The 115343-nt window shown below is 72.9% G+C and carries 98 protein-coding genes and 1 pseudogene (2 of these 99 only partly in view); 58 read left to right on the forward strand and 41 right to left on the reverse strand.

From position 1 onward, the window contains the following. The 3 genes from BLS99_RS05500 to BLS99_RS05510 form a co-directional block, all read left to right on the forward strand. Positions 1–7083: the 3' portion of a SpvB/TcaC N-terminal domain-containing protein gene (locus tag BLS99_RS05500; RefSeq protein ID WP_176953215.1), read on the forward strand. The gene continues 612 nt to the left of window position 1, outside the view; 7083 of the gene's 7695 nt are visible here — the last part of the coding sequence; the start codon falls outside the window, past its left edge; the stop codon is at positions 7081–7083. Positions 7084–7181: 98 nt separating this feature from the next. After that, positions 7182–16790 carry a Tc toxin subunit A-related protein gene (locus tag BLS99_RS05505; RefSeq protein ID WP_091045097.1) on the forward strand — a complete coding sequence of 3203 codons (9609 nt, stop codon included), beginning with the start codon at positions 7182–7184 and terminating at the stop codon, positions 16788–16790. Between the two features lie 401 nt (positions 16791–17191). Further along, positions 17192–17731: a DinB family protein gene (locus BLS99_RS05510; RefSeq protein ID WP_091045100.1), complete on the forward strand. Its 540-nt coding sequence runs from the start codon at positions 17192–17194 to the stop codon at positions 17729–17731. Between the two features lies 1 nt (position 17732). On the opposite strand, the gene BLS99_RS05515 is transcribed toward BLS99_RS05510, so the two are convergent. Continuing rightward, positions 17733–18815, reverse strand: coding sequence for a winged helix DNA-binding domain-containing protein (locus tag BLS99_RS05515; RefSeq protein WP_091045103.1), 1083 nt, complete (start codon positions 18813–18815; stop codon positions 17733–17735). 123 nt (positions 18816–18938) lie between these two features. Between BLS99_RS05515 and BLS99_RS05520 the strand changes: the two genes are divergently transcribed. Beyond that, positions 18939–19403, forward strand: a complete 465-nt coding sequence (locus tag BLS99_RS05520) for a DoxX family protein (RefSeq protein ID WP_091045105.1) — start codon at positions 18939–18941, stop codon at positions 19401–19403. A 105-nt stretch (positions 19404–19508) separates the two neighbouring features. Here BLS99_RS05520 and BLS99_RS05525 read toward each other — a convergent pair whose 3' ends face one another. Together BLS99_RS05525 and BLS99_RS05530 are read right to left on the reverse strand one after the other, a co-directional pair. Beyond that, a complete protein-coding gene (locus tag BLS99_RS05525) occupies positions 19509–20852 on the reverse strand; it encodes an HtaA domain-containing protein (RefSeq protein WP_091045108.1) in 1344 nt (447 codons plus the stop codon). 3 nt (positions 20853–20855) lie between these two features. Next, on the reverse strand, positions 20856–22232 hold the full coding sequence (locus tag BLS99_RS05530) for an HtaA domain-containing protein (RefSeq protein ID WP_091045111.1): 1377 nt from the start codon (positions 22230–22232) through the stop codon (positions 20856–20858). 140 nt (positions 22233–22372) lie between these two features. Here BLS99_RS05530 and BLS99_RS05535 point away from each other — a divergent pair, with 140 nt between their 5' ends. The 6 genes from BLS99_RS05535 (at position 22373) to leuE (ending at position 28391) form a co-directional block, all read left to right on the forward strand. Next, positions 22373–23374, forward strand: a complete 1002-nt coding sequence (locus tag BLS99_RS05535; RefSeq protein ID WP_091045114.1) for a heme/hemin ABC transporter substrate-binding protein — start codon at positions 22373–22375, stop codon at positions 23372–23374. 319 nt (positions 23375–23693) lie between these two features. Next, positions 23694–24890 carry a FecCD family ABC transporter permease gene (locus BLS99_RS05540; RefSeq protein WP_091045117.1) on the forward strand — a complete coding sequence of 399 codons (1197 nt, stop codon included), beginning with the start codon at positions 23694–23696 and terminating at the stop codon, positions 24888–24890. Beyond that, positions 24890–25711 carry a heme ABC transporter ATP-binding protein gene (locus tag BLS99_RS05545; protein ID WP_091045120.1) on the forward strand — a complete coding sequence of 274 codons (822 nt, stop codon included), beginning with the start codon at positions 24890–24892 and terminating at the stop codon, positions 25709–25711. The genes BLS99_RS05540 and BLS99_RS05545 overlap by 1 nt, the downstream gene beginning before the upstream one ends. 9 nt (positions 25712–25720) lie before the next feature. After that, complete coding sequence (locus tag BLS99_RS05550; RefSeq protein ID WP_091045123.1) at positions 25721–26779, forward strand: AI-2E family transporter; 1059 nt, start codon at positions 25721–25723, stop codon at positions 26777–26779. Positions 26780–27049: 270 nt separating this feature from the next. Further along, entirely contained in the window at positions 27050–27514 is a 465-nt protein-coding gene (locus BLS99_RS05555; protein ID WP_091045127.1) for a group II truncated hemoglobin, read from the forward strand. Between the two features lie 226 nt (positions 27515–27740). Beyond that, positions 27741–28391 (forward strand): leucine efflux protein LeuE, encoded by a 651-nt coding sequence (leuE, locus tag BLS99_RS05560; RefSeq protein WP_091045130.1) that lies wholly within the window; start codon positions 27741–27743, stop codon positions 28389–28391. A 174-nt stretch (positions 28392–28565) separates the two neighbouring features. Here leuE and BLS99_RS05565 read toward each other — a convergent pair whose 3' ends face one another. Beyond that, a complete protein-coding gene (locus BLS99_RS05565; RefSeq protein WP_091045132.1) occupies positions 28566–29240 on the reverse strand; it encodes a TetR/AcrR family transcriptional regulator in 675 nt (224 codons plus the stop codon). Positions 29241–29361: 121 nt separating this feature from the next. Between BLS99_RS05565 and BLS99_RS05570 the strand changes: the two genes are divergently transcribed. Continuing rightward, a complete protein-coding gene (locus tag BLS99_RS05570) occupies positions 29362–29733 on the forward strand; it encodes a DoxX family protein (RefSeq protein WP_091045137.1) in 372 nt (123 codons plus the stop codon). 148 nt (positions 29734–29881) lie between these two features. Here the strand turns inward: BLS99_RS05570 and BLS99_RS05575 are convergent, their stop codons facing one another. The 3 genes from BLS99_RS05575 to BLS99_RS05585 all read right to left on the reverse strand — a co-directional run bounded on the left by BLS99_RS05575 (position 29882) and on the right by BLS99_RS05585 (position 34293). Continuing rightward, entirely contained in the window at positions 29882–31021 is a 1140-nt protein-coding gene (locus BLS99_RS05575) for a glycoside hydrolase family 53 protein (protein WP_091045139.1), read from the reverse strand. A gap of 119 nt (positions 31022–31140) precedes the next feature. Continuing rightward, positions 31141–32250, reverse strand: coding sequence for a glycoside hydrolase family 53 protein (locus BLS99_RS05580; RefSeq protein WP_091045143.1), 1110 nt, complete (start codon positions 32248–32250; stop codon positions 31141–31143). 63 nt (positions 32251–32313) lie between these two features. Further along, positions 32314–34293: a beta-galactosidase gene (locus BLS99_RS05585; protein ID WP_218126299.1), complete on the reverse strand. Its 1980-nt coding sequence runs from the start codon at positions 34291–34293 to the stop codon at positions 32314–32316. 274 nt (positions 34294–34567) lie between these two features. On the opposite strand from BLS99_RS05585, the gene BLS99_RS05590 reads away from it, so the two are divergent. The 5 genes from BLS99_RS05590 (at position 34568) to BLS99_RS05610 (ending at position 40496) form a co-directional block, all read left to right on the forward strand. After that, positions 34568–35923 carry an extracellular solute-binding protein gene (locus tag BLS99_RS05590; protein WP_091045150.1) on the forward strand — a complete coding sequence of 452 codons (1356 nt, stop codon included), beginning with the start codon at positions 34568–34570 and terminating at the stop codon, positions 35921–35923. Between the two features lie 18 nt (positions 35924–35941). Continuing rightward, positions 35942–37315 (forward strand): carbohydrate ABC transporter permease, encoded by a 1374-nt coding sequence (locus BLS99_RS05595; RefSeq protein WP_091045154.1) that lies wholly within the window; start codon positions 35942–35944, stop codon positions 37313–37315. Between the two features lie 4 nt (positions 37316–37319). Continuing rightward, the gene (locus BLS99_RS05600) at positions 37320–38213 is read left to right on the forward strand and encodes a sugar ABC transporter permease (RefSeq protein ID WP_091045157.1); all 894 of its coding nucleotides are present in this window, start codon (positions 37320–37322) and stop codon (positions 38211–38213) included. Positions 38214–38218: 5 nt separating this feature from the next. Continuing rightward, a complete protein-coding gene (locus tag BLS99_RS05605; protein WP_091045159.1) occupies positions 38219–39352 on the forward strand; it encodes a glycoside hydrolase family 53 protein in 1134 nt (377 codons plus the stop codon). Between the two features lie 109 nt (positions 39353–39461). Then, positions 39462–40496, forward strand: coding sequence for a LacI family DNA-binding transcriptional regulator (locus tag BLS99_RS05610; protein ID WP_091045162.1), 1035 nt, complete (start codon positions 39462–39464; stop codon positions 40494–40496). Positions 40497–40616: 120 nt separating this feature from the next. Here the strand turns inward: BLS99_RS05610 and BLS99_RS05615 are convergent, their stop codons facing one another. Both BLS99_RS05615 and BLS99_RS05620 read right to left on the reverse strand, forming a co-directional pair. After that, positions 40617–41123, reverse strand: coding sequence for a mycothiol transferase (locus BLS99_RS05615; RefSeq protein WP_091045165.1), 507 nt, complete (start codon positions 41121–41123; stop codon positions 40617–40619). 78 nt (positions 41124–41201) lie between these two features. Beyond that, entirely contained in the window at positions 41202–42149 is a 948-nt protein-coding gene (locus BLS99_RS05620) for an SDR family NAD(P)-dependent oxidoreductase (RefSeq protein ID WP_091045168.1), read from the reverse strand. A 96-nt stretch (positions 42150–42245) separates the two neighbouring features. Between BLS99_RS05620 and BLS99_RS05625 the strand changes: the two genes are divergently transcribed. Then, entirely contained in the window at positions 42246–43121 is an 876-nt protein-coding gene (locus tag BLS99_RS05625) for an SHOCT domain-containing protein (protein WP_091045171.1), read from the forward strand. 246 nt (positions 43122–43367) lie between these two features. On the opposite strand, the gene BLS99_RS05630 is transcribed toward BLS99_RS05625, so the two are convergent. The 5 genes from BLS99_RS05630 to macS all read right to left on the reverse strand — a co-directional run bounded on the left by BLS99_RS05630 (position 43368) and on the right by macS (position 48528). Beyond that, positions 43368–43832 (reverse strand): hypothetical protein, encoded by a 465-nt coding sequence (locus tag BLS99_RS05630; RefSeq protein ID WP_091045174.1) that lies wholly within the window; start codon positions 43830–43832, stop codon positions 43368–43370. Positions 43833–44015: 183 nt separating this feature from the next. Beyond that, a complete protein-coding gene (locus tag BLS99_RS05635; protein WP_091045177.1) occupies positions 44016–44825 on the reverse strand; it encodes a DUF6999 family protein in 810 nt (269 codons plus the stop codon). Continuing rightward, the gene (locus BLS99_RS05640) at positions 44818–46710 is read right to left on the reverse strand and encodes a 3-oxoacyl-[acyl-carrier-protein] synthase III C-terminal domain-containing protein (protein WP_091045179.1); all 1893 of its coding nucleotides are present in this window, start codon (positions 46708–46710) and stop codon (positions 44818–44820) included. The genes BLS99_RS05635 and BLS99_RS05640 overlap by 8 nt, the downstream gene beginning before the upstream one ends. A 71-nt stretch (positions 46711–46781) precedes the next feature. After that, positions 46782–47420: a response regulator gene (locus tag BLS99_RS27295; protein ID WP_091047643.1), complete on the reverse strand. Its 639-nt coding sequence runs from the start codon at positions 47418–47420 to the stop codon at positions 46782–46784. Continuing rightward, positions 47395–48528 (reverse strand): MacS family sensor histidine kinase, encoded by a 1134-nt coding sequence (gene macS / locus BLS99_RS27300; protein WP_091045180.1) that lies wholly within the window; start codon positions 48526–48528, stop codon positions 47395–47397. The genes BLS99_RS27295 and macS overlap by 26 nt, the downstream gene beginning before the upstream one ends. Positions 48529–48604: 76 nt before the next feature. Here macS and BLS99_RS05655 point away from each other — a divergent pair, with 76 nt between their 5' ends. Further along, positions 48605–51124, forward strand: a complete 2520-nt coding sequence (locus BLS99_RS05655; protein ID WP_091045181.1) for an Hsp70 family protein — start codon at positions 48605–48607, stop codon at positions 51122–51124. 117 nt (positions 51125–51241) lie between these two features. Here the strand turns inward: BLS99_RS05655 and BLS99_RS05660 are convergent, their stop codons facing one another. After that, positions 51242–52891: a glycoside hydrolase family 13 protein gene (locus BLS99_RS05660; RefSeq protein WP_091045182.1), complete on the reverse strand. Its 1650-nt coding sequence runs from the start codon at positions 52889–52891 to the stop codon at positions 51242–51244. Positions 52892–53021: 130 nt separating this feature from the next. Between BLS99_RS05660 and BLS99_RS05665 the strand changes: the two genes are divergently transcribed. The 5 genes from BLS99_RS05665 (at position 53022) to BLS99_RS26520 (ending at position 57431) form a co-directional block, all read left to right on the forward strand. Next, a complete protein-coding gene (locus BLS99_RS05665) occupies positions 53022–54248 on the forward strand; it encodes an ROK family protein (protein ID WP_091045183.1) in 1227 nt (408 codons plus the stop codon). A gap of 100 nt (positions 54249–54348) precedes the next feature. After that, complete coding sequence (gene def / locus BLS99_RS05670; protein ID WP_091045184.1) at positions 54349–54897, forward strand: peptide deformylase; 549 nt, start codon at positions 54349–54351, stop codon at positions 54895–54897. A 32-nt stretch (positions 54898–54929) separates the two neighbouring features. Next, positions 54930–55541, forward strand: a complete 612-nt coding sequence (locus BLS99_RS05675; protein ID WP_091045187.1) for a class I SAM-dependent methyltransferase — start codon at positions 54930–54932, stop codon at positions 55539–55541. 114 nt (positions 55542–55655) lie between these two features. Then, positions 55656–56192, forward strand: a complete 537-nt coding sequence (locus BLS99_RS05680; protein ID WP_091045190.1) for a tetratricopeptide repeat protein — start codon at positions 55656–55658, stop codon at positions 56190–56192. A 72-nt stretch (positions 56193–56264) separates the two neighbouring features. After that, the gene (locus tag BLS99_RS26520) at positions 56265–57431 is read left to right on the forward strand and encodes an NUDIX hydrolase (protein ID WP_218126301.1); all 1167 of its coding nucleotides are present in this window, start codon (positions 56265–56267) and stop codon (positions 57429–57431) included. A gap of 13 nt (positions 57432–57444) precedes the next feature. Here BLS99_RS26520 and BLS99_RS05690 read toward each other — a convergent pair whose 3' ends face one another. The 3 genes from BLS99_RS05690 to BLS99_RS05700 all read right to left on the reverse strand — a co-directional run bounded on the left by BLS99_RS05690 (position 57445) and on the right by BLS99_RS05700 (position 59704). Next, on the reverse strand, positions 57445–58020 hold the full coding sequence (locus BLS99_RS05690; RefSeq protein WP_091045194.1) for a hypothetical protein: 576 nt from the start codon (positions 58018–58020) through the stop codon (positions 57445–57447). A gap of 217 nt (positions 58021–58237) precedes the next feature. After that, a complete protein-coding gene (locus BLS99_RS05695) occupies positions 58238–59026 on the reverse strand; it encodes an SDR family oxidoreductase (protein WP_091045197.1) in 789 nt (262 codons plus the stop codon). 102 nt (positions 59027–59128) lie between these two features. Next, positions 59129–59704 (reverse strand): TetR/AcrR family transcriptional regulator, encoded by a 576-nt coding sequence (locus tag BLS99_RS05700; protein WP_091045199.1) that lies wholly within the window; start codon positions 59702–59704, stop codon positions 59129–59131. Positions 59705–59874: 170 nt separating this feature from the next. On the opposite strand from BLS99_RS05700, the gene BLS99_RS05705 reads away from it, so the two are divergent. The 4 genes from BLS99_RS05705 (at position 59875) to BLS99_RS05720 (ending at position 63613) form a co-directional block, all read left to right on the forward strand. After that, entirely contained in the window at positions 59875–60693 is an 819-nt protein-coding gene (locus BLS99_RS05705) for an HAD family hydrolase (protein ID WP_176953217.1), read from the forward strand. A gap of 135 nt (positions 60694–60828) precedes the next feature. Then, the gene (locus BLS99_RS05710; RefSeq protein WP_091045201.1) at positions 60829–62163 is read left to right on the forward strand and encodes a M14 family zinc carboxypeptidase; all 1335 of its coding nucleotides are present in this window, start codon (positions 60829–60831) and stop codon (positions 62161–62163) included. A gap of 204 nt (positions 62164–62367) precedes the next feature. Continuing rightward, positions 62368–62607 (forward strand): LapA family protein, encoded by a 240-nt coding sequence (locus BLS99_RS05715; protein WP_091045202.1) that lies wholly within the window; start codon positions 62368–62370, stop codon positions 62605–62607. Positions 62608–62803: 196 nt separating this feature from the next. Beyond that, a complete protein-coding gene (locus tag BLS99_RS05720) occupies positions 62804–63613 on the forward strand; it encodes an HAD family hydrolase (protein ID WP_176953218.1) in 810 nt (269 codons plus the stop codon). 154 nt (positions 63614–63767) lie between these two features. On the opposite strand, the gene BLS99_RS05725 is transcribed toward BLS99_RS05720, so the two are convergent. Together BLS99_RS05725 and BLS99_RS26035 are read right to left on the reverse strand one after the other, a co-directional pair. Then, a complete protein-coding gene (locus BLS99_RS05725) occupies positions 63768–64379 on the reverse strand; it encodes an AAA family ATPase (RefSeq protein ID WP_218126302.1) in 612 nt (203 codons plus the stop codon). Next, a complete protein-coding gene (locus BLS99_RS26035; RefSeq protein ID WP_176953219.1) occupies positions 64370–64507 on the reverse strand; it encodes a hypothetical protein in 138 nt (45 codons plus the stop codon). Before BLS99_RS26035 ends, BLS99_RS05725 begins: the two co-directional genes overlap by 10 nt. Before the next feature lie 161 nt (positions 64508–64668). Between BLS99_RS26035 and BLS99_RS05730 the strand changes: the two genes are divergently transcribed. Further along, a complete protein-coding gene (locus tag BLS99_RS05730) occupies positions 64669–65349 on the forward strand; it encodes an NAD(P)H-binding protein (protein WP_091045208.1) in 681 nt (226 codons plus the stop codon). A gap of 94 nt (positions 65350–65443) precedes the next feature. Beyond that, positions 65444–66358, forward strand: coding sequence for an aminoglycoside phosphotransferase family protein (locus tag BLS99_RS05735; RefSeq protein WP_176953220.1), 915 nt, complete (start codon positions 65444–65446; stop codon positions 66356–66358). A gap of 131 nt (positions 66359–66489) precedes the next feature. On the opposite strand, the gene BLS99_RS05740 is transcribed toward BLS99_RS05735, so the two are convergent. After that, on the reverse strand, positions 66490–66744 hold the full coding sequence (locus BLS99_RS05740; protein ID WP_091045210.1) for an SCO4848 family membrane protein: 255 nt from the start codon (positions 66742–66744) through the stop codon (positions 66490–66492). 230 nt (positions 66745–66974) lie between these two features. On the opposite strand from BLS99_RS05740, the gene BLS99_RS05745 reads away from it, so the two are divergent. Both BLS99_RS05745 and BLS99_RS27745 read left to right on the forward strand, forming a co-directional pair. Beyond that, positions 66975–67274 (forward strand): hypothetical protein, encoded by a 300-nt coding sequence (locus tag BLS99_RS05745; RefSeq protein ID WP_091045212.1) that lies wholly within the window; start codon positions 66975–66977, stop codon positions 67272–67274. A gap of 93 nt (positions 67275–67367) precedes the next feature. Beyond that, positions 67368–67526, forward strand: a pseudogene (locus tag BLS99_RS27745) (TetR/AcrR family transcriptional regulator); the annotation flags it as partial. A 491-nt stretch (positions 67527–68017) separates the two neighbouring features. Here the strand turns inward: BLS99_RS27745 and BLS99_RS05755 are convergent. Beyond that, positions 68018–68449: a MarR family transcriptional regulator gene (locus tag BLS99_RS05755; protein WP_091047650.1), complete on the reverse strand. Its 432-nt coding sequence runs from the start codon at positions 68447–68449 to the stop codon at positions 68018–68020. Positions 68450–68616: 167 nt separating this feature from the next. Here BLS99_RS05755 and BLS99_RS05760 point away from each other — a divergent pair, with 167 nt between their 5' ends. From BLS99_RS05760 to BLS99_RS26040, 6 genes are all read left to right on the forward strand, one after another. Next, positions 68617–69486 (forward strand): NAD(P)-dependent oxidoreductase, encoded by an 870-nt coding sequence (locus BLS99_RS05760; RefSeq protein WP_091045214.1) that lies wholly within the window; start codon positions 68617–68619, stop codon positions 69484–69486. 165 nt (positions 69487–69651) lie between these two features. Beyond that, on the forward strand, positions 69652–70347 hold the full coding sequence (locus BLS99_RS05765) for a type 1 glutamine amidotransferase domain-containing protein (RefSeq protein WP_091045215.1): 696 nt from the start codon (positions 69652–69654) through the stop codon (positions 70345–70347). An 82-nt stretch (positions 70348–70429) separates the two neighbouring features. Further along, positions 70430–71509 carry an NADH:flavin oxidoreductase/NADH oxidase gene (locus tag BLS99_RS05770; RefSeq protein WP_091045216.1) on the forward strand — a complete coding sequence of 360 codons (1080 nt, stop codon included), beginning with the start codon at positions 70430–70432 and terminating at the stop codon, positions 71507–71509. A 240-nt stretch (positions 71510–71749) separates the two neighbouring features. Further along, positions 71750–73621: a glycoside hydrolase family 15 protein gene (locus BLS99_RS27310; RefSeq protein ID WP_091045217.1), complete on the forward strand. Its 1872-nt coding sequence runs from the start codon at positions 71750–71752 to the stop codon at positions 73619–73621. Positions 73622–73763: 142 nt separating this feature from the next. After that, on the forward strand, positions 73764–74408 hold the full coding sequence (locus tag BLS99_RS05780) for an HAD family hydrolase (protein WP_218126303.1): 645 nt from the start codon (positions 73764–73766) through the stop codon (positions 74406–74408). 140 nt (positions 74409–74548) lie between these two features. Then, positions 74549–74713, forward strand: a complete 165-nt coding sequence (locus tag BLS99_RS26040; RefSeq protein WP_176953211.1) for a hypothetical protein — start codon at positions 74549–74551, stop codon at positions 74711–74713. A gap of 183 nt (positions 74714–74896) precedes the next feature. On the opposite strand, the gene BLS99_RS05790 is transcribed toward BLS99_RS26040, so the two are convergent. Then, the gene (locus BLS99_RS05790) at positions 74897–75583 is read right to left on the reverse strand and encodes a GntR family transcriptional regulator (RefSeq protein WP_091045218.1); all 687 of its coding nucleotides are present in this window, start codon (positions 75581–75583) and stop codon (positions 74897–74899) included. A 65-nt stretch (positions 75584–75648) separates the two neighbouring features. Next, the gene (locus BLS99_RS05795) at positions 75649–76362 is read right to left on the reverse strand and encodes a TioE family transcriptional regulator (RefSeq protein ID WP_091045219.1); all 714 of its coding nucleotides are present in this window, start codon (positions 76360–76362) and stop codon (positions 75649–75651) included. 80 nt (positions 76363–76442) lie between these two features. On the opposite strand from BLS99_RS05795, the gene BLS99_RS05800 reads away from it, so the two are divergent. Further along, on the forward strand, positions 76443–77471 hold the full coding sequence (locus BLS99_RS05800) for an erythromycin esterase family protein (protein ID WP_091045220.1): 1029 nt from the start codon (positions 76443–76445) through the stop codon (positions 77469–77471). Between the two features lie 45 nt (positions 77472–77516). Here BLS99_RS05800 and BLS99_RS05805 read toward each other — a convergent pair whose 3' ends face one another. Beyond that, positions 77517–79583 carry an MDR family MFS transporter gene (locus BLS99_RS05805; protein WP_091045224.1) on the reverse strand — a complete coding sequence of 689 codons (2067 nt, stop codon included), beginning with the start codon at positions 79581–79583 and terminating at the stop codon, positions 77517–77519. 104 nt (positions 79584–79687) lie between these two features. Between BLS99_RS05805 and BLS99_RS05810 the strand changes: the two genes are divergently transcribed. Beyond that, positions 79688–81265 (forward strand): cation:proton antiporter, encoded by a 1578-nt coding sequence (locus tag BLS99_RS05810; RefSeq protein ID WP_176953221.1) that lies wholly within the window; start codon positions 79688–79690, stop codon positions 81263–81265. Positions 81266–81404: 139 nt separating this feature from the next. Next, complete coding sequence (locus BLS99_RS05815) at positions 81405–82121, forward strand: hypothetical protein (RefSeq protein WP_091045236.1); 717 nt, start codon at positions 81405–81407, stop codon at positions 82119–82121. A 65-nt stretch (positions 82122–82186) separates the two neighbouring features. On the opposite strand, the gene BLS99_RS05820 is transcribed toward BLS99_RS05815, so the two are convergent. Beyond that, positions 82187–83356, reverse strand: a complete 1170-nt coding sequence (locus BLS99_RS05820; protein ID WP_091045240.1) for a PP2C family protein-serine/threonine phosphatase — start codon at positions 83354–83356, stop codon at positions 82187–82189. 98 nt (positions 83357–83454) lie between these two features. Continuing rightward, entirely contained in the window at positions 83455–83958 is a 504-nt protein-coding gene (locus tag BLS99_RS05825) for a DUF1269 domain-containing protein (protein WP_091045243.1), read from the reverse strand. A 257-nt stretch (positions 83959–84215) separates the two neighbouring features. Between BLS99_RS05825 and BLS99_RS05830 the strand changes: the two genes are divergently transcribed. From BLS99_RS05830 to BLS99_RS05840, 4 genes are all read left to right on the forward strand, one after another. Further along, positions 84216–85154 carry a sulfite exporter TauE/SafE family protein gene (locus tag BLS99_RS05830; protein ID WP_091045246.1) on the forward strand — a complete coding sequence of 313 codons (939 nt, stop codon included), beginning with the start codon at positions 84216–84218 and terminating at the stop codon, positions 85152–85154. 207 nt (positions 85155–85361) lie between these two features. Beyond that, entirely contained in the window at positions 85362–87260 is a 1899-nt protein-coding gene (locus tag BLS99_RS05835) for a hypothetical protein (protein ID WP_091045249.1), read from the forward strand. A gap of 93 nt (positions 87261–87353) precedes the next feature. After that, positions 87354–87542: a hypothetical protein gene (locus BLS99_RS26045; RefSeq protein ID WP_176953222.1), complete on the forward strand. Its 189-nt coding sequence runs from the start codon at positions 87354–87356 to the stop codon at positions 87540–87542. 2 nt (positions 87543–87544) lie between these two features. Beyond that, complete coding sequence (locus BLS99_RS05840; protein WP_176953223.1) at positions 87545–88183, forward strand: class I SAM-dependent methyltransferase; 639 nt, start codon at positions 87545–87547, stop codon at positions 88181–88183. 42 nt (positions 88184–88225) lie between these two features. Here BLS99_RS05840 and BLS99_RS05845 read toward each other — a convergent pair whose 3' ends face one another. Both BLS99_RS05845 and BLS99_RS05850 read right to left on the reverse strand, forming a co-directional pair. Further along, positions 88226–89104 (reverse strand): hypothetical protein, encoded by an 879-nt coding sequence (locus BLS99_RS05845; protein ID WP_091045255.1) that lies wholly within the window; start codon positions 89102–89104, stop codon positions 88226–88228. A 130-nt stretch (positions 89105–89234) separates the two neighbouring features. After that, positions 89235–89741: an O-acetyl-ADP-ribose deacetylase gene (locus BLS99_RS05850; protein ID WP_091045258.1), complete on the reverse strand. Its 507-nt coding sequence runs from the start codon at positions 89739–89741 to the stop codon at positions 89235–89237. A 105-nt stretch (positions 89742–89846) separates the two neighbouring features. Here BLS99_RS05850 and pfkB point away from each other — a divergent pair, with 105 nt between their 5' ends. The 3 genes from pfkB (at position 89847) to BLS99_RS05865 (ending at position 92505) form a co-directional block, all read left to right on the forward strand. Continuing rightward, complete coding sequence (gene pfkB, locus BLS99_RS05855; RefSeq protein WP_091045262.1) at positions 89847–90791, forward strand: 1-phosphofructokinase; 945 nt, start codon at positions 89847–89849, stop codon at positions 90789–90791. 45 nt (positions 90792–90836) lie between these two features. Beyond that, positions 90837–91697, forward strand: coding sequence for a GNAT family N-acetyltransferase (locus BLS99_RS05860; RefSeq protein WP_091047656.1), 861 nt, complete (start codon positions 90837–90839; stop codon positions 91695–91697). Between the two features lie 109 nt (positions 91698–91806). After that, positions 91807–92505: a hypothetical protein gene (locus BLS99_RS05865; RefSeq protein ID WP_091045265.1), complete on the forward strand. Its 699-nt coding sequence runs from the start codon at positions 91807–91809 to the stop codon at positions 92503–92505. 16 nt (positions 92506–92521) lie between these two features. Here BLS99_RS05865 and BLS99_RS05870 read toward each other — a convergent pair whose 3' ends face one another. Then, the gene (locus BLS99_RS05870; protein WP_091047660.1) at positions 92522–93499 is read right to left on the reverse strand and encodes an aldo/keto reductase; all 978 of its coding nucleotides are present in this window, start codon (positions 93497–93499) and stop codon (positions 92522–92524) included. A gap of 144 nt (positions 93500–93643) precedes the next feature. Here BLS99_RS05870 and BLS99_RS05875 point away from each other — a divergent pair, with 144 nt between their 5' ends. From BLS99_RS05875 to BLS99_RS05900, 6 genes are all read left to right on the forward strand, one after another. Beyond that, the gene (locus tag BLS99_RS05875) at positions 93644–94846 is read left to right on the forward strand and encodes an ROK family transcriptional regulator (RefSeq protein ID WP_091045268.1); all 1203 of its coding nucleotides are present in this window, start codon (positions 93644–93646) and stop codon (positions 94844–94846) included. Positions 94847–95166: 320 nt separating this feature from the next. Continuing rightward, the gene (locus BLS99_RS05880; protein ID WP_091045272.1) at positions 95167–96465 is read left to right on the forward strand and encodes an ABC transporter substrate-binding protein; all 1299 of its coding nucleotides are present in this window, start codon (positions 95167–95169) and stop codon (positions 96463–96465) included. An 11-nt stretch (positions 96466–96476) separates the two neighbouring features. After that, entirely contained in the window at positions 96477–97451 is a 975-nt protein-coding gene (locus BLS99_RS05885) for a carbohydrate ABC transporter permease (RefSeq protein ID WP_091045276.1), read from the forward strand. A gap of 4 nt (positions 97452–97455) precedes the next feature. Then, positions 97456–98361: a carbohydrate ABC transporter permease gene (locus tag BLS99_RS05890; protein WP_091045279.1), complete on the forward strand. Its 906-nt coding sequence runs from the start codon at positions 97456–97458 to the stop codon at positions 98359–98361. A 151-nt stretch (positions 98362–98512) separates the two neighbouring features. Beyond that, entirely contained in the window at positions 98513–98914 is a 402-nt protein-coding gene (locus BLS99_RS05895; protein ID WP_091045283.1) for a DUF4234 domain-containing protein, read from the forward strand. 219 nt (positions 98915–99133) lie between these two features. Next, positions 99134–99649 carry an adenine phosphoribosyltransferase gene (locus tag BLS99_RS05900; protein ID WP_091045286.1) on the forward strand — a complete coding sequence of 172 codons (516 nt, stop codon included), beginning with the start codon at positions 99134–99136 and terminating at the stop codon, positions 99647–99649. A gap of 254 nt (positions 99650–99903) precedes the next feature. Here BLS99_RS05900 and BLS99_RS05910 read toward each other — a convergent pair whose 3' ends face one another. Together BLS99_RS05910 and BLS99_RS05915 are read right to left on the reverse strand one after the other, a co-directional pair. After that, a complete protein-coding gene (locus BLS99_RS05910) occupies positions 99904–100503 on the reverse strand; it encodes a bifunctional 4-hydroxy-2-oxoglutarate aldolase/2-dehydro-3-deoxy-phosphogluconate aldolase (protein WP_245712168.1) in 600 nt (199 codons plus the stop codon). Beyond that, positions 100500–101414, reverse strand: a complete 915-nt coding sequence (locus BLS99_RS05915; protein WP_091045293.1) for a sugar kinase — start codon at positions 101412–101414, stop codon at positions 100500–100502. Before BLS99_RS05915 ends, BLS99_RS05910 begins: the two co-directional genes overlap by 4 nt. 146 nt (positions 101415–101560) lie before the next feature. On the opposite strand from BLS99_RS05915, the gene BLS99_RS05920 reads away from it, so the two are divergent. The 3 genes from BLS99_RS05920 (at position 101561) to BLS99_RS05930 (ending at position 104895) form a co-directional block, all read left to right on the forward strand. Continuing rightward, entirely contained in the window at positions 101561–101962 is a 402-nt protein-coding gene (locus BLS99_RS05920; RefSeq protein ID WP_143034701.1) for a hypothetical protein, read from the forward strand. A 456-nt stretch (positions 101963–102418) separates the two neighbouring features. Continuing rightward, a complete protein-coding gene (locus tag BLS99_RS05925) occupies positions 102419–104323 on the forward strand; it encodes a DEAD/DEAH box helicase (RefSeq protein ID WP_218126304.1) in 1905 nt (634 codons plus the stop codon). Next, positions 104320–104895, forward strand: coding sequence for an SWIM zinc finger family protein (locus BLS99_RS05930; protein WP_091045301.1), 576 nt, complete (start codon positions 104320–104322; stop codon positions 104893–104895). Before BLS99_RS05925 ends, BLS99_RS05930 begins: the two co-directional genes overlap by 4 nt. A 32-nt stretch (positions 104896–104927) precedes the next feature. On the opposite strand, the gene BLS99_RS05935 is transcribed toward BLS99_RS05930, so the two are convergent. Next, a complete protein-coding gene (locus BLS99_RS05935; RefSeq protein ID WP_218126305.1) occupies positions 104928–105575 on the reverse strand; it encodes an HAD-IA family hydrolase in 648 nt (215 codons plus the stop codon). A gap of 140 nt (positions 105576–105715) precedes the next feature. Here BLS99_RS05935 and BLS99_RS05940 point away from each other — a divergent pair, with 140 nt between their 5' ends. Then, complete coding sequence (locus tag BLS99_RS05940) at positions 105716–106255, forward strand: GNAT family N-acetyltransferase (protein WP_091045303.1); 540 nt, start codon at positions 105716–105718, stop codon at positions 106253–106255. Positions 106256–106429: 174 nt separating this feature from the next. On the opposite strand, the gene BLS99_RS05945 is transcribed toward BLS99_RS05940, so the two are convergent. From BLS99_RS05945 to BLS99_RS05965, 5 genes are all read right to left on the reverse strand, one after another. Next, the gene (locus BLS99_RS05945) at positions 106430–107104 is read right to left on the reverse strand and encodes a response regulator (RefSeq protein WP_091045306.1); all 675 of its coding nucleotides are present in this window, start codon (positions 107102–107104) and stop codon (positions 106430–106432) included. Continuing rightward, positions 107101–108309 carry a sensor histidine kinase gene (locus BLS99_RS05950; protein WP_091045308.1) on the reverse strand — a complete coding sequence of 403 codons (1209 nt, stop codon included), beginning with the start codon at positions 108307–108309 and terminating at the stop codon, positions 107101–107103. The genes BLS99_RS05945 and BLS99_RS05950 overlap by 4 nt, the downstream gene beginning before the upstream one ends. A 10-nt stretch (positions 108310–108319) precedes the next feature. Continuing rightward, the gene (locus BLS99_RS05955; RefSeq protein ID WP_091045311.1) at positions 108320–109138 is read right to left on the reverse strand and encodes an ABC transporter permease; all 819 of its coding nucleotides are present in this window, start codon (positions 109136–109138) and stop codon (positions 108320–108322) included. Beyond that, the gene (locus BLS99_RS05960) at positions 109138–110055 is read right to left on the reverse strand and encodes an ABC transporter ATP-binding protein (RefSeq protein WP_091045314.1); all 918 of its coding nucleotides are present in this window, start codon (positions 110053–110055) and stop codon (positions 109138–109140) included. Before BLS99_RS05960 ends, BLS99_RS05955 begins: the two co-directional genes overlap by 1 nt. A 304-nt stretch (positions 110056–110359) precedes the next feature. Beyond that, positions 110360–111955: a bifunctional 3'-5' exonuclease/DNA polymerase gene (locus tag BLS99_RS05965; RefSeq protein WP_218126306.1), complete on the reverse strand. Its 1596-nt coding sequence runs from the start codon at positions 111953–111955 to the stop codon at positions 110360–110362. A 112-nt stretch (positions 111956–112067) separates the two neighbouring features. Here BLS99_RS05965 and BLS99_RS26050 point away from each other — a divergent pair, with 112 nt between their 5' ends. Next, positions 112068–112211 carry a GPGG-motif small membrane protein gene (locus BLS99_RS26050; RefSeq protein WP_176953224.1) on the forward strand — a complete coding sequence of 48 codons (144 nt, stop codon included), beginning with the start codon at positions 112068–112070 and terminating at the stop codon, positions 112209–112211. A 241-nt stretch (positions 112212–112452) separates the two neighbouring features. Here the strand turns inward: BLS99_RS26050 and BLS99_RS05970 are convergent, their stop codons facing one another. The 3 genes in view from BLS99_RS05970 to BLS99_RS05980 are tightly spaced (at most 22 nt apart) and all read right to left on the reverse strand, a layout consistent with a single transcriptional unit that may run on beyond the window. Continuing rightward, on the reverse strand, positions 112453–113484 hold the full coding sequence (locus tag BLS99_RS05970) for a LacI family DNA-binding transcriptional regulator (RefSeq protein ID WP_091047678.1): 1032 nt from the start codon (positions 113482–113484) through the stop codon (positions 112453–112455). A 22-nt stretch (positions 113485–113506) separates the two neighbouring features. Further along, positions 113507–114430: a carbohydrate ABC transporter permease gene (locus BLS99_RS05975; RefSeq protein ID WP_245712169.1), complete on the reverse strand. Its 924-nt coding sequence runs from the start codon at positions 114428–114430 to the stop codon at positions 113507–113509. Beyond that, on the reverse strand, positions 114427–115343 hold the 3' portion of the coding sequence (locus BLS99_RS05980) for a carbohydrate ABC transporter permease (RefSeq protein ID WP_091045316.1). Its footprint extends 37 nt past the window's final position; 917 of the gene's 954 nt are visible here — the last part of the coding sequence; its start codon lies off the right edge, out of view; it ends in the stop codon at positions 114427–114429. The genes BLS99_RS05975 and BLS99_RS05980 overlap by 4 nt, the downstream gene beginning before the upstream one ends.

Below are 115343 nucleotides of genomic sequence, written 5' to 3' on the forward strand. Positions count from 1 at the left end.
AGCTTCGGCCACGACGACAAGGGCAACGCCGTCGCCTACGAGTACGCCCCCGAGGACTCCGCGGGCGTCCCCCGCTCCGCCGCCGAATCCGGCCGCACCGAGCAGTCCCGCACGGCCGCAAGGCACCTCAAGCGCGTCCGCTACGGCAACGCCGTCCCCTACCTCCCCGTCCTCGACCCCGACGCGCCGCCGGCGCCCCGCCCCGAGCAGTGGCTGTTCACCCTCGTCCTCGACTACGGCGACCACGACCCCGAGACCCCCGCGCTCGAACCCGACCGGCCCTGGCCCGCCCGCCCCGACCCCTACGGCTCCTGCCGGTCCGGGTTCGAGGTCCGCTGCCACCGCCGCGGCGAACGCGCCCTCATGTTCCACGACCTCCCCGAACTCGGCGACACCCCCACGCTCGTGGCCTCCGTCGACTTCACCTACGACACCGCCCCCCACGCCGGGGACTCCCTCCTCGCCGCCGTCCACTCCACCGGCTACCTCCGCTCCGGCGACGGCTACGACCGCGCCCACACCCCGCCCACCACCATGCGGTACACGCCCGCGGCCCTCGACCCCGAGGTGCGCGACGTCCGCGCCGAGCACCTGCCCACCGGCCTCGACCTCGTCGACTACACCTGGGTCGACCTCGACGGCGACGGCGTCGCCGGGGTCCTCGCCTCCCGCGCCGGCGCCTGGTACTACCTGCGCAACCACACGCCGCTCGAACCCGAAGGGCCCGTGCGCTTCACGACCGCCCAGCACGTCGACCCCCGCCCCGAGACCGCCCGCCTCAACGTCGGCACCGACCTCCTCCTCGACGCCGACGGCTCCGGCAGGCCCGACTTCGTGCGCCTCGACGGCCCCGTCACCGGCATCGCCGTCCGCGAGGAGGACGGCCGCTGGCGCGCCGCCGCGCCCTTCGCGCAGCGCCCCGCCATCGACGCGTTCGGCGCCGCCGTCCGCGTCGCCGACATGACCGGCGACGGCCTCTCCGACCTCGTCCTCACCGACACCGCCGGCGCCACCTGGTGCGAAGGGCTCGGCCTCGCCGGATTCGGCCCGCCCCAGCCGATCGAACCCGGCCCCGAACCCCTCCGGCCCTCCCTCGTCGAGACCTCCGAGCGCATCGCCGTCCAGCTCGCCGACATGACCGGCGACGGCCTCCCCGACCTCGTGCGCATCGCCAACGGCGCCGTCTCCTACCGCCCCAACCTCGGCCGCGGCCGCTTCGGGCCCGCCGTCCCCATGGACGACGCCCCCTGGTTCGACAGCCCCGACCGCTTCGACCCCCGCCGCGTCCTCCTCGGCGACACCGACGGCAACGGCCGCACCGACCTCGTCTACCTCGCCGCCGACGCCGCCCGGATCTACGCCAACCGCTCCGGCGACTCCTGGGCCCCCGCCCGCGAGCTCCCCGGCGCCCCCGCCGCCGACAACCGCCGCATGGCCGCCGTCGTCGACCTCCGCGGCGCCGGCACCGGCTGCCTCGTCTGGTCCACCGGCCTGCCGCACGGCACCGCCGCCGCCATGCGCTACATCGACCTCGCCGCCGCCGGACGCCCCCACCTCCTCGCCGGGTACGAGAACGGCTTCGGCGGCGAGACCACCGTCGAGTACCTGCCCTCCACGCACTTCGCGCTGGCCGACGAGCAGGCCGGGCGCCCCTGGCCCTCGCGCCTGCCGTTCCCCGTCTCGTGCGCCCACCGCGTGACCGTGGCCGACCACGTGCGCGAGACCGCGTTCACCTCGACCACCAGCTACCACGACGGCTACTTCGACCCGGTCGAGCGCGAGTTCCGCGGCTTCGGCCGCGTCGAGGCCCTCGACACCGAGGCGTACGAGACCGGCGGCGCCTCCGAGGACGACGGCGCCGGGACCGGCCTCGACCAGCCGCCGGTCCTCACCCGCACCTGGTTCCACACCGGGGCCGCCGCCGCGGCCGGCCGGCGGATGCTCCACGCCCGCCGCGACCAGTACTGGGAGAACACCGTCCTCCCCGAGCCGCCGCTGCCCGAACCGCTGCTGCCGCAGGGGCTCGGCGACGACGAGTACCGCGAGGCGTGCCGCGCCCTCAAGGGCGTCGTGCTGCGCACCGAGGTGTACGGCCTCGACGGCGCCCCCGAGGCCGCCGACCCGTACTCGGTCAGCGAGTCCGGCTACGACGTGGCCCTGCGCCAGCCCAAGGGCGCGCGCCGCCACGCGGTCTTCCAGCTCCTGCCCACCGAGGCCGTCACGTACGCGTACGACCGGAACCCCGGCGACCCCCGCGTCTCGCACTCCCTCGCCCTCGAACTCGACGACCTCGGCCTGCCGGTCCGCTCCGCCGCGATCGCCTACCGCCGCGCGGTCACCGACCCCGCACTGCCGCAAGCGGTCCGTGACGCCCAGGCCCGCACCCGCGCCGGGTACAGCGAGGCCGACTACACCGCCGACATCGACGAGCCGGACGCCCGCCGCCTGCGCCAGGTCTGCGAGGCCCGCTCCTTCGAACTCGCCGGGCTCCCCGCCGGGCGCCTCACCGCCGCCGACGTCGACGCCCTCGTCGCCGCCGCCGCGCACGTCCCGTACGAGCAGGTCGGCGACGACGGCGCCGTGGACGCGGACGGGCCCGCGCTGCGGCTGCTGTCGCGCGCCCAGGCGTTCTTCCGCTCCGACGACCTCGCCGGGCCGCTCCCGCACGGCGTCCACGGCCGCCTCGGCATCGGCCACCGCAGCCGCGGCCTCGTCCTCACCGACGGCCTCGTCGCCGCCCACTACGACGGCACCGTCACCGCCGCGGAGCTGACCGCCGCCGGGTACGAGCACTTCGACGAGGGCTGGTGGGCCACCGGGCCGACCGAGGTGTACGCGCCCGACGCCCCCGACCGCTTCTACCTCCCGACCGGCTCCACCGACCCCGCGGGCGTCACCGCCACAATCGAGCGCGACCCCCGCGACCTCATGGTGGTCCGCGCGACCGACGCCGCCGGGCGCGAGATCCGCGTCGAACCCGACTACCGGGTCCTGCGGCCCCGCCTCGTCACCGACGCCTCCGGCAACCGCGCCGAAGCCCGCTTCGACGCGCTCGGGGCCACCGTCGCCACCGCGGTCCTCGGCCGCCCCGGCGACACCGACGCCGACACGATCGAGGACCCCACGACCACGATGGACTACGACCTGTTCTCGTGGATCGACGAGCGCAAGCCCATCAGCGTGCGCAGCCGCCGCCGCGAGCGCCACGCCGACCCCGGCACCCCCTGGCAGGAGGTCCGCACCTACTTCGACGGCGCGGGCGGGACGGTCATGACCAAGGGCCGGGTCGCCCCCGGGCCCGCGCTCCAGTACGACCCCGGCACCGGCACCGCGACCGAGGTCCACGCCGACCCGCGCTGGGTCGGGAACGGCCGCACCGTGGTCAACAACAAGGGCCTGCCCGTCAAGCAGTACGAGCCGTACTTCTCGACCACCGCCGACTTCGAGTCCGAGGCCGCGCTGGTCGAGACCGGGGTGACCTCGGTGCCGCGCTACGACCCGCTCGGGCGCGTCGTGCGCACCGACCGCCCCGACGGCACGTTCACGCGCACCGAGACCTCGCCCTGGTCCACGGTGTCCCACGACGCCGACGACACCGTCCTCGACTCCGCGTGGTTCGCCGAGCGCGGCAGCCCCGACCCGGCCGGGCCCGAACCCGCCGACCCGCAGCAGCGCGCCGCGTGGATCGCCGCCCAGCACGCCGGCACGCCCGCGGCCACCCACTCCGACCCGTCCGGGCGGACCGTCTACACCGTCGCCGACAACGGCCCCGCGGGCCTGCGCACCAGCCGGGCCGCCGCCGACGCCACGGGCGGGTTCACCCGCGAGTTCGACCACCGCGGGCGCCTCGTGGGCGCGGCCGTCGCCAACCTCACCGGCGGCGCCGTCGCCGGGGAGTCCGCCGAGCGCGGGCGCCGCTGGCACCTCGCCGACACCGTGGGCCGCCTCGTGCGTGCCTGGGACGAGCACGGCCGCATCCTCCGGGTCGCCTACGACGGCCTCCACCGGCCCGTCACCACCCGCCTCACCGAACCCGACCGGCCTGAGACCGTGCTCAGCCGCGTCGTCTACGGCGACGCCCACCCCGAGGCCGCCGAACGGAACCTGGTGGGCCGCACGCACATCGTCTTCGACGGCGCCGGGGCCGTGGTCTTCGACCGCTACGACCGCCACGGCAACCCCCTGCGGGTGCTGCGCCGCTTCACCGCCGACCCCGAGACCGAGCCCGACTGGTCCGCGCTCGACGGGATCGAGGACCCCGCGGCCGTCATGGCCGCCGCCGCGCCGCTGCTCGAACCGCTCGCCGACCAGGTCGAGACCGGCGGCGCGTTCGACGCCCTCGGCCGCGCCACCACCGCGACCCTCGCCGACGGCACCGTCGTCACCCCCGCCTACGACGAGGCCAACTGCCTCGCCCGCCTCGACGCGCAGATCGGCGGCACCGGCCCGGTGCGCACCCTCATGGCCGGGCAGGAGTACGACGCGCTCGGGCGCCGCGCCACCGCCCGCTACGGCAACGGCCTCACCACCGCCTACACCTACGATCCCCTGAGCCGCAAGGTCACCGAGATCCGCACCGCCGCCGACGGCGCCGCGGACGCCGTCCAGCACCTCCACTACGTCTACGAGGCCGCCGGGCGGCTCGTCGAGGCCGACGACACCGCGCAGCAGTCCCTGTTCTTCGCGGGCGCCTTCGTGCCCGCCGCGATGCGCTTCCGCCACGACGCCCTCGGCCAGCTCGTGCGCGCCACCGGCCGCGAGCACGCCGGCACCGACGCGAACGCGCCCACCGGCCCCGCCGACGCGGTCGGCGCCCCGCTGCCCCACCCCAACGACACCGCCGCCGTGCGCCGCTACGAGCAGGAGTACGCCTACGACGACCTCGGCAACCTCCTGTCCATGCGTCACATCGCGAACGGCGGCGGCTGGACCCGCCGCTACCGGTACGCGCACGACGACGACCCCGCCGACCGGCGCAACCGGCTCACCGCCACCAGCGCCCCCGGCGACGCCTCCGAAGGGCCCTACAGCCACCAGTACACGTACGACGCGTACGGGAACCTCGCCACCGCGCCGCACCTGGCCGCGCTCGCGTGGGACTGGAACGACCGCCTCCGCGAGGCCGACCTCGGCGGCGGCGGGACCGCCTACTACTGCCACACCGGCGGCGGCGCGCGCGCCCGCAAGGTGATCCAGCGCCAGGGCGGCCTGCGCACCGAGCGGCGCTACCTCGGCGCCGTCGAGGTCTACCGGGAGTGGATGAACGGCGTGCTGCGCCTGGAGCGGCGCACGGTCCAGTTCACCGACGACGCCGGGCGCTTCGCCCGCGCCGACGTCCTCGTCACCGACACCGCCGGCACCGACGGCGCACCCCTGGGCGAACCGGTCTTCCGGTACCAGTACGGCAACCACGTCGGTTCGGCCACAGTGGAGACCGGCGAGGACGGCGCCGTCGTCTCCTACGAGGAATACCACCCCTACGGCACCACCGCCTACCGCTCCGCCAGGCCCGGCGAGCACCACAGCCTCAAGCGCTACCGCTTCCAGGGCAAGGAGCGCGACGAGGAGACCGGCCTCCACGACTACGGCTCCCGCATGTACGCGCCGTGGCTCGGCCGCTGGACCGGCGCCGACCCCGCCGGCACCGCCGCGGGCCCGAACCTGTACGCCTACTGCGGGAACGACCCCGTCGGCAGGATCGACCCGAAGGGCACCCAGGACGCCCCGGCCGACACCGCCGAACCCGGGAAGATCAGCATCCCCGTGCCCGGTGGCGACCCGCAGATCTGGTCCAACCCGAACGCCGACCCCGCCGACGTCCTGCGCGAGGCCCAGCGGATCCTGCCCTACCTCCACACCCTCCCGACCTGGCAGGACGGCGCCTGGTTCTTCAACGAGCCGTACCGCGACCCCGGCGAGACCAGCGACGACGCCGAGATCACCGTCCACGCCGGCGACGGCGGCGACGCGGCCGAAGCCGGCACCGGCACCGACGCGGGCCCCGGACCCGACGCCGGAGCGGGCGCGGACGGCACCGGGTCAGGCGACGCGGGCACCGGCACCGACCCGGGAGCCGCGACCGGCGCCGAGACCGGCGACGGCGGCGAGACCGGGGAAGGCGCGGGCGCACCGGCCGGGCCCGGCATCGGCGCGGCCGGACGCGAGGCGTTCCGCGCCGGACCCCCCGGCGAGACCCTGGAGGTGCCCAACAACTTCGACGACGCCAAGATCAACGCCTACCGCCAGCGCATCCAAGGCGACCGCGGCGTCGGCCTGCGCTCGGCCGACCCCGCCCACACCGGGCGCGGCTCGGCCCGCACCAGCGACATCCGCGCCGCCAACGAGGGCCTGATGGACGCCTTCGACGCCGCCAACGGCGGCCTGCGCTCACCGGCCAACCCCGTCGACCACCTGGTCGAACTCCAGCACATCGTCCGCCAGCCCGGCGAGTTCGTGCGCCCCGCCGACCACCGCTACTGGCCGCGCGGCATCAACAGCTCCCAAGGCTCCAACGCCATGCACGCCGACCGGCGCGCCCGCGCCGCCGGCGCCGTCGAGGACGTCCCCTCCGGCGGGGTCGCCCGCACCGCCGACATGGGCCACTGGAGCAACAGCACCCGCCTGCGTACCGGCCTGCGCTGGGGCGGCAACGCGCTCATGATCGCCGGGCCCGCCGTCACCATCTGGGGCGCCTCGTCCATCGAGAACCGCGCGGTCCGCTACGGCGCGTACGGCGCCGCCGGAGTCGAACTCGCCGCCGGGGCCACCTACGTGGGCGCGCGCACCGCGCTCGGCGTGCGCGGCCTCCACTCCGCGAACCTCGCCCGGACCGCCGGGATCGCCCGCGGGGCGGCCGGCGTCGCCGGCGGCGTCGCCCAGGCCCTCATCTCCGGCTACCTCGCCTACGAGGACTACCAGCGCGGCGACTGGACCTCGTTCGCGTTCAACGCGGCCGCCGCCGTCGGCGGCGTCGCCCTCGTCATCGGCTGCATCATCGGCTCGCCCGTCCTCATCGGGATCGGCATCGTCACCGGGATCGCCGCCGGACTCTACGGCCTGTACCGGATGTTCACCGACGACTGACCCGAACCCCCGGCCCGGCGCCGCCACCGCACCGACCACCGCGCACCCACCCCAGTTGCGAGATCCACGGGACCGCCGCAGCACAGAGAGGACCCGACATGACCCAGCCGAAGCGGCACTTCAGCCCCGACGCGATCCGCAAGCTCGCCCTGCCGGTCGAGACCGCCGCCGCCCCGCCCGGCGCCGACCCCGACCGCACCATGGCCATCCAGCTCCCCGGCTTCACCGAGGAGCCCGCCGGCGGCGACGTCGCCGCCCTCCAGGCCGCCCTCACCCGCCTGCGCCACCCCATCGACGCCGACGAGCTCGCCGACGTCCGCCTCGGACCCTCCACCAGGGACGCCGTGCGCCGCCTCCAGGCCGGTGCCGGCCTCATCCGCTCCGGCGTCGTCACCCCCGAGACCGCCGGGCAGATCAAGCGCGAACTCGAGCACCGCTACTTCACCGACGCCCCCTACCGGGCCGCGAAGATCCAGGGCCTCCTCACCGCCCTCGGCCACCGCATCGACCCCGCCGAGATCGCCGACCGCAAGGTCGGCTCCACCACCGCCGCCGCGATCCAGCAGTTCCGCGCCCGCACCAAGTCCCGCGGCGTCTCCTGGTGGCTCGACGAGGCCCTCGTCGAACGCCTCCGCGCCGAAGCCCTCCAGGCCCGCCTCGGCTCCCGCACCCAGTTCGGCAAGGCCCAGCGGACCCTCGTGCGCGCGCTGGCGATCGCGAAGCTCGACGTCGCCGTCGGCGCCGACGAGCTCGCCTCCCGCCAGGCCGGCCCCGGCACCCAGGCCGCCCTGCGCGCCTTCCAGGCCAAGTACCGCCTCCCCGCGTCCGGCCGCTTCGACCTCGCCACCATGGACAAGCTCGACGCCGTCGCCAACTCCCGGCCCGCGCCCGTCAAGACCCTCAAGGTCAAGTCCGCGCTCGGCCTCGCCACCCTCAAGCGCCAGTCGAAGCTGAACATGCGCGGCGGCCACGTCGCCACCGCCCAGAAGGCCCTCGCCCACTTCGGCTACCCCGTGCCCATGTCCGAGCACGGCGAGGCCCGCTACGGCAAGGCCACCCGCAAGGCCGTCCTCGCGTTCCAGGCCGCCAAGCACCTGCCCGCCACCGGCCAGCTCGACGGCCCCACCCTCAAGGCCCTCAACCTCGACATCCTCGCCGCGCTCCCCGCCGACAAGCAGCCCACCGCCCGCTACCGGCTCCGCGGGTCCGTGCGCGACGCGCTGTGGCGGCCCGTCAAGGGCGCCAAGGTCCGGCTCGCGTTCCGCTCCCTCGCCGGGGAGGGCGAGCCGGTCGGCACCCGCGTCACGAGCGAGTCCGGGTTCTACGACCTCCCGTACGACCCGCCGCGCGACCCCCAGACGAAGGAGGTCGTCAAGCCCCTCCACCTCGTCGTCACCTTCACCGGCCCCGACAGCGCGCCCCTCGGCTCGCGCATCCTGTTCAACCCCACGCCGATCCAGTGGACCAACCAGACCATCGGCGACCGCCCCTACCGCGGCTCCTCCCTCTACGAGACCCAGCGCGCCGCCCTGGACGCCGTGCTCGGCGGCATGGGCGTCACCGACCTCGTCGAGGACGGCGAGCGCAACGACGTCACCGTCGCCGCCCTCGAAGCCGGGCTCACCCAGTACGAGGTCATGCGCCTGGTCCTGTCCGTGCGCGCCGCCAAGCACGTCGGCGACCCCGCCCTCGGCGCCGCTCTCTACTTCGGATTCATCGCCCAGGGCCTCCCCGGCACCCTCCCCGAGGAGCTCCTCGCCGCCACCGACGAGTGGACCCGCATCGACGCCCTCACCGCCGACACCGCCCGCGGCATCCTCCTCCTCGGCCCCGAGAAGCAGGCCGAGGCGTTCGCCCGCGCCGCCGACGGCAACCTCGTCCCCATCGCCCTCGTCCGCGACGAGGAGGCCGTCCTCGGCGCCCTCACCACGCGCTCCGTCGGCGCCGTCCTCGCCGCCCCGCCCCTCGGCGGCGACGCCTCCCTCAAGCAGCTCCTCGACACCTCCGACCTCGACGCCGGCCACTACGACACCGTCGCCGCCATGCTCCTCCAGCACGGCGAGACCAGCGAGGCGTTCTGGACCGACCTCACCGGCGCCGCGGCCGACCTCGGCGGCCACGCCGTCGTCGCCGACGTCGCCGCCTCCATGGAGACCGCCGCCATCGCGGGCGGCCACGCCCCCGCCGCCGCCCACCTCAAGGCCCTCGCCGACGCCCCCGACCTCGCCGGGCCCCGCCACCTCGCCCGCCTCTCCACCGCCGAATGGGACGCCGTCGTCGCCGCCACCGGCTACCCCGACGACACCCCCGGCGACGACCCCGCGGGCCGGGCCGCCCACTACGCCCGCACCCTGGAGGCCACCGCCGCCGAGCACTACCCGACCACCGCCCTCATCGCCGAACTCGCCCGCACCGACGGCCACGGACTCACCCTCGTCGACCAGGCCGCCGCCTTCATCGACGACCACCCCGACCTCGAACTCAAGGCCACCGGCCTCGACGCCTACGTCCGCGAGCACGACCTCGACCTCGACGCCGACCTCCGCGGCGAACTCCGCGTCCAGCAGCGCGCCGTCCGCCTCGCCCCCAACCACAAAGCGGGCGCCGCCCTCCTCGCCGAGCACCTCCACTCCGCCGGCCAGATCGCCGCCCTCGACCGCGCCGAACTCGCCGCCCGCCTCACCGCCCACGAGGGCGTCACCGACCGCGACGCCGCGAACGTCCACGCCAACGCCCAGATCGCCTACGCCCACGTCCTCTCCCAGGTCGCCACCTACCGGGCCGACCTCGCCCCCGGCCAGTTCCACGTCTTCTCCGGCCAGACCGTCACCCTCGCCGACGCCACCGGCGTCCTCGGCGACGTCCCCGACCTCGCCCTCCTCTTCGGCGGGCTCGACTACTGCGAATGCGGCCACTGCGAATCCGTGTACGGCCCCGCCGCCTACCTCGCCGACCTCCTCCGCTTCCTCTCCACGCGCCCCGCCAAGACCACCGGCACCGCCACGATCCTCTCCGTCCTCCAGGCCCGCCGCCCCGACATCGACGACCTGCTCCTCAACTGCGCCAACACCGACACCGCCCTGCCCTACATCGACCTCGTCAACGAACTGCTCGAACGCGCCGTCCCCGCGGCCGGACCGCCCGCCGCGCAGCCCCAGACCACCCGCACCGCCGCCGAGCTCCGCGCCGTCCCCGAACACCTGCACGCCCCCGCCTACGAGACCGTCAAGGCCGCCCGCTTCCCCGTCCGCGGCGCCTTCAACGCCTGGCAGGAGGAGGCCCGCGTCATCCTCGCCCACCTCGGCGTCCCCCGCCACGAGCTCATGCGCCTCCTCGGCCCCGCCACCGCCCCCGCGCACACCTCCGCCGCCGGCGAGTACTTCGGACTGTCCACACTCGACGTCCAGCTCGTCACCGTCCCCGCCCCCGGCCAGGCCGTGCAGGACGACATCTGGGGCACCGACACCACCGACACCGAGTCCGGCGTCCTCCCCTTCCTCCACCACGCCGGCCTCACCTACACCGAACTCCTCGACCTCCTCGACACCGCCTGGATCCACGGCGCCGGCCACGTCGACCTCCAGCGCCCCGACGGCACCTGCCTCCTCGAAGAGCAGTCCCTCACCGGCCTCGACCCCGACACCTACGACCGCCTCCACCGCTTCATCCGCCTGTGGCGCCACACCTCCTGGACCCCCGCCCAGCTCGACCGGCTCCTGCGCGCCCCCGGCCTCGGCGGCGGCGCCCTCGACGCCCAGGCCCTGCGCCGCCTCGCCGCGTTCGCCGAACTCGCCAAGCGCCTGCGCCTCGCCTTCGAACCGGCCCTCCTCCTCTACGGCCCCCTGGGCACCGAGCCCGGACCCGACGGCGCCCGCTCGCCCTACGCCGACCTGTTCCTCAACCCCAACCTCCTCGACCCGCTCGACCCCGCCTTCGCCCTGCCCCTGCCCGGCACCGAGCCCATGGACGACCACCGGCCCGCGCTCGCCGCCGCCTGGCAGGTCGGCGAGGCCGACCTCGACCTGCTCCTGGCCCGCACCGGACCGAACCTCACCCTCGCCGACCTCACCAGGCCGCTGCGGTACGCGACCCTCGCGAACGCCCTGCGGCTGCCCGTCGCCGAACTCCTCGCCCTGGTCGACCTCGCCGCCGCCGAGGTCCCCGACCCGTTCGCCGACCCGTTCGCGACCACCGCGTTCACCGACCGCCACGGCGAGGTCGCGGCCGCCGGGCTCGCCGTGGCCGAACTCGACTGGCTCCTCAACGACCGCCCCGACGCCCCTTTCGGGCAGCGCACCGAGGCCATCACCGAGCAGCTCGACGCGCTCCGCGAGGGCCTGCGCACCACGCCCGCCGACGAGGTCGACGGCCAGATCGCCGCCACCGTCGCCGCCACCTTCTCCCTCCCCGACGAGCAGGCGGTCACCCTCCTCGACCTTCTGCGCCCCGCCGGGGCGCTCCGCGAGGTCTTCGAGCACCCCGACTTCACGGTCCAGAACGAGGACGGCACCTACACCCACCCGCTCACCGAGGACCACTTCGGCGAGCTGTACTCCGCCTGGCGCCTCCTCCACAAGGCCGCGTACCTGGTGCGCCTCATGCACATCGACGCCGCCGACCTGCCGTGGCTCATGGACCGCGCCGCCGCCTCGGGCTGGCTCCACCCCGGCTCGCTCCCGGTCGCCGCGGCCGACCCGGCCGCCTCGATGGGGGAGTGGCGTGCGCTCGCCGCCTGGCTCGTGCTGCGCCGGCGCTACCCCAAGCCCGAGGAGACCGGCTGGCCCGAGGTGTTCGACGCCGCGGCGGCGGGCGACCCGGTCGCCGACGTCCGCGCCGACGTCGCGGCCCTGACCGGCTGGAGCACCGCCGACCTGGAGGTCCTCGACTCGGGGAATGTCACATATTACTCCGATGTGGACGCCCTGACCCGGGCCCGCACCGCCCTCGACGCCCTCCGCCGCCTCGGCGTCCCCGCCGCCGAGGCCCTCCAGTGGGTCGACCGCGACGACGACGCCGGCGGCGCCCAGCGCCTGGCCGCCGAGCACCTGCGCCAGACCATGAAGTCCAAGTACGACACCGGCGCCTGGCTCGCCCTCATGCCCGAACTCCAGGACCCCCTCCGCGAGGCCCGCCGCGACGCCCTCACCGCCTACCTCGTCGAGCACTCCCTGCGCACCACCGCGCCCACGATCACCGCCGAGGGCCGCGAATGGGAGAACCCCCGCCACTGGAAGGACAGCACCGACCTCCAGCGCTGGTTCCTCCTCGACACCGAGATGACCTCCGTCCAGCTCACCTCCCGCCTCAAGCAGGCCATCAGCGCCGTCCAGATGTTCGCCCAGCGGTGCCTGCTCAACCTCGAACTGCCCCTCGTGCGCATCACCGCCGCCCAGACCGCCGACACCACCTCCCTCGACTCGTGGAGCCAGTGGGAGTGGATGAGCGGCTACCGCCTCTGGGAGGCCAACCGGAAGGTCTTCCTCTACCCCGAGAACTGGATCGAGGCCGAACTGCGCGACGACAAGACCCCGTTCTTCGTCGAGCTCGAAGACCGCCTCTCCCAAGGGGAGCTGACCGACGCCAACGCCGAGGAGGGCTACCGCGACTACCTCCGCAAACTCGTCGAGGTCTCCCACATGCAGACCCTCGGCATCACCCACGAGCAGCACCCCGGCGCCGACCGCGTCCACGTCGTCGCCAGGTCCGCCTCCCAGCCGAGCCACTGCTACTACCGCAGCTTCGACGTCGCCTACGGCGAGTGGACCGGCTGGGAGCGCATCGACGCCGACATCCCCGCCGACCAGGTCGTCCCCGCCGTCTACCGCGGCCGGCTCCACCTGTTCTGGCTCCAGTTCGAGGAGAAGACCCAGCAGCCCAAGCGCCAGCCCCCCGCCGAGCCCTCCGGCTCCCCGAGCCAGACCGCCGACCCGGCCCGCACCCTGGAGATCGAGCTGTGCTGGGCCGAGCGCACCCCCGACGGGTGGACCTCGCGCCGCACCAGCGGCGAGAAGCTCATCCACCCCTGGCAGCGCCCCCGCTCCTCCTACACCCTCAAGCCCCGCCACCGCGCGAACCAGCTGTGGCTCGACGTCTACATCTCCTCCTCCCCGGAGTTCAACGACGCCCGCTTCTACGACGAGTTCACCGACTCCCACGAGCGGATGACCAAGCGCCACTACTCGGTCCTGCACTGGCCGTGGCACTCCTCCTCGTTCGTGTTCACCGGCGCGGTCGTCGACCTGAAGATGAAGCCCATGTACGGCAACTACACCCGCCGCTCCGACGGGACGCTGTTCACCGCCGACTCCCTGTGGCACGTGCAGACCAACTTCGGCGAGAAGGGCCGCGGCATCAAGGCGCTCGCGTCCGCCGAGCGCGGCCCGAAGCTCCGCAAGCCCGCCACGATGCGCTTCGCCAACGGCCGCCTCGGCGCGGTCGGGTCCGCGGTGGACCTCATGATCGGCTTCGAGGACACCAGGAAGCTCCTCAGCGCCGCCCGCACCCCCGCCGAGCTCGTCATGTCCCCGGGCCACCGCCAGTACAACGAGAACGCCACCTCACCGGTGATCTACCAGGACCGCGAGCGCGCCTACTGGCTCAAGCGCACCCAGGTCACCACCACGACCGCGTTCCACTACACCGGCGGCGGGGTCGGGCACTGGATCTCCGTCCCCGTGACCACCCTCGCTCACCGCTGGTTCCCGTTCTGGCACCCGCACGCCTCCGCGTTCCTCGCCGCCCTCGACACCAAGGGCGTCGAGGGGCTGGTGACGCGCGCGCAGCAGAGCATCGCGCCGAACGCCGAGACCCAGTTCTCGTACGGCCCCATGTTCGGCAACGTCATCGACCCGACCGCCCAGGGCGGCGTCGACTTCACCCGGGGCGGCGCGTACGCGGCGTACAACTGGGAGCTGTTCTTCCACGCGCCCATGCTCATCGCCGCCAAGCTCACCGCCGAGCACCGCTTCGAGGAGGCGATGCGCTGGTACCACCGGATCTTCGACCCCACGAGCACCGACGGCCCCGAGGCGCCCCAGCGGTACTGGGTGACCAAGCCGTTCTTCGACCACACCGCCGAGGACTACCGCCAGCAGCGCATCGAGTCGATCCTCGGCGACATCGGCGACCACCTGGAGGAGCTGCGGGCGTGGAAGAACCACCCGTTCTCCCCGCACACGATCGCCCGCCACCGCCCGGTCGCCTACCAGAAGGCGATCGTCATGAAGTACCTCGACAACCTCATCGGCTGGGCCGACCAGGAGTTCCGCCGCGACACCCTGGAGTCGATCAACCAGGCCGTCCTCCTCTACACGCTCGCCTCGGAGATCCTGGGCCGGCGCCCCGAGAAGGTCCCCGCGCCCGAGCGCGCCGACAAGTCCTACGCGCAGCTCACGGCCGAGAGCGCCCTGGACCCCTTCGGGAACCAGGACGTGGCCGCGATCCTGGAGGGCTTCGCGCCGCCGCTCGACCTCACCGCCGAGCCCGCGGAGCTCGGCGGGGGCGAACCGCTCCCGCACCTGGAGGTCAAGTACTTCGGGATCCCGGTGAACGACAAGCTCACCGGCTACTGGGACACCGTCGCCGACCGCCTCTTCAAGGTCCGCCACGGCCTCAACATCGAGGGCGTGTTCCGCCAGCTCCCGCTGTTCGAGCCGCCCCTCGACCCGGGGATGCTCGTCAAGGCCGCCGCCGCGGGCGCCGACCTCTCCAGCATCCTGGGCCTGTTCACCGCCACCGACACCCGCTACCGGTTCCCGGTGCTCGCGGCCCGCTGCGCGCAGCTCCTCGCCGAGCTGCGGGCCCTGGGGGAGAAGTTGCTGCGCATCCTGGAGACCCGCGACGCCGAGGAGCTGGTGCTCCTGCGCGCGAGCCAGGAGGCCGCGCTCAACCGCGCGATCCAGACGGTGCGCGAGCTCCAGGAGGACGAGGCCGCCGCGTCCCGCGCCGCGCTGGAGGCCGGCCGCGAGGCGATGAACACGCGGATCGCCTACCACGGCAGCGTGGTCCGCATGAACGCCTTCGAACTGTCCGCCGTCACGATGCAGAACCTCGGGCTCTCCCGGAACCAGACCAGCGCCATCATGTCCGGCGTCGCCGGGATCGCGAACCTCATCCCCGACTTCTCCATCGGCATCGCCGGCTTCGGCGGCTCCCCGACGGTGAGCATGTCCATCGGCGGCTCCAACATCTCCGGGTACCTGGGGAACCTCGCCTCGATGGTCAACGGCTTCGCCGGGATGCTCCACACCGGAGCGGGCATGGCCGAGTCGCAGGGCCGCTACACCCGCCAGTTCGACGACCACCGGTTCAACCGGGACCTCGCCGCGAACGACCTCGCCCAGCTGGAGGCCCAGATCGCAGTGGCCCAGCTCCGCGAGCAGATCACCGCCGCCGAGACCGCCAACCACCTCCAGGCCACCGCCGACGCCGAGGCGATCGAGGACTACCTGCGCGACAAGTACACCAGCAAGCAGCTCTACGAGTGGATGCTCGGCAAGGTGTCCACGGTGTACTTCCAGGCGTACCAGATCGCATTCGACACCGCCATGCTCGCGCAGCAGTCCTACCAGTTCGAGCTGGCCGAACCGGACGCCTCGTTCATCCAGTTCGGCTACTGGGACTCCCTGCGCAAGGGCCTGCTCGCCCCCGAGCGGCTCACGAACGACCTGCGCCGCATGGAGTCCTCCTACATGGAGAAGCGTAAGCGCGACCTGGAGCTGACCAAGCACGTGTCCCTCGCCCAGGTCGACCCGCTCGCCCTCCTGGCGCTCAAGACGACCGGGCAGGCCGCGGTCCGGCTCCCCGAGTGGCTCTTCGACCTCGACTACCCCGGCCACTACCGGCGCCGCCTCAAGTCCGTCGCGGTCTCCGTCCCGTGCGTCGTCGGCCCCTACACGTCGATCAACTGCACGCTCACGGTGACCGGCAACGGGGTCCGGCTCACCGACGCGGTCGCGGGCGGCTACGGCGACCCGCTCGCCGGCGGCGACCCGCGGTTCTGGACCAGTCCCGTGCCGACGCAGGCGATCGCGACCAGCCACGCCGTCAACGACCGCGGCATGTTCGAGCTGCGCTTCGAGGACGACCGCTTTCTGCCCTTCGAGGGCGCCGGCGCGGCCAGCGACTGGACGATCTCGCTCCCCAAGGCCCACAACCAGTTCGACTTCGCCTCGATCACCGACGTGGTGCTCCACCTCGACTACACCGCCCGCGCGGGCGGGCCGGGCCTGACCGACCTCGCGGTCGCCAACCTCGACGAGGTCCTGCCGTCCTCCGGCGCGGCCCTGTTCGCGCTGGACGAGCAGTTCGGCACCGCCTGGCACCGGATGCTGTTCCCCGAGGCCGAGGACGACCAGGAGCTGGTGTTCGCGCTCGGCCTGGAGCACCTGCCGTTCTGGGCCCGGGTCCGGGCCGCCTCCGCCCCGGTGAAGGTCGCCGCCGCCGACCTCGTGATCGACACCGCCCACACCGACGCGTTCACCGTCGAGTGGCGCCTGCCCGGCCAGGCGTCGGCCTCGGAGGTGCCGGGCGCGAACGACCCGGCGTTCGGAGGCGCCCCGCACTCGGCGGTCGCGCCCGTGCCGGCCCCGGCGATGCTGGGGGAGTGGCGGCTCAAGCTCAAGCGGGCGGTCGCGGCCGACTACACCGGACTGCTCGCCGAAGACGTCAGGCGCGCATACCTGTTGGTCCGATTCGACATCGGCTGAACAGCTGATTCCTCCATTCGAGGACCCGGACGCCTTGACCGCTAAGGCGTCCGGGCATTACAATTGAGAGGTCTCGGTGATACTTAAAGTTAGTGTATGGTGTGGACAAATAGTCTGTAGAAAGAAAAAGCGGTAGCAAAAGAAGGTCCTCGAGTCATTTTTAAGGCTTTCGTCGTTTCGGTTCGTTGCGGTGGGGCCTTTTTTCTTGCCCTGAAACCGCCGCCGCTGAAGCAGCCACTCCTGAAACCGACACCGCCGCAATGCGACCGACGACCACCACCGTTCACGCGGCCTCCGGTGCCCGCTCCTCGGATCCGGGGGAGCGGGCACCGGCTCGTCCGGCACCCGCCCGCGACGCGCCAGGTCGTCGAGCGCGCGGTCCGGCCCGCTACAGTCCGGTCATGACGATCATCGACGCACAGGGCCGACCCGAGCCCCCGGTCGGCGGCGACGAGGCCGCGACGCTGCTCGGCTTCCTCGAATTCCACCGCGCCACCTTCGCCTGGAAGGTGAGCGGCCTGGACGCGGCGGGCCTGAACACCACCGTCGGCGCCTCCACGATGACGCTGGGCGGCATGATGAAGCACCTCGCGCTGGTCGAGATCAGCTGGTTCGCCGAGGACCTGTTCGGCCGCCCGATGGGCGAGCCGTGGGACTCCGTGGACTGGAAGGCCGACCGCGACTGGGACTGGCACTCCGCCGCCGGCGACACCCCCGAAGCGCTCCTCGCCCTGTGGGAGCGGGAGGTCGACCGCGTGCGCGCCCTCACCGCCGAGGCGATGGCCGACGGCGGGCTCGACCGCCTGGCCGTGCGCACCTGGAAGGACGGTCGCACGCCGACCCTGCGCTGGCTCCTGGTCCACATGATCGAGGAGTACGCGCGCCACAACGGCCACGCCGACCTCATCCGCGAGGCGGTCGACGGCCGGACCGGCGAGTAGGTCAGGCCGCGTACTCGACGCCCGTGAGGGCGGCTCCGCGGAACGCGGCCAGCCGCTCGGCCTCGGCCTCCACCGACGTCCGCTCGGCGGCGGTGAGCCGGCCCCACGGCTCCAGGAGGACCGTGAACCGCTTCCCGGACTTGCGTGGCCGCCACAGCCCCGCGATCCGGCCGCCCGCCAGGAGCGCGCCGGGGCGCCCGAGGACCGGCCACAGCGCCTTCGCCTTCGCGGGGTCGTCCACGAGGAGTCTGCGGTCGCGCGACTGGAGCAGCAGGTCGTAGGGGCCGACGAGCCGCACCGCCTCGGCGTCGGCCTCGCGCAGCGCCGCCTCGTCCCCGGCGAGGATCCACCGCGGCTCGCCCGCGACCTCGATCTCGACGGCGTCCTCGGGCCAGTGCGCCTTGACCTCCTTGACGGGCGAGTCGACGTACTCGGCGACCTCCTTGACCGTGGCCGGCCCGCACAGGTGCAGGTACGCCCGGACCGGGTCGAGCCGGTCGGGGAACGTCGTGCCTGCCTCGAACCCCTTGGCGGGCTTGAGGACCGGCGGCGAGGTGTGCGGCTCCAGCTCGAGTCCGGCGCGGACGGCGGCGAGCCGGAACGGCATCTCGTACAGGTGCACCGCGTCGCAGGACCGGCAGAACCGCTGGTACGGCTCCGGCAGCGTCTCGTGGAGCCGGCCCGAGACGTCGCCTTTCACCATGGGGGCCTTGACGGTCGCGCGCATCTCGGCGGCGACCGTGTCGAGGGCCTCCAGGATCGGGATGCCCGCGGCCTTGAGCGGCTTGGAGGCGTCGAAGATCCGCTTGGCCGCGTCGGCGTCCGACCACGGGGCGACGGCCGCGGCGACCGCGTTCAGGTCGGACCGCCGGTACGCGTGCGGGGCGCCGCGCAGGGTCCACAGCCAGACCAGGTTCGCCTCGTCGGCGTCGAGTCCGCGCACCGCCAGCGCCCACATCGCCCCGTCTGGCCCGGTCTCCTGGGCGCCGAGGTCGAGGACCGCGGTGTCGGCGAGCGTGCCGTCCTCGCGGTCGAGCTGCTGGACGCGGGTGCGGTAGCGGACCACCTGTCGGCTGTCGATCATGACCTCACCGTATCCCCGCGCGCCGACACCGGTCCGGGAACGGCGTCCCGCGGCGATGAATCCGGGCGGTTCGCCTCGTCTGCACCTACGAGAGCCCGACATCCCTCGGAAGGACGAGACACCATGAGCACCAACGAGATTGCCCCCAACGACCTTGCCTCCGGCGACGCCGCCGCCGACGATTCCGCCGCGGGCGCCGCCGCCCGCCCCGGACGCGGCCCGCACGTCGCCTTCTGGGTCCTCCAGGCCCTCGCGGCCGCCTTCATCATCGTCGCCTCGGGCACCCCGAAGCTGCTCGGCGCCGAGTCCGCGGCGGCGGGCTTCGACCTCATCGGCTGGGGCGACTGGTTCATGTACGCGATCGGGGCCCTGGAAGTCGCCGGCGGGGTCGGCCTGTTGATCCCGCGCCTGTCCGGTCTGGCCGCGACCTGCCTGGGCCTGCTCATGATCGGCGCCGCGATCTTCAACGCCACGATCCTGGACTTCCCGGTCGTCACCCCGCTGATCCTGCTCGTGGTGTTCGCCGCGATCGCGTGGGTGCGCCGCTCCCAGACCCGCCGCCTCTTCACCGAGGGCTTCACGTCCTGAACGGGACGCGCGGAGGGCCGGTGGCATCGCCACCGGCCCTCGCTCGTGCGAGAGGGGAGGGGCCGCCCGGATTGCAGGCGGGGCGGCCCCTCCGTGTGAGTGAGGCTAGGGCTGGAGCGCGCGGCGGCGCGCCAGGACCATGACCGCCGCGCCGCCGGCGAGGAGCGCGCCGGCCGCGGCGATGAACAAGGTCAGCGGGGAACCGGTGACCGGGAGCTTCGGCGAGCCCGCGCCGGAGGCGCCGGTCGTGGTCTCCTCGCCGCCGCCACCGCCGCCGGGGTTGCCGGTCGGCTCGCAGGTGGTGTCGGGGGCGCCGTCGACCGCGACGCTGAACGACAGCGCGTCGAGCTCGGAGCCCGCCGGGTAGAACCCGCCGAACCAGTCCACCCCGTCGGCCGCGACCACGGCCGCCGCACCGGAGACCGCGACGACGCCGTCCTCGATCGCGAGCTCGTCGACCGCCACGTCGGCGATCCGGGTGTCGCCGGAGAACACCGCGAGGCCGCCGTCGGTGGACTTGACGCTCACGTCGGCCAGGTCGAGGTCGAGTTCGCCCTCGTGGCCGTAGAAGTTGACCCCGCCCGCGAAGGCGGCGTCGAGGCTGCACGTCTCGGCCGCGAAGGTGCCCGAGGCGTCGGGGAAGCGGTAGGTCCCGTCCTCGTTCTCCGCGGCCGGTTCCTGGACGGTGATCTCGCCGTTCGCGATCGGGCCGGTGACGTAGTCCCGGAAGGACTCCTTGACGCCCCAGTCGGCGTCGCCGCCGGTGACGTCGTAGACCTCGCCGCCCGGCTCCTCCGTGGTCGGGGCCTCGGAGCTCGACTCCTCCTCGGAGGGCTCCTCGGTCAGGTCGGCCTCGTAGGCGATCGTGATCGGGTCGAGGGCCGCTCCGGCCTGGTAGAACCCGGCGAACGCCTCGGCGCCGTCGGCGGTCAGGGTCACGGGGGCGTCGGTGAGGGTGGTGAACCCGTCGACCCAGGTCCACTGGCCCACTTCGAAGTCGGCGAAGTGGACGTCCTCGAAGACCTCCCCGTTGGAGGTCACGTCGGCGTAGATCGCGCCCGTGTAGCCCACGGTGTCGCTGACGGTCGCGACGTTCTCGATGAGGAGGTCGAGCGCGCCGTGGTGGCCGGTGAAGCGGACGCCGCCGCCGGACTCGGTCGCGGTGGTCTGGGTCGTCTGGTCGAGCGTGCCGGTGACGGGCGCGAAGGTGAAGGTGCCGTCCCCGTTCTGGGCGGCGCCGTCCACGACCTCGATCGCACCGCCCGCGATGGGGCCGGTCACGTAGTTGCGGAAGGTCTCCTTGACGCCCCAGGTGACCGAACCGTCCACGATGGGGTAAGCGGCGGGCTCCTGGGCCTGGGCGGGGAGGGCGGCGAGTCCGAGGACCGTGCCGGCGCCCAGTGCGACCGCGGACAGGACCGCGAGGCGCTTTCTGACGGGGGCTCTCATGGGTCATTTCTCCTTGTCGTTCGCCGGGGCGGCGTCGCCGCCGGTCCCGGCCGCTTCGGGGGTGTCCTCTTCTTCAGGGGTGCCCGCGGAGGGGGCGGCCTCCGGGGTGGCTTCGGATCGCTTGCGGCGCTGGACGACCGCGACGACCGCGGCTCCGGCGCCGAGGAGGAGCGCAACGGCGGCGGGGACGGTCCACACCAGCGGGTCCACGCCGTCCTCAGTGGACGCCTCGTCGGCGCTCGTCGCCTCGCTCGCGCCGGTCTCGACCGGGGCGGGGTCCGAGCCGAGGTCGGGCAGGGCCGGCAGTATCGCGTCAGCGGTGAGCGGCACGGCGATGAGCAGCGGGTCCATGGGGTCTCCGGCCTGGTAGAACCCGCCGAAGACGGGCACCGCCGCTTCGGTGAGGACCGTGGGGACGTCCTCGGCGAGCAGCACGCCGCCGGTCTCGACCAGCTCGGCCGTGAAGGCCACCAGGTCGACGCGGGTCCCGGCGACCTCGGCCGAGAGCACGCCCTTCCCGTCGGTCGCGGTGACGACCGGGTCGGTGATCGCGAGGTCCACATCGGTCCCGGTGAACGCGACGGTGCCCTGGAACGCGAGCTCGTAGTCGCGCGCGGTGGCGGTGCCCGCGCCCTCGGCGAAGCGGAAGACCGCGCCGCCGTCTGCCGCGCCGTCGGCGACGGTCCATGCGCCCGCGGCGATGTCGCCGGACACGTAGTCGCGCCACGAGGTGCGCACGCCCCAGTCCACGACCGCGCCGGCCACGGTGCCGCCGGGCGCCTCGGTGGTCGCGGCCTCGCTCGGCTCCTCGGTCTCCGCGGGCGCGGCGGCCACGTCGGCGCTGAAGGACACGGGGTCGAGCTCCTGGCCCGCCTCGTAGTACCCGGCGAACGCGGCGGCGCCGTTGGCGGTGAGCGTGGCGCCGGCGCCGCTGACGGAGACGGTGCCGCCGGAGGCTTCGAGGCTCGCGCCGCCCAGGCTCGCCATGTCGGTGCGGGTGCCGTTGACGTACACGTAGAGCGTTCCGGACGAGCCGGAGTACTCCACTGACGGGTTCGCGAACGTGAGGTCGAGTTCGCCGTCGTGCCCCCAGAAGTAGACCCAGCCCTGGTAGTCGACGACGGCGGTGCCGTCCTCGTACGCGCCGGAGGCGGAGTGGAACCGGTAGTCCCCGTCCACGGTGGACGCGCCGTCGCCGGTCCGCACCTCGCCCTGGGCGATCGAGCCGGTGATGTAGGTCCGGAACGACTCCTTGACGCCCCAGTCGAGGCGGCCTCCGGAGAGGTCGTCGGCGCTCGCGGGGGCGGCCCACAGCAGGAGCGTGGCGACCAGGGCCGCGGCCGCGGTCAGTGCTCCCGCGATGCGGGTGGCGTGGGGCATGGGGGGAACCTCCGTATTCACATTCAACGAAGGCAAGGCTAACCTAAGTTCCATGCATCGAGCAAAGGGGGTGCTAACAATAGTTAGCGAAGCCTAACCTATGCTCGATCGGCCGCCCGACCACAGAACTGGAGACGCCCGTGCGCAGCACCCGCCCCCGCCGGACCGCCCGCACGACCGCGACCGCCCTCGGCGCCGCGGTCCTCCTCGCCCTGACCGGTTGCGGCACAAGCGATGCCGATGCGGACACCGCCGCTGGGGAGACCGTCGACCGCGTCGACCCCATCGCCGAGGGCACCGAGCCCGGCCTTCCCGCCACCGTCACCGACGCCACCGGCGCGGCGGTCACCATCGCGTCCGCCGACGCGATCGTGCCGCTCTCGGGCTCGCTCTCGGAGATCGTCTTCACCCTCGGCCTCGGGGACCGCGTGGTCGCCCGCGACATCACCGCGACCTTCGAGCAGGCCGCCGACCTCCCGATCGTCAGCCACGGCCACGACATCTCCGCCGAGGGCGTCCTCTCGCTCCAGCCCGACCTCGTCCTCGCCGAGACCGGCTCCGGGCCCCAGACCGCGCTCGACCAGATCGCCGCCGCGGGCGTGCCGATCGTCGTCTTCGACCCCGCCGACGGGATCGACGCCGCCGCCGAGCGCATCACCGCCGTCGCCGCGGCCTTCGGCGTCCCCGACCTCGGCGCGCAGCTCGTCGAGCGCACCGAGGCGGGCATCGCCGCCGCCACCGAAGGACTCGACCTCTCCGACCCGCCGCGCGTGGCGTTCCTCTACCTGCGCGGCTCCGCGTCCGTCTACATGATCGGCGCCCGCGACTCCGGCGCCGCCTCCCTCATCGAGGCCGCCGGGGGCATCGACGCGGGCGCCGAAGCCCTCGAAGGCGACTTCATCGAACTCACCCCCGAGGCGCTGGCCGCCGCCGCGCCCGACGTGATCCTGGTGATGGACAAGGGACTCGACTCGGTCGGAGGCGTCGAGGGCCTCCTGGAGCTCCCCGGCGTCGCCCAGACCCCCGCAGGCGAAAACGAGCGCATCGCCCACCTCCCCGACGGCATCATGCTCAACTACGGCCCCCGCACCGGCGACATCGTCGCCGACCTCGCCCGCCAACTCCACGGCGAACCCGCATGACCACCGCACCCGCCCAGGCGGTGCCATGTCACATGGCATCCGTGCTGTACCTGCCCCCGCCGCACGACAGAGCGGCCTCCCGCGCCCTGTCGGACACAGTGGCATGTCACATGCCACAAGTGCTGCGCTCGCGGCGCTGGGCTGCAAGCTCCAAACCACTCCGCGCAGTGCCGTGCCATATGGCACCCGTGCCGAAGCCGCCCTTGCCGCACGGCCGAGCGGACTTCCACATGCTGCCGCGTGCAGTGGCATGTCACATGCCGCCCGCGCCGCGCCCGCGGCGCCGGACCGCTGCTGCCGCACTACTCAGCACAGTGGCATGTCACATGGCACCCCGACCGCGAGCGCTCCGACTGCCAGCACCCCGACTGCCAGCGCCCCGAACACCGGGCCCGGCCCGCCGATTCCGAGGAGCCGCCGCGTGACCGCGACCGCCGCCCCGCCTGCCGCCTCGACCACCGAGGGCCCCGGCCCGGCCCGGCGTCGCCGCTGGGCCGTTCCGGCCCTCCTCGGCGTCGGCCTCACCGGGCTCCTCGCGCTCGGCGTCCTCGTCTCGGCCTCCAACGGCGCCTTCGCGATCCCCCTCGGCGACATCCTCGCCTCCATCGCGCACAAGCTCGGCCTCGGGGGCGCCCCCGTCGAGGGCACCGGCGAGAGCGTCCTGTGGAACATCCGCTTCCCGCGCGTCGTCCTCGGCGTCGTCGTCGGCGCGAGCCTCGCCTGCGCCGGCGCCCTCATGCAGGGCATGTTCGGCAACCCCCTCGCCGAACCCGGCGTCATCGGCGTCAGCTCCGGCGCCGCCGTCGGCGCCGTCTGCGCCATCGCCTTCGGCCTCACCTTCGCCGGGAACTGGACGATCCCGCTGTGCGCCTTCGCCGCCGGAGTCGTCACCGTGTCCATCGTGTACTTCCTGTCCCGCTCGGGCGGACGCACCGAGGTCGTCACCCTCGTCCTCACCGGCGTCGCCGTCAACGGCCTCGCCGGGGCCCTCATCGGCGTCTTCATCTTCTACGCCGACAACGACGAGATCACCGCCATCACGTTCTGGCAGATGGGCAGCCTCTCCCAGGCCACCTGGCCGAAGATCCTCGCCGTCCTCCCGCTCGCCGCGATCGGCCTCGCCCTCGCCCCGACCTACGGCCGCCGCCTCGACCTCCTCGCCCTCGGCGAACGCCCCGCCCGCCACCTCGGCGTCGACGTCGAACGCCTCCGCCTCCACCTCATCGTCATCGTCGCCCTCCTCACCGGCGCCGCCGTCGCCGTCTCGGGCGTCATCGGCTTCATCGGCCTCGTCGTCCCGCACCTCATCCGCATGGCGGCCGGCCCCGGGCACCGCGCCCTCCTGCCCTTCTCCACGATCGGCGGCGCCGCCGTCATCGTCTGGGCCGACCTCGCCGCCCGCACCGTCGCCGCCCCCGCCGAGATCCCCCTCGGCATCCTCACCGCCCTCGTCGGCAGCCCCTTCTTCTTCTGGCTGCTCCGACGCACCCGACGCCGCCAAGGAGGCTGGGCTTGATGCGCCTGCGCACCCGCCGCACCACCGCCACCGGCACCACCCCCGACCGGCCCGCCGCCGCCCGCGGCCTCCACGTCCGCCTGGGCGGCAAAGAGATCCTGTGCGGCGTCGACCTCGACGTGCACGCCGGCGAAGTCCTCGGCCTCGTCGGCCCCAACGGCGCCGGCAAGTCCACCCTCCTCGCCGCGCTCTCCGGCGACCTCGAACCGTCCTCCGGCGACGCCCTCCTGTGGGACCGGCCGATCCGCGACTGGAGCCCCCTCGACACCGCCCGCCGCCGCGCCGTCCTGCCCCAGGCCCACGGCGTCTCGTTCCCCTTCACCGCCCGCGAGGTCGTCGAGATGGGCCGCGCCCCCTGGGCCGGCACCGACCGCGGCGCCCACGACGAGGACCGCATCGCCGCCGCCATGGCCCGCAGCGAGACCGAGACGTTCGCGACCCGGCCCTTCACCTCCCTCTCCGGCGGCGAGCAGGCCCGCGTCATGCTCGCCCGCGTCATCGCCCAGGACGCCGGCCTCGTCCTCCTCGACGAGCCCACCGCCGCCCTCGACCTCCGCCACCAGGAACTCGTCGGCCGCCTCTGCCGCGACCTCGCCGCCGAGGGCCGCGCCGTCGTCATCGTCCTCCACGACCTCGACCTCGCCGCCGCCTACGCCGACCGCACCGCCCTGCTCGCCAACGGCCGCATCGCCTCCTGCGGCCCGCCCGCCGAGGTCTTCACCGCCGAACGCCTCGGCGACGTCTACCGCCAAGCGGTCAAAGTAGAGCCGGACCCCGACACCGGCACACCGAGAGTGACCCCGCTCCGACGAATCTGCTAGACATTGCCCATGGCTGACAAACCCGGACTGCCGCTGCGCAGAAGTCTCTCCCAGAGCCCGCCCATCGCCGCCGGGGCCCTCTTCGGCCTCGGCCTCGCCATCGCGTACGCCCTGGTCTGGTCGCTCCAGGAACTCAGCACGGTCATCACCGCGCTGGTCGTGGCGGTCTTCCTCGCGGTCGGCCTGGAGCGCATCATCAGCCCCATGGTCCGCCGCGGCATGCCCCGCTGGCTCGCCATGACGATCCTCCTCTTCGGGATCTTCCTGGTCCTGTGCGGCGGCATCGCCGCGATCATCCCCGCACTCGTCCGCGAGACCGCGCAGTTCGTCGAGAACGTCCCCGACTACTACCAGACCCTCATGAACAGCAAGCTCGCCGCGCAGTTCGGCGGCGAGTCGGGCCTGCTCGAACGCGCCCAGGGCGTCCTCACCGCGGGCAACCTCACCAAGGCCCTCGGCGGCGTCGCCGGCGGCGCGGCCTCGGCCGCCAGCGGCCTCGTCTGGACCGTCACCACGATCCTGCTGACCGTGTTCATCCTCGCGTCCTACTCCCAGCTCCGCCAGGGCACCCTGCGCCTGGTCGCCGCCTCCAAGCGCGACCAGACCGGCCGCATCCTCGACGGCATCCTCAAGCAGGTCGGCGCCTACCTCATCGGCGCGCTCGCCATCGGCCTCGTCGCGGGCATCTCGTCGTGGATCTTCATGGCGATCGTCGGCATCCCCTACGGCGCACTCCTCGCGCTCCTGGTGGCACTGCTCGATCTCATCCCGCAGATCGGCGCCACCATCGGCGCCGTCGTCGTCACCCTGGTGGCGCTCGCGGTCTCGCCGATGACCGCCGTCGCCTCCGCGATCTTCTTCATCGCCTACCAGCAGCTGGAGAACTGGGTCATCTACCCGACGGTCATGCGCAGCGCCGTCAAGGTCTCCAACCTCGCCGCGATCGTCGCGGTCCTGGTGGGCGGCACGCTCTTCGGCGTCGTCGGCGTGGTGCTGTCGGTCCCGATCTACGCCGCCATCCGGCTCATCGGCAAGGAGCTCGTGCTCCCGCGCCTCGACAACTCCTGACCCGGCGCCCCGGAACCGGGGCACGGCACTCGACCACCGGCACCGGGCCGCCGCACCGGATCCCGGCACCGGGCTCCTGACACGGGTAGGGGCCGGAGCGCATACCCGCACGCGCTCCGGCCCCGTCTTCGTCCCCAGCATAAGGCCGGTCCACGAGCGCCGGCACCCGGCCGCACCCGGTGGAGCGGGACCGGCGCCCGCCCCGGACTAGAGTCGGAACGAGGAGACCCGGCCGCGGCCTGCCGCGGCCCGACGAAGGGCGCACCACCCATGGGCCACAACGAGACCATCTACGAGCGCATCGGCGGCGACGCATCCCTGCGGTCCACTGTCAACGACTTCTACTCCTCGGTCCTCAAGGACCCGATCCTCCAGCCGCTCTTCGGCGAGGGCGCCGCGCACCACGTCGACCACCTGACCGCGTTCCTCGCCGAGGTCTTCGGCGGCCCGACCCGCTACACCGACGAGCTCGGCGGGTTCGCCACGATCCTCGAATCCCACCAGGGGCTCGCCATCACCGACGCGCAGCGCACCCGCTTCATCGAGCTCTTCGACGCCGCGGTCGCCAGAGCCGCCGCCCTCGACACCGCGGAAGGCGGCATCGCGGCCGACGCGGCCCTGCGCCGCTCCCTCCACGAGTACCTGGTCTTCGGCACCGAGGTCGCCCAGGTCAACTCCCACGCCCAGGACGAGGGCGACCTCCACCCGTGCCAGGAGGTCCCGCGCTGGCCGTAGGGCGGTCTCGGCGCCGCGGCGGCCCCGATCGGCCCGCGATGGGAACGGTCCTGGGCCGGGCCCGCGACACCGACCCGCTCGCGAGAGGTCTCCGGCCCGACCGACCGGCGGGCGTCCATCGGCCGGGAAGCCGATTGCGGCACTGGTCGGCAGGGTCGTACGCTGGGACCGTTTGTGCGAGCGCCGCTCGCGAAACCTCCGCTCCCCGGCCCGAGAGGACCCGCCCGTGTTCGGCACCGTCGACCTGTGGACCTACGTCGTCGCCTCGGTCCTCATCATCCTGCTGCCGGGACCGAACTCCCTCTACGTGCTCTCCGTGGCCTCACGCCGCGGGCGCCGCGACGGCTTCAAGGCCGCGGCCGCCGTCTTCTGCGGCGACTCGGTCATCATGGTCGCCACCGCCGCGGGCCTCGCCTCGGTCTTCGCCACCTCGCCCGTGGTCTACAACGTGGTCCGCTGGGCCGGCGTCGTCTACCTCGCCTGGCTCGCCTTCGGACTCATCCGCGGCGGCGTCAAGTCCTGGCGCGCCGCCCGCCGCGGCGAGGCGGTCGAGGAGGCCCCCGCGCCCGCGCTCGCGGTGAACGAGCGGCCGTTCATGCGGGCCCTCATCGCGAGCCTGCTCAACCCCAAGGCCATCCTGTTCTTCGTCTCGTTCTTCGTCCAGTTCGTGGACCCGGCCTACGCCTACCCGGTCCTGAGCTACGGCGTCCTGTACGTGATCATCCAGGCGATCTCCATGGCCTACCTGACCACGCTCATCCTCGCCGGAGACGGCCTCGCCCAGACCTTCCGCCGACGCCGCCGCCTCGCCGCGGCCGGCAACGGCCTCGTCGGCGCGGTCATGATCGGCTTCGCCGCCAAACTCGCCGCCGGTTAGCGCACTGCAGCGGCAGTAATACGTCACACGTGACACGGCACTGCCAGGTCGTACACTCCCGCCGCGATCCGCGATCCGCGATCCGCGATCCGCGATCCGCGATCCGCGATCCGCGATCCGCGATCCGCACTCACTTCACGCGCAGTGCCATGTCACACGTGACATGGCACCTACCTATCCCGAGGCCGCCCCCGCGCGGCGCTGGCGGACCATGCCTCGCAGGAGCCGCTTGGGCGCGGGTGCGGGAGGCAGGGGTTCGACCGGGTCGGCCGCGAAGGCCCTGAGCATCTGGCCGACGAGGCGGCGCGACGCCTCTCCCGCGGCGTCGCCAGCCGCTGCGAGGACTCCGGCGTTGGCCATGAGGAGGATCGGCAGGTCCTCCGGGGTGAAGTCCTCCCGGAGCCGCCCCTCGGCCTTGGCCCGCTCGATGAGGCCCGTGAAGGCCGCGAAGCCCTCCTGCCGCTTGCGCTCCAGCTCCTTCGCCGACCCGAAGTGCATCGTCAGCGCCTCGGCGAACCCGCGGTTGTCCGCCTGGAGCCCGCACACCGCCTCCACGTACTCGCGGAACCCGTCCCACGCCGACTCCCGCCCCGCCGCGGCCACCGCCGCCGCCCGGCTGCCCTCCATGGCGTCCTCGAACACCGCCGCGAGGAGGTCGGTCCGGGTCGGGAACCGCCGGAACAGCGTCGCGATCCCGACCCCCGCGGCCCGCGCGATCGAGGCCGTCGACGCGCTCAGCCCTTCGCGTCGGAACGCCTTGCGCGCGGCGTCGATGATGCGGTCGCGGTTCTGCTCCGCGTCGCAGCGGAGGCGCCGGGGGCGCTTGCGGGCGTCCGGGGTCGGTTCCATCCCGCCATCCTAGCCAAGTGGAATGACCTCTCCGCTTATGTTGTTACACTCACCGCCTACAACCGGATAGGCCGCTCCGTTTGGCAGCGGCCTCCATCGATCTGCAAACGGAGAGTGCCCCATGAACGTGCTGCTGTGGATCCTGCAAGGGCTCCTGGCCCTCGCCTTCCTCGCCGCCGGCGCGATGAAGACCACCCAGCCCAAGGAGAAGCTGGCCCCCAACATGCCCTGGGTGAACGACTTCTCCACCGGCACCGTCAAACTCGTCGGCATCGCCGAGTTCCTCGGCGCCCTCGGCCTCGTCCTGCCCGGCCTCTTCGGCATCGCCGTGATCCTCACGCCCGTCGCCGCCGCGGCCCTCGCGCTCGTCATGGTCCTCGCCGCCGCCTACCATGTGCGCAAAGGCGAGTACGCCTCGCTGGGCATCAACGGCGCCCTCTTCCTCATCGCCGCCGTCATCGCCTGGGGCCGCTTCGGCCCTTGGCCGCTCTAGCGCAGAACCGCGGCCGCTCTAGCGAAGAACCGCGCCGCCCGGCCGTCCGCTCCCGGTGCTTGACCCCACCGGGGCGATCGGTCGGACGGCGCGGCCGCCCTGTGTGAATCCTCGGCCGAAGCCGAGCGGGGTGTTCGAGGGTCTTCCCCTACAGCTTGCCCAAGGTCCGCAACCCCGGCAGCGGCTTCCCGTCGAAGTCGAACAGCGCCTGGTTCTCCCAGCCGTTCCCGCTCGCGGGGTCGGCCGGGTCCCAGCCCGCGCCTTCGACGCCGGTCCAGGTGGCCTCCCACCACACGACGCCGCGCCCGAGCCCGCCCGGCACGTTCTTGACGACCTCGGCGACCTGCTCCAGCCAGTACGTCTGGTTCTCCGGACTCGACGGGTACCCGGCCACCGGCTCGGGGTCGGTGATGATGTTCGCGAACCCGTCGGCGTCCCCGGTGGTGAAGGGGTACGCGGTCTCGACCACGTAGATCGGCTTCCCGTACCGCTCCGCGACGTCGTTCAGGTTCGCCTCGAGCCCGGCGAGCGGCCCGTGCCAGTACGGGTAGTACGAGGCCCCGATCGCGTCGAACTCGACGCCGTTCGCCACCGCGTTGTCGAAGAACCACCGGAACGCCCCGTTGTTCCCGCCCTCGGCGAGGTGCAGCATCGCCTTGGCGCCGGGGACGGTGTCGTGCACGGCGTCGCATCCGGCGGCGAGGAGCCGCCCCATCTGCTCCAGCTGGTCCCACCGGCCGTCGGGCCACAGCAGCCCGCCGTTGGTCTCGTTGCCGATCTGCACGAGCGTCGGCTTCACCCCGGCCCGCTTGAGGGCGCCGAGGACGTCGGCGGTGTGGTCGTACACGGCCGCCACCAGGTCCTCGAAGGCGAGTTCGGCCCAGGCCGCGGGCTTGTTCTGCTTGCCGGGGTCGGCCCACGCGTCGGAGTAGTGGAAGTCGACGAAGAGGTCCATCCCGGCGCGCTTCACGCGCTTGCCGAGCTCGACCACCCGCTCCTTGGTGTTGTAGCCGTCGACGGGGTCGACCCAGACCTTGGCCCGGATCGTGTCGACCCCGCTGTCGGCGAGGATCTTGACGGCGTCGCCGGTGCGGCCGTTGGCCTTGCGGTACACCGCGCCGAAGTCCTCGTTCTTGAGGAGCCCGGAGATGTCGGCGCCGCGCACGAACTTCCCGGGCCTCCCGCCGGGCCGGTCGCCCAGCGCCTCGGCGAGGGCCGGCGTGGCCGAGGCGGCGGCGACGCCGAGGGCGCCGATCCCGGCGGCGGTGAGTGCGGTTCTGCGTTTCATGGGTTCGCTTTCTGCTGAGGGGCCTGCTGTCGTGAGGTCTTGCGCTGGAGGGGGTTCCGGGGGCCGGCCGCCGCGGAGTGCGCCGCGGCGGCCGGCCCCGACCGGGGTCGGAGGAGGGTCTACAGGGTGCCGAGGGTCTTGAGCGCGGGAGTCACCTTCCACGCGTAGTCGAACAGCGCCTGGTTCTCCCAGCCGTTGCCGCTGCTCGGGTCCGCGGGGTCCCAGCCGTTGCCCCTGACGGCGGTCCAGGTGGCCTCCCACCAGAACACGCCCGCGCCGCGGCCGTTCGGGACGGCCTTGACGACGTTAGCGATCGCCTTGAGCATGTTGGACTGGCCGGTGGTGCTCGCCGGGTAGCCGGATACCGGCGTGGCCGCCGAGACGATGTTCGCGAACCCGTCGCTGTCGCTCGCGGTGAACGGGTACGCGGTCTCGACGACGTAGACGGGCTTGGCGTACCGCGAGGCCACGTCGTTCAGGTTGGACTGGAGGCCCGAGAGCGAGCCGTGCCAGTAGGGGTAGTACGAGGCGCCGATGGCGTCCCACGTGACGCCGCGGGCCCGCATCGCGTCGAAGAACCACCGGAACAGCGAGTTGTTGCCGCCTTCGGCCAGGTGCAGCATGACCTTCGCGGCCGGCACCGTCGCGCGGACGGCGTTCGCGCCGGAGATCAGGAACTGCGCGAGGTTGTCGAGCTGGTCGTAGCGGCCGGTGGGCCACAGCATCCCGCCGTTGAGCTCGTTGCCGACCTGCACCATCTGCGGGGCCGCACCCGCGGCGACCATCGCGCCGAGGACGTCGGCGGTGTGGTTGTAGACCGCGGTCTTCAGCTGCGCGACACTGTAGTTCGCCCAGGCCGCGGGTTTGGTCTGCTGGCCGGGGTCGGCCCAGGAGTCGGAGTAGTGGAAGTCGACGAGCACGTTGAGGCCCGCGGCCCGGGCGCGCCGGGCGACGTTCACGACGTGGGTCTTGTTGTTGTAGCCGTCGGCGGGGTTCACCCACACCTTGAGGCGGATCCAGTTGACGCCGCTCTTCTGGAGGATCCAGATCGCGTCCTCGCGCCAGCCGTCGGACCACATGTAGGTGCCGCCGAGCGCTTCGGACTTCGCCAGGCTGGAGATGTCGGCGCCGCGGGCGAACGCGGTCTGCGCCGAGGCCGCGGTGCCGCTGCCGAGGACAGCGAGTGCCGGGGCGGCCACGGCGGCCGTGAGGGCGGTTCTTCTCTTCATTGAGATCTCCCTGTTGGTGATTCGAGGGGCGGCGGCCCCGCGGGGGTGCGGGGCCGCCGGGGTCTAGGCGTCGGCGAGGACCACGACCGCTCCGGCGGGGACGGTGACGCGGCCGTCGTACGCGGTGCCGTCGAGGGCGTCCACGCCGCTCCCGGGCACCTGGACGTCCTGTCCGGTGTGGTTGATGAGGAACCGGTGGCCGCCGCGGCGCACCACCTCGACGTTCTCGGGGACCCCTTGCAGCCGTTGCACACCGGCGGCGTCGAGGGCGGTCGCGAGGAGTTCGTTCAGGCCGGTGGACTCGTCGAGCGCGGTCGCGGCGTACCAGGCGGTGCCGCGGCCGAGGTCGTGCCGGGTGAGCGCCGGGCGGCCCTCGTCGGGCCCGGAGGCGAAGCGCGCCACGGCCTCGGCGCCGTCGAGGCGCACGTGCTCGGACCAGATGCGGCCCGCCCACACGCCGCCGAGGCCGGTGCCGGAGGCCGATTCGAGGCCGAGGGCCTCGCCTTCGTGGAGCGGGTGGAACTCCTCGATCCACAGGCCGAGGGTCTCGCGCAGCGCCCCGGGGTGGGCGCCGGGGTGGACGGTGTCGTGCTCGTCGACGATCCCGGAGAAGTACGAGACCAGCAGGTGGCCGCCGTTCTCGACGTACCCGCGCAGGTTCTTCGACGCGGCGTCGGTGAGCACGTAGGAGGAGGGCGCCACGACGAGCCGGTAGCCCGACAGGTCGGCCTCGGGGTGGGCGAAGTCGACGGTGACGTGCTGGCGCCACAGGGCCGCGTAGTACGCCTCGACGCGCTCGCGGTACCGCAGGTCCACCGAGGGGCGCCATTCGAGTTCGAGCGCCCACCAGGACTCCCAGTCCCACAGGACCGCCACGTCGGCCTCCACGCCGCTGCCGACCACGTCGGACAGTCGCTTGAGGTCGTTCCCGAGTGCGGTGACGTCGCGCCACACCCCGGTGTCGGTGCCGCCGTGGGGGACCATCGCGGAGTGGAACTTCTCGGCGCCGGCCCGGGAGGCCCGCCACTGGAAGAACATGAGCCCGTCGGCGCCGCGCGCGACGTGCGCGAGCGAGTTGCGGCGCAGCTCGCCGGGGGTCTTGGCGATGTTGCGCGGCTGCCAGTTCACCGCGGACGTGGAGTGCTCCATGACCATCCACGGGCCGCCCGCGACGGCCCGGGTGAGGTCGGCGCTCATCGCCAGCTCGATCTGGTGGTCCTCGCGCTCGGCGATGAGGTAGTGGTTGTTGGACACGACGTCCACGGCGCCGGCCCAGCGCCAGTAGTCCATGCCCTCGCAGTTGGGGATCATGAAGTTCGTGGTCGCCGGCACGGGGGAGTGGCGCGCGATGGTCTCGCGCTGGAGCCGGTAGTTGGCGATGTGCTCGTCGTTGGAGAACCGCTTCCAGTCGAGCTGGAGGGCGGGGTTGACGCCGGGCGGCGCGGCGGCGGGGGCCTCGACCTGGTCGAAGGACCGGTACACCAGGCCCCAGAACGCGGTGCCCCACGCGTCGTTGAGGCGGTCCACCTCGCCGTACTTGTCCGCCAGCCACGCCTGGAACGCCGCGGTGGACGCCTCGCAGTAGCACTCCACATTGGCCCAGCCGTACTCGTTGTGCACGTGCCACAGCTCGACCGCCGGGTGCGTCCCGTACCGCCGCGCCAACTGGTCCACGATGGACTCGCACGCGTCCCGGTAGGCCGGGGCGGAGGGGCACACGCCGTGGCGCGAGCCCCCGGCGAGGGTCCGGCCCTCGGCGTCGACGAGGCGGATCTCGGGGTGCGCCCGGCGCAGCCACGCCGGGGGAGAGGAGGTGGGGGTCCCGAGGTTCACCCCGATCCCGTTGCCGTGCAGCAGCTCCACCACTTCGTCGAGGCCGCTCCAGTCGTACTCGCCCGGGGCGGGTTCGATGATCCCCCAGTTGAAGACGCCGAGGCTGACAAGGTCGACGCCCGCCTCGCGCATCAGGCGCACGTCCTCGCGCCAGACCTCCTCGGGCCACTGTTCGGGGTTGTAGTCGCCTCCGTAGCGAATGGTCTGCACCGCGGTCTCCTGTGGGGTTCCTTGCACAAATGCCTGTGAACGTGCACAGTACTCCACGGCCTGCGACCATGCAACCTGTGATCCAGTCGGCACTCGTTTCGAAATTGTGATCGTTTCATGAGGTACGTTCCACGTGAAACGGACGTGATCGGACATAGATATGTTGCTAACTGCGACGTGAGTCGCTAGATTCGTGTAAACGTTCACAGTCCCGAGGCGCGCCGACTTGGCCCAGCGCGCACCGGGCACCCTCTCACCCAGACAAGGACTTGACATGCGCAGCAACGGTGCTCACGCAGGACTCTCGATGAACCGGCGCCACCTCCTCGCCGCGGGCGGCGGCGTCGCCGCCGCCGGGGCCCTCGCCGCCTGCGGCGGCCCCGAGGAAGAGGAGGCCGCGTCCGGCGGCCTCGAGTGGGACGCGGACGCGCAGCAGTACGTCATCGAGGACGAGATCGCCTCCGGCGAGGTCCCCCTCAAGCTCTGGTTCGAGAACGAGGACCTCGCCAACGCGCAGATCGCCGCGTTCAAGGAGGCGTTCAAGGACGTCTACCCCGACATCCGGTTCGAGTACGAGCTCGTCGCCCAGAACGACGCCGTCAACGAGATGTCCCTCGCCGGCGAGGCCGGCAACGGCGGCGACGTCTTCATGAGCTTCTACGACCAGGTCGCCCGCGCCATCGAAGAGGGCACCGCCGCACCCCTCGGCGAGTACGAGTCCGTCCTCAAGGGACGCATGGCCGAGAACTTCCTCAGCGCCGTCACCGGCGACGACGGCCAGATCTACGCCGTCCCCGTCACCACCGAGTCCATCGCCCTGATGTACAACAAGACCCTCCTCCAGACCGTCACCGGCTCCCCCGAGCCCGCGACCACCTGGGAGGACATCCAGGCCGTCGCCGCCGACTACAACGACCCGGCCGCCAACACCTGGACCATCCGCTGGGTCCCCGGCGAGATCTACTACTCCTACTCCGTGCTCTCCTCCATGGGCTGGCAGGCGTACCCCGGCGGCGACGTGAACGAGCCCGGCTTCGACGACCCCGCGCTGGCCGAGGCCCTCGACTACTACAAGGGACTGCGCGGCATCTGGGACGTCCCCAGCGCCGACGCCACCCCCGAGACCGTCGAGGCCGAGTTCGCCGCCGGCAACACGCCGTACATCATCACCGGCCCCTGGGCCTTCAGCGCCTTCGACGCCGGCGCCGCCGAGAACGGCTTCGAGTACGGGGTCACCCCCATCCCCGCCGCCGCCTCCGGCGACCCGGCCTCCTCCTTCGCCGGCATGCACGTCATCGCCGTCTCCGCGTACACCGAGTACCCGGCCGCCGCGCGCGTCTTCGCGAACTTCCTCGCCTCCGACGCCGGCGCCGCCGCCCTCTACGCCACCACCGGCCAGATCCCGGCCCTCAATCCCGACCTGCTCACCGGCATCGCCGGCCTCGCCGAGGACCCGCACGTCGCCGGCATCGTCGCCCAGGGCGCCCAGGCCGACCTCTTCCCGCAGCTCCCCGAGTACTTCTGGTCCACCGCGAACGAGATGACCGTCGCCGTCTGGGACGACCTCTCGTCCTCCGCCGACGCGGCCGCGGCCGCCGTCGCCGGGTACGACGAACTCGCCGGCCTGTAAACGGGGACGACGACGCCGATGAGCACCGCTCAGAAGACCAGCGGGCCGCCCGCACCGGTGCCGGGCCTCGCCTCGGCACTGGTGTGGGGCGCCGGCCAGCTGCTCAACCGCCAGGCGGGCAAGGCCGCCTTCTTCTTCGCCTTCTTCGCCGCCCTCATCGGCTGGGAGATGGGCACCGGCAACTACTACGCCGGGATGGACTACGCGCCGCGCACCAACGGCGGGTTCTTCGTCAAGGGCCTGTGGGGCCTGTTCACGCTCGGCACGCAGCCGCGCCAGATGACCGTCACCGGCCTCTCCGAGGGCGACAACTCGATCGTCCTCATGGCCAACGGCCTCATCAGCCTCCTCACTCTCGCGCTCCTGGCGATCGTGTGGGTCTGGAGCGTCCGCGACGCCCACGCCTACCGCCGCGCCCTCGCCTCCGGCGGCGCGCGCGAGACCTCCCGCGCCTACTTCAAGCGTGTCTGGGAGGGCGCCTTCGCGTACATCGTGCTCTCGCCCGGCCTGGTCCTCATGGTCTTCATGTCGGTCCTGCCGGTGCTCTTCGGCATCCTCGTCGCCTTCACCGACTACAACCGCGACAACCTGCCGCCCAAGAACCTCGTCAACTGGGTCGGCTTCGAGAACTTCGCGACCATCTTCGCCGTCCCCTCCTGGACCGCCACGTTCGTCGGCGTCCTCGGCTGGACCTTCGTGTGGGCCGTCGTCGCCACCGCCACCACCTACGCCGCCGGATTCCTCCAAGCGGTGCTCCTGGCCAACCGGAAGGTGAAGTTCCCGCGGGTGTGGCGCTCGGTGTTCCTGCTCCCGTGGGCCGTCCCCGGCATCGTCTCGGCCCTGGTGTTCCGCTCCATGTTCAACGGCCAGTTCGGGCCGATCAGCCAGTGGCTCATGGACACCGGCCTCACCGACGAGCGCGTCTACTGGTTCACCGACCCCTCCCACCCCAATCTCGCCCGCGGCGTCGCGCTCCTGGTCAACCTGTGGCTCGGCTTCCCGTTCTTCATGGCCCTCGTCGGCGGCGTCCTCACCAACATCCCCGACAGCTACTACGAGGCCGCCCGCATGGACGGCGCCGGCCCGCTCCAGCAGCTGCGCCACATCACCTTTCCGGTGGTGCACCGCACCGTCGCGCCGCTGCTCATCCTCGCGTTCGTCTCCAACTTCAACAACTTCGGCGTCATCTACTTCCTCACCCAGGGCGGCCCCGACAACGCCGACTACCGCTTCGCCGGGAGCACCGACCTGCTCATCACCTGGCTGTTCAACCTCACCCTCGACAACCGCCTCTACAACATCGGCGCGGTGATGAGCATGCTCATCTTCGTCATCGTCGGCACCATCTCGGTGTGGAACCTCAACCGCTCCAAGGCGATCCGGGAGCTCTGATCCAATGACCACCGCACTCGACACGCCCGCGGACCGCGCCCGCGCGGCCCGCCGACGCCGCCGCACCTCACCCCGCGCCGAACGCGTCGCCAGCGCCTTCCTCCACCTGGAACTGCTGGTCGTCGCCGTCATCGTGATCTTCCCGCTGCTGTGGATCGTCGGCGCCTCCTTCAGCCCCGGCACCGGCCTCGCCAACGCCAGCCCCATCCCCGAGGACGCGACCCTCGACCACTACGTCAGCCTCTTCACCGAGACCGACTACGGGCGCTGGTACCTCAACTCCCTGTACGTCGCCACCCTCAACATGGCCGGCTCGGTCGTCCTCTCCGCCCTGTGCGGCTACGTGTTCTCCCGCATCAGGTTCAAGGGCCGCAAGGCCGGGCTGCTGGGCATCCTCATCCTCCAGATGTTCCCGACCTTCCTCACCGCCATCGCCGTCTACATGCTGTTCCTCAACTTCGGGCTGCTCGACTCCCTCACCGGCCTCGCCCTCGTGAGCATCGCCGCCGCCCTCCCGTACAACACGTGGCTCATGAAGGGCTACACCGACAACCTGCCCGCGAGCCTCGACGAGGCCGCCGCGATCGACGGCGCCAGCCGCTGGACGATCTTCGTCAAGATCGTCCTGCCGCTCATGCGCCCCATGCTCACCTTCGTGGCGATCACGCAGTTCACGATGCCGTGGATGGACTTCATCCTCCCGGCCCTGCTGCTCCAGAGCCCCGAGAAGCAGACGGTCGCGCTCGGCCTGTTCGCCATGATCGAGGACGTCTACCAGAACGCGTTCACGACCTTCGCCGCCGGCGCGGTCATCCTCGCGGTCCCGATCACCATCCTCTACATCGTCCTCCAGCGCTACCTGGTGACCGGCGCGTCCGCCGGCGCCGAGAAGGGATAGAACGAATGCTGCCCATGCGGGGTGCCGACGTCTCCATGACCGCCGAGATCGAGGAGCGCGGCGCGGTCTTCACCGCCGACGGGACCGCGCGGGACCTGTTCGGGCTCCTCGCCGACCACGGCGTCAACTGGATCCGCCTGCGCCTGTGGGTCGACCCGCGCGACGAGTCCGGCGAGCCGTACATGGGCGGCACCAACGACCTGGCGACCACGGTCGCGCTGGCCCGCCGCGCGAAGGCGGCGGGCCAGCACCTCCTGCTCGACCTGCACTACTCGGACTTCTGGACCGACCCGAAGAAGCAGTCGACGCCGAAGGCGTGGCGCGGCCTCGCCGGCGCCGACCTCGAAGCGCGCGTGCACGACTGGACCGCCGAGGTCCTCGCCGCCCTCGCCGCGGCCGGAGCCGCCCCCGACATGGTCCAGGTCGGCAACGAGATCACCAACGGGATGCTCTGGCCAGCGGGAAAGACCCCGAGGTTCCTCGACCGGGAGCGCCGCTTCGCGGGCGAGGACCCGGCCGCGTGGGACCGCCTCGCGGGGCTCCTCAAGGCCGGCGTCGCGGCGGTCCGCGCCGCCGGGGACGCGAAGGTCGCGCTGCACCTGGACTTCGGCGGCGCCAACGAGCTCTACCGCGGCTGGTTCGACCAGGCGACCGCGCGCGGCGTCGACTTCGACGTCATCGGCCTGTCCTACTACCCGTACTGGCACGGGACCCTGAAGGACCTGGGCGAGAACATGAACGACCTCGCCGCCCGCTACGGCAAGGAGCTCGCGGTCGTGGAGACCGCGTACGCGTGGACGGGGGAGGAGCCCGAGGGGCACTTCCAGGTCTTCAAGTCCCCGATGGCCCGGACCGGCGGCTACGAGGCGTCCCCGGCGGGCCAGGCCGCGTTCCTGAGGGACCTCTACGACGTGGTCGCGGGCGTTCCCGGCGGCCTCGGGATCGTCTACTGGGAGCCCGCGTGGCTCCCGGTCGCGGGCACCACCTGGGCCTCGCGCGCCGGGATGGAGTACGGCGACGACGTCGTGGACGAGGCCGGGAACTCCTGGGCCAACCAGGGCCTGTTCGACTTCGACGGGAACGCGCTGCCCTCGCTGCGCGCGCTCGGCGACGGGACCGGCGCGGCCCCGGCGGCGTGACGCCGCCCCGCTTCGTTCAACGGACCGCGAGGCCGTCACCCCCCTTGGGCGGCCCCACCGGTCCGGCGGCGCGAGCCGCGGCCCCGCCCTATCGCCGGGCGGGGACATAATGGCACTGAGGCACAAGGGAGAGTTGAGCAACTTGGCACGGAAACGACCGACGATCCACGACGTCGCCGACGCCGCGGGCGTCTCGCGCGGCACGGTCTCGCGGGTCCTCAACGGCAAGTCGAACGTCTCGCTGTCGGCGGAGACGGCGGTGCGCCGTGCCGTGGCCGAGACCGGGTACGTCGTCAACCGCGCGGCCCGCAGCCTCGTGACCAGCCGGACCGGGTCGATCGTCATGGTGCTCTCCGAGCCGCAGGAGCGCCTGTTCGAGGACCCGAACTTCTCGGTCCTCATGCGGGTGGCCACGAACCAGCTCGCCGAGCGCGACATGTCGCTGGTGCTCATGATCGCCGGGGACGACCGCGGCCGCGACCGCGTGGCCCGCTACCTGCGCGGCGGCCACGCCGACGGGGCCCTGCTGGTGTCCACGCACGCGGGCGACCCGCTGCTCGACGAGATCGAGCGCTCCGGCATCCCCGCCGTCGCCTGCGGCGCCGTGCTCGGGCGCGAGTCGGTGATCCCGTACGCCGCGGCCGACGACCGCGGGGGCGCCCGCGCGATGACCCAGTACCTCGTCGACCTGGGCCGCCGCAAGATCGGCATGATCACCGGCCCGCTCGACACCCCCGGCGGGGCGCTGCGCCTGGAAGGGTTCACGGGCGTGCTCGGCCGCAAGGCCGCCAAGCAGCTCGTCGTCCACGGCGACTACACGCAGGCCGCGGGGGAGGCCGCGATGCGGCGCCTCCTGGAGGCCGTCCCCGACATCGACGCGGTGTTCGTCGCCTCCGACCTCATGGCCGCCGGGGCGCTCCAGGCCCTGCACGCGGCCGGGCGGCGCGTCCCCGACGACGTGGCCGTGGGCGGCTTCGACGACTCCGTGATCGCCACCGCGACCCGCCCGGCCCTGACCACGGTCCGCCACCCCCTCGACAAGGTCGCCGAGGAGACCGTCCGCCTCCTCATCGACCTCCTCGAAGAGCGCGAGGTCGAACCGGTGGTCCTCCCGACCGAACTCGTCGTCCGCGACAGCGCCTGAGCCGGACCGCTGCCGTGTGCGCAGTGGTGCGGCTGCACCGCAACCGGCACCTCGCTCGACGCCGGGCCGCTGAGACGGCGTGCCTTTGGGGTGCCGTTGCGCCGCAACGGCACCTACCGCTCAGCCCGCGACGAGCCCGCGCACGTACGCGGCCTGGCCGCCGTGCTGCTGGTTGTCGTCGATGACGCTGACCAGGCGCACGCCGAGCGTCACGTGCGGCGTCCAGTTCACGTCCACCACCCGGTCGAGGTCGGCCGCGGTCAGCCCGGAGACGTACTCCAGGGTCCGCGCGTGCACCGCCTCGTAGTAGGCGAGGAGGTCCGCCCCCGACACGCCGCTGACGCGCCCCACCTGCTCCGGCGTGTGCCCGTACCCGGTGTCGCCCGGCGGCAGGTCGAGGCCGAAGCGCTCCTCCCAGCCGCCGTCCGTCCACGCCTGCTCCCGGCCGGCCGCCTCGGACACGTGGTCGTCCTGGACCCGCGCGATGTGCCACACCAGCCAGGCGATCGAGTTCGCGCCCGGCCCCGGCCGGGCCTCCAGGTGCTCCTGCGACAACCCGTCCAGCACCTCCGCGACCTCGCCCCGGACCCGGCCGAAGGCGTCGGCCAGCAGCTCGTTGATCTCCATGCGGAACCTCTCCTCGGACCGAAACGCACGGCCGCCCGAACCCGGGCGGCCGTACGAAACTAGCGCGTCGCGCCGACTTCAGCGCCCGAAGCCGTCGACCCCGGTGAGCTCCACCGAGAAGTCCCACAGCAGCGCGGCCTCCTCGGGGTCGACCGCGTACGGCGCGACCCCGCCACCGTCCTCGGTCACCTCGGCGACCTCGCAGTCCACGAGGTACACGCCGCCCATCCCCTCCAGCTGCGGCGAGAACGCCGCCCACGTCTGGGTGGCCGCGCCCTGCTCGGGCGTCTTGAGCCAGTCGGCGACCGCGTTGCCGTCCTCGTCGATCCAGCCCAGCGCCACCTGGTCCTCGTGCGAGACGTGCCGCTGGAGCGGGGTGAGGATGCCGCCGGGGTGCAGCGCGAACGCCCGCACGCCCCGCTCCTTCCCGAGCCGGTCGAGGTGGACGGCGAACAGCACGTTCGCGGTCTTGGACTGGCCGTACGCCTCCCAGCGGTCGTAGCCGCGCTCGAAGTGCGGGTCGTCCCAGCGGATCGGCGAGCGGCGGTGGCCGCCCGAGGACACCGCGACGACGCGGGCGCCCTCGTTCAGCAGGGGCGCCAAGCGGTTCACGAGCGCGAAGTGCCCGAGGTGGTTGGTGGCGAACTGGAGCTCCCAGCCCGGTCCGACGCGGGTCTCCGGGCTCGCCATGACCCCGGCGGAGTCGATGACGGCGTCGAAGCCCTCCCCGGCGGCGAGGCGCCTGTCGGCGAACGCCTCGACGCTGTCGAGGTCGGCCAGGTCGAGCCCGTCGGTCTCGACCCCGTCGATCCCCGCCAGGGCCTCCTTCGCGGTCGCGGGCCGCCGCGCCGGGACCACGACGTTCGCGCCCGCGGCGGCGAGCGCGCGGGTCGTCTCCAGGCCGATCCCGGAGTAGCCGCCGGTGACGAGGACGCGCTTCCCGGTCAGGTCGATGCCGTCGAGGACCTCGGCGGCCGTGGTCGCGGCCCCGAAACCGGAGCCGATCGCATGCTGTGGTGTGCTCATGGCCCGAGCGTAGAACCTAGAGCGCACTCGAGGTCAACTCCCGCGATTCCACGCCTGCGGTGGCCGCCGGGGGCGCGCGCGATCCATACTGAACCCGTGCCCTCGACCCCGCATCCGGACGCCAAGCGCCGGAACCCGGCCGCCGTGCTCCTCGGCCCGCTGCTCCTCGCCGCCCTCCTCGCCGCCAGCTGGTGGCTCATCGAGACCGGCGTGCGCGTCGGCCACACCGTCGAATGGGAGTGCTGGGGCGGCGAGTGCTCCACCGACGACTGGCGTTCGCTCCTGCCCGTCGCCGGCATCATCTGCAACGTCGTCCTCGCGATCATGCTCGCCGGGCTTGCCCGCGCCTTCGGATTCGGCCTTGCCGCGCTCGCGGGGCTCCTCGCGGCCTTGAGCGGCTGGAGCGCGGCCGTCACCGAGGACGGCCTGGCTGCCTCCGAGGTCGCCACCGAGTCGCGGATCGTCGGCGCGCTCGCGGGCGTCGCCGCGGTGATCGCCCTCCTGGGCCTGCTCGCCGAACTCAGGGTCACGGGGTACGGCGCGCGGCTGCTCGGCGCGCAGCGGGTGCCGGCGCGGCTCACCGACTACGGCGCGGCCGAGGCTCCGATCGGCGGGATCTCCGCCGAGACCGCCGCGGCGAGCGGCTTCGGCACGGCGAGCCTCCGGTTCACCCACAACGGCCGCCGCCACAGCGTGCGGGTCCGCATCAACCGCAAGTGGATCGACCAGCCCGTGTTCGCGGTCTTCCGCGAGACGCGCCCCGAGAACGCGCGCGTGGCCCTCCCGTGGATCAGGTCCGGCACCCCCGCCGCGGAGACCTCGTCGAGCACCACTGCCGCGGCCTCCGCGAGCACCCGCACCGGGTCCGGCTCGATCGTCTCCGAACTCGAACGCCTCGCGGCCCTGCGCTCGGCCGGCCACCTCACCCAGGAGGAGTTCGACGCGGCCAAGCGCCGCCTCCTCGGCGAGTGAGTCACAGGCCCGGCGCCGGTCCGGCCTCCACTGTTCGGGCGCCCGGTCCGGCCCCCTGCTCGGGCAGCCGAGCCGGCGACCGGTCGCCGCATCGTCTCGCCGCATCGTCCGCCCACAACGGTGCCGGACCCGCCTCCCGAACGGCGGCGGTGCCCCCACCGGCTGCGGTTGCCCGACATACCGCAGGCGGCGGCACGTCACGCGTCATATGTGACATACCACCGCCTGCGGGCGACTACCGGCCGGTCAGAGCGATCCCTTCCACTCCCGGCGGGCCTGCACCGGCTCGGGAACGTTCGCGGCGAGCGCCATGACGCAGCCCGCGGCCAGGAGCAGCAGGCCGACCGCGGCGACCACTTCGCCGGAGCCCTGGCCGCCCGCGGGCAGGTCGCCGGAGATGCGCAGGTCGCCGCCGTAGAGGAGCATCGCCCCGGTGAACCCGCCGAAGGCCCAGGCCATGCGGGTCTCGTGGGTGCGCCACGCGAAGAACATCGCGCACCACAGCACCAGCAGCGGGATCAGGGCGAGCGAGAGCCCGTAGGTGCCGGCGTCCGCGTCGACGCCGTCGAGGTCCGCGAGCCCCCAGTAGTTCACCGTCCCTCCGCCGGCGTCCGCCCACGGGAGGAACATCGAGCCGGCCACGAGCATGGAACCGCCGAGGGCGGCCAGGCCGCCGGCGCGGGAGTACGGGGTCGAGGGAGTGCGCTCCATCATCCACCTCCGGTTGCGATTCGCGTCTTCCCTCAAGGGCACCACCGCGGATGACCTGCGTCAACGGCCTTGACGGCTTCTTGACACGGAAGGCGCGAAAGCGTCCAGACCGCCGGAACCCGGCGATATCGAGCGCGCTCGATGCCGCGGGCACGCGCGGCATTTACCGTCGTGAATGGAACGTCAAGCCCGCGCCGCCAACCGCCGCAGGTGCTCGTGCGCGTACTCGCAGATCACGGCATGGCGGTACACCGCGTGCGGCACGTCCGCGTTCGAGTCGACCCGCACCGACAGGTCGCCGTTGCACCACCGCAGGAACGTCGGGTCGCCGGTGATCTCGGCGAGGATCGCCAGGATCGAGTCGTCGAACCGCATGGAGTGGACGGCACGGCGGTACTCCTCGGGGGTCAGGCACGCGGCGAACGGCAGGTTCATGAGGCACAGCGCGGTCTGGATGTCGAGCCGCATGAGCCGCACCCGCTCCGGCTCGGCGTCCAGCTCGGGGATGTCGAGCCCCGTGAAGTCCGGGTCGGCCCGGCGCGCGACGGGCCCGAGCCCGGCGAGCACCACGTACACGTTGACGTCGTGCTCGATGACGGCCGCGTCCCCGAGCCCCGCGAGGTCGGTGGGCCGCAGTGCGACCGGCTCGATCGCCGTGTCGGTGTTGCGGACGATGAAGTTGAGCAGGTTCGTCTCGATCACGAAGTGCCGGATGAGGAGTTCGACCGCGAGCGGGGACACGAAGCGGCGCAGGAACCAGATGCAGAGCCGGTCCATGAGCCGGTGCGCGGTCCAGCGCACCGGCGTGATCCGCTTGAGCACCAGGATGACCAGCGCCAGGACCCGCGAGACCGGCCGGGCGACCGGGTACAGCCAGGTGCGGGTCCAGCGGCGCTGGTCGTCGGCGATCTTGCGGGCGGTCTCGCGGTCGAGGACCAGCGAGGGGTCCCCGGTCACGGCGTCCCAGATCGGCGGCCCCGCGAGGTCAGACATTGTCGAGCTCTTCGAGCTGGAGCGCGTACAGGCGGGCGACGGTCTTCGCGGTGGAGACGATCGCGTCGGCCGCCGCGGCGTCGATGCGCGGTGACGCGAGGATCGCCTGGAGCTTCGCGAAGTGGTCGTCGTCGGCCTCCCCGTGGTAGGCCAGGAAGCTCACCTGGTCGTCGCGCAGGCCGAGCTGCTGCTGGAACTGCGCGGCCCACCCGGCGGCCTTCCCGGTGCCGAGCCCTTCGATGACGAACATGGCGCCGAGGAGCCCGACCGGGTCCGGCAGGCTCGCGGCGTGGAACATGTACGCCGACAGCGCCTCCGAGCCGATGTTCTTGCGCCCGTTGCGGATCGCCTCGATCGAGCCGCCGCACGCGGCGTAGTCCCGCTCGATCATCATGAAGTCGCGGTGCTCCTCGGCGGCGTGCCCGATCGCGGCGCTGCGCAGGTCGAAGTGGTCCACGGAGAAGTTCGAGGCGGCGCGGGAGATCCAGCGCGCGCCGTCGGCGACCTGCTGGCGCAGGTTGAACAGCAGCCGCAGGTAGTCGTCCAGGGTGGACTCCCCGTCGGCGAGGCGCCGCATGACCGGGACGGCGTCGAGGCGCCGCTCGAAGTCCTCCCACACCGCGTCGAGCCGCGCGAACACGTTCCCGTCCGAGGTCGGCGCCGCCCCGTGAAGCACCGCCTCGTGCGACACCTTCTCATGCACCACCGCGGCCGGCGCGGCGGCCCGCTCCGGCACCTGGACCGCCTGCGCCGCTTCGGGTCCCACGCACGTCAGGTGCGCGAACCCGAACGAGAACCGCCCCGACTCTGGCACCGCGAGGAGCACGGTCTGGCCCGGCTCGAACCGCCCGGTCCGCCAGCACTCCTCCAGCGCGATGAAGATCGAGGCCGCCCCGGTGTTCCCGCGCGTCTCCAGGTTCGAGAACCACCGGCCGGTGTCGATCTGCGCGCCCGTGGACGCGAGCTGGTCGAACACGATGTCGCGGAACGCGTTCGTCGAGTAGTGGCACAGCACGTGGTCGAGCCGCTTGAGGTCGATGAGGCCGCGCTGCGCGAGCGAAGCGAACTCCTTGAGCCCCGCCTCGGCGAGCGCCCCGAGCGCCGACGTGTCTTGGCGCAGCAGCATCATCCCGGCCTGCTCGGCCGCGGCGGCGCTGCCCATGTCCTGCCAGGTCCGGCCCGCCTCGGGCGCGGCGCCGTCGGTCCCGGAGCGCATGCACACCGCGTGCTCGTGCGCGAGCGAGACAGTGCGGACCCAGTCGACCCGCAGCGAGGGCCGGTCGGGGCGCGGCCGGGCCTCCACGAGCACCGACCCGGCCCCGTCGGAGAGCATCCAGCGCAGGAAGTGCGCGTCGGTGTCGCTGCCGCCGCTGCCGTTGGCGCCGTGCGAGCCGTTGAACCGGGAGGCCCGCAGCCACCGGGACGCCAGCTCGGAGCCGACCACGGCCGCCCGCTGCCGGTCGCCGAGCCGCACTTTCGCGACGGCCGCGTCGAGGGCCGCGATCCCGGAGGCGCACACCCCGGCCGCCGAGAGGAGCTGCATCGGCCCGCCGCCGATGCGCCCGTGCACCATCGACGCGAACCCGGGCACCAGCAGGTCGCCCTGGGTGGTCGCGGTGGCGAGCATGTCGAGGTCGGCGGGGCCGAGACCGCGGTCGTCGAGCATCGACCGGAGCGCGGCGGCGGCCAGCTCCTCGTTCAGCTCGGTGGTGCGGCCGCGCTCGTCGAGCGCGTAGTGCCGCTTGGCGATCCCGTTGGCAGCGAGGATGCGGCGCCGCAGCCGGTCCCCCCGCGCGTCCACGCCGCCGAGGCGCGCGGCGATCTCGTCGTTCCCGACCGGGTCCCCGGGGAGGTACGCTCCCGCTGCGGTGATGAAGGCGTTCATGACTCCATTGAGCCTCACCGGGGCCGCCGTGCGCATCGGCTGGATCGCTCAATCCCCGGGGGCGAAAGTACTCAGTCCCCGTCGATGCCCTGCTCGATCGCGTACCGCACCAGCTGGGCCCGGTTGTGCAGCTGGAGCTTCGCGAGGATGTGCTGGACGTGGTTCTGCACCGTCCGCGGCGACAGCGTCAGCCGCGCGGCGATCTCCTTGTAGCCCAAGCCCTTCGCCACGAGCCGCAGCACCTCGGTCTCGCGCTCGGACAGGCGTGGGCGCTCCTCGGGCTCCGGCGCGTTCGCCAGCCGCCGGTACTCGCCGAGGACCAGGCCCGCCAGGCCCGGCGTGAACACCGCGTCCCCGGCCGCCACCCGCTCCACCGCGTCCGCGAGCTCCGCGGGCGACGCCGACTTCACCAGGTACCCGCGCGCCCCGGCCTTGATCGCCTCCAGCACGTCGGAGGACTCGCCGCTCGCGGATAGCACCAGGACCGCCGTCGGGCAGTCCTCGCCCAGGCCCTGGAGCACCTGCACCCCCGACAGGCCCGGCATCTGGAGGTCGAGGATCGCCACGTCCGGCCGCAGCGACCGGATCCCCTCCAGCGCCGCCCGGCCCTCGCCGAACACGGCGAGCACCCGGTGCCCGGCCCCGGTCAGGTCCCGCGCGATGGCCTCCCGCCAGATCGGGTGGTCATCGACCACGACGAGCGTCGCCACCGGCACCTCCCTCCCGACGCGGCACCCGCATCTCCACCTCCGTGCCCTCCCCGGGCGCCGACACGAACTCGGCCGTCCCGCCCAGCTCCCTGATCCGGCCCCGGATCGACTGCGCCACACCGAGGCGGCCGTCCGCGGCCGCCGCCGCCAGCCGCTCGGGCGCGAACCCGGGCCCGTCGTCGCGCACACTCACCTGGACCGCGTCCCCCTCGTCCTCCACCAGCAGCCACACCCGCGTCGCCGCCGGGCAGTGCTCCCGCACATTGTCGACCGCGCTCGCCACCGCCGCCGCGAACTGCCGCGCCGTCTCGGCCGGCAGCAGCACCGGGGTCGCGGGGGCCGCCACCGTCACGTCCGGCCCCGCATGGCGCCCGACCAGTTCGCGTAGGTCCCGCTGCCCGTCCAGGGGCCGCCGGTACGACGCGGAGCGGATGAGCGCCCGCAGCGCCTCCTCCTGGCCGCCCGCGAGCCGCCCCAACTCCGCGGCCTCGCCGCCGATCTCGGCCCCGCGCCGCTGGACCAGCGCCAGCACCTGGAGCACCGAGTCGTGGATGTCCCGCGCCAGCCGCTCGCGCTCGCGCGCGGCCGCGCTGCGCTCGGCCGCCTCCCGCATCCGCCGCTCGGCCTCCACCCCCAGCCGCACCAGGTGCCCGGCCGCGAACCCGGTGAGCACCAGCAGGACCGTCTCGTTCACGGTGCTGGAGTGGACGCCGCCGCGGAAGACCATCCCGGCCGCCGCGACCACCGCCCCCGCGACCGCCCCCGAGCGCCGCCCCGAGGCCGCCGCCCACGCGAGCACCGCCCCGGCCATCCACGGCCCCACCGAGATCGGCACCCCGCCGTCCACGGTCGCCAGCACCCACGACGACGCCCCCACGGCCGCGACCGTGACCGCCAGGTCCGCGTACAGCGCCGGCCGCCCGTACCCGCGCCGCCGGTACCACTCCGTCGCCAGCCACGTCCACCCCAGCAGCGCCACCACCAGCAGCACCGCCCACAGCGGACGCACCAGCGTGTCGAACGCCAACGCGCCGAACAGGACCGGATAGCCGAGCGCGACGAAACGGAACACCGTGTTCGCCTTCCGCAGCTGCGTCTGAATCCCCACTGAGGAATTCTCGCAGGCCCGCGCGCCGCACGGGGACGCCCGGCTCCGGCTCGCCCCAGGTCACTACAGTGGCCGCATGTCCTTCTCCAGCCCCCGGCCCGCGTCGATCAGCATCGACTTCGGCACCTCCCACACGGTCGCGACGATCCGCCGCGCCGACGGGCGGGTCCACCAGCAGCTGTTCGACGGCTCCCCGCAGCTGCCCAGCGCGGTGTTCATGAACGACGAGGGCGGTCCCGTCGTCGGCGCTGACGCCGTCCACTCCGGCCGCCGCCGGCCCGACCGCTTCGAACCCAACCCCAAGCGCCGCATCGACGACGAGTCGATCCTCCTCGGCGACACCGAGATCCCCGTGACCAGCGTGATCGCGGCCGTCCTCTCCCGCGTCGCCCGCGAGTGCGAGCACACGCTCGGCGCGCTCGGCCCGGTCACCGTCACCGTGCCCGCCGCCTGGGGCCCGACCCGCCGCCACGTCGTCGCCGACGCCGCGACCGCCGCCGGGCTCGGCCAGGTCGACCTCGTCGCCGAACCTGTCGCCGCCGCCTCCTACTTCGTGGAGACCCTCGGCACCGACGTCGCCCCCGGCTCCGGCGTCGTCGTCTACGACCTCGGCGGCGGCACCTTCGACGCCACCGTCCTGCGCCGCAGCACCAACGGCTTCGACGTCCTCGCCGTCGACGGCGCCGGCGACCTCGGCGGCCTCGACTTCGACCAGGCCCTCGCCGAGCACCTCGCCGCGAGCGTCCAAGCCGAGGACGAGCGCTGGGCCCGCCTCACCAGCCCCACCGAACCGGCCGACCTGCGCCACCGCACCGCCTTCATGGAGGAGGTGCGCCAAGCGAAGGAGCGCCTGTCCCGCTCGGCCTCCACCGACCTCACCATCCCCCTCCTCGACGTCGACGCCCACCTCACCCGCGACGAGGTCGAACGCGTCTGCGCCCCGCTCGTGGCCCGCACCATCCGCGTCACCCAGGGCGTCCTGCGCGAGTCCGGCCTCGCCGCCGAGCAGATCGCCGGCCTCTTCCTCGTCGGCGCCGCCTCCCGCATGCCGCTGGTCGCCACCGCCCTCCACCGCGAACTCGGCATCGCCCCCGCCGCCATCGAGCAGCCCGAACTCGCCGTCTCCGAAGGCGGCCTGGTCGCCCAGCACACCGTCAACACCCCGATCGCCGTCCCCAGCCCGGCCCTGCCCCCGCAGACCGCGCCGCCGGTCCCGTCGGCCCCGCCCGCGCCCGACACGAACCAGACCATGCAGCTCCCGCCGCACCCGAGCGCGCCCCCGGCCGGGCACCCGAGCCCGGTGCCGACCCCGCAGGCCGTCCCCGGCTACCCGAGCCCGGTCACGCAGCCCGCCATGGCCGCCCCGCAGGGTCCGCCGCCGCCCGGTTACCCGCAGGTCCCCGGATACCCGGCGCCGCAACCGAACCCGACTCCGTGGATCAGGACCAAGCAGGGTCTCACCACCGTCGGCACGGCCGCCGCGGCCGTGGTCCTCGCGCTGGCGGTCATCATCGGGCTCCAGTTCCTGCCCGACGAGGGCGCGGACGACACCGCGGGCGGTTCGGAGCCCCAGAGCGAGAACAGCTCCGAGGACGAGGGGAACGCCTCCTCCGACAACGGCGGCGACGACGAGGCGTCCGAGGCCGGGGAGGGCTCCGGGCTCGTTCCGATCGGCGAGGCCGTCCAGGGCGACCTCGTCGCCGACATGCAGCAGGCCCACACCGGAGCGGTCTCCGCTGTTCGCAGTGGATACATCGACTCCGCGCCCGTCGCGGTCACCGCGGGGGAGGACGCGATCGTCCGCATCTGGGACCTCGCGACCGGCGAGAAGATCGACGAGTACCGCGGACACCAGGGCCCGGTCGACCACCTCTCGGTCTTCGAGTACGACGGCGAGTGGATCGCGTTCAGCCGCGACTCGACCACCGAGGCCGTCTGGCCCCTCGCCGACCCCGCGACGCCGATCGCCGAGCGCGAGGCCGGGTACGACTCGATCTACTGGGTCGGTCTGTGGGACGGCGTGCCCGCCTACCTCACCGACTACGAAGTGCGCCAGCTCTACACGGGCGCCTCGATCGCCGACATCTCGACCGCGTACGCCGACCACTCCGGCATGGTCGCGGTCGGCGGCGTCCTGCGCCACGTCGGCACCTACGAGAACCGCGTGTTCGTGGCCGACCTCGCCACCGGCGAGCCGGCCGGGGCCACGTTCGACCAGCTCTCCTACGACGTGGTCGCCTTCGGCGCGGGCCCGGCCGCCGGGAAGGACCTCGGCGTCACCGTGACCGCCCAGGGCTCGTTCCAGGCGTGGGACCTCGCCACCGGCGAGCCGTTCGGCACCGCCGGGGAGGAGCTGCTCCAGCAGGTGACCTCGGTCGGTGTGACCGACATCGACAGCGCGGCCGTCGCGGTCCTCCAGGGCAGCCAGGGCCTGAGCATGTTCGACCTGTCCACAGGGGAGCAGCTGGGCGAGGTCTTCGCGCCGCACGCGGGGGAGGACCTGATCCAGACCTCCGCGTTCGCCGAGATCGACGCCAACCCGGTCGTCGTCACCGGCTCCGCCACCGGCGACGTCCAGGTCTGGGCCCTCAAATGACGCGAGGGCGCGGCGGGGGAGCACCCCACCGCGCCCTCACTCAAGGCCGGTAATACATCACATGTCACGCGGCACCGGGCTTCCGAGTACCCAGCGCCCGAACCTCGCCCGGACCGCTCACTCCCGGCGCAGCCAGACCGTGGTCTCGCCCGGCAGCTCTCCGGCGTCGAACGGGCCGCTCGACAGCAGCGGCACGCCCTCCGGGAGCGGCAGCGTCTCCGTGCTGAAGTTCGCCACAGCCTCCCAGCCGTTCGCGCGCCGCACGTGCAGCACGTCCTTCGCCGGGTAGTCCACCCATTCCAGGGTCTCGTCGGCCTGGAGTTCGCGCCGCAGCCCCAGCGCCTCCTGGTACAGCGACAGCGTCGATGCCTCGTCCCCGGACTCGGCCTCCACCGAGGACTTCCCGAACCAGTCGGGCTGCGGCAGGTGCGCCGGGCCGGTCCCGAACCCGAACGACGGGCCCTCCACGGTCCACGGCAGCGGCACGCGGCAGCCGTCGCGGCCCACGTCCACGCCGGGGCTGCGGAAGAACGTCGGGTCCTGCCGCGCCTCGTCGGGGATCGTCGCCACCTCGCCCAGACCCAGCTCCTCGCCCTGGTACAGGTACGCGCAGCCCGGCAGCGCGAGCATGAGCAGCGTCGCGGCCCGCGCCCGGCGCAGGCCCCGCGCCGCGTCCAGCTCCGGCTCGGTCCCGCGCGAGAGCAGCCACGCCCGGTTGTACTTGCGCGGCTCGTCCCCGTTGGGCGGCAGGCCGTACCGGGTCGCGTGGCGCACCACGTCGTGGTTGGAGAACACCCACGTCGTGGACGACCCCGACTCGGCCGCCTGCTCCAGGTTCTCGGTGATGATGCCCCGGAACGCGCCGGCGTCGAAGTCGGCTTCGAGCAGGTCGAAGTTGAACGCCTGCCCCAGGCCCTCGGCGCTGGCGTAGCGGGCCCGGCGCGAGGGCGGGTTCACCCACGCCTCGGCGACGGCGATCCGCGGCGGGTCGTACTCGTTGAACACCCGGCGCCAGTCGGCGTAGATCTGGTGCACCTCGTCGCGGTCCCACAGCGGGTGCAGGCCGGTGGCCTTGTCCATGGCCTCCAGTTCGGCCTGCGAGGGCAGGTCGGCGGGGAGGTCCTTGGCGAGGGCGTGGGCGACGTCGACGCGGAAGCCGTCGACGCCCCGGTCCGACCAGAAGCGCAGCGTCTTCAGGAAGTCGGCCCGCACCTCCTCGCTGTGCCAGTTGAAGTCGGGCTGCTCGGGCGCGAACAGGTGCAGGTACCACTGCCCGTCGCCGACGGCGGTCCAGGCCGGGCCGCCGAACATCGAGACCCAGTCGGCGGGCGGCAGTTCGCCGTTCTCGCCGAGGCCGTCGCGGAAGACGTACCGGTCGCGCTCGGGGGAGCCCTTCGGGGCGGCGAGCGCGGCCTGGAACCACTCGTGGCGGTTCGAGGAGTGGTTCGGGACGATGTCCACGATGAGCCTGATGCCGGCGGCGTGGAGTGCGCCGACCATCGCGTCGAAGTCGTCCAGGGTGCCCAGGCGCGGGTCCACGTTGCGGTAGTCGTCCACGTCGTACCCGCCGTCGGCGAGCGCGGACGGGTAGAACGGGCTCAGCCACACGGCGTCGACGCCGAGCCGCGCGAGGTAGTCGACGCGGGAGGTGATGCCGGGCAGGTCGCCGACGCCGTCGCCGTTCGCGTCGGCGAAGCTGCGCGGGTAGATCTGGTAGACGGTGGCCTGGCGCCACCAGTCGGCGGAGGCCGGGGTCGGAGCAGCCATCTCGGGTGCCTTTCAATGCCGGTGGGCCGCGCCGGAGCGCGGACGGGAATGATCCTGTGATTAAATCTAATACCAAAATCAAATCACTCCCGTCATACTGGTCCAGCGAAGGCGAGGTGTCAAGAGGCGAATGTCGAGCAGCATGGTCGAACCCGAAGACCGGACCCACCCCCAGCGGCGGGCGAACGCCGCCGCGGTCCTGGACCGCGCGTGGGAGGCCGAGGCGTTCACCGCCAGCGACGTGATCGCCGCCACCGGCCTCACCCGCTCCACCGTGATCGCCCTCTGCGACGAGCTGGTCGAGCGCGGCTGGTTCGCCGAACTCCCCAACGCCCGCGCCGCCGGCGAGGAGTACCGCAAGGGCCGCCCCGCCCGCCGCTACGAGCTGCGCGCCGACGCCGGCGCGGTCCTCGGCGTCGACGCCGGCCAGCACGGCATCACCGCCACCGTCGCCGACCTGCGCGGCCGCGAACTCGCCCGCGCCCACACCGCGACCGACCCCGACGGCCGCGACCCCGCCGCCCGCCTCCAGGCCGCCGACGCCGTCATCGCCACCGCCCTCGCCGACGCGGGCACCGGCCCCGAAGCCGTCCTGTGCGCGGTCATCGGGGTCCCCGCCCCCACCGACCTCGACGGCGCCTCCCCCGAAGGCGAGCAGCACTTCTGGGAGCGCATGAACCCCGGCTACGCCGCGCGCTTCCGCGCCCGCGGCTGGCTCACCGAGGTCGAGAACGACGCCAACCTCGCCGCCCTCGCCGAAGGCGCCCGCGGTGCCGGCGCCGGGGCCTCCTCCTACATCGCCCTCGTCTCCGGCGAGCGCTTCGGCGCCGGCTACGTGGTCGACGGCCACCTCGTGCGCGGTCGCCGCGGGGCCGCCGGCGAGCTGCGCCTGCTCACCCTCGTCGACGGCGTCGGCTCCACCCACGGCATCGGGAACCTGCTGCGCCGCTGGGCACTCGAAGTCCGCGCCGACGGCGCCGCCGACACCGCCAGTCCCCTCATGACGGCCCCCGCCGACCGCCTCGGCGCCGAACTCGTCCTCCGCGCCGCCGAAGCGGGCGATGCGGCCGCGATCGCGCTGGCCGAGCGCATGGCCGAACGGCTGGCGCGGATCTGCGCCGTCCTCGGCGGCCTGCTCGACGTGGAGCGGATCGTCGTCGCCGGGGCGGTGGCCGACTCCCTCGGCCCGGTCCTCGACCGCGCCGCCGCCCGGCTCGACCAGCTCACCCACCCGCCCGCTCCCGATCTCGTGGCCTCCACCCTCGGCGGCGGGGTCGTCAGCCTCGGCGCCGTCACCCGCGCCCTGGAGGTGGTCCGGGCCCGCGCGATGGACCTCGAACCCACGTGCCCCCGTTAGGGGCACTGCGCGGGAGGGATCACGGACCGGCCCGGATACTGTTGCCATAGACTTGCAATAAGCGGCCCGGTCCGGGGCCGTGGAGCACCGAGGAGAACCGTTGCCGACCGACGACACCGCACCCGCCGCGAAGCCCGGCGACCGGGGCACCGCCCGCCCGATCGTCCACTACGGCGAGCCCGTGCTCCACCGCGCGTGCAAACCCGTCGAGTCGTTCGACACCGCGCTCGCCGACCTCGTCGAGGACATGTTCGCGAGCATGTACGCCGCGAACGGGGTCGGCCTGGCCGCCAACCAGATCGGCGTCGACGCGCGCGTGTTCGTCCTCGACTGCGAGGACGCCGACGGCGAGCGCACCGTCGCCGCGGTCGTCAACCCCGTGCTCGTGCTGCCCCCGCCGCCGCGCGAACTCATGGTCGGCGACGAGGGCTGCCTCTCGGTCCCCGGCCCGTTCACCGACACGCCCCGCTCGGCCACCGCCGTCGTGGAGGGCTTCGACCCGGCCGGGAACCCGGTCCGCATCGAGGGCACCGGCACCCTCGCGCGCTGCCTCCAGCACGAGACCGACCACCTCGACGGCACCGTCTACGTCGACCGCCTCCCCGCCAAGACCCGCAAGCGCATGCTCGCCGAAGCGGGCCTGCGCTAGACCTGTCGCACCCCTCGGGCATCATCGGCCCCATGCGATACGACGACGTGAAGACCGACCTCCGCGCCGCCTACGACGCGAGCGCCGACGACCGCGAGGCCATGGACGACGCCCCGTGGAAGGCGTCCGAGCGCGCCCGCTTCGCCGCCCGCCTGGCACCCGGCGCGGCCCTTTTGGAGATCGGCGCCGGCCACGGCGTCAGCGGCCGCCGCTTCGCCGACGAGGGCTTCGCGGTCACCTGCACCGACCTCTCCCCGGCCCTGGTCGCCCACTGCCGCGCCAAGGGCCTCGACGCCCGCGTCATGGACTTCGCCCGCCTCGACTTCCCCGACGCCGCCTTCGGCGCCGTGTTCGCCATGAACTGCCTGCTCCACGTCCCGAAGGCCGAACTCCCAGGCGTCCTCGCCGGGATCGACCGCGTCCTCGCCCCCGGCGGCCTGTTCTACTGGGGACAGTACGGCGGCCGCGACTCCGAAGGCGTCTGGGACGGCGACCGGTACGAGCCGAAGCGGTACTTCTCGTTCTTCACCGCCGACCGCATCGAAGCCCTCGCTCAGCGGCACTTCACCCTCCTCGACACCGCCCTCGTCCCCGTCGGCGGCGCGATCGACCAGTACCAGGGACTCGTCCTCCGCAAGCGCTGAGATTCGTCCGGCCCGCCCGAACCCTGGACTTGAGCTGGGCAACCGGGCCGATCCGGCTCTATCCTCGCCACAGGCCGCGCGCAACGGCGCCGCGGCCCGGAAGGGGGACGCGCATTGTCAGCAGAGCGCCACCAGATCGCCGAACTCATCGCGACCGGCAAGGACGGCCGCATGTACGCCACCGAGCCGGACAAGCTCCGGCGCCTCGTCCACTTCGAACTCGCCCGCGAACCCCGCCTCCCGCAACCCGAACTGCGCCAAGCGGGCGTCGGCCTCCTCGCCCTCGGCGACTACGCCGCCGCCCAGCGGGTCCTCGCCACCGCCGTCGCCCGCGCCGAGACCCCGGGCCAGCAGGTCGCCGCCCTCGTCAACCTCGGCGACGCCCACCGCTACCCCGGCGCGCTCGACGCCGCCGAACCCGTCTACCGGCAGGCCATCGAGCTCGCCCGCACCCACTGCCCCGAACTCGTCCACTACACGCTCCAGCACTACGGCAAGCACCTCGTGGACGCCCGTCGGCCCCACCTCGCCGTCGACGTCCTCACCGAGGTCCTGGAGATCCGCGAACGCCTCGGGGACCCGGCCCTGATCGCCTCGACACAGGACGCGCTGAGCGCCGCCCGCGCGGCGGCCGGGCAGCGTACGATCTGACCGCGCTTTCCCGAACGGCACGTTCACCACAGGCGCCACGACCCGGACCGCGACCCGACGCGAAGGAGCACCATGGCCACCGACACCGCCGACGCGAACGGCCGCGCCGCCCGCGGCCTCGCCCGCCTCTCCGGGATCCTCCGCGCCGAGGCCGCCAACGGCCTCTTCTGGGGCGCCGGACCCGACGAGGAGGCCCGCCTGCGGCGCCTGCGCGAACTCGCCGCCGCGCTCCTCGCCCAGGTCGACCACCGGCCCTACGAGACCATCCTCGCCGCCTACGAGGCCGACACCGGCCTGCGCTCCCCGATGCCCGGCACCGAACTGCGCATCGACTGCGCCGACGGCACCCGCCTGGTGCGCCGCCGCCGCCTCAGCCGCACCTCCGGCACCCTCGGCCAGCGCCTGGAGACCGTCGCCGCGGCCCTGCGCACCCGCGTCCCCACCGAACCGGTCGCCATCGCCGACACCGACCTCGCGGGCCTGCCCTGCCCCCACACGTTCCTGCTCGTCTACGAACTCCAGACCCACCTCGACGCGCCCGCCGCCGCCGCGCTCCTGGAGCTCACCGAACCCGACCTCGAAGGCGACGTCCCGAGCCTGAACCCCTCGGCCTCCGCCGTCGTCCCCGACCACGGCGTCCTCCAGGTCGCACCCGTCGTCAAGCAGCTCCTCGACGCGATCGCCGCGCTCGCCAAGGAGTCCCTCGCCGAGACCGCCGATCCCTACGAGCGCGAACGCCAGCACCGCATCGCGGCCCTGTGCGAAGCCGCCGAGGAGACCGACCTCGAATACCCGCGCATCGACTGCGGCGACCTCACCGCCGACTGCGTCTCCACCGGCGCCGACGCCGCCGTCTTCGACGAGGCCGGGCGGCTGCTCCTCATCCGCCGCACCGACACCGGCCAGTGGGCCGTGCCCGGCGGCGCCGCCGAGGTCGGCGAACCGGTCGGCCTCGCCGCCGTCCGCGAGGCGTTCGAGGAGACCGGCCTCGACGTCGAGCTCACCGGCCTGTCGTGGGCGTTCGACAAGCGCGACACCAAACTCGGCGACGACCGCATGCCGATGATCATGAGCTTCACCGCGCGCGCCCTCGACCCCGCGCAGCCGCTGCGCCTGGCCGAACTCGAAGCCTCCGACGCCCGCTGGATCACCCGCGAGGAGGCCGAAGGACTCGACCTGTTCCGCGGCCACGGCCTGCGCGTCCCGGCGGCCTTCGCCCGCCACCGCGGCGAGCGCTGACCTGCGGGCTACCTCAGAACAGCCAGGTCGCGCATGAGTCCGACACGGCCACCCACGCCTGGGTCTCCTCTTCGGAGCCCTCGGGGGTGGCCCAGAACCATGCGAGGTCGTCCAGGCACGCCCGCATCGACTCGGCGTCCGCGGCCTGCACCTCCAGCTCGCTCACCTGCGTCTCGGCCGCGTCCAGGTCCTCCCGGAGCTGCGCGATCTCCGCGTCCCGGTCGTCGAGCTGCGCGTTCGCGTCGCTCAGGTCGCCGTCGGCGCGCAGCCACAGCGCCAGCGACAGCGCGGCCGCCGCGAACCCGATCACCGTGACCACGCCCAGGATCGGCACGACCGGCGACCGCCGCTCCGGCGGCGGTCCCGGTACGAGCATCGGCTGCGTGAACTGGGTTGGGGCCGGCTGCGTCGGCACGTACCCGGCCGGCGCCCCGCCGGGGGAGTACGACGGCGGCGCGCTCTGCGGCTGCGACATGTAGGAGGGCGGGGCGCTCTGGGGCGGCGAGCCGTACTGCGGCGGCGCGCTCGGCGGCTGCTGGGGCTCGACCGGCTCGCCGAAGCTGTAGTGCGGGGGCGGGTTGTAGGCCATGGCGGGCTCCTTCGACGGGTGCGGGTTCGCCCAAGGTAGGACGACGGTGCGAACCGGGGCGGTCACGGAACTCTGACGAACATCCGAGGGAACCGGTTGCACTCGTGATGCAACCGTGACACGAGGGTCCGACAGTCCCTTTTCCCCGCACCCCCCGCAAGGGCCCGGACGCGGCGGGCGCGGGCACCTCCAGAGGTGCCCGCGCCCGCCCGGACCGCTACGCGGCCTTGAGGGTCCCGCCGTCGATCACGTGGTCGGCGCCGTGGATGTTCGCCGCCCGGTCCGAGAGCAGGAACGCCACGAGGTCGGCGACCTCCTCCGGCTCGCCGATGCGGCCCGAGGCGATCCCGAACCGCCCCGGGATGTTCGCGAGCAGGTCCGCGTGCGCCACCCCGTACGCCTCGGCGACCTTGCCGCCGAACCGCTCCTCGTCGCGCCACAGCGGCGACCCGATGACGCCCGGCGACACCGTGTTCACCCGCACGCCCAGCGGCGCGACTTCCTCGCTCAGCCGCTTGGAGAACATCGTCAGCCCCGCCTTCGCCTCGGCGTACCCGACCGGCGCGCCCGAGGGCGTGCGGCCGTTCACCGACGACACGTTCACGATCGCGCCGCGCCGCTCCACGATCCCCGGCAGCGCCGCGTGCGTCGTCCACACCGCGCTGAACAGGTTGAGGTCGAACACGGTCGCCCACTGCTCCGCCGGCACGTCGAGGAACCCGCCGACGACCATGCGGTCGGCGTCGCCGCCGCCGACGTTGTTGACCAGGAAGTCGATCCCGCCGACCGCCTGCACCGCCTGCGCGACGACCCCCGCCGCGCCCTCGCGGGTGGACAGGTCCGCCGACACGGTCGCGGCGGCGACCTTCTCCAGTCCGGGGGTGACGGTGCGCGCGGCGCCGACGACCCGCACGCCCTCGGCGGCCAGCGCCTCGGCGACGGCGAGGCCGATGCCCCGGCTCGCGCCGGTCACGAGCGCGGTCTTGCCCTTGATGCCCAGTTCCATGGTGGTGCCCTTCGGTATTGGATCTCTGCACTGCAAGCCATTCTTGAACTTGTGGTCAAAAATCAGGGTGGAAAAAACGCCCTCGGACGAGGGCGCGGTGGTCTAGAAGCCCGCCAGGGCGGTGTCGATGATCCGGTGCAGCACCTGACCCTCGTGGGTGCGGGCCATGACGCGCAGCCCCACGATCGTGTTCATGAGCAGGTGCGCCTGCGCGACGACGTCCAGACCGCGGTCCACGTCCCCGTCGCGCTGGCCGCGCCGCAGCCGCTCGGCCAGCAGCTCGATGGTGCGGTCGGTCATGCGCCGCACCGACGCCGTCGCCTCGGGGTCGCGCCCGCCCAGTTCGAGGGCGGTGTTGGCGGCGAGGCAGCCGCGGCGCACCGGCCCGTCGAGGTCGGTGTCCACGAGGAAGGCGAGGTAGGCGCGGATGCGCTCCTTCGCCGTCCCCGGCTCGTCCAGGTACGCCTCGGTCAGCTCGGAGCCGGCCGCGCCGTACAGGTCGAGGGCCTTGCCGAACAGCTCGCGCTTGGAGCCGAAGGCGTGGTAGAGGCTGCCCTTGCCCACGCCGGTGGCCTCGGCGAGGTCGGCGGGGGAGGTCCCCGCGTACCCGCCGGTCCAGAACGCCTCCATCGCCTGCGCGACGACCGCGTCCGGTTCGAATTCCTTCGGCCTGCCCATGCCCCGAACCCTACCCGGTTCTCGACCTGAAGGTCAAGAAAATCGTGCCGCTGGTCACCCCGGTTTTCGATGGCCTTGGGGCCGAAGGGCTCCGGCCTCCCCTGAACGGCCGGTGTCGGCTGTCCGTCGGATCGGTTGTCGCCCTTGCCGGGCCGGGCGATACTAGAGCGGTGCTCAAACCCCTTGTGATCGCCTCAGACCTGGACGGCACGCTGCTCGCCCCCGGCGGCACGCTGTCCGAGCGGACCCGCGACGCCCTCGCCGCCGCCCGCGCCGAAGGCGTCTCGGTCGTCGCCGTCACCGCCCGCACCCCCTACGGCGTGGACATGCTGCCCGACCTCATCCCGCTCCTCGACGGCGCGATCTGCGCCAACGGCGCCATCGACTACGTCCCGGGGACCGGGAGCGTCCGCGTCCTGCGCTCGATCCGGATCGGCCCCGGCCGCCGGGTCGCGGCCGCCATCGCGAAGCGGCTCCCCGACGCCGTGTTCGCCGTCGAGACCGGCACCGGCATCGTCGGCGAGGAGGCGTACCGGCCCCTCGTGGGCGCCTCGAACTGGGACTTCGTGCCCGACGTCGACGCGGTCTTCAAACGCGCCAAGCGGGCCGTGAAGATCAAGGTCTACTGCGCCGAGCGCACCGGCGAGGAGATGGCCGCCGCCGTCGAGGGCGCCGAGCTGGGCGGGCTGTCGATGTGCCACTGGGGCGACTTCGGGATGCTCGACTTCAACGCCCGCGGCGCCGACAAGGCGTTCGGGCTCGCCTCCTGGTGCAAGGAGCGCCGGGTCGGGCCCGACGAGGTGATCGCCTTCGGCGACATGCCCAACGACGTCCCGATGCTCGCCTGGGCCGGGCGCTCCTACGCGATGGGCGACGCCCACCCCGAGGCCGTCGAGGCCGCCACCGACCGCACCGCGACCAACGCCGAGGACGGGGTCGCGCAGGTCATCGAGGCACTGCTCGCGGGCGAGGCGGCCAACGCGGCCTGACTCCCCGACCACCTCCACTGTGTCCGAAATTGTCGGAAGTATCGGGACTTGTCAGTAAATTGTATGATGAGACTCCCTTTGACCGCCCCTTCGGCTGCGCCGTCACCCTCGGCGGGCCGAGAACGGAACGGACACATGCATATGAAGCGAAGGCTCGTCGCCGCCGGCGTCGCGTTCGGGGTCGCCGCCGCGACCACCGGCACGGTCGCCCTCACCGCGCAGGCCGACCCGGCCGAACCGTCCACCTCCACCGAGCCCGTCACCTGGACCGTCGACGGGCTCTCCGGGACCGACGTCGCCGAACTCGAGGCGCTCGGCTTCGACGTCGCCCACGACCACGGCGGCGAGGCCCAGATCATCGGCGACGAGGCCGTCGCCGATGAGCTCCGCGCGCTCGGCCACGAGCCGGCGTTCTTCGACACCGTCTACAAGGACGTCCCCGCCACCGCCCAGCAGGAGGGCACCTACTACGGCGGCTACCGCACCGTCGACGCGATCGAGGGCCACCTCCAGGACGTGGCCGACGCCAACCCCTCGCTCACGCGCCTGTACGACATCGGCGACTCCTGGCTCAAGACCCAGGGCGAGGGCGGGCACGACGTGCTCGCCGTCTGCGTCACCGCCATCGCCGCGGGGGACTGCGAGCAGGACCCCGACTCGACCAAGCCGCGCTTCTCGCTGATCGCGCAGATCCACGCCCGCGAGATCGCCACCGGCGAGATCGCCCTGCGGTGGATCGACAAGCTCGTGGCGGGCTACGGCACCGACGCGGAGGTCACCGACCTGCTCGACACCACCGAGGTGTGGGTCGTGCCCGTGGTCAACCCCGACGGGGTCGACGTCGTCGCCTCCGGCGGCGACGACCCGGTGCTCCAGCGCAAGAACCTCAACGACTCCGCGGGGAACTGCGGCAGCCGCGCGGGCATCGACCTGAACCGCAACTCCTCGTTCGAGTGGGGCGGCGACTCGTCCTACCCGTGCGCCGAGACCTACCAGGGCGCCTCGGGCGCTTCCGAGCCCGAGACGCGGGCGGTCGAGGACTGGCTCCGCGCCCTCCACCCCGACCAGCGCGGCGAGGGCCAGGACGACCCGGCCCCGGGCGACGCGCGCGACGTGTTCCTGACGCTGCACTCCTACGGCGAGTACATCATCGTCCCGTGGGGCTTCACCTCCGACGCGGCGCCGAACGACGCGGCGCTGCGCGCCCTCGGCGCGTCGATGTCGGACTCCAACGGGTACTTCGTCGGCACCAACGACGACACCGTCGGCTACAGCACGAGCGGCACGACCGACGACATGGCCTACGGCGAACTCGGCGTCGCCAGCTTCACGTTCGAGGTGGGGCCCGACTTCGGGAACTGCGGCGGGTTCTTCCCGGCGTTCTCGTGCGTCGAGGACACCCTGTGGCCGGAGAACGAAGGCGCCCTCATGACCGCGGCCCAGGCCGCGGCCGCGCCCTACGGCGGTTGACCCGCCGGTCCCGGCGGGCGGAGGCCCGCCGGGACCACCCGGCACCGACGCGGCCCCGACCGGTCCCGCATCGCAGCCCGAGTTCACCGCCGAACCGCCCGGGCCCGTACCGACCGCAGTCACCGCGCGATTTCCCCGAACCGCCGCCGAACCGCCCGATCCCGCCCATACTGACGATCCTGGTACGAGCGGGAGGAGCAGGCGATGTCCAGTGGGGACGCGGTCGAGGGCAAGGGCGGCAGCGCGCTGCGCCGCCTCATCGTCGCGGGCGTGATCATCGCCCTCGCGATCTGGTTCATCCTCGCCAACACCGAAGAGGTCGGCGTCAAGCTCTGGTTCGTCAAGGTCGAGACGCCCATGTGGATCATGATCACCGTGGTCTTCATCGCCGGCTGGGCCGTCGGCGCCCTCCTCCGCCGCCGAGCCGCCAGAAAGCGCCCCTGACCCGCCACCACATGTCGCACCCCCGGGGCACCCTTGGAACCGGGGGCCCTGCAAATGCCCGATTCGCGTAGACCCGCCACGACACTCCCGACTCGGCAGTCCCGCTCCCACTCACCCGTTGTCCCCGGCATCGAGTGCCATGTGACATGTCACGTGCTACTTGCTCCCAGGGCGCCGGGGCACCGATACTCGATGCGTGCCCGCGCCCAAGGTGATCGCCACCGATCTCGACGGAACCCTGCTCGGCCGCGACGGCCGGCTCCCGCCCCGCAACCAGAAGGCCCTCCAGGCCGCCCGCGAGCTCGGCGTCCTCACCGTGGCCGTCACCGCACGCGCGCCCCGCGCGGTCTACCGCATCCCCGAACTCGCGCCCGTCCTCGACGCCGCCGTCTGCTGCAACGGCGCCGTCGTCTACGACACCGCGAACCGGACCGCCGAACTCCGCCACCCCGTGCCGCTCGCCGCCGCACGCGAACTCCACACCCGCCTCCTCGACGCCCTCCCCGGCGCGCTCTTCGCCGTCGAGACCGGCGAACGCCAGCTCACCCAGTCGGTGTTCCTCCAAGAGGGCGTCCACCTCAACGACCCCTGGGTCTTCCTCGAACCCGCCGACGACCTCATCGGCGCCGCCGATGCCATCGCCGAGATCGTCGTCCGCGTCCCCGGCTCCACCGGCGAGGCCATGTACGAGGCCACCCGCCACATCGACCTCCCCGGCGTCAGCCTCTGGCACTGGGGGAGCTTCCCCGAGATCGAGTGCACCGCCGCCGGCGCCACCAAGGGCGCCGCGCTCGCGGCCTGGTGCGCCGAGCGCGGCATCGGTGCCGACGAGGTGATCGCGTTCGGCGACATGCCGAACGACGTCTCCATGCTCGCCTGGGCCGGCCGCTCCTACGCCGTCGCCGGCGCCCACCCCGAGGCCGTCGCCGCTGCCACCGACCGCACCGGCCCCGCCGTGGAGGGCGGCGTCGCGCAGATCGTCGAAGCCGTCCTCGGCCTCGCCTGACCGCCCGCGACACGCTCCTCCACCGGCTCACGGAAACCCAACGCCGCCAACCGGACCGGGGCCCTGGACGTCCGCACGGCGGCACGCACACGACCGTCGCCGGCTACCAGATTGATGCCTACGACCTCGTGAAGCAGTACATCCGCTTGGGCGCCTACGTGCCGATCCGCTCCGGATCGGCCCCGATCGCCGCGAGCAGCGCGCGATAGGTCGCCTCGACGTCTCCCGGAACGCTTGCCACCGCGACCGCGTGCGGCCGTTCGGCGGCGAGCCGTTGGACGACACCGTGCCACTCGCGCAGCGCGTCGTCGCCGCCGGCCAGCAGCTCGTGCGCCTCCACATGCGCCGGTTCGGCGGCGGCCCGCGTGCGCTCGGCGAATCGCTGCACGACGCTCGCGGCGTCGTCCAGGACGTACACCTCGTGGAACCGCGCGCCCGCCTCGGCGGCCACCGCCGCCAGCCGCTCGATGAACTCGACCCGGCCCACGAGCTGCGGCACCACCACGTCGTACCCGGCCGCCAGGTGCTCGCGCGCCGCGGCCGACGCGACCGACCGGATGCGCAGCCCGGCCGCGCCCGGGTCGTCCCGCCACCGGCCGAGCATGGGCCGCAGCACGTCCAGGTCGAGCACGAGCGCCAGCGGGCGGTCTTCGGCGTACCGCCGCGCGAGCGTCGACTTCCCGACGGCCGGGGCGCCGTTGAGCAGGATCAGCCGCGGCGCCGCGTCCCCGCCGGGCGCACCCGGCCCGCCGCGGTTCAACGGCACCGGCAGCGCACCAGCGCGGAGTCGACGGGGTCGAGCCGGGGCGTTCGGTGGTCGTGGATCCCGTTGCGGCCCTTGCGGTTCCCGGTGTCGCGATATTTCGCCGCCACCTCATCGACGCCGACGTCCATGCAGTGCCCCTTCGCGGTTCGCCCGAGCGGAGCCGCCCACGCTACCGCCGCGCCCCGGCATGGACAAGCCGCCTGCTCGGGAGCCGCCCGTTCGCTGCGGCTCCGCGGCGTTGGCGCACGGACCGCCCCGCCGGGCGGCCGACCGGGCTAGGGTGGGCCGTATGCATGTCGTCATCGCCGGAGGGCACGGGCAGATCGCGCTGCTCCTCACCGAGATCCTGGCCGCAGAAGGACATTCGGTCACCGGGCTCATCAGGAGACCCGAGCAGGCCGAGGACCTGACCGCGATCGGCGGTCGCCCGATCGTCCTCGACTTGGAGCAGGCCGACGCCGAGCACCTCGCCGGGCTCCTCGCGTCCGAGACCGGGGACGCGGTCGACGCCGTCGTGTTCGCCGCCGGCGCGGGACCCGGCAGCGGGGCCGCCCGCAAGGAGACCGTCGACCGCGGCGCCTCCGTGCTCCTGGCCGACGCCGCCGAGCGCGCCGGGGTCCGCCGCTTCCTCCAGATCTCCACCATGGGCGCCGGCACCGTGCCGGACCCGGCCCGCGACGAGGTCTGGGCCGCCTACCTCGCGGCGAAGACCGCCGCCGAGGACGACCTGCGCGCCAGGGACCTCGACTGGGTGGTCCTGCGGCCCGGCGCGCTCACCAACGACGCCCCGGCCGGGACGGTGCTGCTCGCCGAGCCCTCGGTGGGCCGCGGCGAGGTCACCCGCGCCGACGTCGCCGCCGTCATCGCCGAGCTCCTGCGCACGCCCGCGGTGTCGCGGAGGGTCCTGGAGCTGCGGGGCGGCGACGCGCCCGTCGCGGACGCCGTGGCCGCCTTGGTGTCGGAAAACTGACACCGTCCGCAGTGGTCTGACTTCCGGCCGCAAACGCATATGCGGATTGCGTCGCCGAAACGGAGTGCTCGATACTGTACCGATGCGATTTGGTGTGGTTCCTTCCTCTGTCCGCCGCGACGTCCTCAACTGGCACGGCGATGCAGGCCAGGCATGGCTCGACGAACTCCCCAGGACGGTGTGGAGCCTCAAGCGCGCGTGGTCGCTCAGGATCGACGGCCCGCCCTACGACGGCGGATCGCACTCCTACGTGGTCCCGGTCCTGCGCGAGGACGGCGCCTCGGCCGTCCTCAAGGTGATCTACCGCGACGAGGAGAACCGCGCCGAGCCGACCGCGCTGCGCCAGTACGGCGGCGACGGCGCCGTCCGCCTGCACGACTACGACCCCGCGACCGGCGCGATGCTCATGGAGCGCGCCGTCCCCGGCAACCGCCTCAAGTCGACCCGCTTCTTCGGACACAAGACCCCCGCCGCCGCCTGGCGCCGCATCGGGATCGCCACCGGCCTCTACCGGCGCCTCTGGCGCCCTTACGAACCCGAGGCCGGCTACCCCGACCTGCCCGCCGCCACCGGCATGCTCGACGACTGGCGCGCCCGGTACGCGGACCCCGCGCCCGACCTCCTCGACCGCGTCGGCGACGAGCGGCTGCGCGACGCCCTCGCCCGCTGCGGCGCCCTCGCCGACCCGCCCGAGCTCGGCATCGGCAACCGCGACACCCACCTGAGCAACATCGTCTCCGCCGAACGCGAGCCGTGGCTGGTCATCGACCCCAAGCCCTACCTCGCCGAACGCGCCTTCGACGGCGGGTACTTCCTGTTCAAGCAGCAGCTCCACGGCCCCCACAGCGGCGCCGAACTGCTCCGCGCCGTCGCCGAAGGGCTCGGCGCCGACACCGCGCGCGTCCGCGACTGGGCCCTGCTCCGCTTCGCCGACCACCTCGCCGAGACCGCCGACGAGCGCGACCTCGAGGCCGCGTCCAAGGCCATGCGCGACCTCGAGGACGCCTAGCGGGGGAGCACCGGAATCCGGTCCCGGTGCTCCGCCATCCGAATCAAGCGCTTTCCGGCTCGAACGGGTGAAAAAGATCCGCGTCGGATTCCCGACTCCCCGGCGAGTCGCCAACGAGTCGAGCGGTCCTATCAGGAATCCCCGCGGCCCGCCCGGCGGCTCGCCAGGAACCCCCGCAGGCCGATCGCCCCGACCGCCGTCCCGAGGACGAACGACGCCGCGGCGAGCGCTAGGTGCACCCAGAAATAGCCCGTTGGGTCGCCCGAGCCATCGAACGCCAAGCCGCTGACGTCGGCGAACAGGTTCTTGGCGAACGTGATCCAGATGAACCACGACCACACGCCGAACGCGAGCAGGAACACCGAGGCACCGCGACTGAGCTTCATCGGCCCAGTATCGGACCCCGCCCGGCCCCCGGACATTCCGGGCGCATCCCACCGGACCCCCGTCACTCCCGAGCACGATTCGCACCACCACCGAGGACCGACACGCCGGATGCGCCTACTATCCTGGTCATTGGAGACCCGGTGTCACTCTGTGCGGCAGTTGCGTGCATACCGTGGTCTGCGATGATGGAGACCGGATTGTCATCAATGCATGGAATGGCTGGCCCGGAATGAACGGACCCGACAACCCGCTCCCGAGCGGGTACCCCGACCCCGAGGCCGTCGGCTGGCTCCGCACCGATGAGATCGAGTTCCTCGAACTCCACATCAGAATGACGATCACCCCCGGCGAGCGCATCGTCCAGCTCTGGCAGCTCGCCGACGGCCACCCCGTCTCCTGGATCGGCAACGTCTTCCGCATCGACTCCGAACCCCCCGGCCTCTACCTCAACCACAAGTTCGAGACCACCCTCAACCGGCCCCAGCGCGACTCGCTCGCCCGCCTCGCCGCCAAGTTCTGGAAGTCCTGAACCGCCGTCACAACCGGCCCGGCACCCATCGACCCTTTTAGAGGCACCCAATACAGTGGTGGCCCTGCGGCACGCGATTCACTGGGGGGCAACATGGCGGCCAAGCAGGCGCGGGGACGGGAGACCGTCGAGCGGCTGCTCGACGCGGCCCTCGACCTCTACGACCGCACCGGACCCGAGGGCTACACGATGACCGGCGTCATCAACGCCAGCGGCGTCAGCGTCGGCAGCCTCTACCACCACTTCGGGTCCTTCAACGGCCTCACCGCCGCCCTCTACACCCGACTGTCCGCCGAACTCCTCGACCGCCTCGTCGCAGCCGTCGAACCCCGCCGCACCGCCAAGACCGGCGTCCAGGCGTGCGTCACCGCCTACCTCACCTGGTGCACCGAGCACCGCTCCAAGGCCCACTTCCTGCTCGCCATGCCCTACCAGGCGCACCTCATCACGCCGACCGAGGCGATGCTCGCCGAGACCGCGCCGCAGCTCGGGCGCATCCTCGCGTGGACCGCCCCGCACATCGCCGCCGGACGCATCGTCGACGTCCCCGACAGCCTGCTCGGCTGCCTGCTCATCGGACCGGTCACCGAGGCGGTGACGCGCTGGCTCATCGGCATGCCCGGCGCCGACGACATCGCCGAGGCGTTCAAGTACCTGCCCGACCGGATCTGGGCGTCCGTGAAGGGCCCCAACGCTTTACTCGTCCACCCGCCGGCCGGCGCGCCCTCGTTCGCCTACGGCGCTCACCGGTCGAGGCGCTCCAGGGCCTCGACCAGCGGGCGGAAGTCCGGGTTCGCGCGCGCCTCGTCGAGCGCCTCGGCCAGCGCCCCGTCGTGGGTCGGCCGCGCGGCGTCGAGGAGCCGGCGGCCCTCCTCGGTGACGTTCGTGTAGATCCCGCGCCGGTCGTCCTTGCAGATCGTGCGGGCGAGCAGCCCCCGGTCCTCCAGACGGGTCACCAGGCGCGTGGTCGCGCTCTGGCTCAGCACGATCGCCTCGGCGACCTGGCGCATCTGGAGATGCCCGGCCTTCCCCTCGTGCTGGCGGATCAGCACCGTGAGCAGTGAGAACTCCCGCACGCTCAGGTCGTGCTCGGCTTCGAGCCGGCGCCCGATGCGGTCGGCGATGCGCTCGTGCAGGACCGACAGGGCGCACCAGCGCTGCGCTAGCGCGGTCATGGTCTCCGGGGCCGCGGTCACGGTGTTCCTCCCTCGGGCTCGGGCGATCCCGCCTATCCTAGCGTACGGCGATATACCCAACAGCTCAAATACCATCGCTTGCAATTAACCCGCGTCTGCAAGTATTATCGGCGGGTCACCGGGAACCACCGACCGAAGGAGAACCGATGAGCGAACGACGCCGCATCGCCGTGCTCGGCACCGGCATCATGGGCGCCGCCATGGCCCGCAACCTCGCCCGCGCCGGACACGACGTCACCGCCTGGAACCGCAGCCGCGACAAGGCCGAACCCCTCGCCGCCGACGGCATCCGCATCGCCGACACCCCCGCCGCGGCCGTCGACGGCGCCGACGCCGTCCTCACGATGCTCCACGACGGCCCCGCCGCCGCCGACGTCATCGCCCAGGCCGCCCCCGCACTGACCCCCGGCACCCGCTGGATCCAGTCCACCACCGCCGGCATCGACGGCACCGCCGAACTCGCCGCCCTCGCCCGGCGACACGGCCTCGTCTTCTTCGACGCCCCCGTCCTCGGCACCCGCGCCCCCGCCGAAGCCGGACAGCTCACCGTCCTCGCCGCAGGACCCGCCGACGACCCGATCGCCGACGCCGTCTTCAACGCCGTCGGCGCCAAGACCGTCCGCACCGGCACCGACGCGGGCAGCGCCACCCGCCTCAAACTCGTCGCCAACAGCTGGGTCCTCGTCCTCACCCACGGCATCGGCGAAGTCCTCGCCCTCGCCGCGGGACTCGGCGTCGACCCCCAGGACTTCTACGCCCTCATCCAAGGCGGCCCCCTCGACGCCGGATACGCCCACGCCAAAGGGGCCCTCATCCTCGACGGCACCACCGCCCAGACCAGCTTCGGCCTCGACACCGCCGCCAAGGACACCCGGCTCATCATCGAGGCCGCCCAAGCCAACGGCGTCCGCCTCGACCTCGCCGAAGCCGGCGCCGAACGCTTCCGGCGCGCCTCCGCACAAGGCCACGGCGACGAGGACATGGCCGCGACCTACTACGCGAGCTTCGACGAATGACCCGGAAGCACCCGGGAACCCGGACCACCGGGCCACCGGGCACGTGACGCCCGGGACCGCGAGCACCCGGCCCGCGACACCACCCGGCCCATGACACCGGGCCCGCGGCATCAGGCCCGCGACAGCACCGCCGAGCAACCGACCAGCACCAGGGGGAACAACGACATGGCGAAGATCCTGTTCATCATGACCGGCGCGAGCGAATGGACGCTCAACGACGGCACCAAGCACACCACCGGCTACTGGGCCGAGGAGGCCGTCGTCCCGCTCCAGGCGTTCAAGGACGCCGGCCACCAGGTCACCGTCGCCACACCCGGCGGCACCGTCCCGCCCGTCGACCCCGTCAGCCTCGACCCCGACCTCGCCGGAGGCGCCGACAACGCCGCCCGCTACCGCGACGCCGTCGCCACCGCACCCGAGTTCGCCGCACCGCTCGACCTCGCGGCCGCCGACCTCGCCGACTACGACGCCGTCTACGTCCCCGGCGGCCACGGCCCCATGGAAGACCTCGCCGTCGACGACCGCACCGGCGTGCTCCTCGCCGACGCGCTGGCCTCCGGCAAGCCCGTCGGCCTCGTCTGCCACGGCCTCGCCGCACTGCTGCCCGCCACCGAACCCGACGGCGGCAACGCGTTCGCCGCCTACCGCATCACCGGGTTCACCGACCGCGAGGAACGCCTCGGCGCGCTGGCCGACAAGGCCCCGTGGCTGCTCCAGACCCGCCTTGAGCAGGCCGGACTCCACTTCGAGGCGGGGGAGCCGTTCGCCCCGCACGTCGTGGTCGACCGCACGGTGGTGACCGGCCAGAACCCGCAGTCGTCCCACACCGCCGCCGCCGAGCTGCTGAAACTCATCGGCTAGACGTACCCTTGGGGCCGCCGGTACCCGGCGGCCCCGCCGACCGCCCGACCCTCGTACACCGCCCACGCAGAAGGACCCGCACGTGACCAGCAACCTGTTCTCGCCGCTCACCATCCGAGGCACCGAGATCCCCAACCGCGCCTGGATGGCCCCGATGTGCCAGTACAGCGCCGACACCACCGGTCCCGGCACCGGCGCCCCCAACGACTGGCACGTCCAGCACTACGGCTCCCGGGCCGTCGGCGGCGCCGGGCTCATCCTCACCGAGGCCACCGCGGTGACCGCCGAGGGCCGCATCAGCATCGGCGACCTCGGCATCTGGAACGACACCCAGGTCGAGGGCCACCGCCGCCTGACCGCCCTCATGCGCGCGCACAGCACCGTCCCCGGCATCCAGCTCGCCCACGCCGGCCGCAAGGCCACCTGCGACCTGGAGTTCCTCGGCGGGCGCACGCTCGACCCCAGCGAGGGCGGCTGGGTCCCGGTCGCGCCGAGCGCCGTGGCCTTCAGCGAGGCCCGGCCCGTGCCGCACGCGCTCACCGTCGAGGAGATCCGCGGCGTGGTCGACGCGTTCGCGGCCGCGGCGCGGCGCTCGATCGACGCCGGGTACGAGGTCATCGAGATCCACGGCGCCCACGGCTACCTCCTGCACGAGTTCCTGTCGCCGGTGTCGAACCGGCGCGAGGACGAGTACGGCGGCTCGTTCGAGAACCGCACGCGCATCGCGATCGAGATCACCGACGCGGTCCGCGCCGAGGTGGGGGACCGGGTGCCGGTGCTCTTCCGCGTCTCGGCGACCGACTGGATCGAGCCCGAGGGCTGGACCGCCGACGAGACCGTGCGGCTCGCCGCGCTGCTGCGCGAGCACACGATCGACCTGCTCGACGTCTCCAGCGGCGGCAGCGTCGAGCGCGCCGACATCCCGACCGCGCCCGGCTACCAGGTGCCGTTCGCCGCGCGGGTGTGCCGCGAGACGGGCCTGCCGACCGGCGCGGTCGGCCTCATCACCGAGCCCCGCCAGGCGGAGAAGATCCTCGCCGACGGCGACGCGGACGCGATCTTCATCGGCCGCGAGCTCCTGCGCAACCCGTACTGGCCCCTCCAGGCCGCCCGCGAACTCGGCGACGCGGTCCCGGTCCCGGCCCCGTACCGCCGCGCCTGAACACGAAAATGTCGGCCCCCGGTGCCACCCTTGTGCCGGGGGCCCGACGATGTCCGATTTGAAGGGCGACGCCGCAGAATCAGCGGTTTCACGTTTCCAGCGCCGCCCCAGGACTGTCGGACCCCCGTGTCACGGTCGTTGAACCGGGGGCCCGCGAATAAGTCGGGTCGTCCATCGTTTTCGAGTCCCTGCCGCCCCGCTCCCGACCGGTTACGCTGTCGCCCAGAGGAGAGGAGCGACATGGACCCGCACCCGGCGAACGGACGCCCCATCGAGGACTACGCCCTCCTCTCCGACCGCCACACTGCGGCGCTCGTCTCGTCCGACGGCTCCATCGACTGGCTGTGCCGCCCCCGCTTCGACAGCCCCGCCGTCCTCGGCCGCCTCCTCGACCCCGACGCCGGCCACTGGTCCATCCGCCCCACCGCGCCTTTCTGGAGCGAACGCGCCTACGTCGGCGACACCTTCGTCCTCCGCACCACCTTCACCACCGACGCCGGCACCGCCGTCCTCACCGACGCCCTCGCCCTCGGGCCCGCCACCGACCGCGGCCGCATTCGCCTCGGCGCCGGGGCGCCCATCGCCACTCTCCGCGTGATCGAATGCACCGCAGGCGAAGTCGAGATCGACTTCGCGTTCCGGCCCCGCCCCGAGTACGGGCTCGTCAGCCCCATCTTCACGCCCGTGCCCGGCGGCGTCCTCGCCACCGGCGGCCCCGCCCGCTTCGTCCTCACCAGCCCCGTCCCGCTCGACTCCGGCGAGGACGGCGCCACCACCCGCACCACCCTCCACAAGGGCCATTCGCTCCACTTCGCCGTCCAGACCGCCGACCTCGCCCAGGACCCGCCCCCGGCCTGGTCCTCCGAGGCCGTCCAGGCCGCCCTCGACGAGACGATCCTCGCCTGGCAGGACTGGCACGACGCCCACCCGGGCTGGCCCGGTCCGTACGAAGCGCTCATCGACCGTTCCGTCCTCGTCCTCGAAGCCCTCCGCTACCAGCCCACCGGCGCGATCGTCGCCGCCCCGACCACCTCCCTGCCCGAAGCCGTCGGGGCCGGCCGCAACTGGGACTACCGCTACGCCTGGGTGCGCGACGCCAGCTTCACCGTGCAGGCCCTCGCCGCCGCCGGCTGTCACGGCGAGGCCGTCGAGTTCTTCGAGTTCATGACCCGCGCCGCCGCCCACTACCAGCCCGAGAAGCCGCTCCAGATCATGTTCGGCATCGGCGGCGAGCACGACCTCTCCGAACGCGAACTCGGCCACCTCGCGGGCTGGCGCGACTCGCGCCCCGTCCGCGTCGGCAACGCCGCCTGGCTCCAGCCGCAGCTCGACGTCTACGGCGAACTCCTCGACGCCGCCTGGCACCTGCGCGGCCACCTGCAAGGACTCGACGAGCCCGCGCGGCGCTTCCTCGCCGGGATCGCCGACGCCGCCGCCGACCAGTGGGAGCAGGCCGACCAGGGCATCTGGGAGTCCCGCGGCGAGCCGCGCCACTACGTGTACTCCAAGCTCATGTGCTGGGTCGCCCTCGACCGGGCCGTCAAGTTCGCCCACCGCCTGGGCGCCGCTGACCGGGCCGGCGACTGGGCCGCCGCCCGCGACCGGGTGCGCGAGGCCATCGAGACCCGGGGCTGGAACCCCGAGGTCGGCGCGTTCTGCGCGGCCTTCGGCGCCGACGACCTCGACGCCGCCGTCCTCGCCATGCCCGCCTCCGGGTTCCTCCCCGCCGACGACCCGCGCCTGATCTCCACTGTGGATGCGATCGACCGGCGGCTGCGCGACGCGCGGGGCCTGGTGCGCCGCTACGAGACCGGCAGCGACGGCCTCGACGGTGCCGAGGGCTCCTTCGTGATGTGCACGTTCTGGCTCGCCCAGGCGCTCGCGCTCACCGGCCGCCCCGACCGCGCGGCCGAGGCGTTCGACCTGGCCGCCACCTGCGCCAACGACCTCGGGCTCCTCTCCGAGGAGATCGACACCGCCACCGGCGCGATGCTCGGGAACTTCCCGCAGGCGTTCAGCCACATCGGACTCCTCAACGCGGCCATCGCCATCCGCGACGCCCGCCGGTCTTCCCCGGACCCGGAGGCGACCCCGCCACCGCGATCGCCCTGAACGCCTGGGACCTCGGCGACCGGAAGGCGTACCGGCCCGCAACGGCGACGACCATTTCGGCGACGACGGCAACGGCGACGACGCCATCCCCGGCATCCGTCGGCCCTCGACGCCGCGTCCGCACGCGACTACCCTCACTGCCGTGACGCTCTTGATGATCGACCTCGACAACACCCTCATCGACCGCGACGCCGGCTTCCGCACCGGCCTGGTCGCGCTCCTCGCCGAGCACGGCCTCCCCGCCGAGCACGCCGACTGGATCACCGCCGTCGACGACCGCGGCTACACGCCCCGGCCCCAGGTCGCGCAGGCGATCCTCGACCGCCTCGACCTCGGCCTCACCGAGGACGACCTCATCACGGCGCTGCTGCGCTGCTCCCGCGACAACGCCCGCCTCGCCCCCGATACCGCGGACGCGCTCGCACGCGTGCGCGCCGCCGGGCACCGCGTCGTCATCGTCACCAACGGGCCCGTCGCCGGCCAGACCGGGAAGATCCGCAACGCCGGGCTCGACCAGCTCGTCGACGCCGCGATCGTCAGCGAGGCCGTCGGTGCCGACAAGCCCGAACCGGCCGTGTTCCACGCCGCCGCTGCCGCCGTCGACGGGACCCTGGAGGACGCCTGGATGATCGGCGACCGCGACGACACCGACATCCTCGGCGCCCACCGCCTCGGCGTCCCCAGCGTCTGGCTCCACCTCGGCCGCACCTGGGCCCCGGCCGACTACCGGCCCACGCACACCGCCGACACGATCGTCGAGGCCCTCGACCACGCCGCGCACGCCTGAACGCGCCCCGACTGTCGTGAACCCGTCGCTTCGCGATCGCGAAAGCCTCCGAACGGGCCCGCGCGCGCCGTTACGGTGACGAGCGAGCCGCGCCCAGGGCGCCGGCTCAGCAACACGGCACGATTGAGGAGGGCGGCGACATGGCCGCGCACAAGGAACACGCCGGACACGCGCACCGGCACGGCAAGGACTGCGGACACACCGCGGTGCAGCACGGGGACCACACCGACTACATGCACGACGGGCACGTGCACCGGGTCCACGGCGACCACGTCGACGACTGCGAGGGCCGGGGCAAGAACTGACCCGACGCACCGCACGACGGCCGCGAGCGCACCACTCGCGGCCGTTGCCCGTGCAGTGATATGTGACGCGTGATGCGTGACGTGCCAGTGCCCGCCGAGGCGCTGATCGACGCGCGGTCGGCGCCGGAGCGGCGTGTCAGCGCCTGAGAGGACAGTGGCATGTCACATGCCACCCAAGCTGCGTCAGGGCTGAGCCCATTTGCCGCGCACATGGCTCAGGTGCAGCTCCATGACGTTGCGCGTCGCCTTCGGGTCGCGGGTGAGGAGGCATTCGAGGAGTTCCAGGTGCTCCACCGCCGACTCCTCCAGCTCGCCGAGCTCCAGCAGCGCCGTCAGCCCGTACAGGCGCGAGCGCAGCCGCAGGTTCCGAACCGTCTCGACCAGGGTCCCGTTGCCCGACAAGGACAGCAGTGCCAGATGGAACCGCATGTCGGCTTCCACATACGCGAGCAGGTCCTCCTCGGATGCCGCGTCGACGATCGCCTGGGCGAGCGGGCGCAGCGCCTCGATCGCCTCCGGGTCCGCCGTCTCCGCGAGCGCCACCACCGTGGGGATCTCGATGAGTTCCCGCAGCCGCGTGTACTCGTCGAGCCGGTCCTCCGAGACCGTGGTGACCCGGAACCCCTTGTTGGGCACCGGTTCCAGCAGCTCCTCCTTGACCAGATCGAGCATGGCCTCGCGGACGGGCGTGGCGGAGACGCCGAACTGCTCGGCGAGCGCCGGGACCGAGTAGACCCGGCCCGGGGCGAGCTGCCCGGCGATGATGGCGGCGCGCAGGGCCTCGCCGACGCGCTCCCGGTAGCTGGCGCGGCGGCCGTCCAGTTCGGGCAGGGTCATCGGCGTGTCCGGCCGGGCGACTCGGGCGGGCATCGTTGCTCCTCAGTGCTATGTGACATGGCGGTCACCCAGTATGAGGCCCGGCCCCGACGGCCGTCCTATCGCACCGAGCCGATCAGTCGCAGGTAGGCGCTGAGCTGCGCGGCCGCGTCGAGCATGGCCAGGCCCCGGCCCCGCAGGCGCCGGCCCCAGTCGTCGAGGGACGCCGCGAGCGCGTCGGTGCCGCCCGCGGTGCGCACCTGCTGCACGACCGTCGCGATGTGCTCCAGCGGGTACCCGCCGCGCCGCAGCAGGTGGGCGAGTTCGGCGTCGCGCACGTCGGCCGCCGCGAACCGCCGGTAGCCGGTGGCCCGATCGCGCTCGGGCGCGAGGATCCCGGCCTCCTCCCAGTTCCGCAGCGTCGCCGGGGTGACCCGCAGCCGGTACGCGAGTTCGCCGACGGTGAAGGGCGTGAACGGCTTCGCCGCCTCCGCCGCGGGCCCGGCGGTGAGCCGGCCGACCGCGGCCCGCACCGACTCGAGCGTCGCCCGGTCCCGCAGCAGCTGCTCGTGCCCGCGGTCGACCACCATCAGGACCTCGTCGACACTGCCCTCCCCGGCCGCGTGCATGACCTCGCCCGCGACGGCGTGCCCGTACGCGCGCACCAAAGCCAGGAACGCGCGCAGCGCCGCCGCGTGCACCTCCGTGTAGACCCGGTACCCGCTCGCGGTGCGCTCGGCCACCGGCAGGTACCCGTCGCGCTCGTAGTTGCGCACCGCCTGGGCCGACAGGCCGTGCTCCCGCGCCAGGTCGGCGGGCCGAAGTCGCATCATGGTTTGAGACTTTACCTCACCGATCCGAGAGCAGACCTGCTCCAAGTCTCAACGGTTCTTTCAACGATACGTTTCAGACCATGCAACTCGACGATCTCGTGAACGACACCCATGAACTGGTCGGCGCCGGCGAGGCCGACCACCGCGAACCCGCCTTCCAAGAGGCCCGCAACGCCCTCTTCGCCCGCCTCGCCGACCGCGGGTTCCGCTCCTTCGCCCTGGAGACCGACCGGGCCGCCGCCTTCACTGTGGACGACTACGTGCGCGAGGGCACCGGCACCCTGGACGCCGCCATGGACGACGGCTTCTCGCACGGCTTCGGCGCCTTCGACGGCAACCGGCGCCTGGTCGAATGGATGCGCGACTACAACCGGGACCGGGAGCCCGCCGACCGCCTCGCCTTCCACGGCATCGACGGCCCGTTCGAGTTCACCGCCCCCAGCCCCCGCGCCGCCCTCGAACACGTCCGCGACCACCTCGGCCTCGACCTCGACATCGCCTCCCTCGCAGGCGAGGACGAGCGCTGGAGCCGCACCGAGGCCGTCACCGACCCCGCCGCCTCACCCGGGGACACCCCCGAGGCCCGCGAACTCGGCGTGATCGCCGACCGGCTGCTCGCGGCCGTCCGCGACGCACCGCCCGCCGCCCGGTCGCGGGCGGCGCACCACCGCGCGCTGGCCCACGCCCTCACCGCGCGCGGGCTGCTGCGCTACCACCGGCAGGCCGCGCAGCCCCTCGCCGAGGCCGAGCGCTGGAGCCGCCTCTCCGGCCTGCGGGACGCGCTCATGGCCGAGCACCTGCGAGCGATCCGCGACCAGGAGGCCGACCGGGGTCCGACGCTCGTGGCCGGGCACAACATTCACTTGCAGCCCACCGAGAGCCGCTTGGAGATGGCGGGCATGAACCTCACCTGGACCGGCACCGGCGCCCTCATGGCGGCGCTGCTCGGCCCCAAGTACCTGTTCATCGCCGGGAGCCTCGGCCCCGCCGGGCCGGGCGACCACGGCGGCGCCGACGCGGTGCTCGTCGCCGGGGACGAACCCGCACTGGTCCCCGTCTCCGGCGGCACTCGCGACCGCGCCAGCGGGTCCGAGCCCGTCAAGGAGTGAACGCGAAGGGCGGGAACGGCCCGAGCCGTTCCCGCCCAGCGGATCTCAAGCGGACGCGTCCGCCTTCGCCTCGCGGCGGTCCGCCTCGTCGAAGGACTCCTGCTCGGCGATGTCCCGCGCCAGGTGCGCGACCGAGCGGTTGAACACCTCGCGGTCCTGCGGGTCGGCGAGGCTCCAGTCGTCCAGGTGCCGGTCGAGCCAGCGCTTCCAGGCCGTCACGAACAGCTCGAACTCGGCCCGCCCGCGCGGCGTCAGGCGCAACCGCCCGGCGTCGACGGCGAGGTAGCCCTCCCGGACCGCCTGCACGAACACCGGTTGCAGCACCTGCGGTGGCAGCCGGTGCGCCGCCGCGATCTTCACCAAGGTCGCCTCGGCCCCGGCGGCCTGCCGCATGTAGACCTGCCGCAGCGCCCAGGACCCGGCCCGGTCGAGGGCGCTCGCGCCCGCCGCCGACTCGTACACCTCGGTGTAGACGGTGCGCCGCTCGCGCTGCATGAGGTCGGCGACCATCCGCGCGAGGCGCTCCTCGGACGGCGACGGGTCGGGGGCCGCGAAGCCCTCGCCCATGTCGCCCGCGCGGCCGCGGGCCGCGTCGTGCAGCGGCCGCTCCTGGAGGAACCACGCGACGAGGAACCCGAGGATCGCCACGGGGACGGTCCAGAAGAACACGAAGTTGATGGAGTCGGCGTAGGCGTTCACGATGGGCGCGATGACATTCTCGGGCAGCTCGTGCAGCGCCGCGGGGCTCGCCACCGCGGCCGGGTCGACGCCCGCCTCGGCGTACGCGGCCGCCAGCAGCGGCGTCGAGTGGTTCACGAACAGGGTCCCGAAGATCGCGGTGCCGAACGTCGAGCCGACGGTGCGGAAGAACGTCACGCCCGAGGTCGCGGCGCCCATCTGCGCGTACGGGACCGTGTTCTGGACGGCGATGGTGAGCACCTGCATCGCCAGGCCCAGCCCGAGTCCGAACACGAGCATGTACAGCGACTCCAGCCACACGCTCGTCGCCCTGTCCATGGTGGACATCAGGTAGAGGCCGAGGGCCATAACGCCGGTGCCCGCGACCGGGAACAGCTTGTACCTGCCGGTGCGGCTGACCACCGACCCCGACAGGATCGAGGTGGTGAGCATCCCGACGACCATCGGCAGCGTCCGGTACCCCGAGACCGTGGCCGACACGCCGTCGACGTACTGGAGGTAGGTCGGCAGGTACGTCATCGCCCCGAGCATCGCGAACCCGACGATGAAGCTGAGGATCGAGGACACGGTGAACACCGGGTTCCTGAACAGCCACATGGGCAGGATCGGCTCCGGGGCGCGGATCTCGACGAGCACGAACACGACCAGCGCCGCGACGGCCCCGGCGAACATGCCGAGGATCGTCGCCGAGTCCCACGCGTAGTCGTCGCCGCCCCACTCCAGCGCCAGGATGAGCAGCGAGGTGCCGACCGCGACGAAGATGAGCCCCCAGTAGTCGATGATCGGGCGCACCGCCGAGCGCACGCGCGGCACCGTCGCGGCGGCCATCGCGATCATGACCACTGCGATCGGGACGTTCACGTAGAAGCACCACCGCCACGACAGGTGGTCGGTGAACAGGCCGCCGAGCGTCGGCCCGAGCACCGTGGTCACGCCGAACACCGCGCCCATGGCGCCCTGGTACTTGCCGCGCTCGCGCAGCGGGATGACGTCGGCGATGAGCGCCATCGCGGTGACCATGAGGCCGCCGGCGCCCAGCCCCTGCACCGCGCGGGCGACGATGAGGAACACCATGTCGTCGCTGAACCCGGCCAGCGCCGACCCGCCGACGAACACGACCGCGCTGATCTGGAAGATCGACTTGCGCCCGAACATGTCGCCGAACTTGCCGACGACCGCCGACGCGATCGCCTCCGCGAGCAGGTAGGACGTGACGACCCATGCCATGTGCCCGGCCCCGCCGAGGTCGGCGACGATCGTCGGCAGCGCCGTCGACACGATCGTCTGGTCCAGCGCCGCCATGAGCATCCCGAGGAGGATCGTGACGAACACGAGGTTCCGGCGGGACCTGCTCAGGACCGGCGGGGCGGCCTCCGCGCCGGCCGGGCGCTCGGCGGTGTCGACAGTGCTCATAGGCCGAACGATAGCGGCATTCCATCCCATAATCTCCGGTTCGGCCGCTGGCCGCACGGCCTAAGATCGCTCCAGGCACAACCATTGGAGACCGGATGGAACTGGTGGCGATTCTGTTCGCCCTCACCGTGGGCGGGCTCCTGCTGACCGCCGCCGCGGAGTGGATGCGCATCCCCGCGCCGGTCCTCATCTGCCTGTACGGGCTTGCGCTCGGCCTCGTCCCCGGCATGCCCGCGCTCGACCTGAACCCCGAGCACCTCCTCCCGGTGCTCCTGCCGCCGCTGCTGTGGGCCGCCGCCCGCAAGTACTCGTGGCGCCACTTCGCCGCGAACTGGCGGCCGATCATCTTCCTCGCGGTGGTCCTCGTCTTCGTCACCGCCGCCGCGGTCGCCCTGCTGGCGGCCACGATCAGCCCGGTCCTGCCGCTGACGGCCGCCGTCGTCCTCGGCGCGATCTGCGCCCCGCCCGACGCCGCCGCCGTCTCCGCGATCGCAGACCGGCTCGGCCTGCCCCGCCGCCTCGTCACCATCCTCGAAGGCGAGGGCCTGTTCAACGACGTCACCGCCCTGACCCTCTACAACGTCGCCGTCATCGGCGTCGTCACCGGCTCGGTCTCCGCGGCCTGGTCCGCGGGCCTGTTCGCCTACTCCGCGGTCGTCGCTGTCGCGATCGGCATCGGGGTCGGCTGGGTGCTCGTCAAGCTCGGGTCCCTCGTGGACGACAGCCGCGTCACCACCGCCCTGGGCCTGACCGGCCCCTACATCGCGTTCCTCCTCGCCGACGCCGTCAAGGCGTCCGGGGTCCTCGCGGTCATCTGCGCGGCGTTCTACCTCGTCGCCCGCTCCAACGACCCCGACGACTACGAGGGCCGCCTCGTCCAAGGGTCGGTCTGGGAGGTCCTGGAGACCGCCCTGAACGCGCTCACGTTCGCGCTCGTCGGCATGGAGCTGGTCGACATCATCCAGGCCGTCGGCGACGGCGTCGGCGACCTCCTCTGGAAGGCCCTCGCCGTCGCGGGCGCCGTCATCGCCGTCCGCGCCCTCTGGCTCGGCCTCGCGATCCTCCTGGGGCGCACCGGCATCGGCTGGAAGCAGTTGGGGGAGCACCCGCGCCTGGCCGTCGTCACCGCCTGGGCCGGCATGCGCGGCGTCGTCACCATCGTCACCGCGCTCGCCCTCCCCGAGACGATCGCGGACGGCTCGCCGTTCCCCGGCCGCGAGCAGATCCAGTTCCTGTCCGTGGTCGTCGTCATCGCCACGCTCCTCGCCCAGGGCCTGACCCTGCCCGGCCTCATCGCCCTCCTCGGCGTCAAGGCCGACACCGACAAGGAGACCGAGGCCCTGCGCGCCATCATGATCGAGTCCGGGAAGGCCGCCACCCGCCGCCTGCGCGAACTCCGGCAGCAGGGCGAGATCGACGACGAGGTCGCCGCCCGCATGGAGCAGTGGTACGACCGCCGCGCCGGCCAGGTCGCCTCCCTCGTCGAGGACCGCGAGGACCCCGAGACCGAGCGGATGGTCGAGAAGTTCGACGCCATGCAGCGCATCGAGAGCGAGATGCTCTCGGCCTCCACCGCCCAGCTCCTCCAGATGCGGTCCTCGCCCGGCAACGACCCGGCCCTCATCGACCAGGTCCTCGCCGCGCTCGACCACCGCGCGGTCGGCCGCCGCCGCCCCGCCTGAACCCGGGTGCCATGTGACATGTCACGTACTACCCGACCTGCGGGCCCCCGGGTTCCACCCTGCCGCGGGGGTACGACAATGCGGACTCGCCGGTATGTCGTGCCCGGGTGCGGGCCTCGCGCGCAATTAAGGTGGCGCTGTGGAGAGACGAGACGCGAGGGCGGGCCGCCGGGCGGCTGCCGGACTGGTCGGGGCCGCGGCCCTGGCGCTGGCCCTGACCGGGTGCGGCGCCGGCCAGCACGCCGAGACCAGCAGGACGCAGCCGGCCATTTCCGGAGTCGACGCGGACGCGGGGGACCTCGTCCTGCGCGACCTCCAGATCGACTTCGGCGCCAACGGCTCCTATCCCGAGGGCGGCCAGGCCCCCCTGCGGGTCTGGATCGGCAACAAGGGCGAGACCGCCGTGGTCCTGGAGTCGGTGACGAGCCCCGACGCGGCGGCCGTCGTCCTCGCCGCCGAGATCGTCATGGAAGAGGCCCCCGAGAGCCCCGCCGGCGCCGAGACCCCGAGTGGCGACGCCGCCGAGACCCCCACGGGCGAGGCCACTGCCTCGCCCGGCGACGACGCCTCCGAGACCCCCGCGGGCGAGGACGAGGAGGCCGTCGCCGAGATCGTCGGCGAACCCGACTTCACCGTCGAGATCCCCGCGGGCGACTTCGTGCGCCTGACCCCCACGACCGGCTCGTTCCTGCTCCTCGACGGCCTCGAACGCGACGTCGACATGGGGTCGGGCGTCGAACTCGTCTTCGAGTTCTCCAACGGCGAGACCGTCGAAGTCCTCGTCCCCGTGGGCGACCCGGGCACCTCCGGCGAGCGCTCCTACTTCGGCGACCCGCACGAGCCCGCCGCCGAATAGCGGCCCGGCCACCACCGCACCGACTTCGACGGCGGCCCCGCACTCGCGGGGCCGCCGCCGGCGTCTCACCGGGACGGCGCCGGCGGCACCTGGATGATGAGGATGGTCAGGTCGTCCTCGCGCAGGTACCCGCCGCCCTCGAAGTCCGCCTTGAGCTTGCGGTGCAGCCGCCCCGGGTCCCGCACCCCCGACGCGATGTGCGCGTTGACCATCGCGATGAGCGGGAACGACTGCCCGTCCGCGGTCCGGCCCTCCACCAGCCCGTCGGTGAACGCCACCACCACGTCGCCGGGCATGATCGCGGCCTCCCGCACCACCGGCTGCTGGAGCCCGAAGTCGGTGAGGCCCAGCGGCGGACTCGGCCGGGCCGCGATCGGCTCGGCCGAACCGCGCACCAGGAGCGGCGCCGGGTGCCCGCACAGCACCACCCGGATCGTGTCGTGCCGGGGCGTGATCTCGATGAGCGCGGCGGTCGCGAACGACTGCTCCCACTCGCCCTTGCCCCGGTTGTGCAGCCGCACCCGCCGCTCCAGCCGCGCCGCGAGCGTCGGCAGGTCCGGGTCGTCCAGCGCCCGCTCCCGGAACGTCCCCAGCAGCGCCTCGGTCAGGTGCACCGTGCCCAGCCCGTGCCCCTGCACGTCGCCGACCACCGCCCTGATCCCCGCGTCCGTCTCCTGCACGTCGTAGAAGTCCCCGCCGACCAGGCCCGGACTGCCGTCGTGCGTCCGGTACGCCACCGCCACCGTCAGGCCGCCGATGCTCCCCGGCAGCTCGGGCAGGATCGCCCGCTGCACCGTCTCGGCGACCGCCGTCATCTTCACCAGGCGCACGATCGTCCGCGTCCGCACCCACGCCAGGATCGTGCACAGCACGCCCACGGCGATCACCGGCGGCAGGTCCGACCAGGTCGACTGCGGATAGGGGAGCAGCCCCAGCGCCTCGTCCCCGGCGCTGATGACCGCGACCACGCACATCGTCGCCGCCACGGTCGCGAGCGGCCCGTTCAGCATCGCCGTGAACGCGGGCAGGAACACCAGCGCGAACTCCGCGAACTTGTCCATCTCCGGCACGAAGTACACCAGCGGGAGCGTCGCGACGACCAGGATCAGCGGCAGCAGCCGCAGCAGCAGCGCCGAGGCGGGATGGCCCGACGCGATCCGGTCCCACGGGGTCTCGGGCGCGACGTAGGACCGGATGTAGTCCTGTATCTGCGTGGTCTTCGCTCCCCGTGGCATGCCGAGAGCGTAGCCAGATCACGGATCGGGGGAGTTCTCAACAGGGAAAACGGACGGCGGCGGCGCTGGGAGCCGCCGCCGCCGTCCGCACCGTGCTCTCAGGAGGCGTTCGCCTGGACTGCGTCGATGGCCTCGCGCAGCCGCTGCTCGTCCTCCGAAGAGAGGTTCGTCTGGAGCAGGCGCCCCTGGTACTGGCCGCCGAGCTCCTCGACGACCTTGTCCTCGGTCGCGGAGACGACCAGCAGGACCAGTGCCGCCGTGCCCGGAGCGAGCTCGGTGCCGAGGTCCTTCATGAACGAGTCGTCCACGCCGATGTCGGTGAGCGCGCCGCCCGCGGCCCCCGCGGCCGCGCCGACGGCCATGCCGAGCAGCGGTGCGAAGAACAGCAGGCCGATGAGACCGCCCCACAGGGCCCCGCCCGCGGCGCTGACGCCGACCAGGGACGTGGATTGGTGGAGCTTGACCTTGCCGTCGTCGCGGCGCTCGACCACCACGGCGTCGGCGAGCTTGATGAGCTCGCGTTTCTGCATGTCCGCGAGCTTGCCGAGGACCGTCTGGGCGGTGGGGACGTCCGGGTAGGCCACGGCGATGAGTTGGCTCATGGGCGCCTTCCTTCCTGAGGTGCCGCCGGCGGCGGCTTCTGGGCCCGATTCTGGCCCCCGCGCGGTGCCGTGTCCGGCGTTCGCAAGGAAATCCCGGATCAGGTGACACCCGGCGCCCCGCGTCCCACACCCGTCACGCGACCGGCCGCCGCTTCCCGCGGACCGGGACCTGCGGTTGACGTTCACCCCCATCCAATCTATATTTCCCATAGATTTGGTAGAGATATTCGCCCGGTCACGTCTCGGAAGGCAGCCCCGTGAAAACCCTCGTCCTCCTCGGCATCGTCGGCCTGGTCGCCCAGCTCGTCGACGGCAGCCTCGGCATGGCCTACGGCGTCACGTCGACCACCCTGCTCCTGGCGATCGGCACCAACCCCGCCGCGGCCTCCGCCACCGTCCACCTCGCCGAGATCGGCACCACCCTCGCCTCCGGCGCCTCCCACTGGCGCTTCGGGAACGTCGACTGGAAGGTCGTCCTCAAGATCGGCATCCCCGGCGCCGTCGGCGCCTTCGCCGGCGCCACCTTCCTGTCCTGGCTCTCCACCGAGATCGCCGCCCCGGTCATGTCCACGATCCTCCTCGGCCTCGGCCTCTACCTGCTCATCCGCTTCACCCTCCGCGGCCTCGACAGCCGCAACCTCGGCAAGCCCCTGCGCAAGCGGTTCCTCACCCCGCTCGGCCTCGTCGGCGGCTTCCTCGACGCCACCGGCGGCGGCGGCTGGGGCCCGGTCGGCACGCCCGCCCTCCTCGCCAGCGGGCGCATCGAGCCCCGCAAGGTCATCGGCTCGATCGACACCTCCGAGTTCCTGGTCGCGCTGGCGGCCTCGCTCGGCTTCCTGTTCGCGCTCGGCAGCCAGGGCATCGACTTCGCGTGGGTCGGCGTGCTGCTCGTCGGCGGCCTCATCGCGGCGCCGATCGCGGCCTGGCTGGTGCGGCACATCCCGCCGCGGGTCCTCGGGTCGGCCGTCGGCGGCGTCATCATCCTGACGAACGTGCGGACGCTGCTGCGCTCGGACTGGATCGGCGCCTCGAACACCGTCCAGATCATCGCCTACATCGCCATCGCGGTCGTGTGGATCGCGGCCGTGGCCTACTCGGTGCGCCGCCACCTCGCCGAGCGCGACGTGGGCGGCCCGGTCCTCGACAAGGCGAACCAGCCCGCCGAGAAGGACGAGCCGGCCGCCGAGTCCGCCTGAGCCGCCGCACCGGCCACTTCGAGCCGTCAAGACACTGTCGAGCCGCGTCGGGCCCGCCTCCTGGAGGAGGCGGGCCCGACGCGTTCCCGGCACACCCCTGCTTCCGGCCCCCTTGTCCGTCCCTATTGGATTTGAGGGACGACGCGGCGCCCCGCCTCCCGTAGCATGTTCCCTCAACGTGGCCGCTGTAGGACCCCTGGAGGCACTGTGACGCTGTTCTACCAGGCAGTACTGCGCGACGGCGGGCAGCGGCTCGGCCCGCGCCTGCGGCGGTGCTTCGCCGCGTGGGCGGGCGTCGAGGACGACGGCGCGCCGCTCGTGGAGCGCACCAAGGGCCGCACCCGCGTCACCCTCGCCGACACCGCGGCCTGCGGCCGCTACACCCTCGACGAGCCGACCGGCCGGGGCCGACTGCGCACCACCGCGACCTGGGCCGAGGGCCGCAAGCCCGACCGGAACTGGGTGCTGGTCACCGTCGAGGGCGACCTGACCGAGACCGCCGGGGCCGTCCGCGCCCCCGGGTTCGTGGCCGCCTACCTCGCGACCGGCCGCGCCACCGACGGCGCCGTCCCGGTCGAGGCCGGCGCTCACGTCGTCGGCCCCGAGGAGGTCCGGGACCTCACCGCGCGGCTCGCGCACCGCTCCCGGGCCGTCCCGGTCATCGTTCTCACCGTCGACCGCGCCGACCCGAACACCGCGGCCGCCTGCGCCGACCACCTCGCCGAGGCCCTCGCGGGCGTCGCCTCCGTGGTCCGCCTGTACGACACCAGGACCCAGGACGACCTGAACACCTGGCTCGGCGCCGACCTGAGCGTCTTCGGCGGGGGCCTGCGCACCTACCTGCCGGGCGTACGGCCCGGCGAGGAGTCCTACGCGATGCGCCACCAGCCGCGCGGCGGCAACGCCATCCGCGAGCACGGGACCCGCGCGCTCGACGTGGTCGTCACCGGGGTCGTGGAGCTGTCCGTGCACCGGCAGGTGCCCGCCGACATCCGCCAGACCGAGCAGCGGGTCGGCCGCGTCCTCGCCGGCGCCCTCGACCCGGCCGCGCTCCACGCCGCCCCGCCGAGCCCGGCCGCCATCGCCGTGCCGCGCCCGCCCAAGCCCCCCAAGCCGACCGCACCCCCCAAGGCCGAACCGCCCGCGGCCCCGGCCGCCCCCGAACCTCCCGCCGCGACCGCACCCGCCGTCCCCGAGCCGGCCGCGGCGGTCCTCGCCGCGCCCGCGGACGACGGCACCGGCGCGCTCGCGGCCGGGATCGCCGAACGGCTCGCCGACCACCTCGACGACGCCGTCCTGGGCGCGCTGGTCGACATGGCGCGCGGCGGCGACTCCGAGACCACCGCGCTCATCAGGACCATGTCCGCGCACCTCGAAGCGCTCACGCGCGCCGTCGAGACCACCGGGCTGCTGGGCCGACGCTCGCGCGGCGACGAGCACGACCGGCTCCGCCGCGAGTACGACCGGCTCGAACTCGACTTCGTGGAGCTCCAGGAGCAGGAGCGCAAGGCCCAGGACCGGATCCGCTGGCTGGAGGGGCGCCTGGCCGAGCACGCCGACCCCGTCTACGGGATCCAGGACGACGGCCCCGAGGGGCCCTTCGTCGCCGAGAGCCTCATGGACGTCGTCCAGCGCGCCCGCAAGCAGCTGCGCCGCGTGGAGCTGCCCGACGGGCTCGACACCGAGGTCTCGCGCCTCGACGTCACCTACCCGCGCCAGCGCCGCCGCTGGGCCTGGAAGGCGTGGGACGCCCTCCGCGCCCTCGACGCCTACGCCGCGGCCCGCGCGGAGGACCGCTTCACCGGCGGGTTCTACGACTGGTGCTCGCGCCCGCTCGCGGGCGAACCGCACCTCACCCCGACCATGGTGTCCATGAAGGAGTCCGACTCGGTGTCGGGGAACCCGAAGTTCTACCGCGCCCGCGTCTTCCGCGTCGCCGCCGAGGTCGACCCGTCGGGGCGCGTCTACATGCCCGCGCACATCAAGCTCCAGCCCATCGGCTCGCCCGCGCCGCGCATGCACTTCCTCGACGACGCCGGCGGCGCCACCGGGAGGGTGTGGATCGGCTACCTCGGCGACCACCTCCCCAACACCCGCACCAACTAGGCTCTGAAGGGGACGGACCGGCACACCCCGGACCGGCGACCCCGCCGGGCGCCGCGCTCCCGTAGGCTCGGTGTGAACCCGGGAGGAGCGCCGATGGACTTCATGAGCCGCAACGCGAGGTGGATCGCCCTCACAGCGGTCCTGGTGATCATGGCACCGTTCCTCGCATGGGGCCTCAACGCCCTGTTCGCGGTCGACACCTTCCTCGTGGCCGTGATCCTGCTGCTGGCCATCGTGGTGGCCGTCGTCCTCCTGGCCCGGTCGCAGAACGACGAGGAGTGATCATGGCACGAAGGAGCCACCGCCTCTTCGCCCGCTGGTACCCCAAGGCCGCCGCGTCCCTCGAGGACCGCGGCCTCGGCGAGCAGCGGGCGCGGCTCCTGGCAGGACTCAGCGGACGGGTGCTCGAGGTCGGCAGCGGCCACGGCGCCAACTTCACGCACTACCCCGGCGCCGTCACCGAACTGGTCGCCGTCGAACCCGAGGAGGCCATGCGGGAGCTCGGCCGCGAACGCGCCGAGGAGCTGGGCCTCAAGGCCGTCGTCCTCGACGGGCAGGCCGAGCAGCTCGCCTTCGAGAACGACTCCTTCGACGCGGTCGTGTGCACCCTGGTGCTCTGCTCGGTCGAGGACCAGGCGCGCGCCCTCGCCGAGGTGCACCGCGTCCTCAAGCCCGGCGGGCGACTCGTCCTCCTGGAGCACGTGGGCTCGGCGAACCGCAACATCCGCGCGTTCGAATACCTCTTCGACGTCGTGCTGTGGTCGCACGTGTTCGGCGGCTGCCACACCTCGCGCGACACCGGCGCCGCCCTCACCGCCGCCGGGTTCGACACCGCCGGCCTCGCCCCCGAGCGGCTCCCGTTCCTGCCCTACCCCCTCAAGGTCAGCCCCCACCTGGCCGGCGAGGCCCGCAAGCCCGCCTGACCCGAACGCGTCTGCGGCCCCGCCTCCCGAGGCGGGGCCGCCTCACTTCCCGATGCGCCCGTACGCCTTGAGCGTCTTGAGCCGCGCGAGCGTCAGGTACCCGCCCCATTCGTGGGCGACCACGGGCGTCCACATCTCGAAGTTCGGGGCCCACCCGCCGTCCTCGCCCTGGTCGGCGATCACGCGGTCGAGGTGCAGGTCGATCTCGTCGTCGCTGAACAGGCGTCGCGCCAGCGTGTCCGGCGCGGGCGCGAGGTCGACGGGGGAGTGGACGTGCCCGGGCGCGTCCGGGTCGATCGCGGCCGCGCCGCGCAGCGAGGCCCGCAGCCGCTGGAACTCGGCCTCGGCGCGCTCGCGGTCCGGGACGCGTTCGAGGAAGTTGAGGATGCACATCGCGTCGTACGCCCCGACCTCGCTGATCTCGGCGATCGCCTTCCAGCAGAACGCGGTCGCCGGCTCCAGCCACGGGTGGTCGACGCCGTACGCGTGGAGCAGCCCGGCGAGGGGCCCGGTCGGGTTGAGCGCACCCGGGGGCCGCTCGCCCTGCGGCTGCCACCACGGGCCGCGCTCGTCGTCGAGGACGCTGGGCAGGACCCACGGCACGCCCCCGTCCTCGGCGGTGTGGGCGGCGAGCCAGTCGCACGCGCGCAGCAGCATCGGCTCCTCCGCGCCCGCGATGCCCTCGACCATCCACAGTGCGATCTCGGCGCCCTGCGGCTGGCTGCCCGAGCCGCGCAGGTCCGGTTCGAGCGCGTGCCCGAAACCGCCGTCGAGGTTCTGGTAGGCGGCGACGGCGTTGCGCACCAGTTCGCCCGGGGCGTCCAGGAACGCGTGCGCGAACCGGAGTCGGTCGACGAGCCTGGCGTGGAGTTCGAGATAGCGTTCCGCGGCGGCGAACGCGTCTTCGGTGAGCGTCTTCATGCGGGTGACCCCTTCGTCGGTTGCGGGCGTCCGACCGTACCGGCAGGGTCCGACAACGCCGCCTGACAGGAACGCCGCCTGACAGGAACGCCGCCCGACAAGAACGCCCCCCGGCAGGAACGCCCGCGCCTCAGCCCCTCGCCCGATCGAAGGCCGCGTAGACCTCGTCGGTGAAGAGCACGAAGCGGACGTCGTCCACTTCGGTTGCGGTCGCGCGCACCGTGTCCAACGCGATCCGCGCGGCCGAGTCGGCAGGCCAGCCGTATACCCCCGCCGAGACCGCCGGAAACGCCACCGACCGGGCCCCGAGCCCGTCGGCGACCCGCAGCGACTCCCGGTAGCACGACGCCAGCAGCGCACTGCGCTCCTCCTCCGCCGAGTACACCGGGCCGACGGTGTGGATCACCCAGCGCGCGTCCAGCCGCCCCGCCGTCGTCGCGACCGCCTGCCCGGTCGGCAGGCCCCTCCCGTACCGGGAGGCGCGCAGGTCACGGCACGCGTCGAGGATCGCGGGCCCGCCCGCGCGGTGGATCGCCCCGTCCACCCCGCCGCCGCCCAGGAGCGAGGAGTTCGCGGCGTTGACGATCGCGTCCACCGACTGCCGGGTGATGTCGCCTTCGAGGATGGTGATGCCCATGCCCGCATTCAAGCACGCGCCCCGGACGCCGTCGCGGCCGAAACGCGCCCGCCCGCCCGCACGGTGGGTACCGTTCGAAGAGCGCCGACCGGAAAGAGGAGCCGCATGATCGTCACGGTCACCGCCAACCCCAGCCTCGACCGCACCATCGCCGTCGACCGGCTCCGGCGCGGCCGGATCCACCGCGCCGCCTCCGACCACGTCGACCCGGGAGGCAAGGGCGTCAACGTGTCCCGCGCCCTCGTCGCCAACGGCCACCCCACCCGCGCGGTCCTCACCACCGGCGGCCACGCCGGAGCCGAACTGCTCGACCTCCTCGCCGAAGCCGGCGTCCCGGTCGAGGAGGTGCCCGTCTCCCAGGGCATCCGCTCGAACCTCACCATCGCCGAAGCCGACGGCACGGTCACCAAACTCAACGAGTCCGGGCCCGCCCTGCGCCCCACCGAGATCGACGAACTCCTCGTCGCCGCCATCGCCCCCACCCTCGACCGGGCCGCGTCCTGGATCGCCGGCTGCGGCAGCCTGCCCCCCGGGGTCGGCGCCGACTTCTACGCCGACCTCGTCGCCCGCGCCCGCGACGCCGGCGTCCTCGCCGCCGTCGACACCTCCGGGCCCGCCCTCGCCGCCAGCCTCCGCGCCCGCCCCGACCTCGTCGCCCCCAACCGCGACGAACTCGCCGAAGCCGCCGGGACCACCGTCGCCACCCTCGGCGACGCCGTCACCGCCGCCGAAGCGCTCCGCACCGCCGGCGCCCACGCGGTCCTCGCCAGCCTCGGCCCCGACGGCGCGATCCTCGTCGACGCCCGCGGCGTCCACCACGCCGAGGCCCCGCTCACCGGACCGGTCGCGAGCCCCGTCGGCGCCGGAGACGCCGCCCTCGCCGGATTCCTCGCCGCCGGCGGCAGCGGACCCGACGCCCTCGCCGCCGCCGTGGCCTGGGGGACCGCCACCGTCGCCCTCCCCGGATCGACCATGCCCGGACCCGCCGACCTCCGCCTCGACACCGTCCGCCTCACCGCCGACCCCGACCGCGGCCGCCTCCTCCGCTGAGGAAACCAGTTGCGTCCCCCGCCGCGGTGCGGTGAGATCGCCACCATGACGACATCACTGGAACGACCGCGGCCCCACGAGACCCCCGCGGCCCTCACTGCCCTGCGCGACTGGCAGCACGACGGCGCCGTGATGCAGCTCCACCCCGGCGACCTCGGCTGGTACCACCGCTTCGGCGCCGACACCGCCGCCGACGCGACCCGCACCTGGAGCCGCGACGGCCGCATCCTCGCCGTCGGCCTCCTCGACGGCCCCGACCTCCTGCGCCTCACCACCGCACCCGACGCCCGCGACGACCGCGCCCTCGCCGAACGCATCGCCGACGACCTCGCCGACCCCGACCGCGGCGTCCTCCCCGCCGGCCGCGTCAACGTCGAAGCACCCGCCGACGCCGCCCTCCAAGACGTCCTCGCCGAACGCGGCTGGCCCACCGACGACCCCTGGACGCCCCTGCGCCGCGACCTCACCGACCCCGTCGAAGACCCGGGCGTCCACATCGAGACCGTCGGCCCCGACCGGGTGCAGGACCGAGTCGACATCCACGTCGCCTCCTTCGACCAGACCACCTTCACCGTCGAACGCTGGCACGCCATGGCCGCCGGCGCCGCCTACGCCGACGCGCGCTGCCTGGTCGCCTACGACGGCGGCGTCCCCGTCGCCGGAGTGACCGTGTGGTCGGCCGGACCCGGCCGGCCCGGCCTCCTCGAACCGATGGGCGCCCACCGCGACCACCGCGGCCGCGGCTTCGGCCGCGCGATCACCATCGCCGCCGCCGCGGCCCTGCGCGACCTCGGCGCCTCCAGCGCCGTGGTCGCCACCCCCTCCGACAACCCCGGCGCCGTCGCCACCTACGCGTCCGGAGGCTTCACCGCCGGACCCGAGATCCGCGACCGGTACCGCCCCTAGCGATCGCCCGCGGACCGGCCGGGGCGACCCGGCCGGTCCGCAGGCGTCCTCGCCACCCGCGGCAGCGCACGCGGCGACCGGCGTCGGCAGGGCGATCTAGGCTGCCGGTATGCCGAACTCCTCGTACCTGTGCGCCACCGACCTCCGCACCGTCTACCCCTCGACCACCGACAAGGGCTTCAACGCGGCCACCGACGTGGTCGCCTACGACGTCCGGTGCGTACCGCTGCTGTGGCTCGCCATGTTCCGGACCGCCGACCTCGTCACCCAGACCGTCGTCATCGAACCGGATCCCGACGCCGTCTACTACGAGCTCGGGCCGAACGGCGACTTCGTCGAGATACCCACTCCCGCAGCCGAGACCGTCGACCAGGTTGTGGAGGCCGTCGCCCCGCTCACCGCCAAGGAGCGCGCCCTCGCGCAGCTCGACGCCGCCGTCCCCGTCCTCAACCGGCTCTTCCCCGAAGGCCCCTTGGACGAGCACGCCGCGATGCTGCGCCGCGCCGTCGCCGAAGCGCCCGGCGCGCACCTCACGATCGAACTCGACGAGATCGAGGCGATGTGGGAGCCGGACACGTTCCAGCCCGCGCTGCGCGCCGCGCTGGCGGGCCTCGACGAGCCGGGCGAACCGAAGGCCGACCGGGCGCGCCTGGTCGAGCTCGCGCAGCTGCGCGAGGGCCGGCCGTTCCCGTCCGCGCTGGCGCTGCTCGGCGACCAGAACGGAATCGAGGACGACGACTACTGGAACCTCGTGCGCCTGCTGGGGGCGGGCTTCAGCGCCGCGGTCCCCTGGGAGCCCGCGGCCTGACCGCCGTCAGCGGGGGCTACCAGCGGTCGTGGACCTGGGGCCGGATGAGGTCGTCGTAGACCTTGCGGACCTCGTCGTGCAGGTCCTCGGGCAGTGGCGCGAAGGCGGCCGCGGCGGCGTTCGCCTCGGCCTGGGCGGCGTTGCGGGCACCGGGGATGACGACGCTGAGGCCGGGCTGGTCGAGGATCCAGCGGAGCGCGAACTGCGCCATGGTCATCCCCTCGGGGACGAGCGGCCGGATCCGCTCGACCGCGGCGAGGCCGGTTGCGAAGTCGACCCCCGCGAAGGTCTCGCCGACGTCGAACGCCTCGCCGCGGCGGTTGTAGTTGCGGTGGTCGTCGGCGGCGAACTCGGTCGCCGCGGTGTACTTGCCCGACAGGAGCCCCGAGGCGAGCGGGACGCGCGCGATGATGCCCACGCCGGCCTCGGCGGCGGCCGGGAGGACGCGCTCGAGGGGCTTCTGGCGGAACGGGTTCAGGATGATCTGCACGGTCGCGACGCCGGGACGCGCGATCGCGGCCAGCGCCTCCTCGCAGGTCTCGACGGACACGCCGTAGTGGGCGATGCGGCCGTCGGCGACCATGGCGTCGAGGACGGCGAACACCGCGTCGTCGCCGTACACGCTCGTCGGCGGGCAGTGGAGCTGCACCAGGTCGAGGGGGGTCATGTCGAGGCGCGAGCGCGAGTCGTCGTTCCAGGACAGGAAGTTCGCCTCGCCGTAGTTCGCGTGGACCTGCTCGGCGCGCCGGCCCATCTTGGTGGCCACGAAGACCCCCGGGTGCGCCTTGCGGAACGCGCCGACGATGCGCTCGGAGCGGCCGTCGCCGTAGACGTCGGCGGTGTCGTAGAACGTCACGCCCGCCGCGGCCGCGGCCTCCAGGGCCGCCGCGGCGTCGTCCTCGCTGACCTCGCTCCAGTCCGCGCCGATCTGCCAGGCGCCGAACCCCACGACGCCGACGCTCGCGCCGGTCCTGCCGAGCACTCGCTCTTCCATGCCGTCCACCCCTCGAATCCGCGGCCGAAACCGCTGCAGAGCATATCGGGTCGCGGGAACCGCCGCCCCCGTCGCCGGGTGAACCGCACCCGCCACTTCAACTAACCCATTTACAAAGTGACGCGTCCGCCGTAGCATTCAGCCATGAAGTCCACCTCGCGCGACATCCGCCTGCGCAACTGCTTCGCGGTCCTGCGCCACCTCATCGCGGACGCGCCGACCTCCCGCCAGATCCTCGCCCGCGAGACCGACCTGTCCGTGGCGACGGTCTCCAACCTGGTCACCGACCTCATCGAGCTCGGCGTCGTCGTCGAGGTGGGCCGCGAGGACTCCGGCGGCGGACGGCCCCGCGCCCTCCTCGCCCCCCACGCGGGCGGCGGCGTCATGATCGGCGTCGACGTCGCCGAGACCTACGTGCAACTGGAGGCCTACGACCTCGCCCTCACCGTGGTGGACCGGGCCGAGGAGCGCATGGAGGCCAGCGAGACCAGCCCCGACCAGGTCATCGGCCATATCGCCGCCGCCATGGACCAGGTCCGCGGGCGCCTCGGCGACCGCGCCATCCTCGGCGTCGGCGTCAGCCTCCCCGGGCAGGTCGACGTCACCTGGGGCGTCTCCGGCTTCGCCCCCAACTGGGACTGGCACGACGTCCCCTTCCGCCGGCTCCTCACCGAGCGCCTCCGCCTCGACGTCCCCGTCTACCTCGACAACCCGCTCAAGACCATCACCGTCGGCGAGCTCTGGTTCGGCGACGGCCGCGGCGTCGACCGCCTCGCCGTCCTCATCCTCGGCACCGGCGTCGGCGCCGGCCTCGCCTTCGGCGGCCAGCTCTACCGCGGCGCCACCAACTCCGCGGGGGAGTGGGGCCACACCACCATCGACCCCGCCGGACCCCAGTGCCGCTGCGGTGCAACGGGATGCATCGAAGCCTATGTGGGCGCGCCCGCGATCCTGCGGCAGTGGGACGAGTTCGGCGGCCGCGCCGCCGGGTCCCAGACCGAGGCCATGGCCGCGCTCGCCGCCGCCTGGGAGGCCGGTGAGCCCGCCGCGGTGCGCACCGTGGAGACCGTCGCCGAGTCCCTGGCCGCGGGCGCCGCCAACCTGCTCAACCTCGTCAACCCCGACCTGGTCGTGCTCGACGGCTGGGTCACCGCGGCCCTCGGCGACGCCCTCGTGCCCGAGTTCGAGCGCCGCCTCGCCGCCCACGCCCTTGAGGCCCCGCTCAAGGCCGCCCGCCTGAAGCGGAACACCCAGGAGCGCAACATGGTCGCGCTCGGCGCCGCCGCCCTCGCTCTCGAAGGCCATTTGAACCGCCTGAACACCGTCGGGTCCCGCAGCCGCCGCTGACCGGACCGGCCCCGCAACCGCACACCGCGCGGCCGCGGTCCCCGGACCGCCGCCGCGGCCACACGCGCCCCACGCGTCACCTCAACGGGGCGCTTTTCATGCTGCACGCTGCGGGAACGCGGATCCCCAAAAACCGAGTGCTTCCAACGTGATCGCGCACGAATCGTTACCCCGAGGCTTACTTCAACCCATTGACAAAGTGAGTGATGCTCGCAACACTGGACAACGAATCGGCGCATGTCGATTCTCCGCTGCGACGTCGACCATGACCCGGCCTCGCCCCGGAGCCCACCGACCTCCCACGTAGCGAGGAGCTAGAAATGGTCGCCCACAGCAACAACCGACCGTCCAGGCGGGCGCTCGCCGCTCTCGCGCTCGACCGCCGCCGCATGCTCGCGCTCGGCGGTCTCGCCGCGGGCGCCGGCGCGCTCGGCGCGTGCGGCTCCAACACCGGCCGCGGCTCCAGTGACGGCGTCAACCTCTACCAGTGGTACCACCAGTACGGCGAGGCCGGCACGAAGGAGGCCGCCGAGAAGTACGCCGCCGCATACGAAGACGCCACCGTCAGCATCAACTGGGTCCCCGGCGACTACGACACCACCCTCTCCTCCGGACTCCTCGCCGAGAACCCCGGCGACTACCCCGACGTCTTCGAGAGCCACCTCAACCGCTCCATGGTGGACTCCGGCCAGATCGTCCCCCTCGACGACCTGTTCGACGGCGTCCTCGACGACTTCACCGACATCGACGTCAAGCGCAACTCGATCGACGGCAAGATCTACGGCATCCAGATGATCGACGACCCGCAGTTCCTCTACTACCGGCCCTCGCTCCTCGCCGACGCCGGCGTCGCCGAGCCGGCCACGTTCGACGACCTCGCCGCCGCGGCGGCCGAACTCACCACCTCGGACGTCAAGGGCCTCTTCCTCGGCAACGACGACTCCGCGACCAAGCTGTTCCAGCCCATCGTCTTCTCCGCGGGCCAGACCCTCCTCACCGACGACTTCCAGATCGGCTTCGACAAGGACACCGTCATCGCCGGGGCCCTCCAGGTCAAGGCCCTCCACGAGTCCGGGTCGCTCCTCATCGGCGCCCCCACCGAAGCCTGGGACCCGTCCTCGATCATCCAGGGGCTGTGCGCGATCCAGTGGTGCGGCCTCTGGGCCCTCCCGCAGATCATCGACACCTACGGCGACGACATCGCCGTCATGCCCTTCCCCGGCTTCGCGGGCGGCGCCCAGACCGTCTACAACGGCGGCTGGTCCACGTTCGTCAACGCCAAGTCCGAGCACGTGGACGAGGCCAAGGCGTTCGCCAAGTGGCTGTGGATCGACAACGAGGAGTACATCCAGGACTGGTGCCTCTCCTACGGCTTCCACATCCCGCCGCGCAAGTCCATGGCCGCCAACGCCGACGCCCTCGCCGAGGGCCCCGCCGCCACCGCCGTCCAGATCTCCCAGGACTACGGCTGGGGCGACGACCCCAACTGGACCCCCACCATGGAGACCGCCGTCGACGACATGATGACCCACATCGTCCTCGAAGGCGCCGACCCCTCCGCCGAGTTCGACACCGCCGCCCAGACCATCCAGACCGAGCTCGACTCGATCTTCGGCTGACCGGAGGCACCGTGGCCGTCTCGACCGAGGCCGCCGCGCCCGACGCGGCGGCGGGTGCCGGGGGACGCGCTCCCCGGCCCCGCCGCCGCACGGGCGGCTGGCGGACCGCACTCACCTTCTGGTACTTCGTGGGGCCCTTCCTCATCGGGCTCCTCGTCTTCACGTACATCCCGGTGGTCTGGAGCGCCTACCTGTCGTTCTTCGACGCGCGCAACACCGTCACGCCCCTGCCCGAGGACTTCGTGGGCCTGGGCAACTACGCGCGGATGCTTCAGGACGCCGCATTCACCGACAGCCTGGTGACGTTCACCGTGTTCGCGGCCTTCGTCGTGCCGCTGACCTTCGCCTGCTCGCTCGGGCTGGCGCTGCTGCTCAACCGGGTGCGACTGATGCGGGCGTTCTTCCGGTCGGTGTTCTTCCTGCCGTTCTCGTGCTCCTATGTGGTGGCGTCGCTGGTGTGGAAGATGTCGATCTTCAACGGGGTGCGGTACGGGATGGCGAACTCGGTGCTCGACCTGTTCGGCATCGAGGACGTGCCGTGGCTGTTCGACCCGAGCCCGCCGTGGTACTGGCTGGTCATCGTGTCGCTGCGCCTGTGGATCCAGTGCGGCTTCTACATGATCCTGTTCATCGCCGCGCTCCAGCAGATCCCCGAGCACCTGTACGAGGCCGCCTATGTGGACGGTGCGAAGCCGGGGAGGCAGACGTTCTGGCACATCACGCTCCCGCAGCTGCGGGCCACCTCGGTGGCGGTGCTCATGCTCATCCTCATCGCCGCGTACCAGGCGTTCGACGAGTTCTACAACCTCATCGGGAACCAGGCGTACGCCCGGCCGCCGCTGATGTACCTGTACACGACCGCCCTCGGCACGCAGCAGGACCTGGGCCGCGGCTCGGCCGGCGCGCTCATCCTGGCGCTCATCATCGCGATCGTGACGGTCCTCCAGGGCAGGTTCCTCGGATTCGGCAACGCGGAGGAGAAGTAGCGCCATGTCACATACCACTGCGTCACGCAGTACCGCGTCTCGTACCACCGCGCGCAGCAAGCCGGTCGGCTACCGGCCCGGGGTCGGGTCGAAGGGCGCGAACATCGCGGTCTTCACCGTCCTCGCGGTGCTCGCCGTCCTGTTCCTCATCCCGTTCTACCTGATCCTGCGCAACGCGTTCGCCACGGACGCCGAGATCACGGCGCCCGGCTGGATGTGGTTCTCGCCGGACCCGGCCTGGGGCAACCTGTCGCGGCTGTTCGACGACCCGGCGGTGCCCATGGCGCGGTCGCTGCTGAACTCGGCGATCGTGGCGGTCCTGACCACGGCCGGCACGCTGTTCCTGTGCACCACCGCGGGGTACGGGCTCGCCCGCATCCCGTGGCGGCACGCGAACAAGGTGTTCTACCTGGTGCTGGCCACGCTCATGATCCCCGGCGCGATCACGTTCGTGCCGAGCTTCGTGATGGTGTCGAGCCTCGGCTGGCTCTCGGACTACCGGGGCCTCATCATCCCGGGCCTGTTCAGCGGCTTCGCGGCGTTCCTGTGCCGCCAGTACTTCCTGGGGTTCCCGCGGGAGCTGGAGGAGGCGGCGCGGGTGGACGGGCTGAGCCACTGGGGCGCGTTCTGGCGCATCGTGGTCCCGAACTCGGGGAGCTTCCTCGCGGCGATCGCGGTGATCACGTTCGTGGGGGCGTGGAACTCGTTCCTGTGGCCCCTGGTGATCGGCCGGTCCCCGGAGTCGTGGACGGTGCAGGTCGCGCTGTCGACGTTCCTCACCGCGCAGACCGTGAGCCTCTCGCAGCTGTTCGCCGCGGCATTGGTCGCGATCCTCCCATTGGTGTTCGTATTCCTGTTCCTGCAGCGATTCCTCGTCCAAGGAGTGGCGCAAACAGGGCTAAAGGGCTGAATACAAGGGACGGCCTACCTCCAAAGCAGACGATCACACATGCTAATGTGAGCGCACTTCGGCCAGCGGGCCCAACCGGCTGCGGGATGCGTCCCGCAGCCGTGCGCTGTCGTCGAGCCCCGTTTCCCCTGTACGCAAGGAGCAGTGCCCCATGCCCGAACTGAAGACCCGCGGCCCGTTCGCCGTCTGGATTCTGAGCATCGTGACCTTCGGCATCTACTACCTCGTGTGGTTCGCCAAGACCACCGCCGAGGTGAAGGCCGTGAACCCGAACGGCGAGAAGAACGTCAATCCGGCCCCCATGGTCTGGTCGCTCCTCATCGGCGCGCTCACGCTCTTCATCTGGCCGATCGTGAACTGGTTCAAGTTCTGCGCCTCGATCCGCCAGGAGCAGGAGGCCGCCGGTCTCACCCCGACCTTCTCCACCGGCCTCGCCACGCTGTTCGTCTTCCTGGCGAGCACCCACGTCTGCTACGTCCAGTCGCAGCAGAACTTGGTCGTCGCGGCCGTCAGCGCCAAGCGTGCCGCGCCGGCGCAACCCGTCGCGGCCTAGTGAGCCTCGTCGATTCCCGAGCCCCCGGCCCCGGCCGGGGGCTTCATCGTTCCCCAGTGCCGTGTGACATGTGATGTACTACCGGCATCACGGGCCCCCCGTCGCAACCCTGCCCCAGGGGTACGACAGTTCCGGCACTGGTGAGAGGGCTTCGGGTTCGTGGTGGCCGGTCCGGAGCGTCGGGTACTTCGGGGCCGGCGACCGGTTACCCTTGCCGTCGTGGACCTGACCGAATACGTGCCCGTCGTTCCCGACTTCCCCGAACCCGGGGTCGGCTTCCGCGACATCACGCCGCTGCTCGCGGCCCCCGACGCGTTCCGCGCCTCGATCGACCGCCTCCAGGAGGCCGTCGAGGCGTACCCGTACGACTCGATCGCCGCGTTCGACGCGCGCGGGTTCCTCTGGGCCGCGCCGCTCGCCGACCGCACCGGGAAGCCGCTCCTGCCGATCCGCAAGGCCGGGAAACTGCCCCGCGAGGCCGCCGTCGAGACCTACCGCGGCGAGTACGCCGAGGTCCGCGTCGAACTCCACGCCGACGCCGTCAAGGACGGTGACCGGGTACTCCTCGTCGACGACGTTATCGCCACCGGCGAGTCCATGGCCGCAGGCGTGCGCCTCGTCGAGGGCCTCGGCGGCACCGTCGCCGCCTGCGCCGCCCTCCTGGAGATCGCCTCCCTCTCCGGCCGCGACCGCCTTGACGGCTACCCGATCGTCTCCCTGCTCGGCAAGCTCTAGGCGAACCGCGAACCGCGAACCGCGAACCGCGAACCGCGAACCGCGAACCGCGAACCGCGAACCGCGAACCGCGAACCGCGAAGCCGCAAGCGGCGGCGTCTCCCGCGATCGCGGTGTCCCCAGGCCCGAGAACCGAAAACGCGCGCAACGGTCACGTTGCGCGCGTTTGTCGTACCCCTAGGGCAGGGTTGCAGCGGGGGGCCCGTGATACCGGTGGTACATCACATGTCACACAGCACCGGGCCCCGCGCAGCTCAGGCCAGCAGCTTCTCGATGTTCGCCGGGTCGGCCAGGGCCGAGCCCATGCCGATCACCGCGGCGCCGGCCTTGCGGTACGCCTCGACCTCGTCGGGGGCGACGCCGCCGGTCGCCACGTACTTCACGTCGGGGAACGGCCCGGCCATCGCCTTGAACCAGTCCTTGCCGAGCGACGACGCGGGGAACACCTTCACCCACGTGCACCCCAGCTCCCGGGCCAGACCGACCTCGCTCGCCGTGGCCACGCCCGGCAGGTGCGGCAGGCCCGCCGCGTGCGACGCCGCCAGCACCTCCGGGTTCAGGCCCGGCGCGATCGTGTAGGCCGCGCCAGCCGCGGCCGCGCGCTCCACGTGGCCCGCTGTCACCACGGTCCCGGCACCGACCAGGTGCCCGCGCGGCGCGGCGGCCTTCACCGCCGCCGCGAGGGCCTCCTCCTGGCCCGGCCGCCCGATCGGCACCTCGACCAGTTCCACCCCGGCGTCCCACAGCCGCTCGGAGAGCGCCACGGTCTCGTCGGCGGGCAGGCCCCGCCAGATCGCCATGACGCGCTGCCCGGCGAAGAGGCGGTCGAAGAATGCGCCTTGGTCAAGGGTCACTGGTCCTCCAGGATGGCTCGAACGGTCTCGGGTGCGGGCGGGGGCGCAAGGTCCCCGACGATCTGGAGGGCCCCGGCGGCGAGCCGGTGGCCCAGGCGCATCGACGCCGCGGCCGAGGCGCCGCGCAGGCGCCCGAACAGGAACCCGGCCGCGAACGCGTCGCCGGCGCCGACCGGCTCGACCACGTCGACCGGTTCGGCGGGGGAGTAGTGCGCCGCGTCGCCCTCGAACGCGGTGACGCCGTTCCCGCCGTCCTTGACGACGAGCACGCCCGCGCCCGGCACGCGCTCGCGCACGTCCTCCGCGGTCTTGACGCCCCACAGGGTCTGCGCCTCGTCGAGGCCCACGAACGCGATGTCCGCCGCCCCCGCGAGCCGCGCCAGCACCGGCCCTGCCTCCTCGACCGGCCACAGCGCCGGCCGGTAGTTCACGTCGAAGCTCACGACCGCGGGCGCCAGCGCCCGCGCGACCATGAGCTCCTCGATCAGCGCCGCGCACGAGTCCGACAGCGCCGGCGTGATCCCCGACAGGTGCAGGATCTTCGGCGCCGCGACGCCCGCGAGGTGCCCGGGGGCCATGGTCGAGGCCGCGGAGCCGCGCCGGTAGTAGTGGACGACCGTGCCCTCGGGGCCCGGGTTCTTGAAGTACACGCCCGTCGGCCGCGCCGGGTCGGTCGCGGCGCCGGAGCAGTCGACGCCCGCGGCCTCCAGGACGTCGCGGATGCGCAGCCCGAACGGGTCGGCGCCGACCTTCCCGTGCCAGGCGGCGCGCGCGCCCAGCCTCGCGAGCGCGACGGCGACGTTCGATTCGGCGCCGGCCACGCCGGCGTGCAGCTCGCCGGCGGTGCGCAGGGGTCCGGCGGTCGAGGGCGCGAACACGCACATCGACTCGCCGAGGCACAGGACGTCCAACAGGGGCTCCCTTCGTCCGCGGTCCACCCGCGGTCGGGGTCGGGGGGTCGCCTCAGCCTACCCACCGGAAAGCGCATTCTCAAAGCCGCGCCGAGCCGGAGTCCCGCGTAGACTGAAGCGGCCGGCCTCTCACGATGGGGGCGAACATGATCGACGTGCGCCTGGTCAAGCTCTTCGCCTGGGTCATCGGGGTGCTCATGCTCCTGTGGCTGCTCGCCGAGTGCCTCGGCGGCGTGGACGAGGCCGACCCCCGCAACCAGGACCTCGACCGCGACACCGAGCAGTACGCCGCCGACTGCGACCGCGCCTGGCAGGTCCTCGACCTCGTCGGCGGCGCCGACGGCGCGAGCATCGACGCGGTCGTCGACGAGATGGCGGTCCTCGGCAACGAGATCGAGGACCCCGCACTGAAGACCCTCGCCGAGTCCTACTCCCTGGACGTCCAGGACCTCGTCGCCGCCACCGCCCCCGAAGACCTCGACGAGGCCCGCTCCCAGTACCAGGACTCCGCCGCGTTCAACCTGGCCCTGCGCTGCCCCATCACCTGAACCGCCGCGGCGGGCCCGCGGCGGCAGACCGAGGACGGCAGGCCGGCGGCGGCACGCCCGCGACGTCAGGGCCGCGGCGGCACGCCCGCGATCCCACCTCCGAGATGTCGAAACCGGTATTGACAGTGTTCGAATTTACCGCTAACTTCTACACGTTCGAACATCCTTCTGTCCGAAGGATGCCGACTCGACCTCAATGTGGAGGGCCGCGGCCCCGGCGCACCGACGCCGCCCGCCCGGCGACGCCGGCCCTCCCGCAGACCTTGCTCTGGGGTTGACGGGGCGGGGCCGACCGGACCCGCTGCCGCCGCGGGCGACCGTGACGCAGCGCAACGGCGGGCCCGCCCCGTTCCTGCCGTGAAACCCCCAAAACATCCCATAACGGTTCGCGCGTTTGGGTTCGGGCCCGTGCTTGTGGCAAAATGGCACGTCTGCCTTCCCACCGTAGGAGCCTCGTTGCCACCCAGCGAACTGCACGCCACCTTCCTGCCCGACCACGCCTCCCCGGCCGACGGGCGGCTCCTGTTCTTCGGCGGCGCGCGACCCGAGGCCGCGGTGGCCGAGCTCGGACTCCCCCCGGGCGACCCCGTCGACGCCGAGCTCTACCTCGACGGCGTGCTCCAGGACGTCGAAGGCGTCGCCATGCCCGTCCGCCCCGTCCTCCCCGCGCTCACCCGCATCGCCTCCCGACCCGACATCACCGAGTCCGTCGCGATCTGGGCCCGCATCGCCAACGCCGTCGACGACGACAAGTTCGACGACCTCGACCGCATCGCCGCCGAACTCCCCGCCGAAGGCCACAGCGCCCCCCACTCCGAAGGCCACGTCTGGACCGCCACCGCCCTCGTCGGCGCCTTCGTCGAGTCCTACACCGAACTCCTGCGCTCCGACTCCGGCCTCAACCTCCGCCTCATCACCGCCCAGCACGCCGACCCCGGCGACGTCCGCGTCAACGCCGACCTCCGCCGCTACCAGGCTCACGGCATCGCCTGGCTCGAAGCCGCCGCCGACGGCGGCGCCGGCGTCATCCTCGCCGACGACATGGGCCTCGGCAAGACCCTCCAGTCCATCGGCCTCCTGGTCCGCCGCGCCGGCATCGCCCCCCACCTCGTCGTCTGCCCCACCTCCCTCGTCGGCAACTGGCAGCGCGAGATCGCCCGCTTCGCCCCCCAGCTCTCCGTCCACCTCCACCACGGCCCCGCCCGCAGCAAGTCCCCGGCGCCCCTCGCCGACGCCGACGTCGTCGTCACCTCCTACTCGATCGCCCTGCGCGACATCAAACTCCTGCGCGCCATCGGCTGGGACACCATCGTCATCGACGAGGCCCAGGCCATCAAGAACCACCGCTCCCGCACCGCCGGCGCCGTCCGCGACCTCACCGGCCGCGTCCGCATCGCCCTCACCGGCACGCCCGTCGAGAACCACCTCGCCGAGCTCTGGTCCATCTCCGAGTTCGTCAACCCCGGCCTCCTGGGCATCCAGGCCGACTTCAAGCGCCGCTTCGCCGACCCCATCGAGATCGGCCGCGACCCCGTCGCCGCCGCGACCCTCCGCGCCCGCATCGACCCCGTCGTCCTGCGCCGCATGAAAGAGGACGTCGCCGCCGACCTGCCCCCCAAGATCGAGTCCGTCGTCGCCTGCACCATGACCGACGAGCAGTCCGGTCTCTACCGCGAGGCCATCCGCGAAGCCTTCGACGAGGGCCTCGGCGACGGCATCACCCGCCGCGGCCGCGTCCTCAAGCTCCTCACCCGCCTCAAGCAGATCTGCAACCACCCCGCCCAGTACGTCGGGGTCGGCGACGGCGGCCTCGCCGAGCGCTCCGGCAAACTCGACCGCGTCACCGAGATGCTCACCGAGGTCGTCGAGGAAGGCGACAAGACCCTCATCTTCACCCAGTACCGGCAGATGGGCGACCTCCTCTCCCGCCACCTCGAAGCCGAACTCGGCGTCGCCGCCCCCTTCCTCCACGGCGGCCTCGACCAGCCCGCCCGCGACAAGCTCGTCGACGAGTTCCAGACCGTCGAGGGCCCCGCGATCCTCCTCGTCTCCCTCCGCGCCGGCGGTACCGGTCTCAACCTCACCGGCGCCTCCCACGTCGTCCACTACGACCGCTGGTGGAATCCCGCCGTCGAGGACCAGGCCACCGACCGCGCCCACCGCATCGGCCAGACCCAGACCGTCCACGTCCACAAGCTCGTCACCGCCGGCTCCCTCGAAGAGCGCGTCGACGAACTCCTCGCCCGCAAGCGCGCCATCGCCGAGGCCGTCGTCGGCTCCGGCGAGGACTGGCTCGGCGAACTCGACGACTCCCAGCTGCGCAAACTCATCGAACTCGACGACGAAGGGGGCCACCTGTGAGCGACCCGTACGGCCGGACCTGGTGGGGCCGCAAATGGTGGCGCGCCCTGGAGACCATCGGCCTCAACTACCCCGACCAGCGGATCGTCCGCGGCCGCGCCCTCGCCGGGCACGGCAGCGTCACCGGCCTCGCCATCGAACCCGGCCTCGTCTCCGGCAGGGTCGCCGACGCCAACGGCGCCTTCGACGCCCAGATCGCCATCCCCGTCTACAACGCCTCCGCCTGGGCCGCGGGCATGACCGCCCTGTCCCTCTCACCCTCCTGCGTCGCCGGACTCCTCGCCGGGCGCCTGCCCAAACGCATCGACGACGTCCTCGCCGAGACCGGCATGCGCCTGCTCCCCAAGAAGTTCGTCACCGAGGACCACAACCGCATCACCACCTCCTGCGGCTGCGCCGACGCCCGCGAGGTCTGCGCCCACATCATGGCGCTCGCCCTCGTCTCCGCCGCCAGGATGGACGACGACCCGTGGCTGGTCCTGCTCCTGCGCGGCGGCCCAACCCGCGACCTCGCCGGACGCCTCCGCGCCGCCCGCCTCGCGAGCATGGAGGCCGCGCAGCCCGTCGCCTGAGCGGTCGATCCGCTGCCGCGCTGGCGTGGCGGTCAGGGCAGCGTCACCGACAGGGTCTCGCGGTCGAGGACCACCCGCACACCGGTCATGTCCGGGACGCGGGGGAGTCCCGCCGCGGCCTCGCCCCGGTAGCCGCCGACCACCACGGTCGCAGCGCCGGCGCCGGTCGCGGAGGCCAGGCCCGCGGGGGCGTCCTCGAACGCGATGGCGTCCGTGGCGTCGAACCCGAGCGCGCGGGCCGCGAGCCGGTACGGCTGCGGGTGGGGCTTGCCCCTGGTGACGTCGTCGGCGGCGACGAGGACCTTCGGGAGCGGGATGCCCACCGCCGCGAGCCGCTTGAGCGTGAGCGCGCGGGTCGCCGAGGTGACCACCGCCCACCGGGACGGGTCCAGGGACTGCAGGAGCGCCGCGGCGCCCGGGACCTCGCTGATCCCGTCGGTGCGGTCGATCTCCTCGGCCTCGATCCGGTCGGTCTCGGCGATCGCGTCGACACCCGCCGGCGCGAACTCCGTCACCACCTCGATCGTCGGGCGCCCGTGCGCCACCGCCAGGATCGCCCCGGCCTCCAGGCCGTGCCGGTCGGCGAACCGCCCCCACGCCCGCTCCACGGACGCCGTCGAGTCGACCAGCGTCCCGTCCATGTCGAACAGCAGCACCGAAGCCGTCAGCACCGAACCCATCGCGAACCTCCCTAGAACCGACCCGCAACGCTACCAACGGAAGATGACGGACGCGCTACATTCCGCGCGCCGATCCGCGAACTCGCGGTGCGCCCGGGATTCCGGTTGCACCCGCGAACGGGGTCATTTAGCGTCGAACCGTGCCCGAACTGATCCTCCCCACCGCCGACCTCGCCGACACCTTCGCCGAGGCCGTCCGCGAGTTCATCGCCGAAGGCCGCGGCGGGCCCGGCGACCAGAGCCTCCTGGGCGACCTCGTCCAGCGGCTCGGGCCGCCCGACGACCCCGCGACGTGGATCGAGGGCGTCCTCGCGATCGAACGCGCCCTCACCGAGGACCCGCCCGCCGCGTTCGTCCCCGCCACCACCTTCTGGTGGGTCGACGGGCCGGTCTTCCTGGGCCGCATCAACATCCGGCACCGTCTCAACGAGCACCTGCGCGACTACGGCGGCCACATCGGCTACGACGTCCGCCCCTCGGCGCGCCGCCGCGGCCACGCCACCGCCATGCTCGCCGCCGCGCTCCCCGTCGCCGCGGCCCTCGGCATCGAGAAGGCCCTCATCACCTGCGACACCGACAACACCGGGTCCCGCAGGGTCATCGAGGCCAACGGCGGCCTCCTCGAGGACCGCCGCGGCGACAAGCTGCGATTCTGGGTCCCGACCGCGCCCGCCGCCTGAACGAGGCCGCCCACGGCGCCGGCGGAAAGGTGCGGGGCGAGGACTCGCCGGGCACCGGGCCCGCTACAAGGGTGCTGTGTGACATGTGATGTACCACTGGTATCACGGGCCCCCCGCTGCAACCCTGCCCCGCGGGTACGACAAGAACCGGGAGAGCGGGAACGCGAGGAGTGCTCAGTTGCCGTCGGGTGCGACGAGGCCGGTGTTGTAGGCGAAGATGACCGCCTGCACCCGGTCGCGGGCGCCGATCTTGGCGAGGATGCGGCCCACGTGGGTCTTCACCGTCGACTCGGCCAGGTGGAAGCGCTCGGCGATCTCGGTGTTGTTCCAGCCCTTGCCGATCGCCGTCAGCACCTCGCGCTCGCGCTCGGTGAGCACGTCGAGCTGCGCCGCCGCGGCCTTCGCCTCGTCCTCGCCCTCGACCGGGAACTGGTCGGCGAACCGGTCGAGGAGGCGCCGCGTGAGCTTCGGGGCCACCACCGCGTCGCCCGCGGCCACCACCCGGATACCCGACAAGAGCTCCTCGGGCTGCGCGTCCTTCACCAGGAACCCGCTCGCGCCCGCCCGCAGCGCCGCGTACGCGTACTCGTCCAGGTCGAACGTCGTCAGCACCAGGACCCTGCTGCGCCCGCCCGCGGCGATGATCCGCCGCGTCGCCTCGATCCCGTCCACACCTGGCATGCGCACGTCCATGAGGACCACATCCGGACCCAGCTCGGTCGCACGGCGCACCGCGTCCGCCCCGTTCTCGGCCTCGCCGAGCACCACCAGGTCCGGCTGGCTCTCCACCAGCATCCGGAACCCCATGCGCTGCAAGGGGTGGTCGTCAACGATGAGCAGGGTGGTCACCGGCGCTCCTTCCCGTTCACGGGCATCCACAGGGCGACGCGCCAACCGCCGTGCGCCTCCGGCCCGGCCACCATTGTGCCGCCGAACGCCGCCGCCCGCTCGGCCAGCCCCGCCAGGCCCCGCGCGGTCCCCGCCTCGTCGACCCGGTTCCCCGTGTTCGACACCGTCACCGCCAGGCCCTCCTCGCGGTACGACATCGACACCTCGGCCCGCTTCGGGCCCACCGCGTGCTTGAGGACGTTCGTCAGCGACTCCTGCACCGTCCGGTACACCGCGAGCTGCTGGTTCTCCGACAGCTCCCACCGCTCGCCCGACGTCAGCAGCGTCACCGGCAGTCCCGCCTCCCGGACCCGCTCGATGAGCGCGTCCATGTCGGACAGCCCCGGCTGGGGCGCCAGCTCGACCTCCGCCGGATCCTCCGCCTTGAGCACCGACAGGACCCGCCGCAGCTCACCGAGCGCCTCCCGGCTGGTCCGCCCGATCACCTCCAGCGCCTCCTTCGCCTTGTCCGGCGAGGCCGCCGCCGCGTACGCGCCGCCGTCGGCGAGCGCGTTGATGACCGCCAGGTTGTGCCCGATGATGTCGTGCATCTCCCGCGCGATCCGGTTCCGCTCGTCCGCGACCGCCTCCCGCGTCGCCTGGTCCCGCTGCGAACTCTGGAAGTCCCGCCGCGTCCGCACCAGCAGCCCGATCGCGACGATGAACCCGAAGTACACCGCCGTCGGCACGAAGAACGCCAGGAAGCTCCCGACGCCCAGCCGGTGGTTCACCGTCCAGTCCACCAGCGACGGCACCAGCGACACCAGCGCCGCCCACCACAGCAGCCGCAGCGGCCGCCGCAGCACGATGTTGTAGACCACCACCGTGAACGACAGCGCCGCCGCCCCGTCGACCATGCCCGAACCGACCCCGGTCAGCGACAGCGGGATCGTGATGCACAGCGGCACGGCCTGGCTCAGCAGCACCGCGAACGGGTACCGGCGCCGCCAGATCGTCGGCACCAGGAACAGGACCGCGGCCACCAGCTGCCACACCGGGTGCCGGAGCTCCACCTGGCCGATCGCGGCCCCGATCGCGCCCAGGCACCCGAAGAACACGTACAGGAAGATCGGGAAGAGATCCCAAAGCAGCGGGTGCCGTGAGTCGAACTCCGACACCCGCTGCCACAGCCCGCGCTTGCGGGACACGTTCACGGCCTGCGCCACAACGGGATTGTCACACGTCCCGGCGCTTGAGCAGCACGCCCGCCAGCCCGTAGGCGACGACCAGCCAGATCCCCATCCACAGCCACGACTCGCCCAGGCCGAGCGTGCCCATCGACGTGTCGACCACCGCGATGGTGTTCGGGACGTTGCCCGGCGCGTACGGCACCACGTCGCTCACCCACTCCCACGGCAGCAGCGTCGCCAGCTGCGGCAGGATCATGATGACGCCGACGTAGAAGCCGATCGAACCGGCCGAGTTCCGCAGGATCGCACCGATCGCGATCGCCAGCAGCGCCAGGTACACGATCATCCCGACGTACCCGAACAGCGCCCGCAGCACGCCCTCGTCGCCCAGCGAGACGCCGCCGATCTCGGTGCCGCTCAGCAGCGCCTGCGACATGAAGAACGTCGCGAACACCATGGCGGTGAACAGGACCGCCACGACCGCGCCGAACACCAGCGCCTTCGAGAACAGCATGCCCAGGCGCTTCGGCGCCGCCGAGAGCGTCGAGCGGATCGAACCGGTCGTGTACTCGCCGGTGATCGTCAGGATGCCCAGCACCGCCACGAACACCGAGGAGAGCGACACGCCCGCCATCGCGAACGACAGCGCCGCGTCGGCCCCGCCGACGGCCGCCTCGTCCGGCACGCTGGCCGAGATCAAGGCCCCGAGCCCGCCCGAGAACACGACCGCGCACAGCAGCACGATCCACGTCGAGCGCAGCGACCACAGCTTGGTCCACTCCGAGCGCAGCTCGCCCACGAAGGTGAGCCGGTACTGCTGCGGCGGCGCGTACGCCGGCCGTTCGGTCATTGCCGCGGCGGTCATCACTTCGCCCCTTCCATGGTCTGTCGGTACTCGACCGCGTCGGCGGTCAGCTGCATGAACGCGTCCTCGAGCGAGCCGCGGTCGGTCCGCAGCTCGTGCAGGACCAGGCCGTGCGCGGCGGCCGTCTGGCCCACCACCGCCGCCTCGGTCCCCGACACGTCCAGGACGCCCCGCTCGGGACTCGCGATCGTGATGCCCGGGCCGGCCAGGTGCTCGGCGAGACGCGCCGCGTCGGGGGAGACCACGCGCACGCGCGCCTTCCCGTTGCCCGACACGAAGTCGTCGACGGTCGTGTCGGCCAGGAGCTTGCCCTGCCCGATGACGATTAGGTGCTCGGCGGTCTGGGCCAGCTCGCTCATGAGGTGCGAGGACAGGAAGACCGTGCGGCCCTCCGAGGCCAGGCCCTTGAGCAGGAGGCGGATCCACTTCACGCCGTCGGGGTCGAGGCCGTTGACCGGCTCGTCCAGGATGAGCACGGCCGGGTCGCCCAGCAGCGCGACCGCGATGCCCAGGCGCTGGCCCATGCCGAGGCTGAAGCCGCCGACGCGCTTGCCCGCGACCTCGTGCAGGCCGACGAGGTCGATGACCTCGTGGACGCGCTTGGTGGGGATGCCGTGCGTGCGGGCGAGCGCCAGCAGGTGCTTGTAGGCGCTGCGTCCGGCGTGCACCGACTTCGCCTCCAGGAGCGCGCCGACCTCGGTCAGCGGCGACCGGAACTCGGAGTAGTGCTTCCCGTTGACGCGGGCCAGGCCGGAGGTCGGGGCGTCCAGACCCACGATGGCGCGCATCGTGGTGGACTTCCCGGCGCCGTTCGGCCCCAGGAACCCGGTGACGACGCCGGGCTTGACGGCGAACGTCAGATCGTCCACGGCCGTCTTCTTGCCGTAGCGCTTCGTCAAGTGCTCGATCTCGATCATGCCCACGACGCTACGGCCCGCGGCCCGGTCGTTCATCGGTTTCGGGAGCGATCTTCCGGGACGCGAGTGGTACCCGGGTACTACGACTCCAGGAGAAGAAAGCGCTGTCGCGACTCCTCCTCGCATTCGCCCGCAGCGGCGTCGCCCCAGCAAGGCGCCTACGCCTGCGCCGCCGCGCCCGGAAGACGGTGCCATATGACATGTCACATGGCACCCGACCGGTGGGCCCCCGGGTCCACCCTGACACACGGGACCGACAGGGCCTTCCGGGGCGGATTCGGGTCCGCGGCCGGGGGCCTGCCGGTCATTTCGCTTCGGAGTAGCTGTCCACGACCTTGGGGCGCAGCGGGATGCGCACCGGGAGGGTGCCGAAGAGCGTCCGGGTGGCCTCCTCCGCCGCGCGTTCGATCGCCGCCGAGACCGCCGCCGCGTGCTCCTGCGGGCAGTGGACCATCACCTCGTCGTGGAGGAAGAACACCAGCTCGCCCAGGTCCCGCTCGTACAGCTCGTGCCGCAGCAGCGCCAGCAGCACCAGCGCCCACTCCGCGGCCGTCCCCTGCACGATGAAGTTCCGCGTGAACCGGCCCCGGCTCGCCGACGACCGCGTGCCGTCCTCAGAGCTCAGCGCCCGCCACCACCGCTCCGACGGCGCCGGCACCGTCCGCCCCAGCCACGTGCGCACCAGCCCGCCCTTCTCACCCGTGCGCGCCGCCGACTCGACCTTCTCGAACGCCGCCGGGAACCGGTCCCGCATGAGCTGCACCAGCTGCCGCGCGTCCCCCGCCGTCCCCCCGTACATCGCCGAGATCAACGCGATCTTCGCCTTCGACCGCTCCCCGCCCAGGCTCGGCGCCAGCTCCGTGTACAGGTCGTCGGCGGCCGTCGCCGCCACCATCGCCCGGTCGCCGCTGATCGCCGCCAGCAGCCGCGGCTCCAGTTGCGCCGCGTCCGCCGCCACCAGCTTCCACCCCGGGTCCGCCCGGATCGCCTCCCGCACCGAATGGGGGAGCTGCAGCGCCCCGCCCCCGTCCGTGCCCCACCGCCCCGTATCGGCCCCGCCGACGATGTACACCGGCCGGAACCGGCTCACCACCCGCCCGCCCACGGGCTCCGGCGCGTCGAACACCCACGCGTCCGCCCAGTTCCACCCGAACGCCCCCCACACCCGCGCGTGCTCCCGGTACACCTTCAGCGCCTCCACCGCCGGATGGTCCACCGCGTGCAGCTCCCACGCGTGCGTCGTCTTCACCTCGACCCCCGCCGCATGGAACGCCGCCAGCACCTGCTTCGTCGAGTCCGGGTTCAACTGGTGCCCGAACGCCTCCGCCACCCGGTCCGCCAGCGCCTGGAGCTTCCGCGGCCGCAGCCCCTTCGACGGCCGCGGCCCCAGCAGGTCCCGCAGCAGCCGGTCGTGCACTTCCCGGTCGAACGGCACCCCCGTCCGCCCCATCTCCGCCGCCACCAGGGCCCCCGCCGACTCCGCCGCCAGCAGTGCCCCCAGGCCCGGGATCGCCGCGTTCGCCGTCCGCCGCCGCTGGTCCAGCCACGCCGCCTGGAGCCGCACCAGCTCGGCCGGACCGTCGACCGGCTCCGGCTCCCGCTCGAACAGCGTCCCCGCGTCGGGATCGGACGCCACCACGTACGCCGGCGGCTCGTGCGCCTCCACCCGCGACAGGATCCGCTCGGCCAGGCGCAGGTCCCGCATCCGGTCCAGGCGCGCCCCCGCCTCCAGCAGCGGCGGGTAGTCCCGCGCACCGTCCGCCACCACCCACCGCGGCGCACCGGCCGCCTCCGCCTCGCTCACCGCCGCCGCCAGGTCCGCGTGGTACGCCACGGCCCCGCCGGGCAGGGGCATCGTCCAGCCCTCCCCGGCCCTCCCGTGCACCAGAGCGACCTCCACGCCACCAGTGGACCACGACCCACCGACATCCCCGGCCCGCTCGCGGCGAACTCCGCGAAGCGAATCCGAGGAATGTAGACATATTCCTTCGGCCTATGGGTATACGGACCGCATGGCATTGATTCTCTGGATCCTCGCGGTCCTACTCGTGGTTTACGGTATCTACATGATCTTCCGAGGCCAGGTGCTCCTCGGGATCGTGGTCATCATCGTCGGCCTGCTGGTCGGCCCCGGCGGGGTGAGCGTCTTCACCTAGCCAGGCCGCCCCGCACGCGCCCTCAGGGCGCGCGGCGAGCGGCCACCAACCGGACAACAGGACACGAACGACCGGAAGCCCGGCCCGCAGCAGCGGGCCGGGCTCCACTGCGTCTCAACGGCCTCGCCCCCGCGGAACCGGCGTCACCGCCGCACGCACCGGGCGCTTCTCGACCGTGTCCTTTACAACCATGTCCCTTACGACCGTGTCCTTCACGTCCGCATCCTTCATGAACGTGCGCTCACGCCGACTCGCGGATCACCAGCTCCGTCGGCAGGATCGTCATCGGCGACACCTCGCCGCCCTCCAGCAGCCGCAGCATCGTCCGGGCCATCGTCCGCCCGATCTCCGCGATCGGCTGCCGCACCGTCGTCAACGGCGGATCCGAGTACGTCGCCAAGGCGATGTCGTCGAACCCCACCACCGCCACGTCCTCAGGCACCCGCCGCCCCGCCTCGCGCAGCGCCTGGAGCGCCCCGTGCGCCATCAGGTCCGACGCGACGAACACCGCGTCCAGCTCCGGCTCGTCCGCCAGGAGCTGCCGCATCGCCGCCTGCCCCGACTCCGCCGTGAAGTCGCCGACCGCCACGATCGAACGCCGGTCCGCGGCCGCGAGCGCCTCCCGGTACCCGTCCAGGCGCGCCCGCCCCGCCACCATGTCCAGCGGCCCCGCGATCGACGCGATCCGCCGCCGGCCCTGCGCGATCAGGTACTCCACCGCCGCCCGCACCCCGCCCAGGTGGTCGACGTCGATGCACGGCGCCTCCAGCTGCGGCAGCCCGTTGCACACCACCGGCACGCCCCGCCGGATCATCAGCTCAGGCAGCAGGTCCGCGTCGTGCAGCGACGCGAACATGACGCCGTCGACGTGACCGCCCACCGCGTACCGCTCCGCGCGCTGGCGCGCCTCGGCCGACCCGGTCGTCATGAGCACCAAGAGCTTCCCGGCCGCGTCGAGCTCGGTGGCGACGCCGCGGATGACGCTCGGGAAGAACTGGTCGTCCGAGAACACGCGGTTCGGGGACTCCGGGAGGATGAGCGCCACCGAGTCCGTCCGGTGCGTCACCAGCGACCTCGCGGCGGCGTGCGGGACGTACCCGAGCTCGTCGGCGGCGGCCTCCACGGCCCGCCGCAGGTCCTCGTTCACCGTGGTCTGCCCGTTCACCACCCGCGAGACCGTCGCGCGCGACACCCCCGCCCGCTCGGCGACCTCCTCCAGGGTCGGCCGCCCCAGGCGCGGGCTCCGCACCGGCCCCGCTTCCGCACGCCGCATCGCGTCCGCCTCCGTCTCCGTGTCAGCCTTTGACCGCACCCTGCATGATCCCGCTGATCATGTACTTGCCCAAGAGCGCGAACACCGCCAGCAGAGGAAGCGTAGCCAGCATCGTCCCGGTCAGGACGAGCGACTGGTCGGTCACGTAACCGCCCGACAGCGTCGACAGCGCCACCTGCACCGTCTGCGTCTCGGGGCTGGAGAGGACGATGAGGGGCCAGAAGTAGTCGTTCCAGGCGGTCAGGAACGTCAGGACCCCGAGGACGACGGCCGCCGGCCGGGCCGCGGGCATGACGATCTGCCAGAAGATCCGGAACGTCGAGGCCCCGTCCATACGGGCCGACTCGATGAGCGAGCCCGGGAGCGCGCCGCGCAGGTACTGGGTCATGAAGAACACGCCGAACGCGTTCACCAGGCCCGGCGCGATCACCGCCCACAGCGTGTCCGTCCACTCCAGCTCCACCATGAGCATGAACAGCGGGATGACGCCGAGCTGCACCGGGACCATCATGGTCGCCACGACCGCCACCAGGAGCACCTTGGCGCCCTTGAACTCCAGCTTCGCGAACGCGAACCCGGCGAGCGTCGAGAAGAACACCACCGAGGCGGTCACGCTGCCGCTCACCAGCACCGAGTTGAGCAGGGCGGTCCCGAACGGGACCGTGTCGAACACGCGCTGGACGTTCTCGACGAGGTTTGCGCCCGGCAGCACCGGCGGCGGGACGGTGGCGAGCGCCGAGTTGTCCCGCGAGGCCACCACGAAGCTGTAGTACAGCGGGAACCCCGAGAAGAACAGGACCGCGACCAGGGTCAGGTAGGTCAGGCGTCCGGGCTGCTCGCGCAGGGCGCGCAGGCGGGCCCGGGCCCGGCGGCCGGGCCGCGGCGCGGGTGCGCGGTCCGCCCGCCGGGAGTCGTCGGCGGTGCGGTCGATGAGGTCGGCGGTCACGAGGCGCTCCTGATGCGGCGGATGAACAGGTAGTTGAGGAGGGCGACGAGGACGATGACGGCGAACATCGTCCAGGCCACGGCCGAGGCGTACCCGAACTCGAAGCCGCGGTTGAAGCCGTGCTCGTACAGGTAGAGCGTGAGCGTCTGGAACTGGCGGGAGGCGCCGCCGGTGACGCCGTTCTGCCCGCCGCCGCCGAACAGCTGCGGCTCGGCGAAGATCTGGAGCCCGTAGATCGTCGAGACGATCACCGTGAACACGATGGTGGGCCGGATCATCGGCACCGTCACGTGGAACAGCTGCTGCATGCGGGAGGCGCCGTCGAGGTGCGCGGCCTCGTACACCTCGCGCGGCACGGCCTGCATCGCGGCGAGGTAGATGAGGGCGTTGTAGCCGGTCCACTTCCACGCCACCATGACCGCGATGGCGATATGTGACGTGGCACTGCCGGCCTGCCAGTCGATGCGGCCCGCGCCCAGGGACTCCAGGACCCAGTTGATGAGCCCGAAGTCGCGGCCGAACAGCTGGCTGAAGATCACCGCGACCGCGACCACGGAGGCGACGTTCGGCAGGAGCATCCCCATGCGCCAGAACGTCTGCGCGCGCAGCCGCATGGTGAGCAGGTGCGCCAGCAGGAGCGCGGCCAGCAGCTGCGGCACCGTCGCCAGCAGGAGGATCGACATGGTGTTGCCGAGGGCGTTCCAGAAGTACGGGTCGGTCAGCAGCGTCGTGTAGTTCCCGAACCCGACGAACACGTGGTCGTCGGAGAGCAGGCTCCACTCGTGGGTCGACACCCACGCGGTGAACGCCAGCGGGAACAGCCCGAACACGGCGAACAGCACGAAGAACGGGGCGATGTACAGGTACGGGGAGGCTTTCAGGTCCAGGCGGTAGCGCAGGAGGCCCGCGGGGC

Origin of the sequence: Glycomyces sambucus (genome assembly GCF_900102815.1) — a bacterium.
Taxonomy (GTDB): Bacteria; Actinomycetota; Actinomycetes; order Mycobacteriales; family Micromonosporaceae; genus Glycomyces; species Glycomyces sambucus.

Coding starts and splice junctions, on each gene's coding strand:
- BLS99_RS05505 (WP_091045097.1), top strand. CDS start 7,182: ATGACCCAGCCGAAGCGGCACTTCAGCCCCGACGCGATCCGCAAGCTC.
- BLS99_RS05510 (WP_091045100.1), top strand. CDS start 17,192: ATGACGATCATCGACGCACAGGGCCGACCCGAGCCCCCGGTCGGCGGC.
- BLS99_RS05515 (WP_091045103.1), bottom strand. CDS start 18,815: ATGATCGACAGCCGACAGGTGGTCCGCTACCGCACCCGCGTCCAGCAG.
- BLS99_RS05520 (WP_091045105.1), top strand. CDS start 18,939: ATGAGCACCAACGAGATTGCCCCCAACGACCTTGCCTCCGGCGACGCC.
- BLS99_RS05525 (WP_091045108.1), bottom strand. CDS start 20,852: ATGAGAGCCCCCGTCAGAAAGCGCCTCGCGGTCCTGTCCGCGGTCGCA.
- BLS99_RS05530 (WP_091045111.1), bottom strand. CDS start 22,232: ATGCCCCACGCCACCCGCATCGCGGGAGCACTGACCGCGGCCGCGGCC.
- BLS99_RS05540 (WP_091045117.1), top strand. CDS start 23,694: ATGTCACATGGCACCCCGACCGCGAGCGCTCCGACTGCCAGCACCCCG.
- BLS99_RS05545 (WP_091045120.1), top strand. CDS start 24,890: ATGCGCCTGCGCACCCGCCGCACCACCGCCACCGGCACCACCCCCGAC.
- BLS99_RS05550 (WP_091045123.1), top strand. CDS start 25,721: ATGGCTGACAAACCCGGACTGCCGCTGCGCAGAAGTCTCTCCCAGAGC.
- BLS99_RS05555 (WP_091045127.1), top strand. CDS start 27,050: ATGGGCCACAACGAGACCATCTACGAGCGCATCGGCGGCGACGCATCC.
- BLS99_RS05565 (WP_091045132.1), bottom strand. CDS start 29,240: ATGGAACCGACCCCGGACGCCCGCAAGCGCCCCCGGCGCCTCCGCTGC.
- BLS99_RS05570 (WP_091045137.1), top strand. CDS start 29,362: ATGAACGTGCTGCTGTGGATCCTGCAAGGGCTCCTGGCCCTCGCCTTC.
- BLS99_RS05575 (WP_091045139.1), bottom strand. CDS start 31,021: ATGAAACGCAGAACCGCACTCACCGCCGCCGGGATCGGCGCCCTCGGC.
- BLS99_RS05580 (WP_091045143.1), bottom strand. CDS start 32,250: ATGAAGAGAAGAACCGCCCTCACGGCCGCCGTGGCCGCCCCGGCACTC.
- BLS99_RS05590 (WP_091045150.1), top strand. CDS start 34,568: ATGCGCAGCAACGGTGCTCACGCAGGACTCTCGATGAACCGGCGCCAC.
- BLS99_RS05595 (WP_091045154.1), top strand. CDS start 35,942: ATGAGCACCGCTCAGAAGACCAGCGGGCCGCCCGCACCGGTGCCGGGC.
- BLS99_RS05600 (WP_091045157.1), top strand. CDS start 37,320: ATGACCACCGCACTCGACACGCCCGCGGACCGCGCCCGCGCGGCCCGC.
- BLS99_RS05605 (WP_091045159.1), top strand. CDS start 38,219: ATGCTGCCCATGCGGGGTGCCGACGTCTCCATGACCGCCGAGATCGAG.
- BLS99_RS05610 (WP_091045162.1), top strand. CDS start 39,462: ATGGCACTGAGGCACAAGGGAGAGTTGAGCAACTTGGCACGGAAACGA.
- BLS99_RS05615 (WP_091045165.1), bottom strand. CDS start 41,123: ATGGAGATCAACGAGCTGCTGGCCGACGCCTTCGGCCGGGTCCGGGGC.
- BLS99_RS05620 (WP_091045168.1), bottom strand. CDS start 42,149: ATGAGCACACCACAGCATGCGATCGGCTCCGGTTTCGGGGCCGCGACC.
- BLS99_RS05630 (WP_091045174.1), bottom strand. CDS start 43,832: ATGGAGCGCACTCCCTCGACCCCGTACTCCCGCGCCGGCGGCCTGGCC.
- BLS99_RS05635 (WP_091045177.1), bottom strand. CDS start 44,825: ATGTCTGACCTCGCGGGGCCGCCGATCTGGGACGCCGTGACCGGGGAC.
- BLS99_RS05640 (WP_091045179.1), bottom strand. CDS start 46,710: ATGAACGCCTTCATCACCGCAGCGGGAGCGTACCTCCCCGGGGACCCG.
- BLS99_RS05655 (WP_091045181.1), top strand. CDS start 48,605: ATGTCCTTCTCCAGCCCCCGGCCCGCGTCGATCAGCATCGACTTCGGC.
- BLS99_RS05660 (WP_091045182.1), bottom strand. CDS start 52,891: ATGGCTGCTCCGACCCCGGCCTCCGCCGACTGGTGGCGCCAGGCCACC.
- BLS99_RS05665 (WP_091045183.1), top strand. CDS start 53,022: ATGTCGAGCAGCATGGTCGAACCCGAAGACCGGACCCACCCCCAGCGG.
- BLS99_RS05675 (WP_091045187.1), top strand. CDS start 54,930: ATGCGATACGACGACGTGAAGACCGACCTCCGCGCCGCCTACGACGCG.
- BLS99_RS26520 (WP_218126301.1), top strand. CDS start 56,265: ATGGCCACCGACACCGCCGACGCGAACGGCCGCGCCGCCCGCGGCCTC.
- BLS99_RS05690 (WP_091045194.1), bottom strand. CDS start 58,020: ATGGCCTACAACCCGCCCCCGCACTACAGCTTCGGCGAGCCGGTCGAG.
- BLS99_RS05695 (WP_091045197.1), bottom strand. CDS start 59,026: ATGGAACTGGGCATCAAGGGCAAGACCGCGCTCGTGACCGGCGCGAGC.
- BLS99_RS05700 (WP_091045199.1), bottom strand. CDS start 59,704: ATGGGCAGGCCGAAGGAATTCGAACCGGACGCGGTCGTCGCGCAGGCG.
- BLS99_RS05710 (WP_091045201.1), top strand. CDS start 60,829: ATGCATATGAAGCGAAGGCTCGTCGCCGCCGGCGTCGCGTTCGGGGTC.
- BLS99_RS05715 (WP_091045202.1), top strand. CDS start 62,368: ATGTCCAGTGGGGACGCGGTCGAGGGCAAGGGCGGCAGCGCGCTGCGC.
- BLS99_RS26035 (WP_176953219.1), bottom strand. CDS start 64,507: ATGGACGTCGGCGTCGATGAGGTGGCGGCGAAATATCGCGACACCGGG.
- BLS99_RS05730 (WP_091045208.1), top strand. CDS start 64,669: ATGCATGTCGTCATCGCCGGAGGGCACGGGCAGATCGCGCTGCTCCTC.
- BLS99_RS05740 (WP_091045210.1), bottom strand. CDS start 66,744: ATGAAGCTCAGTCGCGGTGCCTCGGTGTTCCTGCTCGCGTTCGGCGTG.
- BLS99_RS05745 (WP_091045212.1), top strand. CDS start 66,975: ATGAACGGACCCGACAACCCGCTCCCGAGCGGGTACCCCGACCCCGAG.
- BLS99_RS05755 (WP_091047650.1), bottom strand. CDS start 68,449: ATGACCGCGCTAGCGCAGCGCTGGTGCGCCCTGTCGGTCCTGCACGAG.
- BLS99_RS05760 (WP_091045214.1), top strand. CDS start 68,617: ATGAGCGAACGACGCCGCATCGCCGTGCTCGGCACCGGCATCATGGGC.
- BLS99_RS05765 (WP_091045215.1), top strand. CDS start 69,652: ATGGCGAAGATCCTGTTCATCATGACCGGCGCGAGCGAATGGACGCTC.
- BLS99_RS27310 (WP_091045217.1), top strand. CDS start 71,750: ATGGACCCGCACCCGGCGAACGGACGCCCCATCGAGGACTACGCCCTC.
- BLS99_RS26040 (WP_176953211.1), top strand. CDS start 74,549: ATGGCCGCGCACAAGGAACACGCCGGACACGCGCACCGGCACGGCAAG.
- BLS99_RS05790 (WP_091045218.1), bottom strand. CDS start 75,583: ATGCCCGCCCGAGTCGCCCGGCCGGACACGCCGATGACCCTGCCCGAA.
- BLS99_RS05795 (WP_091045219.1), bottom strand. CDS start 76,362: ATGATGCGACTTCGGCCCGCCGACCTGGCGCGGGAGCACGGCCTGTCG.
- BLS99_RS05800 (WP_091045220.1), top strand. CDS start 76,443: ATGCAACTCGACGATCTCGTGAACGACACCCATGAACTGGTCGGCGCC.
- BLS99_RS05805 (WP_091045224.1), bottom strand. CDS start 79,583: ATGAGCACTGTCGACACCGCCGAGCGCCCGGCCGGCGCGGAGGCCGCC.
- BLS99_RS05820 (WP_091045240.1), bottom strand. CDS start 83,356: ATGCCACGGGGAGCGAAGACCACGCAGATACAGGACTACATCCGGTCC.
- BLS99_RS05825 (WP_091045243.1), bottom strand. CDS start 83,958: ATGAGCCAACTCATCGCCGTGGCCTACCCGGACGTCCCCACCGCCCAG.
- BLS99_RS26045 (WP_176953222.1), top strand. CDS start 87,354: ATGGACTTCATGAGCCGCAACGCGAGGTGGATCGCCCTCACAGCGGTC.
- BLS99_RS05840 (WP_176953223.1), top strand. CDS start 87,545: ATGGCACGAAGGAGCCACCGCCTCTTCGCCCGCTGGTACCCCAAGGCC.
- BLS99_RS05845 (WP_091045255.1), bottom strand. CDS start 89,104: ATGAAGACGCTCACCGAAGACGCGTTCGCCGCCGCGGAACGCTATCTC.
- BLS99_RS05850 (WP_091045258.1), bottom strand. CDS start 89,741: ATGGGCATCACCATCCTCGAAGGCGACATCACCCGGCAGTCGGTGGAC.
- pfkB (WP_091045262.1), top strand. CDS start 89,847: ATGATCGTCACGGTCACCGCCAACCCCAGCCTCGACCGCACCATCGCC.
- BLS99_RS05860 (WP_091047656.1), top strand. CDS start 90,837: ATGACGACATCACTGGAACGACCGCGGCCCCACGAGACCCCCGCGGCC.
- BLS99_RS05865 (WP_091045265.1), top strand. CDS start 91,807: ATGCCGAACTCCTCGTACCTGTGCGCCACCGACCTCCGCACCGTCTAC.
- BLS99_RS05870 (WP_091047660.1), bottom strand. CDS start 93,499: ATGGAAGAGCGAGTGCTCGGCAGGACCGGCGCGAGCGTCGGCGTCGTG.
- BLS99_RS05875 (WP_091045268.1), top strand. CDS start 93,644: ATGAAGTCCACCTCGCGCGACATCCGCCTGCGCAACTGCTTCGCGGTC.
- BLS99_RS05880 (WP_091045272.1), top strand. CDS start 95,167: ATGGTCGCCCACAGCAACAACCGACCGTCCAGGCGGGCGCTCGCCGCT.
- BLS99_RS05890 (WP_091045279.1), top strand. CDS start 97,456: ATGTCACATACCACTGCGTCACGCAGTACCGCGTCTCGTACCACCGCG.
- BLS99_RS05895 (WP_091045283.1), top strand. CDS start 98,513: ATGCCCGAACTGAAGACCCGCGGCCCGTTCGCCGTCTGGATTCTGAGC.
- BLS99_RS05920 (WP_143034701.1), top strand. CDS start 101,561: ATGATCGACGTGCGCCTGGTCAAGCTCTTCGCCTGGGTCATCGGGGTG.
- BLS99_RS05935 (WP_218126305.1), bottom strand. CDS start 105,575: ATGGGTTCGGTGCTGACGGCTTCGGTGCTGCTGTTCGACATGGACGGG.
- BLS99_RS05955 (WP_091045311.1), bottom strand. CDS start 109,138: ATGACCGCCGCGGCAATGACCGAACGGCCGGCGTACGCGCCGCCGCAG.
- BLS99_RS05960 (WP_091045314.1), bottom strand. CDS start 110,055: ATGATCGAGATCGAGCACTTGACGAAGCGCTACGGCAAGAAGACGGCC.
- BLS99_RS26050 (WP_176953224.1), top strand. CDS start 112,068: ATGGCATTGATTCTCTGGATCCTCGCGGTCCTACTCGTGGTTTACGGT.
- BLS99_RS05970 (WP_091047678.1), bottom strand. CDS start 113,484: ATGCGGCGTGCGGAAGCGGGGCCGGTGCGGAGCCCGCGCCTGGGGCGG.